This window comes from Parageobacillus sp. G301 (genome assembly GCF_030268025.1).
GTDB lineage: Bacteria > Bacillota > Bacilli > Bacillales > Anoxybacillaceae > Parageobacillus_B > Parageobacillus_B toebii.
The window spans coordinates 1,322,637-1,436,630 of sequence record NZ_BSDB01000001.1 but is presented as its reverse complement, the minus strand read 5'-3'; the positions used below and the strand labels follow the sequence as shown (position 1 = coordinate 1,436,630).

The window sequence follows — 113,994 nt, the reverse complement described above, 5'->3', positions numbered from 1 at the left end:
CTCCGCGAAGAAGTAACAGAGGAGGAAATTGCGGAAATCGTTTCGCGATGGACGGGAATCCCGTTAACGAAATTAGTTGAAGGAGAACGGGAAAAGTTATTGCGTCTGCACGAATTGCTGCATGAACGAGTCATCGGTCAAGATGAAGCGGTTGAACTTGTTGCTGATGCGGTGTTGCGGGCGCGTGCTGGCATTAAAGATCCTAATCGTCCGATTGGTTCCTTTATCTTTTTAGGACCGACAGGAGTCGGGAAGACAGAACTAGCAAAAACGCTCGCACAAGCGTTGTTTGACAGTGAAGAACAAATGATCCGCATCGATATGTCCGAGTATATGGAAAAACATGCTGTTTCTCGCTTGATTGGAGCTCCTCCGGGCTATGTCGGCTATGAAGAAGGAGGACAGCTAACGGAAGCGGTGCGGCGCAAACCGTATTCCGTCATCCTGTTAGACGAAATTGAAAAGGCGCATCCAGAAGTATTCAATATTTTATTGCAAATGCTGGATGATGGGCGTATTACTGACTCGCAAGGACGTACCGTTGATTTTAAAAATACGGTTGTGATTATGACATCGAATATCGGGTCGCATTTATTGCTAGAAGGAGTTACGGAAAATGGAGAGATTAAAGAAGAGACGCGTGAGCAAGTATTACAGCAATTGCGCGCGCATTTCCGTCCGGAATTTTTAAACCGAATCGACGACATTGTTTTATTTAAGCCGTTAACCATGGATGAAATAAAAGGAATCGTGACAAAGTTTGCGAACGAATTAGCGAAACGGCTTAGCGACCGTCATATTTCGCTTTCTTTGACAGATAAAGCAAAAGAATATATCGCCGAGTCTGGATTTGACCCGGTTTACGGGGCGCGTCCGTTAAAACGATTTATGCAAAAGCAAATTGAAACACCGCTTGCAAAAGAAATTGTCGCCGGACGTGTGAAAGACTACAGTACAGTTGTAGTGGATTACCGGAACGGACAAATCGTTGTAGAAGTCCAATAATAGAAACAAGGCTGTCCTTCATTTTAGGACAGCCTTGTTGTTAGTTTTTCTTAGTGGTGTTCTACCGGTTCATCAGGAATTAAGCTTGCTACAATAATAACCAAAATAGTAACGATTGCCCCTAATAAAGCCCCTGTTGAAAAATTATATGGAATTCCTTGCATAGAGCCAATGACGTATGTAGCCATTTGCACTAAAAGGAACGTCCAGAAAAACGTCCAAAAAAGCCGCATGTTTCTTCCCCCCAATCTCTCTAGCTTCCTTTTCTTATCTTACCACAACTTGATCTTTTAGGCATATACCCGTACTTTTTTTTTCGTTCCGCATACTGTATATTGTACAATTATGCATCGTAAAAACAAGGGTGGATATCAATGACGATTCAACAACGATTTTTTCAGCTCGATGATCAGTGGTGTATCATTCATTTGCCAGAGCGCCCAAACGGATTTGCTGTCTTTATTATTGGCGATACGAATCATTTTGTTAATGAACATACAAGTTTTTGGATAGAGCACAAAGGACGCCATCATCTTCTTTGCGAGTTGCTCGAATATGGTTATACCATTTTTTACTCTCATTTATACGGCCGGCATTGGGGAAGTCCTAAAGCCGTACGCTTAGCTAAGCAACTTATTTACTACGTATTAAAAAGTGAAATATTAAACAATCGTATTTATATTCTTGCGGAAGGAATGGGAGCGCTTGTGGCTTTGCAGCTCCTTGAAACAATGCCAAAGCAAATCCGCGCGATTGTGATGTTAAGCCCTTGTCTAGATTTACGCGCTCAACTTGAGTATGAAAAGGAAAATAAGTTTTTTTATAAGAGAATGGCAAGAGAAATAGCGCTTGCATACGATATAGACGAGGCAAATGCCGAAAAAGCGGTTCCTTCACTGCTGCTTGTTCCGCATCAAGTTCCAATAAAAATATGGCAATTATCAGGAATTACTCCTTACCCATCCTCTCTACACTGTCGAAAATATGAGCAATGGATGAGGACGACTAACCATAACGTTCATGTGATTTATTGTTTGCCGGAAAAGCGGTACCAATTTGGCAAAGCGATCGATCAATTTTTTCAACAATATAATGAGCTTCCATAAAACTCCTCTATCGCTGATCGGAGCGGTAGAGGAATTGCTTTAGAAATTTTTTGTGGCTATATGTTTTGATGTTCATGATAAAAAGAGGCGCCGTCTAACGACGCCTCTTATTTTTTAAACATATCTACCAAAGAAGTAATTTTTTTCATCAATGGTTTTAATTGGTCAAACGAAGCGACCAGCGTATCAATATTTTGAATGATCTGCATAAAATCAATGTCTTGCTGTGAAGAAGACTCCGTACGAGCAGCTGGATTATCATGCGATTGATGAGATCGTGGAGGAAAGGGACCGAACATTAAACGGGAAAAACGATCTAACTGCTCGCTAGGTTGTTTTGACTGCTCTTTATCATCCATCGTACAGCGCCTCCTTTTTCTTTTCTTCTTATTAGCACTGTATGTAGAAAATAAGAAAGTGACTAGACAAATCACATGTATTACATATTTCTATTGCGCGTTTTTTCTATTTCCGATAAAATTAGTACCAAGTAATAATAATTGGTTATATACTACTAAAGGAGATGTTCAGTGTGGGAGCAGGTATTCTTGGAATCGGCCGGTATTTGCCGGAAAAGGTGTTAACAAATTTTGATTTGGAGAAGATGATGGATACGTCTGATGAATGGATTCGGACGAGAACGGGAATTGAAGAACGAAGAATAGCCACTGATGATATGGATACTTCCGATATGGCATATTTCGCAGCGAAAAAAGCGATCGAGGACGCAAAAATTTCTCCGCAAGATATTGACTTAATTTTAGTAGCAACGGTGACTCCTGACAGGGCATTTCCATCTGTGGCCTGCATGCTGCAGGAACGGCTCGGAGCGGTAAAAGCAGCAGCATTGGATATTAGCGCGGCATGTGCCGGTTTTATTTATGGAATGGTCACAGCAAGCCAATTTATTGACAATGGCGCATATCGTTATATATTGGTAGTGGGAGCTGAAAAATTATCCAAAATCATCGATTGGAATGACCGCAATACGGCAGTGCTATTCGGCGACGGCGCTGGTGCGGTCGTGATGGGGCCTGTTTCCGAGGGACGTGGTATTTTATCGTTTGAATTAGGTGCAGACGGAACAGGAGGAAAACATTTATATAAAGAAGAATATATCGTAATGAACGGTAGAGAAGTGTTTAAATTTGCCGTTCGTCAAATGGGTGAATCGTGCATTCACGTCTTAGAAAAAGCAGGATTATCGAAAAACGACGTTGATTTTCTCATTCCACATCAAGCGAATATTCGCATTGTCGAGGCGGCAAGACAGCGTCTTGAACTGCCGGAGGAGAAAATGTCAACAACTATTCGAAAATATGGAAACACTTCAGCGGCTTCCATTCCGATTTCTATTGTCGAAGAATTAGAAGCAGGTAAAATCAAAGATGATGATCTCATAATTATGGTTGGATTTGGCGGCGGATTAACGTGGGGTGCAATCGCTTTACGTTGGGGCCGCTAGCAGCTCAATACGGATAAAAAGGAGAGACGGAAGCGATGGAAAAAAGACGAGTCGTTGTTACAGGTCTTGGTGCAGTAACACCGCTTGGAAACGATGTGGAAACAACATGGAAAAACATTATTGCCGGCAAGTCGGGAATAGGGGTGCTTACTCGTGTCAATCCAGATGAATTCCCGGCGAAAGTAGCAGCAGAAGTGAAAGATTTCAATCCGGAAGACTTTATGGATCGACGTGAAGCACGTAAAATGGATCGTTTTACGCAATATGCTGTCGCTGCCTCGTTGATGGCGGTAAAAGATGCAAAATTAGAAATTACAGACGAAAATGCGGCAAGAGTCGGCGTTTGGATCGGATCTGGCATCGGCGGAATGGAAACGTTTGAACAGCAGTTTGAAATTTTCCAACAACGCGGCTACCGTCGCGTAAGCCCGTTTTTTGTGCCGATGATGATTCCGGATATGGCAGCAGGGCAAGTATCTATTATTCTAGGTGCAAAAGGAATCAATTCTTGTACGGTCACTGCTTGTGCAACAGGGACAAATTCCATTGGTGATGCGTTCAAAGTCATTCAACGCGGCGATGCCGATGTAATGATTACTGGCGGTACAGAAGCGCCGATTACGAAAATGGCGTTAGCCGGATTTTGTGCAAATACGGCATTATCTACGAACCCAGACCCAAGAACGGCAAGCCGTCCGTTTGATAAAAATCGGGATGGCTTTGTCATGGGTGAAGGCGCCGGCATTCTCGTATTAGAAGAGCTAGAGCATGCGTTGCGCCGCGGCGCGCGGATTTATGCGGAAATTGTCGGCTATGGTGCGACAGGGGATGCATATCATATTACTGCGCCGGCTCCAGGCGGAGAAGGCGGTGTTCGCGCGATGCGCCAAGCGTTGGCGGATGCGGGAATGAATCCGGAAGAGATTGATTATATTAATGCCCATGGTACAAGTACGGAATACAATGACAAATATGAAACGATGGCGATTAAAGAAGTGTTTGGCGACCATGCATACAAGCTTGCGATCAGCTCGACAAAATCGATGACCGGTCATTTGCTGGGAGCCGCTGGAGCAGTAGAAGCGATATTTTCTGTATTAGCGATTAAAGATGGGGTAATTCCGCCGACGATGAACTATGAAACTCCTGATCCGGAATGCGATTTGGACTATGTGCCAAATGAGGCAAGAAAGCAAGAAGTAAACGCAGTGTTAAGCAATTCTCTTGGATTTGGCGGACATAATGCAACGTTGATTTTCAAAAAATATACAAAATAATGGAAAACGGCTATCTCGACAGAAGAGAGATAGCCTTTTTTCACCTCTTTTTCTTTTCCGTCATACGATAGAAAAAACGGAAAAAGAGGTGAAAAAGATGCCTGTTATTCGTACCGACCAATGGCTCGATGAATGGCATGACAATCCTATTCGGCTATGCCAACATCTAACTTCCTACTTTCCAAACGCCAGCGCACGTGATATTTATCTTTATCTTGTGCGTTACGGTATGTATCAACCGTCAAAAAATATCGGAGAAATGATTAAGCAAATGAAACAAAAAAACATATGGGAACGAGTCGAGGCGGTTTACGAGAAGCGAAAAAAGGAATGGAACGGTCCAGATGTGCCTCTTTTTCTTTTTCCATCAGACACACATAATCGAAAATTGGCTCGTGAGTTTAATAGTAAAGGCGGAGTCGCTTTTCACGATAAATTGCTTATTTTTTTATTACCGCATCATACGGACAAAGAAATCGAGGCATTGATCACACATGAGTATAATCATGTTTGCCGCCTGAAAAAACAAAAAAAGGAAGATGAAGGCGTTACACTTTTAGACGCGATCGTACTAGAAGGACTTGCCGAAAATGCTGTTGGCCGTTATGTTGGCAAGAGTCATCAAGCAAGCTGGACGACCTATTACTCAGATGAACAACTTGATCATTTTTGGAAACGATATGTTTCACCATATCAGTCAATTTTACCACAACATCCGTTATATTCTCGACTTCTCTATGGTCTCGGTTTTTATCCAGCCATGCTTGGTTATGCAGTGGGATATTATATAGTCCGTCGTTGCCTTGAACATGGTGCTCGCTTTTCCGAGTTAATGGGCATTGACTCAGAAAAGATGTTGCATCTTGCTTCGTTAGAAAAAAAGGAATAGTCATGATGATCATCGGGTGCTCATATATGTAAAAATAAGATGGACAAGTTAAGAGAGAAAGAAGAGGGACCCGATGATTCGCATATTCATTTATTTAGTCGGTTTTGGAGTTTCTGTTATTGGCGGGGTAACCGTTATTGCTTATTTAAACATTATGACGCCAGAGCGGGGATGGAGCGAATATTTTTCATATGTTTGCACAAGAGTAGAATGTTATTTATTACCAATAGGACTTTTACTAATGTGGGGAAGCTTATACTTCCCTTACCGAGAAGAGTAATGGATAAAAAAGGGTAGTATGGAATAAAATTCGCCCCCTCTGCCTATACTGATGGACAAATAGGTTTAGAAGTGAGGGGTATCGTATGCTGTATCTGCATGATGTTTGGGTCAATTGGTTTGAAGGGGAAGAGAACGGATACAACGTATGTCATTTCCATGAATGGCGGAAAGATGATCAAGTGGAACTGCTCGATCAAGTACCGCTTCTCAAAGTGTCTTCTGCGCTATTCAACTATATTGAAAACAGTTTATCGGAAATCCCAAAGCAGCTTCTTGAAGACGTATACCAAAAAGCATATGTGCGAAAAAATCATGAACGCATTCAGCTTGATTACTGTTTTGTCATTACAGACGGTTATGGCATTCTTGCTGTTGATACGATTGGTTATAACATTCCGATTCGGAAAAGCCGCCTTATTCCGAGACAGGAGCAGCTAGTATATGAAATGGTCGCTGAACATCAAGAAGAACCATATCCGCTGCCTGCTCATGAAAAAGAACATCATATTTTGTCGCCATCCCCTGAATGGATGATGGGACTTACACGAAAGGAACGACAGCTTAAACAACTTTTATTTATGGCGCTTGACCAACTTCATTCGACGAAAAACGTTGCAGAGGTACGCTACTGGTATACGGAATGGGCGCCGCAAAAATATCCTGATATTCAAAAAATGTCGTTTGAAGAAGCATGGCAGCACTTATACGAAGAGACAAAATACGGCTGGTCCGACAAACATGAGCAGCTATGCGAAAAATTAATTAAAGGACAGCCGTTTTTTGAAAAGCTTTGGGAAATGGAACAGGAGCCAAAAGTTAATTAAGAAAAATAAAGTCGCAATGATGAATGATATTTCTGCCAGAGTCAGCATAGGAAAGCTTAATAAGCATATAAAACATATAAAAAAGCAAGCCATCGTTCGGCTTGCTTTTATTATTGTTTTAGCGTCTTCTTCCAAGCCCTATCGCTTGTTCCATTTTTTCAAGCATTTCCGTTGCTACTTTGTTTGCTTTTTCTGCTCCTTGGTCAAGCACTTGGTCAAGCGTGCTGCTTTCCAACAAGTCGTAATATTTTTCTTGGATCGGAGTAAGGGTGTCAATAATTACTTGAGCAAGATCAGCTTTAAATACGCCATATCCTTTTCCGGCATATTCTTGTTCAAGTTCTTCAATCGTTTTATTGGCTAAAATCGAATAAATGTTAAGGAGATTGGAAATTCCCGGTTTATTTTCTTTGTCATATCGGATGACGCCTTCAGAATCGGTTACAGCGCTTTTTATTTTCTTTTCAATCGTTTTGGCATCATCAAGAAGCGTAATAAACGACTTTTTGTTTGGATCCGATTTGCTCATTTTTTTCGTTGGATCCGTAAGTGACATAATGCGTGCACCGATTTTTGGAATGCGCGGTTCTGGGATCGTAAAAATCTCTCCATACCGTTTGTTAAATCGTTCCGCTAAATCGCGCGTCAATTCAATATGTTGTTTTTGGTCCTCTCCAACAGGAACGATATCGGTTTTATACAAGAGAATATCCGCAGCCATCAATGGAGGATAGGTAAGCAGCCCGGCGCTCACTGCTTCTTTTCCTGCCGATTTATCTTTAAATTGAGTCATTCTTTCTAGTTCACCGATATAAGAAATGCATTGCAGTATCCAACCCGCTTGGGCATGGGCAGGAACTTCCGATTGAATAAACAAAGTAGCTTTATTCGGATCAATGCCGACCGCCAAGTAAAGAGCGGCTAAACTGCGAATGTTTTTTTGCAGTTCTTCCGGATCTTGCGGAACGGTAATGGCGTGTTGATCGACAATGCAAAAATAGCAGTTGTATTCATGCTGCAATTCCACGAATTGCCGCATTGCTCCGATATAGTTACCAAGAGTAATGACGCCGCTTGGCTGAATTCCTGAAAAGCTCGTTTTCATAACACCACTCCTTTTTTATCAATTTAAAAAGGCCCTACCCCCTGAGAGTTAGGGACGATAGGACCGCGTTGCCACCCTAGTTATTGCACATGATGTGCAATCACTTTGCCCATGCTTTTATGCGCATGGCGCCTTGATAACGTAAGGCAGACGTCCAAAGCCTACTAAAGCCAACTGCTCATTCAGCCGGATGCTCGAAAGCCCATTCCATATTGCTAGCCGCTTGTTCGCACCATCCACAAGCTCTCTGAAGGCATCGCAATATGTACTCTTCTTTCTCATCGCATGTGCCGTTCCAGTTTTGTTGATTCTTATTGTAAAATATCTAGTTGCTATGTGCAAGTTTCTTTTTATTCTATAGCAATGAATAGAAAAAAGTTAAAGAAAATATAATTTACGTGGAGAAATAAATTGGCAAATTTATTGAACAGATGTTAGAACGATCAAGTTATATCACCGATATAGTTAAAAAGATAATATTGCGCATGGCGCACTTGTTCTCTAAATGCTGTTCCGTTTTATATTTGGATGGATTTATACGTGAAACTTCGCCGCCATATATTTAGTGGTGTTGGATCAAGAATTTCATTTTTCAACAGCTATGCGAGAGAGGTATAAAGAAAACGTTTTCATAGATTTTAAGCTGTGCATTTGTGAGATTGTTGAAAAGTATTTATTCTTATTTCAAAGTGTTATTTAATAATTTTTTTCATCAATACGTTATTTTTAAAATTATCTTAATAAAATTATGTTTTTAATAGTGGATAAAATATACTAAGGCCGGCTTTAATAAATATGTTACAAAAAATTAATATGTAAACGCTTTAAAATTTGTGAAAATAAATTTTTTATTTACAATTATCGAAAAAAAGTATAAAATTACAGATATAAAATAAATGATTTAAATACATATTCGGAATATATGGAAAATTCGGAAAAGAAATAAAATAAAGATTCCTTTTTTAAATATATTAATAACTTTTATAATAAAAATTAAAATAAATATTCTGATAAATAAGTAAGATAAAATAAAAGTTTTTATTTAGAAAAAAGTGTTTATTTTGTTAACGAAAGTTCTACGTGAAGACGTAGAACTTTTGAAAATAAAAAATTATTTTTAGGGGGGAAATCTATGAAGAAAAGGCTTTCTATTCTTTTTAGCCTAATGCTGGTATTGAGCCTTTTCCTTTCTGCGTGTGGTGGTTTCCAAAAAGGAAATGAATCCGCCGACGAGAAGGGAAAAAACGGGGACAAAGCTGCTAATGTCCCGCAAGAACTGCATGTTAACATTAAAACGGAGCCGTTCTCACTAAATCCAGGCCTAGCCAATGATAGTGTTTCCGGTAGCGTTTTGTATCAAACATTTGAAGGGTTAACCCGTATTAAAGACGGTAAGCCTGAATTGGCGATGGCTGAAAGCTACGAAGTTTCTAAAGACTTAAAAACATACACATTCAAATTGCGGGATGCAAAATGGACAAATGGCGATCCAGTTACCGCGAAAGACTTCGAATATGCGTGGAAATGGGCTCTTGACCCGAAAAATCAATCGCAATATGCATATCAGCTTTATTATATTAAAAATGGCCAAGCATTTAACGAAGGAAAAGCAAAAGCAGAAGATGTCGGTGTAAAAGCAATTGATGATAAAACGTTACAAGTTACGCTTGAGAACCCAACACCTTACTTCTTAGAATTAACAGCGTTCTATACTTACTTCCCAGTAAACAGCAAAATTGCTGCGAAAAATCCAAAATGGTATACAAACGCTGGTCCTGACTACACTTCTAACGGACCATTCAAGATGGTTTCTTGGGAACATAACAACAAAATCGTTCTCGAAAAGAACGAAAATTACTGGGATGCTGACAGTGTAAAATTAACAAAAATTGAAATGGTTATGGTCAACGACACCAATACAGAGCTTTCCATGTTTAATAATGGTGAGCTAGACTGGGCAGGTATGCCAACTGGCCAATTGCCGCCAGACTCTTTACCAAAATTGGAAGAGGAAGGCAAATTAAAAGTTCAACCAATCGCTGGTACTTACTGGTATAAATTTAACACTGAAAAACCACCATTGAACAACGTCAACATTCGTAAAGCACTTGCGTATGCGATCGATCGCAAAGCGATTGTTGAAAACGTAGCAAAAGGCGGAGAAATTCCAGCTATGGCTGCCGTGCCGCCAACAATGTTCCCTGAGAACAAAAAAGGTTATTTTAAAGACAATGATGTAGAAAAAGCAAAAGAATATTTGAAAAAAGGCCTTCAAGAACTTGGACTAAAGGATGTAAAAGATTTACCACCGATTACATTGTCGTTTAATACTGATGATAAACACGCAAAAATTGCCCAAGCAATTCAAGACATGTGGAAGAAAAACTTGGGCATTGAAGTAAAACTTGAGAATGCGGAATGGGCAGTTTACATTGATAAATTGCATTCTGGCGATTATCAAATCGGCCGTATGGGCTGGTTAGGCGACTTTAACGATCCAATCAACTTCTTAGAGCTATATCGCGACAAAGAAGGCGGAAATAACGATACAAACTGGGAAAATCCGAAGTATAAACAATTGTTAATCGACTCTCAAAAGGAAACAGATCCTGAAAAACGTAAAGAAATGCTAAAAGAAGCAGAAGCCATTTTAATGGATGAAATGCCAATCGCGCCAATCTATTTCTACACGAATACGTGGGTGCAAAAAGATAACTTAAAAGGTGTAGAAATGTCCGGCCTTGGCGATGTCCAATTTAAATGGGCATATTTTGAATAAAATCGTACGTCGTGAAAGGTGATAAGAAGGTATATGAGGGAGACCTCATATACCTTCATTCCTGTTAAGGTATTTTTTGAAGAAAATGGAGGTGTAGGAAATTTGTTGAGATATATAAGCAAACGTTTGCTCTACATGCTTATGTCTTTGTTTTTAATTGTAACAGTGACATTCTTTTTAATGCGTGCTGCTCCGGGAGGACCATTCTCGAGCGAAAAACAAGTTCCGCCAGAGATCGAGAAAAACTTGAACGAATATTATGGACTCGATCGCCCTTGGTATATCCAATACTTTGATTATTTGGTTTCTATTGCTAAATGGGATTTCGGTCCTTCATTTAAATATAAAGGCCAGACTGTTAACGATTTAATTAATGAAGGATTCCCAGTTTCCTTTTTTCTAGGTATGGAATCGTTATTAATAGCCATAAGCATTGGAGTTTTACTAGGAATTATTGCGGCTTTGAACCACAATAAATGGCAAGATTATGCGGCGATGGTTTTCGCGGTTTTGGGAATCTCTGTTCCAAGCTTTATTATGGCGTCCATTTTGCAGTATTTTTTAGCGATCAAACTAGGCTGGTTTCCAGTTGCGCGTTGGGAATCGCTGCAACATACTGTTTTGCCTGCGCTTGCTCTTGCAGCAATGCCAATGGCGTTTATTGCCCGTTTAACTCGTTCCAGTATGTTAGAAGTATTAGGAAATGATTATATTCGCACGGCGAAAGCGAAAGGGCTCTCACAAGGACAAATTACCGTGAAACATGCCATTCGCAATGCGATACTTCCAGTTGTAACTTATTTAGGTCCTTTGTCTGCACAAATTTTAACGGGTAGCTTTGTAATTGAAAAAATTTTTGGCATCCCAGGACTTGGAAGCCATTTTGTAACAAGTATTACCAATCGCGACTATACAACGATTATGGGTGTCACGGTGTTTTACAGTATTCTACTATTATTGTCTGTGTTGCTTGTTGATATTGCTTATGGCTTTATTGATCCACGCATTAAGTTAGCCGGTGGTAAGAAAGGGGAGTAATCATGCAGCAGATTCCGAAAGAGATGTTCCAGCCAGCGGTAGCCAATGTTGGAGAAGCGGAGAAATTATCAAAACCGAGTCTTTCATTTTGGAAAGATGTTTCGATACGTTTTCGAAAAAATAAATTGGCGATGTTTGGATTAATTTTATTAATTCTTTTAGTGTTCATGGCCATTTTTGGACCGTATATGACGAAATATGATTACGCAACGAATGATTTAATGAATACAAACCAGCCGCCTTCTTCCAAACATTGGTTTGGAACCGATGAACTTGGACGTGATATATTTACTCGCACATGGTATGGTGCTCGTATCTCTTTATTTATCGGATTGGCAGCTGCGCTGATCGATTTGGTGATCGGGGTGCTTTGGGGAGGAATTGCTGGTTACCGTGGCGGAAAAACGGATGAAATCATGATGCGTATCGCTGATATTTTATACGGAGTGCCTTATTTGCTTTTAGTCATCATATTAATGGTTATTTTAGGACAAGGATTAGGAACTATGATTCTTGCCATGACGATTACTGGATGGGTAAATATGGCCCGTATTGTTCGAGGACAAGTGTTGCAGTTGAAAAACCAGGAATATGTATTGGCAGCGCGAACACTTGGCGCGAGCACATCAAGAATTATGTTTAAACATTTGATTCCTAATGCCATGGGCTCGATTCTTGTTACGATGACGTTAACGATTCCTAATGCGATTTTTACAGAAGCATTTTTAAGCTATTTAGGATTAGGTGTTCCACAACCATTGGCAAGTTGGGGGACAATGGCTTCAGAAGGGGTACAAGCATTACAGTATTATCCATGGCGTCTGTTTTTCCCAGCTACATTTATTTGCTTAACTATGTTTGCTTTTAATGTAGTGGGAGATGGACTACGTGATGCATTAGATCCAAGATTACGCAAGTAGGGTGTGAGAGTATGGGAAAACTGTTGGAAGTGAAAAATTTAGAGGTATCATTTCAAACATATGGTGGAGAAGTACAAGCTGTTCGTGGAGTGAGCTTCTATTTAAATAAAGGCGAAACATTAGCGATTGTAGGGGAATCAGGTTCTGGAAAAAGCGTCACTTCTCAAACGATTATGCGCCTTATTCCTACTCCTCCTGGAAAAATAAAAAACGGTCAAATCATATTTGACGGAGAAGATCTTGTCAAAAAAACGGATAAAGAAATGGAACAAATTCGCGGAAAAGATATCGGGATGATTTTCCAAGATCCGATGACATCGCTCAATCCAACGATGAAAGTCGGACATCAAATTATGGAAGTAGTAATGAAACATCAAAAAATGTCTAAATCAGCGGCAAAAGAGCGGGCGATTGAATTGCTGCGATTGGTTGGAATCCCAATGCCAGAAAAGCGCGTAAATCAATATCCTCATGAATTTTCCGGGGGAATGAGACAACGCGCGATGATTGCTATCGCTTTGGCTTCCAATCCAAAGTTATTAATTGCCGACGAGCCAACCACTGCTCTTGATGTAACCATTCAAGCGCAAATTTTAGAATTAATGAAAGATATACAGAAAAAAACAGGGACAGCCATTATTTTTATTACGCATGATTTAGGAGTAGTAGCCAACGTGGCTGATCGCGTCGCTGTGATGTATGCAGGGAAAATCGTTGAAATGGGAACGGTTGATGAAATTTTTTACGATCCGAGACATCCTTATACGTGGGGCTTGCTTGCTTCCATGCCAAGCCTTGATAGTGATGATAAAACAGAGTTGGCATCGATTCCAGGATCGCCGCCGGATTTAACGAACCCTCCAAAGGGTGATGCGTTTGCGCCGCGTAATCCGTATGCAATGAAAATTGATTTTGAAATGGAACCGCCGCTGTTCCAAATTTCTGATACTCATTATGCGGCAACATGGCTGCTTCATCCAGATGCACCAAAAGTAGAGCCACCTGAAGCGGTAAAACGACGATTACGCAAGCTCTCCACTAATTACCCACAACCAATTATTGTAAGGGAGAGTGAGTAATATGCCTGAAAAACAAAAGCTCATTGAAGTTAAAAATTTAAAACAGTATTTTCATGTGGGTGGCGGGAATGTCGTTAAAGCTGTAGATGGCGTTACCTTTGACATTTATAAAGGAGAAACGTTTGGTCTTGTTGGGGAGTCAGGTTGTGGTAAATCAACAACTGGCCGAACGATTATTGGGCTATATAAGGCTACGGGCGGAGAAGTTCTTTTTAATGGTATAAATGTCCATGGCAAACACTCAGCCAAAGAGTTGAAAGCATTAAAGCGAAAAATGCAAATGATTTTCCAAGATCCGTATGCATCGCTTAACCCGCGAATGACCGTTGCGGATATTATCGCTGAAGGTATCGATATTCACGGTCTTGCGAAAACGAAGGAAGAACGCATGCAGCGCGTATATGAGCTGCTTGAGACAGTCGGCTTAAACCGTGAGCATGCCAATCGCTATCCGCATGAGTTCTCCGGCGGCCAGCGCCAGCGTATCGGGATTGCCCGCGCGCTAGCGGTAGAGCCAGAGTTTATTATCGCCGATGAGCCGATTTCTGCGTTGGATGTGTCGATTCAGGCGCAAGTGGTGAACTTAATGAAAAAGTTGCAGCGGGAAAAAGGCTTGACATATTTGTTTATCGCTCATGATTTGTCGATGGTGAAATATATTAGCGATCGTATTGGCGTTATGTACTTTGGAAGAATGGTGGAACTTGCGGATGCGGAGGAATTGTACCGCAATCCGATCCATCCTTACACAAAAGCGCTATTATCGGCAATCCCGCTTCCTGACCCGGAAACAGAGCGGACGCGCAAACGGATTATTTATGATCCGTCGCAGCATAATTATAAAGAAGGAGAGGAATTGGAGTTTCGTGAAATTACTCCAGGGCATTTCGTATTGTGCTCGGAAGCAGAATATAAAACATATTTGTCGATGTATAAATAAAAACGATCTCGGTTTGAGAGATCGTTTTTATTTTTTGCCGCCGACCAAATTCCAGCCAGCTTGTGTATGTTTTGTTTCGTTTACATGTTCTTTTCGCTTCGAACCGCCGAAAATTTTTTCGCCAATACCGTTCGCGATGACTCCCATTAACGCAGTGATGACAACAATCAGTACGAAAACGATGATATAATCCATAACATATTGTGTCATGAACGCTCCCCCCAGGCAATTGCTCTAATTTAATTGTAAGTGATTTTTCTTTTTATTGGAAGAAGCGGTGAAAAATAAACCTAGAAAATAGATGACTTTTTTGAAAAACTATATCTTTATTTATATATTTATTGTATAATGTATTATGTTAGAGTTATTTCAAATTACCATGTTTTGCAGCTGCAGAGTTTAGCTAGTTCGTTCCATTGATATAGAAGGCAAGGTTAGGTTATCCTTGTTGAAAGGGAGTGAGAATATGGTGAAATTGTATACTTCACCAAGTTGCACGTCATGCCGAAAAGCGAAAGCATGGCTTGAAAAACATAATATTCCTTATGTAGAACGCAATATTTTCTCCGAACCGTTAACGATTGAGGAGATTAAAGAAATTCTACGCATGACGGAAACAGGAACAGATGAGATTATTTCAACAAGATCAAAAGTTTTCCAAAAGCTGAACATCAATCTCGAATCGTTGCCGCTTCAAGATTTATATGAACTTATTCAAAAACATCCAGGAATTTTACGTCGACCGATTATTATTGATGAAAAACGGCTTCAAGTCGGTTACAATGAAGACGAAATTCGCCGTTTCTTGCCACGTAAAGTGCGAGCATATCAACTTCGTCAAGCGCAACGTCTCGTTAACGAATAAGAGGAGAACCAACTTCTACATGGTCCGCCATGTAGAAGTTTTTTATCACCTCTTTATTGGGCAGCCGATCCATATTTTTATGTCCAACGATGCAATTTTCTACGATTGATAATGAAACCGAGCAAAACGACTGATGCCGCTGTAATAAATGGAAACATCGGTTTCCATGCAGCAGCGCTGTCGTATAAATAGCGGATTTGCTGTTCTTCGCTGATCATTTTTCCGGCGGTATAGGCTAACAGAGCTCCGCCAATATAAATGAGGAAAGGGTATCGTTCCATCGCATAAAGAATTAGTTTACTGCCTAAAATGATAATGGGAACGGAAAAAAGAAAACCAAACACAACGAGAGAAGTATGACCTTGAGCTGCTCCAGCGATCGCAAGAACATTGTCTAACCCCATCACAATATCAGCTGTCACAATTGTCCATATCGCTTTCCAAAGGGATGTTTCCGATTTAATAGATGCACTCGCTTCTTCTTTTTGAACCATTAATCTTAAAGAAATCCAAAGCAAAATGCAGCCGCCGACTAGCTGCAAAAAAGGGATTTTTAATAATATCACGATCCCTACTGTTAAGAGAATGCGAATGAAAATGGCCAACGCGGTGCCAAGGACAATTGCGATATTTCGTTTTCGTTCCGGCAGCTTGCGGCTTGCTAACGCGATAACAACAGCATTATCTCCTCCAAGAATAATATCAATGCCAACGATGAGAAGAATGGATGTCACATATTCGCCAGCCATGCATGTCCCTCATTTCTTTTGTTTTCACCATCATTATAGTAGGGCATGTTTTATTTCATGCCCAATTTTTAAAACTTGGTTTTTTTATTTCCCATCTTTCGATTTTTATCATAAAATAAAAGTACAAGACATAATCTTGTATTTAAGATAGAATTTTTGGGGGTAAAAGTCCCTTCAATTTTATTCTTTTTTTAGGAAGGGAGAGTTCGGCAATATGGAAATAGAACGAATTAATGAACATACAGTAAAGTTTTATATTTCTTACGTTGATATAGAAGAACGTGGTTTTGACCGGGAAGAAATTTGGTATAACCGTGAGCGCAGCGAAGAATTATTTTGGGAAATGATGGATGAGGTTCATAGCGAAAGCGATTTTTCGCTTGAGGGACCTCTTTGGATTCAAGTACAAGCATTGGATAAAGGGTTAGAAGTGCTTGTCACAAAAGCGCAATTATCGAAAGATGGAAGCAAATTGGAACTTCCGCTTCCGGAAGAAAAATTGCGCGATTTTCCTGTCCCAGTTGATGAAAAAATTGAAGAACTGCTTGACCATCATTTCCATATTGTACGCAATGATGAATCGTTTGCCAACGATGATGATAAGGAAATCCTTCAGTTTACTATTTGTTTTAAAGATATCGAAGATTTGATTGCCCTTGCACATCGTGCTAACTTTACAGGACTTGACAATCGTCTTTTCCAATTTGAAGATCGATATTACTTATTTGTACAATTTAATGAGGAAGATTACACCGAATATGAAATGGACAACATTTTGAGCCTGCTTCTAGAATATGGAATGGATTCGCAAGTTACGATTTACCGTTTAGAGGAATATGGAAAAGAGATTATTCGCGACAATGCTTTAGAGGCGATCAAACAATATTTTCCATTAAAGTAGCCGCCGATTTCAACTGCTGAAATCGGCGTTTTCTTCGGCGGGAAAGTTTAGAAAATAGGTCAGGTGAACTTCATTGCGAAATACGTTAAGGGTTATTATTTTTGTCCTGGCTGTAGCGGCTTTTTTATTTTTGACCAATGATTATTGGGAAGGGAAGCTGCTTGGTGGGCTTAGTATTTTAATTTCTTGCTCTGTTGTTTTCATTGCGTTTGTTATTTCTCTCGAAAACAGAAAACCTGCCCATACAATCACGTGGCTTGTTGTGCTCGGAAGCTTCCCGCTAATTGGATTTTTCTTTTATTTAATGTTTGGAAGAAATTATCGAAAGCAGAGGCTTTTCCAAAAAAAGGCGATGCTCGATGAACAAACATTTTTAAAATTTCAAGGACAGCGAGAGTGGGCGATAGAACAGATGCCGATTGGAGAACACCAACGTCCGCTGCTTCAGCTGGCTCATCGAATTGGAAAAAGCCCGGTTTCTCTCGCGACGGAAACAAGGGTATTGACGAATGGCGAAGAAACATTTTCTACTATTTTTGAAGAACTGGAAAAAGCGACACACCATATTCATTTAGAATATTACATTGTTCGCCATGATGAAGTTGGACAGAAGCTAAAAACGATTTTAATAGAAAAAGCAAAAAAAGGGGTTCATGTCCGTTTTCTTTATGATGCTGTAGGAAGCTGGAAATTATCCAAAACGTATATTCAAGAGCTGCGCAATGCCGGGGTAGAAATGATTCCTTTTTCACCGGTTCGTTTGCCGTTTTTGAGCAACACCATTAACTTCCGCAATCATCGAAAAATTATTGTGATTGACGGAACGATTGGATTTGTCGGGGGACTGAATATCGGTGATGAATATTTAGGAAAAGATAAATATTTCGGTTTTTGGCGCGATACGCATTTATGGATTCGTGGTGAAGCGGTTCGGACGCTACAGCTTATTTTTTTGCAAGATTGGTATTATATGACGGGAAAAACGTTATTGACACCGGAATATTTATCTCCAGAGCTCGTTCATTATGACGGTCAGGGGGGAGTTCAGTTAATTGCGGGTGGTCCTGACCAGAAATGGGAAGTCATTAAGCATTTATATTTTGCAATGATTACGTCTGCTCAGCGATCGATTTGGATTGCGTCGCCGTATTTTGTGCCTGATGAAGATATCCTGACAGCATTAAAAATCGCTGCTTTAAGCGGGCTTGATGTCCGTATTTTGGCACCGAAACGGCCAGATAAAAAAATTGTCTTTTATGCCTCACGATCCTATTTTCCGGAATTGTTGGAAGCAGGTGTGAAAATTTATGAATATTCAAAAGGATTTTTGCATAGTAAAATCATGATCGTTGATGGGGAATTAGCATCAATCGGCACAGCTAATATGGATATGCGCAGCTTTCATCTCAATTTCGAAGTAAACGCTTTTTTATATCATACGGATAGTACAAAAAAACTTGTTGTTGATTTTCTGGAAGATTTAAAAGAAGCCAGTCCAATTGATTATGAAACATTTCAACAACGTCCGTTATCCATTCGTGTTGTTGAATCTGTATCAAGATTATTATCTCCTTTATTATAAAATCTCGCCCGGAATTGTACCGGGTGTTTATCATTTTTAGGGAATTTTGTATAAAAAATAGGAAATCAGACTGTTTTTGTCGAATAAACTAGAAAGGATGATGAAAGGATGTGATCATTTTGCTTGTTGCCTTGCTGCGGAATGGGGAATTCATTTCACTGGCTAAGACTTGGACAAAGGAGGAATTAGTTCAGTTAAAGAGGAGGGAAGTATTTTTTTGCCCTGCCTGCAAGCGGGAAGTGGTATTAAAGCTTGGCAGTCGCCGCATTCCACATTTTGCGCATAAAAAAGATGCCGCATGTCCATATGAACATGAGTCGGAATCAACACGTCATTTAACAGGAAAATTAGATCTATTTTCCTGGCTTCAACGTCAAAACATACGGGCAAAATTGGAGCCATATTTACCATCGATTCAACAACGTCCAGACATCCTTGTTGCGCATAACCACCTCCTGTATGCGATGGAATATCAATGCTCTACCATTAGTGAACAGTTGTTTCAAAAACGCAATGATTCCTATCGTATAAAAGGAATTCGACCAATTTGGATTCTTGGAGCACATCATTTGCGATATCGGACCATATACCACTTGGCATTGCCCCGATTTCAATGGATGTTTGCCCACCATTTTCCGTTTGTTACTCGCCCGCTCCTTTTCTACTATTGTTCGGAAACCAAACGTCTTATCCGCCTTATTCATTTGATTCCGTTTTCTGTTCGCCATACATTTGCGATTCCCATTGTCAAGCCTCTGCATTCGGTTTCTTTTTCCGATTTGCTATCATCCCCGGTTGTTTCACTTCCACCATCGTTTTGGAATGATTGGCTTTGCCGTAAAAAACAATGGCGTCTCACTTTCACGTCATATCCGAATAAGATCACAAGGCTTATTTGTTCTGATTTTTATCGCTTTGGCATTATTCCTTCACTTTTTCCTACCGAAGCAGGCTGGCCGCTGCCGCACGGCTATTTGTTTGAAACACCGCCATTTATTTGGCAAACATATGTGTTAATCCCATTTATGCAATCAGAAAGCAAACTTGTCTCTATACATTCCATTTATCGTTTTATTGATGAAAGAATGGCAGCGGGGCGGCTTGCGGCTCGCCAGTTGCCGCTCGCAATGGGACAACGCTATACGCAAGCAGTTTATGAGTATTTGCAATTGCTTACGAAGTTAGGCTATTTTCAATGGGAAAGCCGCAAAAGCCTTCGTTTAGTAAAGGAATTTACTTTTCCAAAGACGATGGATGAAGTAATACAGCAGGATCAACAAATGATGGAGCAGATGAAAATGGAGCCATCTCTTTACCATTATATAAATAAATTGGAACTTAACAAAAATATTGTATAAGAAAATGATGGCAAACATTTATTTTCTCGAAAAAGGAAATGATAGTAAAAAAGTGAATATGATTTATGATATAATTTTCCAAAAGGAGGTTTGCAAAATGGAAGAAAAGAAAACAAAAAAATCGTTGCCATCACGAAGTGAAATTCCTGTAGAAGAAACATGGCGTTTAGAGGACATTTTCCCAACGGATGAAGCATGGGAGCAAGAATTCCAAGCAGTGAAAAAAATGATCCCGAAATTATCGGACTATCAAGGGCGGTTGGGAGAATCAGCAGATACGTTATACGAAGCGCTGCAATATCAAGATGAGATATCGATGCGTCTCGGCAAGCTATATACATATGCGCATATGCGTTACGACCAAGATACGACAAATGCCTTTTATCAAGGACTTAATGACCGTGTTACCAGCCTTTATAGCGAAGCGTCTAGTGCGATGGCGTTTATCGTTCCGGAAATTTTATCGATCGATGAGGCAAAGTTGCGCTCATTTTTAGAAGAGAAAAAAGAATTAAAGCTGTATGAACACGCTTTAGACGAAATTAACCGTCAGCGTCCGCATGTATTGTCTGCCGAGGAGGAGGCGCTCCTTGCCCAAGCTGCGGAAGTCATGCAAGCATCTTCGACTACATTTGGCATGCTGAATAATGCGGATTTAACATTCCCAACGATTATTGATGAAAATGGGGAAGAAGTGGAAGTGACACATGGCCGTTTTATTCGCTTTTTGGAAAGCACAGACCGCCGTGTGCGGCGCGATGCGTTTAAAGCGGTATATGATACGTACGAAAAGTACAAGAATACGTTTGCTAGCACTCTCGCCGGAGCGGTGAAAAAAGATAACTTTTTTGCCCGCGTTCGCCGTTATAAATCAGCGCGGGAAGCGGCATTAAGCAGCAATAATATTCCTGAAAGTGTTTACGATAGTTTGATCGAAACGGTTCATGAACATTTGCCGCTGTTGCACCGTTATGTCCGTTTACGCAAAAAAGCGCTTGGACTTGACGAACTTCATATGTATGATTTATATACTCCGCTTGTGCAAGATGTAAAAATGGAAGTAACGTATGAAGAAGCGAAAGAATACATGTTAAAAGGGCTTGCTCCGCTCGGTGAAGAATATATTGGCATCGTTAAAGAGGGCCTCGAAAACCGCTGGGTAGATGTACGCGAAAATAAAGGGAAACGAAGCGGTGCCTATTCATCAGGTTCATATGGAACAAATCCATATATTTTGCTTAACTGGCAAGATAACGTCCATAATTTGTTTACGTTAGTCCACGAATTTGGCCACTCTGTGCATAGTTATTACACACGCAAAACGCAGCCGTATCCGTATGGAGATTATTCCATTTTTGTTGCTGAAGTTGCATCGACATGCAACGAAGCGCTGTTAAGTGATTATTTATTAAAAACGATCGATGATGAGAAAAAACGATTATATTTACTTAACCATTATTTAGAAGGGTTCCGTGGCACGGTCTTTCGGCAAACGATGTTTGCAGAGTTTGAACATATGATCCATATGAAGGTGCAGGAAGGCGAAGCGTTAACAGCTGATTCATTGACTTCCATGTATTACGAATTAAACAAAAAATATTTCGGTGATGATATTGTCGTCGATAAGGAAATTGGATTAGAATGGGCGCGTATTCCACATTTTTATTACAATTATTATGTTTATCAATATGCCACAGGGTTTAGCGCAGCCACCGCATTAAGCAGACAAATATTAGAAGAAGGGGAACCGGCCGTTAAACGCTATATTGAGTTTTTAAAAGCAGGCAGCTCCGATTACCCAATTGAGGTGTTGAAAAAAGCGGGAGTAGATATGACGAGCGCGGAACCGATCCGGCAGGCTTGTCAAGTATTCGCAGAAAAGCTAGATGAAATGGAACAGATGTTATCGTAAAAAACAGCGAATGTGGAGTTATTGCCACATTCGCTTTTGATAAAATCCTTTAAATTGGTTGCGGCTGTTCCAAGTTGCTAAAAAGCCAAAAATAGAAACAAATAAAAGTGGCATCGTAATAAACAGTGGAATAAGATGCATAAGGCCAAACAAATTTAAACAAAAGGCGATAAGCACAGCCAATCCCCAAATGAACAGAGTGATGTGTTTCTTCACCTTTTTTCCCCTTCCTAATTTGATTCATTTCATTTATATGAACAAAGCAAAGGAAAACATGCTTTCTTCTATATTTATGACAATAATGTGAACAAAAGCACAAAGTAGTTGTCAACACTCGCCTTAATTTGTTAAGATGATATCGTGAACGAAGTCACAAAAACCTTATACCCCTTTGTTTGACCGTGAAAAATTTCTCCCATCCCCTTTGTTGTCTTGGCAACAAGGAAAAGCCCGGCTGAATGCCGGGCTTTTCCTTGTTTATTTTTCTGTTGAGATATAGCGCCAAAACGTTCCATGCTTTACCGGTACTTTTTCCACTTTTTGTTTCAGCTGTAGTTTTTTCATCTCTTTTTCCGCTTCGTTTATAGTCATATCATAAACAACTGCAATTTCCTTTGTGGCGACGAATTTAAAATGGCTTAAAAATGACTCGAGCGGGGGAGGAGGGGATGGTTCTGGATGGAAGCCAAGCAATTCATGAATGAGTTCGACATAAATCTCGTAAGGGTAACATCCGGAAATTTTAATTCCTTCGTCCTCAATGTTTTCGTTAAAAAAGACGAGTGTTGGAATTTCATTTACATCCATCTCTGATGTAATTTTTAAATCGCATTGAAATGCTTTGGACGCACTTGACGACTGTAAATCACGAACAAATTCATCCACATCCAATCCAACGCTTATTGCACAATCAATTAACACGGAAATATCGGATACATTTTGCTTTTCCAAAAACAATAATTCCTGTAATTTGCGTAAGAAACGAATTCCTGCGCGTTTGCCTTGCAATTCCGCCGCTTTAATGGCGATCGATGGAGCAAATGGGCTAGAAATTGGATTTTCAAGCCATAGGCTTCCATCGCAAGACATTCCCGAACGGCACGCCGTCCGCTCCCACACTTTGGCGATCGTTTCTGGCTTATGGCGTTTCCGCATATTCAGCGTTGCCAATGTTCCGCTTAACACGTGTTTCAATGTAAAAAAGCGACCATACTCAATGATTAGCTTTTTGATAATAGGTTCAAGCCCCCAGCATTCAGGGCATAAAGGATCGATAAACAAATAAATTTCCAACGGCTTTGTCTCGTTGCTGCGAGGCTGGGAAGCATACCACCAATCTGGGGTCGGCTTCCCAGCTAATTTGTCATTCAAGGGAATGCTCCTTTCTTTCCAAATTGTCTGGGGTATTGACCATATGATGAGCAGTCAAAACGAGACGATGATAAATTTGTTCGCGCACCGGTCCAGACAGACCGATTTCATCCATCGCCGCACGCATACAGGAAAGCCATGCCTCAGCGCGAGTTGGAGTAATTTCAAATGACAAATGACGTGCCCGCAACATTGGATGTCCGTGCTCCTCTGTGTAAAGTGGTGGCCCTCCTAAGTATTGTGTTAAAAATTGTTTTTGTTTTCTAATCGTTTCTGTTAAATCATCCGGAAAAATTGGGATTAAATCAGGATGTTTAGCAACACGTTTATAGAAAGCTTCCACAAGCCTTGTAATTGTTTTTTCTCCACCGACCGCCTCATAAAGTGTTTGCCATTGTTCAGCCATTGTGAATACTCCTTTTAGATATTGTGTACGACTATTTTACTGCTATTTTAACAATGAAGTTTATTTATCTCAAACAAAGTGACTTGAATAAATATTATGAGTAGTATGTGTTGAGCACTTTTTCAACATATGCTCTTGTTTCGGCAAATGGTGGAATTCCTCCATAACGATCTACGTTTCCAGGGCCGGCATTATATGCGGCAAGTGCAAGCGAGACATTGCCGTTATAGCGGTCAAGCAGCATTCGTAAATATTTTGTCCCGCCCTCGATGTTTTGGGCTGGATCAAAACAGTTTTCTACTCCAAGCATTTTTGCGGTGCTTGGCATTAACTGCATAAGTCCAGCCGCACCGGCGCGGCTGCGCGCATTTGGATTAAAATTAGATTCGTGACGAATGACAGCGCGAACGAGCTTTGGATCAACATCATATTTTTCCGCAGCCTGTGCAATTAATGTATCAATATTCCCATCCATATGTTTAGAGGAAGATGTTTTTTCTGCCGATGGTGTTGAAACATTTGGATTTTCAGGTACTTGCAACATTGGTTGCTGCTCTGACAGCAATTGATGGAATAGCTGCGCAAATGACCATGTGTTATTTTGATTTATGATGTTTGGACGATTGGTAGATAAATTTTGCAATGCCTGAAGTTCCAACAATAGTTTTAGTGCAGGAGTGTTCATCGTTCTTCCTCCGCTCTATATTTTTTCATATATAAACGTTGAATTTTATTAGCTGTTGGCCGAATTGGGATATGCAGAGAATGAAGCAGCTGTAAAAATTGTTGTTTTCCTCTTTCTACATCTTTAGTCTCATATTCTAACTCATAATCATCGGTTTGTAGGTAATGACTATGATCAAGAAAAAGTGTGCCGCCTTTGTACATCCATTGTGCGCGGTCGGTGGCTAATGTGCCAAAATGTTGTAGTTGTTCAGGCGGAACGCCAATTTCTTGAAGAATTTGTGCAATCGGGCCTTGAACCATTGCAGTGCCATTTAAGAGGGCGTCTGCTTCTTCTTTTGTAAGCTGTTCATGCGTCTCAAGCAAAACCCCTTGTGCTGTCGTTTGTTTCAACGTTAATGTGTAGTTGCCGTTTTTTACGCGAATTCGCAGTGCTGCTCGTTTGTCTTTTAACAAAAATTGCGGTGTGTCAAAATAATGATTTTCTTGATGTTCAAAAGCATGATCATCGATATGAAACACTTGTCGAATTCGGTCGAATTCTTCTTTTGTTAATAAATTTTTAAATTCGATTTCTATTTCTTGGTTCATGTTTTCTCCCCTTTGTATCCATTTCAATTTTATTATCGGATGTTTATTGTTGAATATCAATTATTTATTATGCATAGGGTGATTATGGTAAAATAAAAAAGGACTGTTTATGTGGAAGGAGATTTGGTATGCAAAAGAAATTAGTCGTAGAAAAAGTAGAAAAACAAGATGAGCGATTATGGCTAATCTGCGATCATCCTCCATTTTCGCTTGAACAAGCAAGACCAAAAAATCATATGCTTGTTGATTCAGACAATATTGCGTTTATTTATATATTAGAAACGGATGAAGATTTTATTTATGTTGCGATTCCATCCGAGTTTTGGATGGACATCAAACAAGTATTAACAGACGGTACACCTATTTTTTTGCAAAGTGGAACGATCGAAATGGAACTGACCCATTTCAAGGAAGAGCTAACATATTTAATTGAAAATATTGATGGAAACGCCAATTACGGAGAACAGATGGAACAAGCGGTAAAAGAAATTTTTCTTACATAACAATTGGTGGTGGTATGATGGTCAAACATTGGGATTTATTTTTGGCGCCATACAAACAAGCGGTGGAAGAATTAAAAGTAAAACTAAAAGGAATGCGCGCCCAATTTGAAATTTTAGGAGTGCATTCGCCAATAGAATTTGTTACCGGAAGAGTAAAGCCAGTCGCAAGCATTTTGGATAAAGCGCAAAAGAAAAATATACCTCTTGATAAATTGGAAGAACAAATGCAAGATATTGCCGGACTTCGTATGATGTGCCAATTTGTCGATGATATTAAAACGGTAGTCGAATTGCTTCGGAAACGGAACGATTTTGAAATTGTGGAAGAACGAGATTACATCAGCCAAAAAAAAGAAAGCGGTTATCGCTCTTACCATGTAGTGATCCGCTATCCGGTGCAAACGATTTGCGGAGAAAAGAAAATTTTGGCAGAGATTCAAATTCGGACGCTCGCGATGAATTTTTGGGCAACGATTGAACATTCATTAAACTACAAGTATAGCGGTCGCTTTCCTGAAGATATTAAAGTAAGATTGCAGCGCGCTGCAGAAGCAGCTTATCGTTTGGACGAAGAAATGTCAAAAATTCGCTTTGAAATTCAAGAAGCGCAAGCAGCTTTTTCGCGAAAACAGGATGCAAAAGGGGAATAACGATGAAAGAAAAACAAGAGCCGATGAAATTTGCCGTTACGTCCAAAGGGGATGAGACATCGAACGCACTTACGCAAAAAATTAAAACATATTTACTTGATTTTGATTTACAGTATGATGAAGATAAACCTGATATTGTCATTTCCGTCGGCGGTGATGGAACATTGCTTTATGCGTTCCATCGTTATTGTCGCCGATTAGATAAAACGGCGTTTGTCGGGGTTCATACCGGACATTTAGGATTTTACGCCGATTGGGTGCCTGAAGAAATCGAGAAGCTAGTCATCGCGATTGCGAAAACACCGTACCAAGTGGTGGAGTATCCGTTGTTAGAAGTGATTATTCGCTACATAAACGGGGGACGGGAAGCAAAATATCTCGCTTTAAATGAATGCACAGTAAAAAGCGTCAGCGGCACGCTCGTGATCGATGTAGAAATCCGAGGCGATTTATTTGAAACGTTTCGCGGTGACGGATTATGCATTTCTACGCCGACAGGAAGCACCGCCTATAATAAAGCGCTAGGCGGCGCGATATTACACCCATCACTCGAAGCGATACAAGTAACCGAGATGGCGTCCATCAATAACCGGGTGTTTCGTACGATTGGATCACCGCTTGTACTTCCTGCGCACCATACATGTATATTAAAGCCAGTGAACAATGTCGATTTTCAAATTACGATTGATCATTTATCGCTTTTGCATAAAGACGTTAAATCGATTCAATGTCGCGTCGCACAGGAGAAAATTCGTTTTGCTCGTTTCCGCCCGTTTCCATTTTGGAAGCGAGTGCGCGATTCATTTATCGCTGATTAACCCATTTCGCTCCATTGTTTGATTAGAATAAATAGGAAGTAAAGGAAGGTACAAAACATTGTCGCGTTTTACGCTAACTTGGACGATTACGGAAAAAGAGGAAGGAAAGCTTGTCCGGGAATTTTTAAAGGAACAAGGCATTTCGAAAACGGCATTAACAGACATTAAATTCCATGGAGGGGCCATTTTCGTGGATGAACAGCCAGTCACTGTTCGTCATCGTCTTTGTTGTGGAGAAACATTGCGAGTACTATTTCCAAAAGAATCCCCAAGTGAAGGGATGATGCCGGAAGCGATTCCGCTTGATATTGTATATGAGGATGAATATGTTTTGGTCGTGAATAAACCGCCGTTTATGGCAACGATTCCATCGCGTGAGCATCCGGGCGGCACGCTTGCTAATGCATTGCTTTATCATTACCAAAAGCAACAGTTAGAGTCGACGATTCATGTTGTAACAAGACTGGATCGCGATACTTCCGGCCTTGCTCTCGTCGCAAAACATCGTCATATTCATCATTTATTATCCAAGCTGCAACAACAAGGAAAAGTAACGCGGCGTTATGAAGCGATTTGTCACGGATGTTTAGCGGAAGACAAGGGGACGATTGATGCGCCAATCGCCCGCAAAAGCGATAGCATTATTGCTCGGGAAGTACGCGATGATGGTCAACGGGCCGTTACTCATTTTCGCGTATTACAGCGGCTTCGTGAATATACATACGTATCGCTCCAGCTAGAGACAGGCCGCACGCATCAAATTCGTGTTCATTTAGCGCATATTGGTCACCCGCTTGCAGGGGATGAATTGTATGGCGGAAGCCGGGAAGCAATTAGCCGCCAGGCGTTGCACAGCAAAGAGCTTTCCTTTTTCCATCCGATCAAGCGGCAAATATATACGTTTTCTTGCCCGCTTCCTGATGATATGAAACAATTGATGGAACGAGTAAGCTGATAAGCGGTATTCTCAATCGAACGTTCTGAATTTTTCCGGCACATATGGCAAGGAAGATGGAACTGATATGGTTTCTATTTCAGGATATCGAAAAGCGGTCAGCGCTCCGCCGAATACACAGCCAGTATCAATATTAATCGTACGATTAATGATTCTAGGTTGTTTCACCGGTGTATGACCGTATACAATCCATGCACTTCCTTTGTAACGCTTTGCCCAATCTCGCCGGACAGGTGTTCCATCGGGATTTGTTTCCCCGGTAATATCACCATAAAGAACGAATGTTTGAACTTTTTTATCATTTCTTCCAATATAGTCTTGACGAAGGCCAGCATGTGCAATAATAAGGCGGCCGTTATCTAGCTGCGCGTATAACGGAGCGGCTTCATATAGCCTCATAAACTTTTTTTGAATCATTGCTTGTTCACTTGGCGGCAATGCGCGATATTCTGCGACAGTTGTTTCAAGACCGTGCGTGATTTGGACGTTTCTTCCTAAAAAGAAGCGATACAGTTTATTACAATGATTCCCTGGGACATAATAAGCTGACTTGCGCTCGACAAGGGAATAGACAACTTCTACTGTTTGCAACGATTGTGGGCCGCGGTCTGTTAAATCGCCGACAAAACCGAGTTTCCGCCCATCTGGGTGAATGGGAATGCCGCTGTCCCATTCATATCCAAGCTTTTTAGTTAGCTTTACAAACTCTGAATAACATCCATGAATATCGCCAATGATATCGATTTTCATCGTTTCATTCTCCTTTAGTAAAGTAATGAATGCGCATGATTATTATAAAATAAAAAGCCGCTGATCATGCGGCTTTTTATTCTTCGGAAGAAAACATAAACTTTTTCGTGCGTGAATGGACATTCAAAACAAGTCCAATGGCTAACATATAAGTCGCAAGCGAACTTCCCCCATAACTGATAAATGGAAGCGGAAGACCGGTGATTGGCAAAAGTCCAATGGTCATTCCAACGTTTTGAAATACTTGGAATGTAATCATTCCGATGACCCCGGCGCATAAGTAGCTTCCGTATAAATCATTGCTTTCTAAAGCAATATGAACCATACGGTAAATAAGAAGGAAAAATAGTGAAATGACAACACTTGCACCAATGAACCCGAACTGTTCGGCGATGATTCCGAAAATGAAGTCGGTATGTGCTTCAGGAAGATATACGTCTAGATTGCCATATCCTTTTCCGTATAATTCTCCGGACCCAATCGCAAGCAGTGAACGAATGAGCTGGAAGCCTTGTTCATTGGAATATTCATAAGGAGCAAGCCAGCCATAAAAACGGTTTAACTGATATTCTTCTAAAATATATTTGTGGAAAAAGTCAGGGAATCGGAAGAAAATAAATAAAAGAATAGCGACGGCCATCAATCCAGCAAACACAATTCCGAGAATGATGCGCCAGCGAATGCCAGAAACGAGCACAAGTGATCCGGTAACGGCAACAAACACCATCGACATTCCTAAATCCGGTTGCTTCATTAGCAATATTAATGGCGGCAAAACAGTTAAGGCGATTTTGCCAAGCAGCCTAAAGTCATCTTTTACGGTCGGTTCCGGATATTTCTCGCGATGGTTAATGATAATGCGGCTAAGAACGATAATCATAAAAATTTTCATTAATTCAGATGGCTGAAAATTCCCGCCTGGAAGAGAGTACCAGCTTGTTGCTCCTTTAATGGTGACTGTACCAGGAACGTTAAATTCAAGACCCAATAACAGCAACATTCCAAATCCATATAAATACCACGCGATTTGGAAAAAACGATCATAATCGATAATCATGGTTAATGCGATAACAACACCACCAATCGCATACCATTGCAATTGTTTATAAGCAAAATTGACATTCTGCAATTTTTCCGGCAAAGTTGGTTGTGCGCTATGAATAGCGATCGCGCTAACAATCGCCATTAAAAACAAAATAAACAACAAATTATAATCAAGCTTTGGTTGTGATAGTCGATCTTGTTCCATATTATGACCCTCTCCATCATGAATAAAAACATGCCATATACCATATTAACGAATTACGATATTTTTGCAAAGAGTTTTGATTCATTTACTTTCTGTGAGACTTATCATATAATAAAATTAACACTAGGTACTAATAACAAATATTAATTTTAATGGATATAGGAGGATGACGAATGAATTTATCGTTAAAAGGACGTACATATGTGGTTATGGGAGTGGCGAATAAACGCAGTATTGCATGGGGAATTGCGCGGTCTCTGCATGCAGCGGGGGCTCGTCTTGTGTTTACATACGCTGGGGAACGTTTTGAAAAAGAGGTTCGTTCTCTTGTTGATACGCTGGAGGATGAAAACTCTCTTCTTTTGCCGTGTGATGTGACAAAAGATGAAGAAATAATCCAATGCTTCCAACAAATTAAGGAGCAAGTTGGCGTCATTCATGGGGTTGCCCACTGTATTGCGTATGCAAACAAAGAAGATTTAAGCGGAGAATATGTGAATGTAAGCCGCGAAGGATTTTTGCTTGCCCATAACATCAGCGCTTATTCATTAACCGCTGTTGCCAGGGAAGCGAAAGAGTTGATGACCGAAGGTGGAAGCATCGTCACATTAACATACCTTGGCGGTGAACGTGTGGTACAAAATTACAACATTATGGGTGTGGCAAAAGCAGCGCTTGATGCAAGTGTAAAATATTTAGCAAACGATTTAGGAAAATACGGCATCCGTGTCAATGCCATTTCGGCAGGACCGATTCGGACGTTATCGGCAAAAGGGGTTAGCGATTTCAACTCGATTTTAAAACAAATCGAAGAACGCGCTCCGCTTCGTCGCACGACGACGCAAGAAGAAGTTGGCGATGCGGCACTATTTTTATTTAGCGATTTGTCACGCGGCATTACGGGGGAAATTATCCACGTCGATTCTGGGTACCATATTTTAGGGTATTAAAATGAAAATTAGAGCCGGATCATCGATCATTCCCATCCAGCAATGGTGATAGCGATCGAAAAACGTTATATAAATCGGATTAGCTGTTCCTAGAAAAGGAGCAGCTTGTTTTTTTGAGTAACTTCTTGGCAATTCTCATGATAAACAGCATACATATATAAGGCAACAGTTGAAAAAGGAGGGGACTATCGATGAAACGGCGGGATATAGTGGAAAATGAGCCGCTTCTTTATATCGTGCAGCCGAAGATGGAGCGTGTGGTTTCTTACATGCAGAAAACGTTTAAAAGCAAAAAGGCTGTCGAAAAAAAAGCGGAGCATGAGAACGAATGGGGACATGAAGAAATTGTCCAAGAGCAAGAAAAGCAGTTTCAACAAATGTCGCTAGAGGAACAGCTGTCCTTTTTAGCCAATCTCCCAGAGCATCTTGCCAATATAAAATGCAAGCTCATTAGTACGGACGGAGAAAGAGAAGGAATCATCCGTGAATATGATAAAACGGAAATTATCATGGATACTGCTTTCGGAGAGGTTGCGATTCCAAGAAAGGAGGTCGTTTCCCTTACGTTAATTGGTTTTTCGGAGAAGGGAGAAGAAGAACATCGTGGCCGCTACTGAACTTTTTCTTTTTATTTTAGGAACATTTCGGTTAACGAGATTGATCATGTATGATTCGATTACTGCTTTTTTACGGAAGCCGTTTCATGAAATTGTGGAAGAAACATTACCTGATGGAACGGTACAATCATTTTTGAATATTAAAGGAAGCGGTCTGCGCCATTGGATCGGGGAGCTGCTGAGCTGCTATTGGTGCACAGGAATTTGGTGTGCTGCTATTCTTTATATCGGCAACATATTCTGCCCTATTATATTTCATCCACTCCTTATGATATTGGCGATTGCTGGGGGCGCATCTTTCATCGAATGGGCAGTGGAAAAATGGGATTCATAAAAACGAGCGGGGGAAAAGAAAGGTCTCCCGCTCGTTTTCTTGTATCTATGATAAAGTATCGATTAATACGCGCAAAGCAAGAAATCATTGCAACATCATGGAATGTTTACGGGATTTTCGACAACAGTTTTTGGCCAATGCCAATTACATCCAAAACATCAAAACGTGATGAAAAAGGAGAAACACATTTTTTCCACACCACATAAACTAATAATACACTACACAGCTTGGAGGTTATAGCGATGAAAAAAGGAATTCAACCACAGCAAATTAAGGCAAAACGGGTGTATTCTTCCAAAAAGACGACTGCGAAGCGGGCAGGAGGATGTGGCTGCGGCAGAACAATAAAAAGAAATAATGGATGAACTGTGAAAAATGCCTATACCTTCATCTGCCTAGTTGCATAATCTAACAATGCAACAAGTCGACAGGAAGGAGGAATGGGCATGTCTGGTCGTAAAAAATCTCGTGTTATTCATGTCGATAAGCTAATTATTCATGCTGACGATGTGATAATAGTTCCAAAAGGACGCATTCGCGATTCGTGGTTATTTCCGCATCGCGAAGATGTAGAAGCAATCGAAGATGTTCATGAAGAATCACCGCATGATGATCATAAGCATGATGATCATGAAGAGGAAAGAAGACCTTTTTCCTGGATTTAAGCATTTGGTGAAAATGGATGGGGGAAGCGTAAGTGGAACGCTTTAAAAACTATGGTCTTTGGCTTGCCATCGGTTCTTTTATCTTTTTGGCGCTGCAAACATTTGGCGTCGATATTGATTTAGGGAAGTACGAGCGTCTGTATGAAGCATTTTTAAGCATTCTCGTCATCGCAGGGATTATTAACAACCCATCTCTTGGCCGCGGTTTTTCTGACAAAGTGAATGAAGAAAAATAAGTATAAAGAAAAGGCTGTCCGGTTCTATGGACAGCCTAATTTTTTGTAAAAAATGACAATTATATTTTTCTGCAAAAAAATCCATTCTAACAATTGTAATCGATACTACCGCAATATTAGGGAGGGAATAAACATGACTGTTGCAACTCAAGTAAAACAAACGTTAGCAAGTTTAAAATCAGCTCAAGCAAGCTTCGAATCGTTCGCATTACAAACGGAAAATCAAGCAGCAAAACAACTTTATCAACAAGCAGCGCAACAAACACAAGCGATCGTTGATTTAGTCAACTCTCGCGTGCAAGAAATTCAAAACGAAGAGCCACAATATAAACAACAATAACACATGCTATTTTGCAGCGAGATCGAGTTTCCAAAGATGTTGAAAAAAGGTTGGTTATATACCAACCTTTTTTCGAACGAAATACATAAATGGATGGGTTGATGAGAATGAGAAAATGGTTGATTATGACGATTGTTATCGGCATATTAATGGGCGGCTGTGCGAATGAAAACAAAGTAAAGCAACAGTCGATGCAAGGATCTGATTTCATGGAAATAAATACAAATGGAGCGCAACAGGCTGCCATAAATCAGCAAGCGGCAGAACAAGCAGTTGCGCATCTTAAGGAAAGAGATGATATAAAAGATGTCGTTGCTGTAAACACAAGCAATAAACTGCTTGTCGCTTATCAAATAAAGCATATGCATCGATTTTATCGCAAACAAATCGAAAAAGAAATTGATCGTCAGTTAATACGTTTATTTCCAAATTATCAAATTGTTTCATCGAGTGATTTAAAAATTTTTTGGAAAACAGAAGAGTTGCGTGGCAAATTAGGAAATAAAAAATGGAATGAACGGAAAGTGGATCAACAAATAGAAAAGATCAAACAATTAAGCGAAGAGCTCACGTAAGGGGTGGCACCATGGCAAACGAGAAACGAAAAAAACTTACTCCCGTACAACAAGAATATCATTTATTTGAGAAAGAACGAGAAACGAAACGCCCTGTCTTGAAAAACTGTGTTCGCGCTTTCCTTATTGGCGGGCTAATTTGTACCATTGGGCAAGCGATATCGTATCTTTACATGTACTTTTTTGATTTTACGGAGCAAACGGTGGGAAATCCGACCGTTGCGACGATGGTATTTATTTCAATGATTTTAACCGGACTTGGAGTGTATGACCGGATTGCGCAATTTGCTGGGGCTGGAAGCGCTGTTCCTGTTACAGGCTTTGGGAATGCCGTTATTTCGGCAGCGATTGAGCATCGGACGGAAGGATTTGTGCTTGGGGTTGGCTCGAACATGTTCAAGCTGGCAGGGTCGGTTATTTTATTTGGTACGTTTTCCGCCTTTGCCGTTGCATTAGTGAAAACGATCGCAACGAAATGGGGTGGTTTATAATGCTAAAAGGGCATCGGACATGGGTGTTTGAAAACAAACCGACTATTTTGTCAACGGCGACTGTTGGAGGGCCGTTCGAGGCAAACGGCCGCATCGCCGATGATTTCGATCTGCTTCATGAAGATTTGTGGCTCGGTGAGGAATCGTATGAAAAGGCGCACAAAGTGCTGCTGGAAGAAGCGATGTTCAAAGCGATGGAAAAAGCGGGAATAGAAAAAGAGAAAGTGCAGTTTCTAATTGCCGGAGATCTTATTAACCAGATGACCCCGACTAGTTTTGCGGCACGAACGATTGGCGCTCCATATTTAGGGGTGTTTGGCGCCTGCTCTACTTCGATGGAAGGATTGGCGTTAAGTGCTTTTATTGTGAATTACGGTGGGGCAGACTATATATTGACAGGTGCGTCAAGTCATAATGCGGCGGTAGAGAAGCAATTCCGTTATCCAACGGAATACGGAGGGCAAAAGCCGCCAACCGCCCAATGGACAGTCACCGGGGCAGGTGTAGCGCTTATCAGCTCTCACGGCGACGGACCGCGTGTTACATCAGCGACGATCGGCCGAGTCATTGATATGGGATTGAGCGACCCGTTCAATATGGGAGGAGCGATGGCACCTGCGGCAGTAGATACGATCGAAGCACATTTGCGCGATATGCAAATTGATGCCTCTTACTATGACTTGATCGTCACCGGGGATTTAGGAAAGATCGGGCATGAAATATCGTTCGATTTATTGCGTCAACATGGAGTGAATGTAGAGGAAGATCGCTATCAAGACTGTGGATTGATTATTTACCGGGAAGGTCAGCCCGTATTAGCGGGAGCGAGCGGTGCTGGTTGTTCTGCCACTGTCGTATACGGGCATTTGTTAAACCGAATGAAACGAGGAGAGCTGAAAAGAATTCTCGTCGTTGCAACCGGCGCCCTTCTATCGCCGCTTTCGTTCCAGCAAAACGAAACGATTCCTTGCATTGCTCACGCGGTGGCGATCGAGTATGGAGGTGATGAATCATGATGTCGATGTTTTTTTGGGCGTTTGTTGTCGGTGGGCTTATTTGTGTTATTGGACAAATTTTGATGGATGTGTTCAAACTGACTCCTGCCCATACGTTGGCATCTCTGGTTGTCGTTGGCGCCATTTTAGATGGTTTCGGTTTATATGAGCCGCTCATTGATTTTGCTGGCGCTGGTGCAACGATTCCGATTACCAGTTTTGGGAATTCGCTAGTTCACGGGGCGCTTCAAGAGGCGGACAGACATGGCATTATTGGAGTGCTGACGGGAATGTTTGAAGTCACAAGTTCTGGTATTTCGGCAGCAATTGTATTTGGATTTATCGGTGCACTATTATTCCGACCAAAAGGATAAGGAGGAAAAGCGATGACCGTTGCCTCGCAAGTAAAACAAAGTCTAGCGAGCTTAAAGAGCATTCATGCCGGACTGCAAGGGCTTGCTCTCATTTCACAAGATGAAGAGGCGCAGAGAACGTTTCATGAGGCGATGATGATGATAGAGGAAATTATTGCTGATATAAAAAAGCGTATCGGCAAGCTGGAATTGGAGGAGCCTCAATATCATGGAAAGTAAGGAGCATGATCGATGCCAGCATGGTTAGAAGTAGCAATTCGTTCGGTTTTTATTATAATTGGGTTGTTTATCATTACACGGATATTAGGAAAAAAACAATTAGCAAAACTTTCGTTTTTTGAGTATATCGTCGGCATTACCATTGGCGACATTGCGGGAACGATGTCAATGGATTTAAGTATTAGTCTGGAGGAAGGAATTACAAGTATTTTAATTTGGGCGTTATTCCCGGTGGCTACTTCCCGTCTTTCACTGCGAAATAAAAAATTCCGCAACTTCGTTGAAGGCAATTCGACGGTCTTTATTAAAAACGGCAAAGTGTTAGAAGAAAATTTAAAACGGGAAAAATATACCGTCGATGAATTGCTCGAGCAGCTTCGCAAAAAAGATGTGTTTCGTGTGGCAGATGTGGAATTTGCGGTGCTTGAGCCGAACGGCGAGTTAAACGTGTTATTGAAACGGGAAAAACAGCCGTTAACCGTTGGGGACGTATTTCCAAACCCGCCGTCAGAAAAGGAGCCGCAAACAGTAATTATGGACGGCATGATTTTAGATGAGCCGCTTGCGACGATAGGGCTGAACCGCGGCTGGCTAAAACAGGAATTGGATAAACAAGGGGTGGCGATCGAGAATGTGTTTTTAGGCCAAGTAGACTCTTACGGTCAGCTGACGCTTGACTTGTATGACGATAAAATCCAAATTCCTGAGCCGCAAGAGAAAAAGCTGCTGCTAGCGGCGATCAAAAAAGTGCAGGCAGACTTTGAATTATTCGCTTTGCAAACAGAGTCAAAGGAAGCAAAAGAACTATATAAGACAAACGCTGAAAAAATGCAGAAACTATTGCAAAAAGTGGAGCCATTTTTACGAAACTAAAGGAGGCATATACTAAATGGAAAAAAAACGTATTCGGACGACAGACGAAGAAATTAAACTGGAATTAAAGAAAAACAGCCGTGCAAGCACCACCGATGAAGAAATATCGATTGAATTTATGTACAACGAAAACAATGTCACCCATCAGCCGAAAGATTATGAAGATATTGAGTATTAACAGACGTATTGGAAAGCAAAATTTTTCTAAGACGGCCATCGGCAATTAAAAAGCGTTTCTGTTCTTTGAACAAAAGCGCAAAATGCAAAGAAAGTTAGAAAAAGCCGCTAGGGAATATTCACCCGACAAGCGGCTTTTTTGTTTGCAAAAATTTATACGGTTAATGACTGCAAGAATTCTTTTACTTCTTCTGGTGTTTTCGCATTGGCGCTATGGAGATGAGCAATTTTTTCCCCATTTCGGAAGACGAGCAAACTTGGAATGCCCATCACTTGGTACTTTTCAGCAAGCTCTGGAAAATCGTCGCGATTAATTTCGAACCAATCGTATTGCGAATATTCGTTAACGATATCATCGATAAACATGTTCATTCTTGTGCAATCTGGGCACCATGTTGTATAAAACTTTACAATTACCGGTTTTTCCCCCGAAATGACCTCTTGGAATTGTTCTGTCGTTTGGAGCTCTTTCAATAGAATTTCCCCCTTGAATGAAGTAGTGTCCGCTTATACTTTATCACATTTTTGTGGAAAAAAAGAATTTATATGCCTTGGCACATTGTCCCCTAAATTGCATAAACAAATGGTAAGGAAGGAGGGGATAGGATGAGCCGCGAGTTGGAAAAAGCGCTGGAAACGTGGGCGAATTCTAAAAAGGAGGGACATGAGCAGTTTATTAAGCTGTTTGAACAATGGGGAAGAGACTTCGATAAAAAAATACAGGAAATCGAGAAGTTAAATAACCAATTTTTAAAAGGAGTCCAAGGAAACTTGGATTATATGAACAAGTGGTTTTCGAAAAAGGAAAACCAGTTTTCGAAGCTGTTTCGGATATTTGGGGAATAGATTTCCATATATGCCTATACCAGTTGCAAGCGTGATGAATACGATGAAGTAACAAAGCGTAAGGAGGTGCACTATTATGGGCTTTGGATGCTGCGGTTTCGGCGGATACGGAGGCTTCGGCTATGGAGGCTTTGGCTATGGCGGTTTCGGCCATGGCAGTAGCTTTGTGTTGATTGTTGTGTTGTTCATTTTGTTAATTATTGTCGGTGCTGCGTTTGTATACTAATGTCATGTAATGGGTGCGGGCTGTTCTATTCGACGGGCAGCTCGTACTTTTTCTTTCTGATGTATGCACTTATTGGTTTTCAATTCATACGATATAAGAGGAAAAGGAGGATTTGGTAAATGGATAATCAGTTTTTTAAAAATATCGAAAAGAAAACAGGCGTAAATATGAAAGACGTATTCGAATTAGCCAATTCTTTGCAAAATGCCAATTTTAAAGACGAAAAAACAGTGCGTCACGTCATCAAACGCGTCGCGCAAATCGCCAATCGGAAAGTGCCAAAAGAGCTAGAAGACCAAATCGTCAAAACGATCATTCAAAACGGAAAACAACTTGATTTTAGCACGATTGCTAACATGTTGAATAACAAAAAGTAAGCAAAAGGGAGTCTTCGGAATCGAAGCTCCCTTTTGTTCTTTATATTCCCTAAGAAAAAATGAATATTGGCAACTAAGGCGAATCAATTACAAAAAGACAGCCTTGAAAATCTATAATTATAAAAAATAGTAAACAAAGGAAATAAAAATGCGCAAAGGAATAGACGTTACAATGATTGCTTTCATTCCGAATGAAGCGTGCTGTTGTAGGGCATGGACAATATACAGAAGATATAAAGAAACTAGTGCAGCAAAATATGATATGGCGTGAAAATGATTGACTAAGTCACGAACGGCTTATGTATGAAAGGGAAATGAAATTGTATTTTCTCTTGGCTGCTATACGTACAGCATAACCGCTTATGTAACAACAGTGTACGCAACTATTCTTTATGGATTGCAGGAGCAGGGACCGTACCATCGTTTGATACGGTCTTAAAGCGATTTTACCATCGTTACATGAGGGATTCCAGCATCCATAAACACATCGGAAACAGTTTGATATCCAAGTTTTTGATAAAATGGCTCCGCATGTGTTTGCGCGTTCAGTTTTACTTTTGGGACACCTTGTTTTTTTGCAAACTGCTCAATCGCTTCCATAATCAGCTTTCCTGCCCCACTGCCGCGATATTGCGGCAAAACGCAAATTCGTTCGATCTTGCCTAGACCGTTATCGATCGTGCGAAATCTGCCGGCACCAATCGGTTTTTCCCCATCGTACAAAACAAAATGCATCGCTTCTTGCTCAAATTCATCAATTTCTTCTTCTTCCGGAACATGCTGCTCTTCGATAAATACGATTCGTCGAACAAGCAAGGCATCTTTGTATAAAGATGTATCATTTTTTGTTCCGATTGCTACGTTCATATTACTCTTGTTCCTTTCCTCCAACAAGAAATGTTTCATATACTGTCCATGAGCCGTTTTCCAGTTGATATAGAAGGTGGAAGCGGTCAACCGTTTCTTCAAAATGAACGTTTTGCATCCGTAATTGTCCGTATACATCAGCATATTCAGCGTTTGGCAAATCACGGCCGATGGTAATATGAGGGACAAATACGTATTCTGACTTATCAGCAAGGATTCCGCTGTGAAGCCGTTCATGGAGACGCTCGAGCGTTTCGTTCGGCTCCACTTTTAAATAAATAACATTGCTTGCCGGATAAAATGAGCTAAACTTTGTCACTTTTAACGGAATGACATCTGTTTCAGCGGCGATTTTGCGCAGTTCCTTCACAATTTCTTTAATTTGCTGGTCGTCAGCTTCAAAAGGCTCTTTTAAGGTTAAATGCGGCGGAATGAGGGCGTAATGGCTGTCGTAGCGCTTTCTATAGGAATTGGCAAAATCTTGTATTCGTTTCGAAGGAAATAAAGCAATACCATATTTCATAAAAACCCCTCCTTATGATAAGTAGTACTTAATTATAACAAAATTCCGAAAAACATAGTAGTGTTTACAAAGAAAGGATATGCGCGATTGCACGCGGAACGTCAGGCTGCCAATATGTCCATGCATGACCGCCATCAAATTCGTTGTATTCGTACAAAAATCCTTTTTGAATAAACGCTTCACGCGCCTTCCGATTTGGAGTGATAAAATCGCGCACGTTTCCGTCCGTCGTTTTCACTGCTGTTTCGTTTGTGCCCACCGAATGGTAAATTTGCAATAATGGCGGTTCCGAAAATTGTAAAATTTCCTCGATGATTCCTTCATCGATATATGGCGACTGCATCGCAATTTTTCCAAATGTATGCGGATACAATAATCCTGCCATTAGTGATACAGTGCCGCCAAGGGAATCGCCGATGAGCGCGCGTCCTTTTCCGATTTGGTACGTAGGAAACGTTTGATCTAAAAACGGAACGAGCTCATGTGCTAAAAAACGCAAATAACGGCTGTTTTTCTTTCCGTTTGGATGATATTTCTCATAGCGGTCCTTAACATCGCGATATGGAATTCCGATGACAATGGTGCGGTCAATCTCGCCGTTTTCCATCAGTTGTTCAATAACGCTTTTTATTTTCCCGTACATAAAATAATCTTTCCCATCCTGAGCGATAAGAAGAGAATACTTATGAAGCGGGGAAAACGAACTTGGCAAATAGGCAAGCAGCGTTATTTCCTCATCCAGCTCATCACTATAAATAGTGTAATCACGCATTGTCCCTTTTTGTAATGCCATGATGGATCCTCCAATAAAAACAGATTCACCTGTTATTGTAACATATTTTTGTAAAAACATGTTAACAAACACAGCGGATTATGATGAATATTTACATAAAAAAGCGCCGGGAGTTTTTCCAACGTATAAAAACAACATATCAATTTGAAAAATTTTAAAAATTCCTTGCAAACTCACAATAAATGAGGTACATTTTTAGTAATCAGAAAAAATGAATAGTGAAGGATGCATTCTTATCAAGAGAAGTGGAGGGAACTGGCCCTATGAAGCTTCAGCAACCAGCCAATTTTTGGCCAGGTGCTAAATCCAGCGAATTGAATTTTTTCAATTCGGCAGATAAGAAGAAGCACTGATCGACGTATGGAAAAGTCTTCTTCTTAGAAGACTTTTTTTATTTTATAGAAGAGGGAGAGATACAGATGGAGAAAATGGAAACGTTATTGGCGCAAATCGGAAACCGCAGTGACACGGTCACAGGAACGGTCAATCCGCCCGTCTATTTTTCGACCGCGTACCGTCATGAAGGAATCGGGAAGTCTACCGGATTTGACTACATTCGTACCGGCAATCCGACGCGGAAAATCGTCGAGGAAGCGATCGCAAAGCTAGAAGGAGGAGACCAAGGCTACGCGTTCAGCTCGGGCATGGCGGCCATTCAGACGGTTCTTGCGTTATTTGAAAGCGGGGATGAATTTCTCGTTTCCTCCGATTTATATGGAGGTACATATCGTTTATTTGAACGCGGCTGGCGAAAATACGGCTTGTCTTTTCATTATGTAGATTTTCGCGACATACGATTAGTAGAGAACTACATCACCGAAAAAACAAAAGCGATTTTTTTAGAAACACCGACGAACCCGTTAATGCAGGAAACGGACATTGCTGAAGTGGCAAAATTTGCGAAAAAACATGGACTGCTTCTCATTGTCGACAACACGTTTTACACACCAGTTTTTCAGCGTCCGATCGAGCAAGGAGCCGATATCGTCATCCATAGTGCAACAAAATATTTAGGAGGCCATAACGATGTGTTGGCAGGTCTCGTCGTTGCGAAGGGGGAGGAACTTTGCAAGCGGCTCGCGGAATATCAGAACGCAATTGGCGCTGTGCTTTCACCGTTTGATTCGTGGCTGCTTATTCGCGGCATGAAGACGCTGGCGCTTCGGATGCGACAGCACGAAGAAAACGCGAAACGAATCAGTGAATTTTTAGCGGCGCATGAAGATATTACTGATGTATTATACCCGGGAAGAGGCGGCATGTTGTCGTTCCGCTTGCGCGAAGAAAAATGGGTCAACCGCTTTTTGCAAAGTTTACGATTAATTACATTCGCCGAAAGTTTAGGTGGAGTCGAAAGCTTTATTACATATCCAGCAACGCAAACACATGCCGATATTCCAGAAGAAATCCGCATCGCCAACGGTGTCTGTAACCGGCTGCTTCGTTTCTCTGTCGGCATCGAGCATGTCGAAGATTTAATTTCTGACTTATCGCAAGCGTTAAAAAGTATGAAAGAGGTGTAGGGAGATGGAACAACACGTATCTTTTCAAACGAAACTGCTCCATAATAAATGGAAAATGGATCCTCAAACGGGAGCGGTCAGTGTGCCGATTCAGCACGCTTCCACGTTCCATCAATTTGATTTTGACACATTCGGCAAATATGATTATAGCCGCTCAGGCAATCCGACGCGCGAAGCGTTGGAAGAGACGATTGCGGCGTTAGAAGGAGGGGTGCGCGGTTTCGCCTTCTCATCCGGAATGGCGGCGATTTCCACCGCTTTTCTCCTCTTGTCCAAAGGCGATCATGTGCTTGTGACGGAAGACGTTTACGGCGGTACGTACCGAATGATTACCGAGGTATTGAGCCGCTTTGGCATTGAATATACGTTCGTTGATATGACGGATTTGCATGAAGTAGCTTCCCATATTCGCCCGAATACAAAAGTCATTTACGTTGAAACCCCATCGAATCCGCTTTTAAAAGTGACCGATATTCGCGGGATTGTGAAGCTTGCGAAGGCAAATGGCTGTTTAACGTTTTTAGATAATACGTTTATGACTCCCGCTCTGCAGCGTCCGCTCGATCTTGGTGTCGATGTCGTCCTTCATAGCGCGACGAAATTTTTATCGGGGCATAGCGACGTTGTTGCCGGGCTTGCTGTTGTAAAAGACGAGGAACTTGCCAAACAGCTGTACAAATTGCAAAACTCTTTCGGAGCGGTGCTCGGCGTCCAAGACGCATGGCTTGTGTTGCGCGGATTAAAGACGCTGCACGTCCGCCTCGAACAATCGTCGCAATCCGCGCTTGCCATCGCCCGTTATTTAGCAAACCATCCAAAAGTGGAAGAAGTGTATTATCCAGGGCTTACGTATCATCCGGGCCATGCGATTCAGCGCTACCAAGCATCAGGCTTTGGCGCGGTATTATCGTTCCGCCTTGCCGATGAAGAAGCGGTCCGAACGTTTGTAAAGCATGTTCGCATCCCCGTATTTGCCGTCAGCTTAGGAGCAGTCGAATCGATTTTATCGTATCCTGCCAAAATGTCACATGCGGCGATGCCGAAAGAAGAACGGGAGCGGCGCGGCATCACGGACGGCTTGCTGCGTCTTAGTGTCGGCCTTGAAGCCGCTGACGATCTAATTGCCGATTTCGAGCAAGCACTGTCATATGTCAAAGAAACATCATCATCCACTGTTTCAGCACGATAAAATAAAAAGGTATGCGCCAAAAGAAGCTGCCTCGCGCATACCTTTTCGTTTATTCTGTCAAATGAAATGTCTCTGCTGATAATATAATCATGTGATCAAAGGAATAAATATAGAGCGCTAAATAACATAATGATGTATTGAAAGCGGGGATTTACGATCGTTCTTGCCCTATTGCCTGTACGCGACAATGCTGTATAGAGATTAACACCCAAAATCGCTAGATGAAAATTTTTTAAAAAAGTATTTGACAAAGATCAGGCATATCCATATAATAATAGATGTGTTCAACAGAATATGATTCCGTAGCTCAGCTGGGAGAGCGCCACCTTGACAGGGTGGAGGTCGCTGGTTCGAGCCCAGTCGGAATCATCGGGTAAAGAAGCCGTAAATCCTTGATATACAAGGGTTTACGGTTTTTTGTTTTTATATAAACGAACTCAGCTCTCTTGTGGTCACAATTTTGGTCACAGATACAACATTCTAGCTATTAAACAGTTGGCTTGCAAGACGTTTAGATGCTTTTTTTGCATGTTAGGCAAAACATGTGAATAAGTGTCCAGCGTGATTTTTACACTACTATGATCTAATCGTTCTGATATGAGCTTGATGTTTTCTCCTTGTTGTAGCATCAAACTTGCGTGTGTATGTCTTAAATCATGGAATCGGATTTTAGGTAGATTGTCCTTGTCAGAGAATAAAAAGGGATAACACCCTCATTCCCTGACAAGACCAGCAAACAGAATACGATAAAAAAACTTACATTTTAAAATCCCTTCAAGAATTTGTTTTTGTTCCATTTGCCTTTTTATATCAGAAGGCCATTTTTTATTAATCAATGTGTGTTGCTGTCTAGGATCTAAATTTTAAAGTTAGGAATATACTTCTCAGGATTTTTAATTTTATTTTGATGCTCAGCAATCTGTTTATTTAATTGAATTTATTGCTTTTCTAATTTCATCTGGAGACTTATTTAATTGTTTATAAAATAAGAATGCTTTCCTCCACTTTTAGCAATAGCATAAGCATTTTTAGCGCCCTTAACAACCACCTCATCCCCAGTTTTTCTGTTATGTTCAACGCCGTTTCTTTTACTTCTTTTTCGACTCCGCTCATCCATACGCGGGGTGTTGGACCAATTCCAGCCAAGGCTGGCTGCGGCCCCTGTAGGACAGAGCCAACATTCTCGAGAAAGTTTTTGGATTTTCCTTGCTTACGTACTCTTGAAACCCAGGATAAAATAATAAAAAAGAGCCAACTGTATTATTGTTGACCCTTTCTTGTAAATGTACCGCATCCGGTTTGTACATCAACTTTATGAATATAGGAATTCCCATTGTGGTTACGATTCCGGGATCGAAAGTCCGCCGAGATAAAAATTTATGAGGCGTTCAAAAGCTTCATATATATTATTATGTCACACAGGATTTGCCGTTTCCTTCCGGGTGACTTCGTCAATTTTATCTATAAACATTTGGAAAACACGTCTTTTCTCTTCTAAATCACGAATAGATTCTTTCAGTTTTTCATATTTCTCTTCAAATGGTAGATGGTAACGCTGGCGAATCGTTTTAATGATTTCTTCGTTCACTGTCGACTGAATCACTTGCTTTGTAATGTTGTATTTATACGCGTAAACTCTTAACTCTTGTTTGACTTTCTCATATTCTTCATTAATCTGGCTCAATACTTCAGATATTTCTTCCTTCCATTCTTCAAGGGATTTCTGTATGTACGATTGTTTCGTCATTTCATCCATGAAAACACCTTCCCGCCGTCTATATAGTTTGTCCCTTCCTCATTTTAACGCAACTTTTTTACACCCTGTTTTCTGAAAAATTACATTGTCATTTCATTTATGATTTATGGATATGACACAGCCTATTTCACAATAGACAAAGATGAATTGAAAGACTTGGAGAATGCTGAACTTCGTTTAGTACATAAAGTGACGAAAGAAGTGATTCAAACGTTGCCGTTGAAAGTCTTGAAAAAATGATGGAAGGGACAGATACATATGTCATTTTCGGATTGGTTATCATTAATTTGGCACATCTTATATCCAAGCATCGTAGTTTTTGTTGTTCTGTTTGCAGTTTGGAGAATTACTTCGTTTCTAATAAACGGTTTTAAGCCCTTAATTCAAAAAATTGACGGCACTTATCCCACCAATCAAAAAAGTTTTATAGAGGGATATAATGGCAAGCGATATCGTGTATTTCGGAAAAAGGATAAATACGACGAACTGATGGATGATATGAATAGGAAATTTCAGGAGGATAGTTTAAGATTTAGCGAGGAAAATTTAAGGGAAAGTATGAGATTTCAAGAAGAATCGCTACATTCTTTTAACGAAGATTCTATGCGTTTTCACTACAACAGGCAAAACATCTAACAAATTTGACCCGACTGGAAAAGTAACAAGAGCGCAGATGGCGGTGTTTGTAAAACGGGCATTAGATAGATTACCAAGAAAAACAAATTGCTAATCTAAATCCTTTTGTGAAAGAAGTAGTATCTTTGGTTAATAAAGAACGTGCAAAAGAAAAACGTCCTCCATTAAAGTTAGCGTTAGATGTAACGAGAGTTGCTCAATTAAAAGCAGAAGACATGCAAAAGAACGATTACTATGATCATGTATCACCTGTATATGGAGATGTAGATAATATGTTAAGTAAATTTAACATTAAATTTAAGTATGCAGGTGAAAATATTGCAGGTGGTCAAATGACTCCAGAAGAAGTAATGACTGACTGGATGAATAGTCCGGGTCATCGTGCTAATATTTTAGACCCAGTTTATACAGAGATAGGTGTCGGAGCCGCTAGTGTAGGTAGTGTGAATGGAAAACATGTATATTATTGGGTGCAAATGTTTGTAGCAAGATAATTATTCGCAATCTGCTATTCTTTATGTTTTTCACACGGGGCTTTGGCTCCGTGTTTTTATTTTGCATATATTCCCCATTCCCTTTAATTCTGCTAATGAACAATAAGAATTTAAAGATAAAATAATAAGATATTTAAAATAAATATCTCGAATCTATATTAAATTAATAAGAAAACGTTTACAAATTATTTCATAGGAGGAATGGCGCATGTCTGAAGTAAAAACAGTTGAAAAATTTTCTATGTGGAAAATGATGCCTATTGGTGGTGTATGGAAATCTGGATCTAGCAATAGAGAATGTGTTGTGACAAATCCATACAATAACGAAGTGCTTGTCACTTTTAACTATGCAAGCAAAGAAGATATCAATGAAGCGTATGAAACAGCGCAAAAAGCTCAGAAGAGTTGGGGACAAACTTCTGCGTATGAACGTATTCGTGTTTTAGAAAAAGTTGCGCAACTCATCGAGAAAAAAAGAGAAGAGATTGTTGAAATTCTCGTGAAAGAATCTGGGAGTACAAAATTAAAAGCAAATATTGAGGTTGATTGTGCCATTGCGGATGTAAAAGAAGCAGCAAAATATCCACTACAAATGGAAGGTTCTATTCGTGAATCTCTCATTCCTGGAAAAGAAAACCGCGTTTATCGTGACCCAATTGGAGTTGTAGGGGCTATCACGCCTTGGAACTGGCCATTCTATTTAACAATTCGCGTCGTCGCTCCAGCTATTGCAACAGGAAATGGTGTTGTACTGAAACCAGATTCCCAAACACCGATTTCTGGTGGACTCATTATTGCAAAAATTTTTGAAGAAGCTGGGCTTCCACAAGGTGTGTTAAATGTAACAGTGGCTGACCTTGAAGAAATCGGTGATTACTTTGTTGAACATCCAATTCCTGAAGTTATTTCTTTCACAGGATCAACAAAAGCAGGGCAACATATTGGGGCATTAGCTGTTAAACATCTTAAAAAACCTGCACTTGAATTGGGTGGAAACAACGCTTTTATCGTACTTGACGATGCCGATGTGGATCAAGCTGTATCTGCAGCAACATTTGGTAAATATATGCATTCGGGTCAAATATGTATTGCGATCAATCGGATTATCATCGATCGAAAACTTTATCAACCGTTTGTTGAAAAATTCAAAGAGGCCACTAAGGCCATAAAAGTTGGAGATCCGTCCGAAGATGACACAGTTATTGGTCCATTAATTAATAAAAAACAAGTGGATCGAGCTATTCAGTTAGTAGAACAAACACTTAAAGAAGGTGCAACATTAATTCACGAAGGAAAAGTGGAAGGAAACTTAATTTATCCATATATTCTAGGGGATGTGACAAATGATATGGCAGCTGCCCAAAATGAAGTGTTCGCCCCTATTGCGGTCATCATTCCTGTTGATAGTGAAGAAGAGGCTATTGAAGTAGCAAATGGAACTCCATTTGGATTAAGCGGGGCTGTATTTTCTGGTTCATTAGAACGAGGCATTAATGTAGCAAGAAAAATTAAAACAGGTATGATTCATGTAAACGATCAATCGATCAATGTAGAACCAAATGTTCCGTTTGGTGGAGAAAAATATTCAGGTTTAGGACGTTACTGTGGTGAATGGGCTATTGAGGAATTTACAACCGTTAAGTGGGTGTCTGTTCAAAAACAACCTCGTCAATATCCATTTTCATAATAATTTTTCACCAAGCCATATTCTGAACAAATTGTACCCTTTGGTATCATGTGCGAATCATTTTACATGATGCCAAAGGGTTTTCTTTTGTCAATCATAATTTCCACCTGCCATTACCGACATTAGATATATCCAACAGCTTGATAGTTGGACTGGGAGAAGACCAAAAAAGTGAGCCATCGTGATGCACTCTTTTCTGTTATATCAGCGTAGTTAATAGAAAGTCACCCCCCAAATTAGCGTAAGAGCCATTTTATTATCGGCTTTAACAACATTTAACCTATAACCCATCTAATCAAACTGATTATCCTAATCATAATATTTAAATATCAGGTGTTTTTGTAGATTTAGCACCAACATTCGGCTCTGGAGCTAGTGCTGGCGATACTGCATTTGGCAGTGCTGATGCGGCATTACCGGTATCTACAGGTGACAAACTATTAATGTTTTTTTCTTTAACTCAATCTGGAACTTTAGCTGCTCTTATAGTTTTTGCAAGTGCGGGTGTTGTCATCAGTTAATTTAAATAGCTCAGCAACAACATCGTTCGACCTAGTCGACACAAAAGGGAGACATTCTCATGATGAGGATGTCTTTTTTTGGTTTCTTTGTTTCCCCAATTTTATACCAAGGGACAACAATGCAGGTAATATGTGCGTTCTGCGACGCCATTCCTAGCTTTGTTGCGGTGTTGTTTCTGCAAGAGCATGCTAATCATTCGGAAATTTAAAAGATGGACTTCCGATAATACATACTGAAAAATCCACAAGAGAAAAGAGGGATACCGGTACCAAAAAGCTGTTCGTAAGAAATGCAAAAATAAGTGTGAGAGATGCGGAGCAACAAAGAAACTACATTTCCATCTAGGCTTTTAGAAGATGGACAAAACATAGTCGATAGTCTCATTTTGCTTTGTACTAGTGATCATGCGGAAGAATATAAAGGAGAACATGCTTATTATATTTTAAAGAAAAATATCGAAGGGGGATGAAAATGTCGGCAGCAACAAAGCTTAAAAAGCTACGTTCAAACATATCGAAGCAGAATTGGATTGCTATGACGATATGTTGAAAGAGTATCATGTTTTGTCGGGAGAAAGTCGATGAAAACGTTGGTGGCGGCCGCGCTTCTCTTCTAGGAAAGCTGACGTAATCCGTCGCTGCACCATTGGCGACACAGTTGGCACAGTTAGAGGAATTGCAACAGCGATCGGACGGGTATATGCACAATTGCTGGAAACATATCAGAGGCTGATTCCATTATGGTATTGGACAAGGCCAAGACGATTAAATGGGATGGACTAGCTGACAAATTAATAATAGACGCCGAGCCATGCGGTGGCGGGATGAAATTATTTATGCGATTGGGGTGGGATTGGATGCAGATGAGTTCAGTATTTATGAAAGAGTTAGCCGATATACTCTTCAAATACAACTTAGCTTGCATAAAGTCGGATAACGGTATGATAGGTTATAAAGATGGGGAATTCAAAGTATTGAATAATACGTTTGTTAGCGCGAAACCAAAAGGAATTGAAATGAGTGGTTACAGTTTAGAGGTATATGGAGTAAAGCATAAAGAAGAACTTTTAGAGAAAATAGTAGAAGATATAAAAGATTGTTTTAAGAAAAACGAGATGGGAGCAATTGAGGGGAGTTATTTTATTGGTTTCGATGATGGCAACAAATTCAAAATAAGAATTATCGAATAATGCCATTTCCAATGTCACTTTCGGCATATAAAATATGATAAATTCCTAGCTGTTTCGCATCTTTTCCACTTGTCACCTAACCGAGCGATAAGCTCTTTTATTTTCGGATGGCGGGCGGTGAAAATATCCCAAACAACGCCCCACCCCATCTTCTCAAGTTGAGACAAGACGTTTCTGCGCAAGGGATTAAGCAAGATGGGGTGCGATTTATTTTTTATGCATCCGTTATGCGTTTTGCGACGCGTTCTATGAAAAAAGAGGATATATGCTCAATAAAGGGCATATATCCTCTACTAATATAGTTATTCCTTAAAACGGAAATTTTCGATATTGATGTTGAACGGAAACCCATTTTGTCACTGTAAACTCTTCTACAATCCATGGATTTCCAAAACGGCCTAATCCGCTCGCTTTTGTTCCTCCAAATGGTGTATTCGATTGAAGGTTAACCGTTTGGTCATTTACATGAGTCATTCCGCTATCAATCTCTAAAGCTAGTTCTGTTCCTTTTTCAAGATCAGATGTAAATATAGCCGAACTTAGACCATATTCGGTTTTATTCGCCAATTCAATCGCTTGTTCATCTGTTTCCGCTTTAATCATAATCGCAATCGGTGCGAACACTTCCGTTTGAGCTAACTTACTATCATTATCCACATCTACAAATACAGTTGGCGTTAATATATTTCCTACGCGTTTTCCTTCTAATGCCAACGGAATTCCTTCTGCTTTTGCTTCTTCAATTACCTTTAATGCTTTTTCTAACTGACGTTGGTCGATGATCGGCCCAATCACGTTTTTACGATTGCGTGGATCTCCGTACGGCAAGTTTTTAGCCCGCTCCACAAACTTCTGTACAAATTCATCATACAAATCTTTATGAACAATGAATCTATTCACGATCATACAAATTTGGCCTTGGTGTAAATACTTTCCGAATATCGCTGCATCCACTGCGCGATCTACATCAGCATCGCTCAGCACGACAAACGGACTGTTTCCGCCTAATTCTAATGCTACACGTTTTAAAGCTCCGCCGGCAACAGCTCCGACATGCTTTCCTGCCTCTGTCGATCCAGTAAAGCTAACCATCTTAGAATGAGGGTTTGTTAACATTTCATCTCCAATTTCTCTCGAATTCGTTAAAATCACATTGAGTACACCTTTAGGCAATCCAGCATATTCAAACGCTGCCGCAATAATCGAACCTCCGGTTAAGCCGGTTTTCAAATCTGGTTTATGAACGACCGCATTACCTAATGCGATCGCAGGGGCAATGGTTCTCATCGATAAAAATAACGGGAAATTAAATGGAGAAATCGATGAAATAACTCCGAGCGGCAATCGATAAATTCGATTCGTTTTTCCTTCAATAGGAGAAGGAACTTCTCTATACGTATAAATCTCTTCTGTCATTTTTTCCGCTTCTACTAATTCATCTAACGTAATTTGATATTCCATTTCCGCTTTTACATACGTGCTGCCCGTTTCTACTACCATGGTCTCTAAAATTGCTTCTTTATTCTCTTTAAAATACTCTAATGCTTTCCGGATGACTGCTTTTCTTTCCTCTACCGAAGATTTCGCCCATTTTTCCTGCGCTTGCTGCGCCGCTTCAAAAGCTTCCTGTGTTTGTTCTTTTGTAGCTAATTTAACTGTTGTAATGACAGAATCATCATACGGATTTAAAATATTATAAGAGTTCGAACTTAATCCTTCAACCCACTTACCATTAATAAAACTTTTATTTAGTTCCAGATACTGTTTCAAGTTGATGCCCTCCCCTTGTTGTAAACGGTTTCGACAATTATCTTACTATTGCTTGCACATTATTTCAAATTTCCTGCTTACTTTTTAGATTTAACAATTTTTTTCATTTGCACGTTGGAATAAATCTATTTTACGCATATGGATATAGAAAAGTGGTTATTTTCGTTATTCTACCATGCGAAAAATAGATTCTCACTGGCTGTTAAGGAGCGGGAAGAATTATTAGATTTTGCACGTTACCAAAATGGAGCGTTTATTGTAAAATAAAAATGGCGTTCCGTCGTGAAAACATAGACGATGGATAGCGTATGACGTTGGATGATTTTTCACGGTGCGGAGGATTACAATGGAACAACATCATTTTTTCTTAAAAGCGAATTGGTCTGGCGGAAGAAATGGCAGCGGCTTTATTGACGCTGGCCAGTTGAAGACGAAAGTATCCATTCCGCCGGAAATGGATGGACCAGGAATTGGAACAAATCCAGACGAAATGTTGTTAGGCGCAGCAGCAACCTGTTATTTAATTACGCTTGCGGCGATGTTAGAACGTTCTTCCATTCCGGTTAATGAACTTACAATGGAATCAGAAGGAATTGTGGAAGTAGAGAGAGGAGTAATTACGTGCAAAACGATCATTCACCGTCCTGCGATCACATTGGCTGCTGGAGCGACGGACAAAGAGGTCCAAAAAGCAGCGCTCCTTGCGGAAAAAGCAGAAAAAAGCTGCATGATATCAAGAGCGATAAAAGGAAATGTCGAGATGAAATTAGAATCGGATATACGTATTTCACCAAAATAAAAAAGTAAAGAGGGAAAGGCAATGTATACAAATGAAATGATTTATCAAGAATTAGTGCAAATTTGCGGGAAAGAAAATGTCTTGCGGGATGAACCGCTGAAATATCATACATTAGTCAAAATTGGCGGCAAGGCGGATTTCCTTGTCTGGCCAACAACATATGAGCAAGTAATGGAAGTGGTTCGGTTAAAAGAAAAATATCAGCTTCCTTTTACACTGCTTGGCAACGGGTCGAACGTCATCGTGCGTGACGGCGGCATTCGCGGCATTGTGATGCAATTAAAACATCTTACAGAAATCAAAGTGGAAGGGGAAAAAATCATCGCGCAAGGCGGCGCCGATATTAAAGCCGTTTCCCGGTTTGCGCTAGAACATAGCTTAACGGGGCTCGAGTTTGCATGCGGCATTCCGGGATCTATCGGCGGCGCGATTATGATGAATGCGGGCGCCTACGGCGGAGAAGTCAAAGACGTGATTGATCATGTGAAGGTTATCACACAAACAGGAGAATGTAAGATTTTGAAAAAAGATGATTTGCGGCTCGGTTATCGCACGAGCATTATTAGCAAGACACATGATATCGTGTTAGAGGCAGTATTTCAGCTTAAAAAAGGCGATCCGCAAAAAATTAAAGAAAAAATGGACGATTTAACGTTCCAGCGTGAATCAAAACAGCCGCTTGAGTATCCGTCTGTCGGCAGTGTATTTAAACGACCTCCTGGCTATTTTGCGGGCAAACTTATTCAAGACAGCGGCCTGCAAGGAAAAGGAGTCGGCGGGGCGGAAGTATCGACGAAACATGCTGGTTTCATTATTAATAAAAACAACGCCACCGCTTCCGACTATATTGCAACCATTGAAATGGTGCGGAGGACGGTAAAAGAGAAATTCGGCGTTGATCTTGAATTAGAGGTGAAAATTATCGGAGAGGATATAAAACAGCAACAACAATAACAGAAATTCGGTCCGAACTCACAAACGAGTTCGGATTTTTTGTTGAAAAGAGAATAATAGAGACAGAAAAAAAGCCCCCAAGTGGGGCTTCGTTTCAAAGCTGCTTCTAGCTTTTATACCCAGCCGCGCGCTTTCATCGCCTCTGTGATTCGTTTTAACGAAATGATGTAAGCGGCTGTGCGCAGATCGGTTTCATACTCTTCCGCTGCTTCATAAACGGCGTGGAAGCTTTGCACCATGATGTCCGTTAATTTTTTGTTCACCTCTTCTTCGCTCCAGTAATAGTTCATTAAATTTTGCACCCATTCAAAGTAAGATACGGTTACGCCGCCTGCGTTCGCAAGAATATCAGGGATGACGATAATTCCTTTCTCTGTGAGGATGCGGTCTGCATCCGGAGAGATTGGGCCATTTGCCGCTTCTGCGATGATTTTCGCCTGAACTTGGTCAGCGTTTTTCGATGTGATCGCGTTTTCCAAAGCGGCAGGAATTAAAATGTCTACTTTCAGTTCCAATAAAACGGAAGGATCGATTTGATATTCCGCACCGTAGTCGAGCAAAGCGTGATGATCTTTCAAATATTCTACTTTCGCTATATCCAATCCGTTCGGGTCATAAATAGCGCCTTTGGAATCGCTGACAGCGACGATTTTGCATCCTAGTTCTGCAAGCAGTTTGGCGGCGGTTCTTCCCGCGTTTCCGAATCCTTGAATCGCGACGGTTGCATCTTTTAACGGACGTCCAAGCTTTTTCATCGCTTCTTGAATCGTAATGACACAACCGCGCGCGGTTGCTTCATTTCTTCCTTTCGATCCCCCGATGATGAGCGGTTTTCCCGTAATGACGCCTGGGGAGAAAGATTGATTGATGCGGCTATATGTATCCATCATCCAACCCATGATTTGTGGATTTGTATAAACGTCAGGAGCAGGAATATCTTTATCCGGGCCGATGATTTGCGAAATGGCTTCGATAAATCCGCGGCTGACTCGTTCTAATTCCTCACGGCTTAATGTTTGCGGGTCACAGACGACTCCACCTTTTCCACCGCCGTAAGGAAGTCCGACGACAGCGCATTTAAACGACATCCACATCGATAATGCCTTCACTTCATCGAGCGTAACATCAGGATGAAAGCGGATTCCCCCTTTAGTAGGGCCTAAAGCATCGTTATGCTGAGCGCGATATCCTTCGAATACTCGGATGGAACCATCGTCCATTTTGACAGGGAATGATACGGAGAGAACTCGCATCGGTCTTTTTAAAATTTCAATGATGTGCGGTTCTAAACCTAGTTTCGCTGCAGCTGTTTCAATTTGTTTTTTGACGATTTCATACGGATTTAAGTTTTCTTTTGTTACAATCATAGGCATTTCCTCCTTCTGATGATGAATGATGCAGCATGATCATAGACGGTAGCTTATTGGTTTGTAGATTATTACCATACTACCATATATTTTTATATTTATTCAATTAAAATTTTAAATTATCAAATAACTATGTGTTTATTGTATCATTTTACATTATTATGGGAATATTGCAAAACTAGATTTCAAAGCTCGAAGTGATAGATAAAGATGACACGCATGCAGTAAATTTGTTGGATATTACTTCATAAAAATTAAAGAAATAATGTACAATAGCGTTAATTTAATGTATATGCACATAAACATACAGCATCCTTGAGAAAAATTGATAACGGAGTTTTTATGGAGGAGAAAGGATGAAACTTTATTTTATTGTCAACCCAGCGGCGAAAAATGGGCGGTGCAAAAAGGTATGGAAAAGATTAGAGAAAGTTCTTCGCAAAAAACATATTTCATATGAAGTATTTTTTACAGAGAAGCAAGGTGATGGGAAACGAATCGCCAGGCAAATCATTGAGAGTACGAGCGAAACTGCCGCCATTATTGCCATCGGCGGCGACGGCACGGTCCATGAAATCGCAAACGGTGTCTTTCCATTTAAGCACGGTATTGTTGGCTATATACCAGCAGGCACGGGAAATGACTTTTCGCGCGGCATCCGCATTCCGAATCATCCTCGAAAAGCGTTGGAGCACATTCTCTTATTACTGAAAAGCCATTGTTTTTCTGCCTGTGATATTGGCCGATTTGCAGGTCCGCATGTACAAGAAGGGGTGTTTGTGAACAATTTAGGCTGCGGTTTTGATGCGCAAATTTCGCGAAAAGTAAATCGCTCCAAACTAAAGTCGTTGTTCAATCGCCTTTCTCTTGGCAAATTTGTCTATGTGTTCTATTTAATGAAAGAATTAATTTTCTACCAGCCGGGCAAAGTAGTTTTGCAGATTGATGGGGAGAAGCATTTATTTGAGCGGACTTGGCTTGTCACGATATCGAACCATCCCTATTATGGTGGAGGAATGAAAATAGCGCCGTCCGCAAAATCAGATGATGGCCTGTTCCATATCATTGTCGTTGATCAAATATCGCGGTTAAAAATATTGCTGTTATTTGTGACGGTTTTTTGGGGAGGGCATATAAAAATGAAGGAAGTGAAAGTGTTTGCCGGGAAACACATTCACATACATACTAGCTCTCTTCTTCCTTTGCATGCCGATGGGGAAAATATCGGCTCTGGGAGCGTTACTGTTTGTGTGCAAGAGAATGCGCTGTCTGTGATCGCGCAAAGGCAAACTAGTTAAGTGTAAAATTATAGAAGGAATGATATAGATAGGAAGCGAAATAGAGTAGAAAGATAAGGTGAAAAACGAACGTCTAAGCAAGGGATGCTGCTCGATGTAGTATGCTATATCATTTTTCTGTTAGTTGTCTGGCATGTGGCGCACGGTCACATTGATGACTATTATGCGACGCTTATCTCCACCGTTTTCGGCATGGCATACAAGATATACTGCTTTCTTTCTATATTTTGAAGCTCATCAATGAATAGAAAGGTGGAAGCATGAGATGAAAGTAGAATTAAGCAAATTTCGCGTAAAGGAAGGAAAATCGAAGCGGGTGGATGAATGGATGGAATTATTAAACACACATATGAACGAGGTGCTGTTGACGCTCAAAGATGAAAAAATGCATGTCGAAGCGATCTTCCGCGAGCGAAATGAGGAAGGAGAGTTTCTTTACTGGTTCTCTGTTCAGGGAGAAGGCGGGATTTCCGTAGAAGAGTCCGAACACGAAATTGATAAAAAACATTTGGCGTTCTGGTATGAGTGTATTGATGAGGAATACAACGAACCTGTGATCACGACAGAAGTAGTGATGATTCCAGAGCATATTCGTAAGGCGATGGAGTAAGCAAGTTTGAGAAGTTAATCATGAATCTAATTTTTTATTTTATTTTCTTAATATTTAAAATAAAATATTATTGTCAAGGGACAACAAAGAATGGGGGAATAACGGTGGATAAGGGAGTATCACGTCGTGTGCTAGTAGCGAGTCTTGTCGGGAGTTCGATCGAATGGTTTGATTATTTCTTGTATGGAACGGTCGCTGCGCTTGTATTTAATCAGTTGTTTTTCCCGAGCGAAGATCCGACCGTAGGGCTGCTTTTATCCTATGCATCATTCGCTCTTTCCTTCTTTATTCGCCCGTTAGGCGGCGTTGTGTTCAGCCATATTGGCGATAAGATTGGACGGAAGAAGACATTGATTTTCACATTAAGCTTAATGGGACTCGCAACCGCGGGGATGGGGCTTCTTCCGACGTACGAAACAATAGGTGTATGGGCGCCGATTTTATTAATTTTACTTCGCCTTGTGCAAGGAATCGGCCTTGGCGGTGAATGGGGCGGCGCGTTGTTGCTCGCGGTTGAGTATGCTCCGAAAGAAAGACGCGGATTTTTCGGCAGCATTCCACAAATGGGTGTGACGATTGGACTGTTGCTTGGAACGTTTGTCATGTCATTAATGACGATGATGCCTGATGATGCCTTTATGTCATGGGGCTGGCGGATTCCGTTTTTGCTAAGCACGCTGCTTGTCTTTTTTGGATTATGGATTCGCAAAGGGATTGATGAGACACCGTCATTTAAGAAAGTTCAAGAAAAAGGAGAAATTGCGAAAGTTCCGTTATTGGAGACGTTGAAGACACAGTGGAAAGAAGTGTTAATCGCGGTGGGAGGAAAAGTTGTTGAAACAGCTCCATTCTATATTTTTGGAACGTTTATCGTTTCTTATGCGACAACGTATCTAGGATTTTCGAAAACCGCTGCATTAAATGCGGTAACGATTGCGACTGTGATCACGACGATTTTAATTCCGGTCATGGGCAGCTGGTCCGATAAAATTGGACGCAAACCGCTTTATATCGGTGGAACGATTTTAATGATATTGTATGCGTTTCCGTACTTTTGGTTACTGCAGCAAGGCTCAGTAACACTGATGATTATCGCGACGGTAATTGGACTTGGAATTATTTGGGCGCCGATTACTGCTGTGTTAGGGACGATGTTTTCCGAAATATTTAAATCAAACGTGCGCTATACAGGGATTACACTTGGATATCAAATCGGCGCCGCGGTTGCGGGCGGAACGGCTCCGCTTATTGCGACAGCGCTGTTAGCGGAATATGACAATTCTTATGTTCCAGTCGCTCTTTATATCATCATTACCTCGATTATTTCTTTAATCGCTGTTTGGGTTGTGCGCGATCGTAAAAATGAGGTTTTAGATCAAGATGTAACAAACGAAAGCGGAATCGCATAAGCGGTTCCGTTTTTTATCAAGGGGGCAAATCATGATGATTATTTTATCGGAAAAAGAAATTCAATCACTATATACGATGGAAGATGCAATTCTTGATGTTGAGGCTATTTTGAGCGAGGAACGAAACGGGAATATTCAGATTCCAGAGCGTACCGTGTTGAATTTTTCAGAGCACGACGCCTCGGTGCTTTATATGCCGAGCGCTGCAACAAAGATGGCAGCGGTGAAAGTTGTAAGCATTTTCCCGCATAATCCGGAGCGCCAGAGACCGACGACGCAAGGGGTGATTGTGGTGACAGACACGGAAACGGGTGAGCATTTGGCAATGATGAACGCTACGTATTTAACACGACTTCGTACAGGAGCAGTCAGTGCCATTGCCACGAAATATCTAGCCAGACGCGAAGCTTCCCGGCTCGCGGTCATTGGAACGGGAGCGATGGCGCGGGAACAAGTAGCGGCGATGCTCGCTGTAAGACCGATTACAGAAATGTTTCTTTATAACCGAACGAAAGAAAAAGCGGAGCAATTTGCGGCATATATTCAGGAAGCGCATCCCGAGTGGCAAGGGACGATCCATGTGATGGATAATGCAGATGAGGCGGTGCGTCAAGCGCATATCGTTATTTGCAGCACACGTTCGACAACTCCAGTTTTTTCGGTAACGGCATTGCAGCCGGGGACGCATATTAATGCCATTGGCTCCTATCTTCCACATATGCAGGAATTGGACGTAGAAACGATTATTCGAGCGGACCGCATTGTCGTGGATACAAAGGAGGGAGTCAAGCACGAAGCAGGCGAACTTATTCAGGCGGAAAACACTGGAAGATGGTCGTTTGAACAAATCGACGCTGAAGTTGGTGAATTGGTAACAGGCGAAAAAAGCGGCCGGCAACATGAAAAAGAGATCACTCTATTCAAATGTGTCGGTGTCGCTTCATTCGATCTTGCCGTCGCCATGGGAGTGTATAAAAAAGCGGTGGAGAACGGAAAAGGGATGACCATTTCGTTATAAAAGGCAGAAGAGGTCTTTATCAAGCCCTAAATATAAAAACTTAAAGCACATATTAGTCATGTTATGTGCCTATAGTTTATAAACCTTTTCGTAAACAACACCATCATAATGTATGCATGAAAAAAGAGGATATATGCTCTTATTTGAGCATCGTATCCTCTAATCATTATTGAAATCCGTCTTTTTTGCCTAAAAAGGAGAAAGGGAAAAAGAATCGTTCCAGGGACATAGAAAGATGGAAAAGTAAGGAGAGCAACTAGTCATAAGTTCGGTGATGAACGAAGAAGGATGATGACGAAAGTTTGGGGTTGTCACAATAAATGTTTCCATGCGTGATAGTGCAGAAGAATAAGAAGGAAAAAAACAGATGGCTGGTAAAAACATAGACAGCCAAGGAAGAAGCTGCGCAAATTGGCAATGAGATATCTTTTTGTTATAATAACGGACAGAGTAATAGGCGATGGAGTTCGCTAAACTATCGTTTGGGCTGATGACTCCTACCAGTAAATCAATTATTGGTAGGAGTTTGTTTTTTGGATAAATTTAAGGAAAAGGGGTATGTTCGTGATTTATGTCATCGTTGGTCTTGCCGGCATTGTCGGCGCGCTGCTTCGCTATTATTTAGGATTGTTTGTGGGCGCCTTATGGAACGGGTTGTTTCCTTTGGCAACATGGCTGGCCAATATAATCGGCTGTTTTGCGTTAGGATGGCTGACTGCTTATTTGCCTCGGCTGCGCAATCTTCCTCCTTATGTTGTGACAGGACTAGGAACGGGATTAGTAGGATCGTTTACGACTTTTTCGACGTTCAGCGTCGAGACGGTTCAGTTGCTTCACACGTCTCATTTAGGGTTGGCGTTGTTCTACGTTTACCTCAGCATGTGCGGCGGGCTGCTTATGGCATGGATCGGATTTCGACTTGGACATGGCCGCTTGCGTGCACAAAAAGAGACGGCGGAATAAGGAGGAGATCTTATGTTATGGAACAGCGCACTGGTGGCAATCGGAGGTTTTTTCGGCGCGATTGCGCGCTTTGGCATCAGCAATTGGATCAAACAGAAGTATCCTTCTTCTTTTCCGCTTGCTACATTATTAGTCAATTTGATCGGATCTTTTTTGCTTGGATATATTATAGGAAAAGGATGGAATGATTCGTGGAAGCTTCTTTTCGGAACAGGATTTATGGGGGCATTTACGACTTTTTCCACATTCAAGCTAGAAAGTATGACTTTTTATATTCATAAGCAATGGAAAATGTTTGTTTTGTATCTCGCATTAAGCTATATACTCGGTCTGCTTCTTGCTTTTCTTGGCATGAAAGCAGCAAGTGTGTAAAACGGTATGTCCTATTGTCTAGCGTTATATTTTTTTGTAATATCACAAATGAAGCATGAATGGAGAGGTAGAGAATGCCGACTTACCATGACCGTACAAACGATATTGTAGACCTTTGTCTGCTTGCGGGAAAAATTATGCTCGAAAGCGGCGGGGAAACATATCGTGTGGAAGATACAATGATGCGTATTGCTGCTTCCTTTGGCATTCCCCGTTCGCACAGTTATGTCACGCCGACAGGAATTATTTTTTCGATTGATCGAATGAATTCCACGCAGTTTATTCGGATTGTGGAACGTTCGACAGATTTGCAAAAAGTCGCGCTTGTGAACAATATTTCCCGTCGCATCAGCAATGGAGAGTTATCACTGGATGAGGCATATAAACAGTTAAAAAAAGTGGAAAAACAAAAGTTTGCTTACTCTCTTTCGCAGCAAGTAGCAGCGGCGGCGATCGCCAGCGGGTGTTTTGCTGTCATGTTTGGAGGATGGAACAACTTTTTTCCTTCGCTTCTTGCCGGAGGAGCGGGATTTTATTGTTTTGAGATGATTCACCGCCTTGTAAAAATACGATTTTTCGCTGAATTTTTTGCCTCGTTTATCAGCGGTGGATTGGCCATGATCCTTGTTGCGATTGGGTTGGGGGCGAATTTAGATAAAATCATTATTGGATCTGTCATGCCGTTAGTGCCGGGACTAGTGATTACGAACGCGGTGCGTGATTTAATGGCGGGACATTTTCTCGCAGGGTTGTCTAAAGGTGCGGAAGCATTTTTAACAGCGTTCGCGATCGGCACCGGTATTGCGCTTATTTTGTCGATTGGCTAATCGTAAGGGGAATTGCGGATGATCGTACAGCAATTATTGACAAGTTTTATTGCTTCAGCAGCGTTTGGGATTATTTTTAACATTCCAAAGAAATTGCTAATCAATAGCGGATTTGTCGGAATGGTTGGATGGATGATTTATTTTTTATTTGCCGAACATCAATTAAATGATGTTGCCGCTACGTTTATTGCGGCTTTCTTTGTTGCGATGATCAGCACCATATTTGCAAGAATATATAAGACGCCAGTTACGATTTTTAGTGTTTCCGGAATTATTCCGCTTGTTCCAGGGGGGCTGGCGTTCGAAGCGATGCGCCATGTCGTTTTCAACGACTACAATACAGCGATATCGCTCGCGGCGAAAGCGTTTATGATTTCTGGAGCGATTGCCATGGGATTGATTTTTTCTGAAGTGATTAATCAGCTTGTCAAACGGAAGTGGAAATCCTAACTCTCTACAAAGAGAGGTAGGATTTTTTTGTGCTGCTGTTATGAACATAAACAGTTTTTGTTCGTTAATTAACTTGCACAGGTTGCAACATTTTTTTTGAATATTATAATATGTGTAACAACTATTTTCGAAGCACATTTGATGTTTCGCCATTGTTTGCAAATATATCATCGGGGGAGAGCATAATGAGGGAAATGATTCATGCGATGAAGGAAGAATTATGGGAGATTTTTGACCACCTTCATCGTCATCCGGAGGTTAGTTGGGAAGAGTGGAAGACGACGGAGTTTATTAAACAGCAGCTGATTCAAGAAGGATATCGTGCCAACACGTTTTCCGATTGTCCGGGAGTGATTGGGGAAATCGGCAACGGGCCGTTTACAGTCGGATTGCGCAGCGATATGGATGCGCTTTGGCAAGAAGTAAATGGAGCATGGCAAGCAAACCATGCATGTGGGCATGATGCACATATGACAATGGTATTAGGGGTTGCCAAACTGTTTAATCGCATTGGTTATAAGCCGCCTGGAACATTGAGGTTTCTTTTTCAGCCAGCAGAAGAAAAAGGAACAGGAGCATTGAAGTTTTTGGAAAAAGGAGTTATCGATGATATTGACTTTTTATACGGTGTTCATTTGCGGCCGATTCAAGAAGTAAAAAGCGGTTATGCTGTTCCCGCGATTTTGCACGGAGCAGCGCAATGCATTGATGGAGAAATTAAAGGAGTTGCCGCGCATGCGGCAAGACCGCACCTTGGAGTCAATGTCATTGAAGTTGGGAGTGCGATCGTACAAGAGCTGAGCAAAATCCATATTGATCCACAAGTGCCTGCATCGATCAAAATGACAAGATTTCATGCAGGAGAAAAAAATGCGAACATCATTCCAGATCATGCGGAATTTTCGCTTGATTTGCGAGCGCAAACGAACGAGGCGATGGAACAGTTGATAGAAGGATTGAATCACGTGGTGAAAGGGATTGCATCTATTTATGATGCGGATATTCAGCTTCATTCAGGAGTTCGTATTGCCGCTGCACGGCCGCATCCACAAGCACAGCAACTAATGGAGCGTGCCATTGTTGCTACGTTAGGGGAAGAAAAGTGTCTGCCGCCAGTAGTCACTTCAGGTGGGGAAGATTTCCATTTTTATTCATTGATGAAACCACAGTTAAAAACGACGATGCTAGGGCTTGGTTGTGATTTAAAACCGGGATTGCACCATCCGCAAATGACGTTCCGCCGCGAAGATTTATTATCTGGTATTGAAATATTAGCAAGAGTCATTATGGAAACGTTTGAGCATTTTGCATCACGAGGGGAGACAGAAAGTGCGTATCTCACTACAAAAAATTGACACGATCGAACAACTTGAAGAAATGGCGCAACTAGAAGCGGAAGTGTGGGGAACAAGCCCAATTCCTACCCATCAAACGTTAACGGTGGCGAAAAACGGCGGCATTATTATCGGTGCTTTTATTGATGGAAAAATGGTCGGATTTGTGTATAGTTTTCCCGGATATCAAGATGGGGAAACGTATCTTTGTTCGCATATGCTCGGGATTGCTGAACCATTTCGTGATCAAGGAATAGGTTATATGTTAAAAATGAAACAGGCACAAGAAGCAATCAAGCAGGGATATCGTACGATTCGTTGGACATACGATCCGCTCCAAAGCAGAAACGGCTATCTTAACATTGCAAAGTTAGGAGCGATTTGCTCACAGTATATCGAAAATTGTTACGGTGAAATGGATGATGCTCTAAATAAGCATTTACCGTCGGATCGATTTATTGTGGAGTGGCTTCTAGGGAGCCGATATTTACAAGAGAGAGACCGCTTTTTTTCAAGACTGAAGTGGTCGCCAGAAAAGATGGTGCTTGATTGGAAACAAAACAACACCGGTGATCCAGAAGCGATTTGGAAAGAGGAACCTATTCATCATGACCAGCCGTTTTTGCTTGTGCCTATTCCTCTTCAGTTTCAACGATTAAAAGAGACAGATCATGAATTAGCGCTTGATTGGCGCTATAAGACGCGTGATGTTTTTGTTCGCCTCTTCCGTGAAGGATGGGCCGTTGCGCATATACTTCGAAAAGATGATGAGCCTGTTTTGTACTATGTTTGCGTTAAGCGCAACGAATTGCCGCTATAATGAGGAGGAATTTTTTATGGGAATAAAAGTGAAACGAGTCATACTGCGCCACTTACAAATGGAACTAAAGTCACCGTTTACCACAAGTTTCGGTTCGTTTCAAAAGAAGGAGTTTATTTTAGTGGAAGCGATGGATGAAGATGGGCTATCAGGATGGGGGGAATCGGTGGCCTTCCCTTCACCTTGGTATAATGAAGAAACCGTAAAAACGAATTGGCATATGATAGAAGATTTTTTATTGCCTCTTTTATTTCAAGCGCCAATTGCCCACCCAGAAGAGTTGCGGCAACGTTTCTCCGTCATTCGCAAAAATCAAATGGCAAAAGCGGCGATAGAAGGGGCAATATGGGATTTATTTGCGAAAAGACAGCAACTGCCGTTACATAAAGCACTCGGTGGAAATAAGAATCGTATTGAAGTAGGGGTAAGCATCGGGATTCAAAAAAGCATCGATGATTTATTGCGTATTATCGAACGGTACGTACAAGAAGGGTATCGGCGCATCAAAATAAAAATTAAACCCGGATGGGACGTTGAGGTTGTTCGGGAAGTTCGTCGTCGTTTTCCAGATGTTCCGCTCATGGTCGATGCAAACTCTGCTTATTCGTTAGAAGATATCGACCGACTAAAGGCGCTAGATGAGTTTCAGCTAATGATGATTGAACAGCCGCTTGCTCCTGATGATATCGTAGATCATGCAACATTGCAGGCACAGTTAAATACGCCAATCTGTTTAGATGAAAGCATTCATTCCGCTGAAGATGCAAGGAAAGCCATTCAGCTTGGCAGTTGTCGAATTATCAATATAAAAATTGGCCGTGTCGGAGGATTGGCGGAGGCGAAGCGTATTCACGATATTTGTAAGGAGAACGATATTCCTGTCTGGTGCGGCGGCATGTTAGAAGCTGGTGTCGGAAGAGCGCACAATATTGCCATTACGACATTAGATAATTTTACGTTGCCTGGTGATACAGCCGCTTCTTCCCATTACTGGACGAAAGATATTATCGTTCCTGAAGTCACTGTTCATCATGGAACGATTGCAGTACCGGAAAAGCCGGGCATCGGTTATGATGTCGATCGGCAGCAAGTAGATATTTATGCAAGTTATGCTAAAGTGTACCACGCTTAACTTCTCATCCCGAACATGAATCTTAGTGTTCGGGCTTTCTTATTGCAAATTAAAGAAGACCTTGTTGGATAGACCGCGGATAACTGAAATAGGGCCAATAAGAACAAGCCACAAATAATGGCAAGAGTAAAAAGAAGCTGGATTGGAAAGGCTGTGCTCTTTCCAATCCAGCATTTCATACGAAGAATGATTCATTGCATTAGTTTGCTAATTCTTTTATTCCTGTATTCGCTTTCACGAGAATTTCATCAAATTTCTTGCTGTCGACGTTTTTCGAGGAAAGAAGTGTGCCAACAATCGATGCGATGAATCCTAATGGTATTGAAACGATACCAGGGTTTGCAAGTTTAAAGAGCGGTTCACCGACAAGAATAGCAGCTCCCGGTTCCGGTGACCAAACGTTTGGGCTAAAGAAGACGAGCAACAACGCACTGAATAGTCCAACAAGCATTCCTGCAATAGCGCCTGTTGTATTAAAACGACGCCAGAAAATCGTTAATACAATAATCGGCAAGTTGGCGCTCGCGGCAACAGCAAATGCCAATGAGACAAGGAAAGCGACATTCATTTTTTGAGCGAATAACGCTAAAAGAATGGATAAAACGGATACACCAACAGACGCCCAGCGCGCCGCAACCATCTGTTCTTTTTCCGTTGCTTCGCCGCGGCGAAGAATATGGCTATAAAAGTCATGAGCAAATGCCGACGCGGCTGATAGGACAAGTCCAGCAACGACAGCTAAAATAGTGGCAAATGCGACTGCCGATACAAACGCGAATAGGAAATCACCGCCGAGCGCTTCGGCTAATAATGGAGCTGCCATGTTTCCGGCAGGGTTTGCGGCGACAATTTTGTCATAACCAACGAAGGCCGCGGCCCCAAATCCTAAGAAAATCGTTAATACGTAAAAGATTCCGATAATCCATGTAGCATAAACGACCGATTTGCGAGCAGTTGGTGCATCTTTTACTGTGAAGAAGCGGATTAAAATGTGTGGAAGCCCTGCTGTTCCTAGGATGAGTGCTAAATTTAATGAGATTGTATCAAGCGGATCTTTAAATTTGTTGCCAGGGTTGAGGAATGCTTCGCCCAGTGGCGTGGCTGTTTTTACTTCGTTAAACATTTTTATGAGGTTGAAATCAAATTTCGCAAAGACAATGATCGAAATGATAAACGTACCAACCATTAGCAAGACCGCTTTCACGATTTGCACCCAGCTCGTCGCCGTCATGCCGCCAAAAACGACGTAAACCGTCATGAGTACGCCAACAATGAGGACAGAGTAAACGTAATCAATCCCTAATAATAGCTTAATGAGACCGCCAGCTCCAACAAGCTGAGCAATCATGTAAAAAATGGAGATGGAAATCGTATTCAGCGCGGCAACACCGCGCACTTTTTTGTCATCAAACCTTGCTGCAATCATGTCAGCCATCGTATATTTTCCAAGGTTGCGCAGCGGTTCGGCGACAATATAAAGAACGACTAAATAGGCAACAAGGAAGCCAATACTATAGAAAAAGCCGTCAAATCCAAATAATGCAATCATTCCTGCAATTCCTAGGAATGAGGCAGCAGACATATAGTCGCCGGCAATGGCCAAACCGTTTTGCCAGCCTGTTAAGCTGCTGTCTGCTGTGTAAAACTCGCTAGTTGTTCTTGTTCTTTTTGAAGCGAAGTAAGTGATGACCAGTGTCAGAGCCACAATGATTAAAAAGAGGAAAAAGGCTAAGCCATGCATTACACGTTTCCTCCTTCCCTCGCTTCTTGTTTCATTTGTTCGACGATTTCATCAAATTTTGCTGCGCGCTTAGAGTAAAGCATGCATAATGCCCATGTCATAATAAATTGCGCAAACGCAAACACCCATGCCCAGCTAATTGGGCCGATCGCAGAAGAATTTAACACGTTAGAATAAGACGTTAAAATCGGAAGGGCAAAGTAAAACACTAAAAAAAATAGCGTTGCTGGCAAAATAAAGTTTTTCTTTGCGCGCATGAGATGTTGAAAAGATGAAGATTGAGCAATTTGGCTATAATCAATTGCTGAGCGGTTTTCGAAAGAACGCTGTTGCACAGCCATGAAAATCCCCCCTTAATTTTTATTTGATAATAAATTGAAACAATGCGCCTCCTTTCGTTGTTCATAAAATTGTCACAAATTTATTATATAGTTATCTGAAAAATTTGTAAATTATAAATTTTGTATATTTTTGTGATTGCTGAAAATCCTCCCTCCTTTGATCGGAGTATAGGAGGGAGAGGCTCATTGCGTAAAATGGTAAAAAGTTTTTCCTGTTTTTATTATTTTCTAACTTTACAAAAATTATTGAATAGCGTAAAATCCTTATTGTATTGTACTCTTCAACAAATTTCTACAAAAAGCGACAAGGAGAGACATCTTATGAATTTGTTTCGAAAAAAATCGATCCAGATGCTTTTACACGAAGCTGGCCGAAAAGGCGCCTCTTTAAAAAAAGATTTAGGAGCATTTGATTTAACGATGCTCGGCATTGGTGCTATTATTGGTACAGGAATTTTTGTATTAACGGGAGTTGCCGCTGCCGAACACGCCGGTCCTGCACTTGTACTTTCCTTTATTCTTTCTGGTCTTGCCTGCGTTTTTGCCGCGCTTTGTTACGCGGAATTCGCTTCAACAGTTCCGGTGTCTGGCAGCGCTTACACATATAGTTATGCGACGTTTGGGGAATTAATCGCTTGGATTTTAGGATGGGATTTAATCTTAGAATATGGTGTGGCATCTTCAGCAGTGGCGGTTGGATGGTCTGGTTACTTCCAAGGACTGCTTTCCGGATTTGGCATTGAGCTTCCAAAAGCATTGACAAACGCATATGATCCGGCAAAGGGAACATTTATCGATTTACCTGCAATTTGTATTATTCTTTTCATTACGTTTTTGTTGAATCTTGGCGTAAAAAAATCTGCCCGTTTTAATGCGATTATGGTTGTGATTAAAGTCGTTGTCGTATTATTGTTCCTCGCTGTCGGTGTATGGTATGTAAAACCGGAAAACTGGTCGCCATTTATGCCGTTTGGATTTTCCGGAGTAGCAACTGGCGCCGCAACTGTCTTTTTTGCATATATCGGTTTTGACGCGGTTTCGACCGCGGCGGAAGAAGTGCGTAATCCGCAGCGAAACATGCCGATAGGAATCATTGCGTCTTTATTTATTTGTACTTTGTTATATATTGCTGTTTCCCTTGTACTGACTGGAATTGTTCCATATGATCAATTAAACGTAAAAAACCCTGTTGCTTTTGCGTTAAGCTATATCAACCAAGATTGGGTTGCCGGTTTTATTTCGTTAGGAGCGATTGCTGGGATTACGACGGTGCTGCTTGTTATGCTATATGGACAAACTCGTCTATTTTACGCAATTAGCCGTGATGGTTTGCTTCCGAAAGTATTCTCGAGAGTGAATCCAGTTCGTCAGGTGCCATATGTGAACACTTGGCTTACAGGAATCATTGTTTCGGTATTTGCAGGAGTGATACCTTTAAATAAGCTTGCAGAATTGACAAATATCGGTACATTGTTTGCGTTCATCACCGTTTCCATGGGCGTACTTGTTTTACGGAAAACGCAGCCGCATTTAAAACGAGCCTTTCGGGTTCCGTTCGTTCCTGTTATTCCATTATTGGCCGTTGCGTTTTGCGGGTATTTAGTTCTTCAGCTTCCTCCAATGACGTGGATTGGTTTTGTATCATGGCTTGCAATCGGCCTTGTCATTTACTTCTTGTATGGGCGCAAACATAGCACGCTGAATAATGTAGAAAAAGCAACAGAGGAAAAAATCAGGATAATAAATGGCTAAGAGGGACCTTTGCCCTAATGGCAAAGGTCTTTTTTTCTTATTAATAAAGGGGTCTTAATAAGAAAAATGTAACAAAATTCCGATTGAATGACGATCAAAATTACGCTAACATGTACGAATGATATCCTTAGGGAGGCTAGTTCGTCTCTTTAACAAATGGGGTGAAATCCATGTTTAGCATATTATTTTCATTAAAGAAGGAGAGAACGATTGAGCAAACAGTTCATGAAATTCAACAAGGAAATAAAGTATTGCATAATCAATTAATTCAACAATATAAACCTTTTATTGCCAAAACAGTTTCAAATGTGTGCAAACGATTTATTCGCGATGAGGATGATGAACTAAGCATCGGTTTGATCGCATTTAATGAAGCCATTGAAAAGTACGCACCTCATAAAGGAGGTTCGTTTATTTCTTTTGCCGAGCTGCTTATTAAAAGACGCTTAATCGATTACATTCGTAAAGAAGCAAAAGAGAAGAACATTATTTTACATACAAATGAAGATGAGGAAAATTCAGCACAAACGTACTTGGATACAAAATTATCCATGGATGAATTTTACAAGCAAGTAGAACAAGAACATCGTCGCGAAGAAATTATTCATTATCAACAAGTGTTAAAGGAATTTGGGATTCATTTTCATGACCTTATCGAACAGTCGCCAAAACATAAAGATGCGCGAATAAATGCGATTAATGTCGCTAAATTGTTAGTTGAAGATGAGGAAATGCTCGAATGGCTTTTTCGAAAAAAACAATTACCGATTAAACAACTGCAAAATATTGCCGAAGTAAGCCGCAAAACGATAGAGAGAAATAGAAAATATATTATTGCGGTGGCGATTATTTTAGCTGGGGATTATGTTTATTTAAAGGATTATATAAAAGGGGTGCTTCCATCGTGAAGAAAGGGATCGTATTAGAATTAGACGAAGAGTTTGTCACATTATTAACGCCTGAGGGGGAATTTATTCAAGTAAAAAAAGATGGAGATTATGAAATAGGAGAAGAGATTGAAGCGCAGGTGATAAAAAGGCCCATTGTTCGTCGTCGTTCATTTCGATATGTCATAACAAGCTTGGTGGCGGCGGTGGTACTTTTAGTTACAACATCGCTTCATTTTCCTTCTAATGAAGTGTACGCTTACATGTCTATTGATATTAATCCAAGCATTGAAGTTGGCGTGGATGAGCAGCTAAAAGTGTTAAAATTAAAGGCTTACAACGAGGAAGGAAAAAGGGTTGTTTCACAGCTTTCTCATTGGAAGAAGAAAAAGTTTGTTGATATTACCATGGAAATTATTGAATTAAGTATGCAAAAAGGATATTTGCAAGAAGGGGGTCAAGTATTGATTACAACGGTGGAGAGAAAACACCGTGCTGCATCTTCACGGGAGCTTTCTACAGAATTAAAGAAAATCCAACATTCGTATCAGCAGAAAAACATTATCGTAAAGACAGAAGAAAGCACGATGGAAGTACGAAATAAAGCGGTAAAAAAGGGAATGACAACGGGAAAACTGCTGGAAATTGAACAAAAAATGAAGGTAGTTTCACCAGAGTCGACAAAAGCGAAAAAACTAGAAAAACCGTTGGAACAAAATGATGGAGAGAATGAATATCCGATGAACAATCATTCATTAAACAAAAAAAAAGATGAGAAGAATCAGAAAAAAAATAAAGATAATGGTAATCAAAAGGGGGGACATCAGACGAACAACCATTTATTAAACGAAAAAGATGAGAAGAATCGAGGGAACAACCATTCATTGCAAAAGAAAGATAAACAGAAACGGGAAGAAAATAATAGTAATGAAAAGAAATATCCATTCGAGGAAAAAGATGAACAAAAAAAAGTAACGATAAGGAACATGATGAAAATGATAAAAATCATAAATCATCCGCAAAAAATAATAAATATCATAACAGCGACCGATCGGATGATCGCCACCTGAAACATTATCCAAAAAAGAGCGATAGCCAGAACCAGCATCACCGCAATCATTCATCCTCATATGATCATCATTGGAAACATCATCAAAAAAACAATAAACAGGACGAGCATCATTGGAAACGAGACTATGACAAGAACTTCGAAAAATCGTTCGAACTTGGTCAACATGAAAAGGAAAATATACATAAAAATGAGAAAAACGATTAATAAAGCCGAGTCCATCCACTCGGCTTTAAATCGCCATTTTATTCGGTTTTTTGGAAAGCAGATCCGGAAAGTTGGCTTTGTGCTTGTGCGACTAACCGTTTTGTAATTTCGCCACCAACAGAGCCATTTGCGCGAGAAACCGTATTTGCTCCTAATTGTACGCCAAATTCTTGGGCAATTTCATATTTTATTTGATCTAACGCTTGTTCAATTCCAGGAACAAGCAATTTATTGCTTGATCTTGCCATTGTTTTCAGCCTCCTCATGTATAAAATGTGTTGCATGTTTAGTATGTGGAATTAGAATAATTGTATAATGGGAATTAAAGGTTTTTAAGGGGAGGTTTGGTATAAATTTGTGATGAGAAAGTTGTGTGGAGTAAATGATTATTATTATAGGAAATGGAAGAATATGTATCTTGCCTTATTGTAGGCAAGATTTTTTGCTTTGTATGCTTCATGAAAAAACGGAAATGATAAACATAAACGTGTAACATAAATAAAGGCAGGTATGGAGATGGAATGGATAGAGCAAATGCCGAAACAGGCAAGGACATCGGCGGGAAAAGGGTGGATGATTGCATCGCTTGCTTCTATTCCGCTAGTGATGACGCTTGGAAATTCGATGTTAATACCGGTGTTACCGACCATCGAAAAGCAATTACATATTACTTCATTCCAAACGAGTCTACTCATTACGATGTATTCGGTTGTGGCAATTATTTTTATCCCAATCGCTGGATATATGAGTGATCGGATTGGGAGAAAAAAAGTGATTATTCCAAGTTTATTGCTGGCGGCTATTGGAGGGCTTATTTCGGGATGGGCATCATGGAAGATGAATGAACCGTACGCGATGATGGTTGTGGGAAGGATGCTACAAGGGCTTGGAGCAGCGGGAGCATTTCCGATTGTGCTGCCGCTTGTTGGAGATTTATTTCCTGATGACAGCCAGGCAAGCAGCTGTCTAGGAACAATTGAAACAGCAAATACGTTTGGCAAAGTATTAAGCCCTATATTAGGTGCGATGTTTGCGAGCATCGTCTGGTTTTTGCCGTTTTTCGCGTTTCCGCTGTTTTGTGCTGTTTCGCTTGCGATGATGCTTTTTTGCGTAAAATCTCCTTCGAAACAGGATCATCCTCATCCATTTCGGCAATTTTTACGAAATGTAAAAATGATTTTTCAAAGGGAAGGGCGTTGGCTATATGCGATTTTTGCCATTGGCGGTTTATTAATGCTCGTTTTATTTGCGTTTCTGTTTTTCTTATCAAACCGTCTTGAAGATTACGGCATCGATGGAATAAAAAAAGGATGGGTGCTGGCAATTCCGCTTGGCGCGCTTTGTGCGGCATCGTTTATGACGGGGAAGAAAATCGGCGAAAATAAAACGTTAATGAAATGGATAATTGCCGCTGGCGGGATGCTTGCTGGAGCGGCGATCATGGCCATCAAATTCTTTCCATCTCTTTGGTGGATGGTTGCGCTTTTTTCGCTTGCCGGCATCGGCATTGGCGTGATGCTTCCGTGTTTGGATGCCCTTATTACAGAAGGAATTGAAAAAAAAGAGAGGGGAACGGTGACTTCATTTTACAGCTCGTTAAGGTTTATCGGTGTCGCTATGGGGCCGCCGCTTGCTGCGCTGCTGATGAAAAGGGAGACATCCATGCTGTTGTTTCTGTTAGTTGCATTATGTTTTCTGGCAAGCGCCATCACATTTGTAGCGATTAAACCAGAAAAAGAAAAAGTAACATGAAGCATAATTTCGAAGTAAAGCAGTGTCTTGATGCGATTGCTTATCGCCTTTCTTTACATGATGCGAAACATGCATACAAAAAGAACGATGTAAAACCATAAACTTGCCAAACGCAGCATCATAAGCATAGGAAAAGGGATATCACAATAGTGAAGATATCCCTTTTTGCTTTTTGAAAATAATTTTGTTTCGAAACAATAGGCTAATCTTGCCTATAACTTGCATCAATGCTTGGATGCATAAATGGAACCCCTTGGGACCGCCGTTTTGCTTCGAGAAGCTCGCGATTTTCTTCTGTATTCCAGCCGATGTCGTTTGTCGGGTGCACCCATTCATCGCCTGCCATAATGCTTGGATCGATCTCATCACTCCAGTGATTCAGCGGCGAATTTGGCGAGTTATATTTGCTGTCGCCGATTACGACACCATATTTATTGACAAATGGAGGCTGCGTTTTTATGCCAGTTCCCTTAAATGATGGAGCATGGATTTGATGAGGCATTGTCTCATCAAGAATTGGCGATTCGACTTTTTTATCTTGATCCATGTGGATATCACCTCGATTATAGTGTGAGCAAAAATATATATTGTTATGAATAAACCGTACAGTGTTTAAGGGAAAATAAGAAAAATGGCAAAGGGTGATGCCCGTTGAAAAACAGTTCATTTCCAGTTGCTGACCTGAAGGAGCAGATGTTAAAAAAGGTGCAAGAGCTGGAAAAACGGTTGCGTGAAGAAACAGGAGAAGAAATCGTTCTAATCGCTTATAAACATGAGAGGGGGAGTAAGTAATGAAGCGAAAAGTGAAGTTTAATGCAGCGAAAAACAATAACAAAACGCCGACAGAAAGCCTGCCGGATACGGAATTTGCAGCGCAGTATGCGGGAGAAGAAGACATGAGCCGCGGAGCAAACCGCAATTCGAAAAAAGCGCGCCAAGGAGACGGACAATGAAGCCGAAGCGCCAACATAACGAAGCACCCGAGGAAATGGCGTTTGAATTTGGTGATTTTAACGCCCATCAGCCGTTTCAGCTAATGGAAGAGAGAAAACAACAGAAAAAGGCGAAAAAGAAAAAGTAGGGATAATCCCTACTTTTTTATTGCGACATTTGAAAAGGAAGATAGCGGTACGGAAAAAATTTTCGTTTGCAATTGAACGGGATCAAAATAAGCAATCATCACCGTTGGGGTCAGATGTATTTCTTTTGTTTTCAGATAATGGCCGATGTCAAATTCGATTATTTCCATGACCGTATGTTTAAATAATTCTTTTTCATTCAATTCCAGTGAGACAAATTCGTTCCCTAATTGTTCCGGATGTTCAAGCAGATGGCGATAAAGCGAGGAACGCAGCGATTTGTCCGTTTTTTCTTCCCACCATGGTTTGCGCGGCTTATGTTTTTGATTGCGTAAATAGTCATATTTCATTAACGCTTCAATGATTGGAAGTTCATCCAGTTTTTTTGTCTGCAAAAATTCATATAGGCGGCGGAATAAATCTTCAAGCTGATGTCCGATTTTCGCCCAGCCGCGTTCGTCCCAGTATGTGCCGAATTCTTGGAAGAAATCAAATGGCGATGGGAATACGTTTGTTACTAAATATTCGATCGTTTCATCCATCCGATGCGCATTCCAATATTTCTCTAACACATCTTCTACTTGTTTAATGCGGATGATGTCATCAAAAGAAAGCACATTATTTTGCAATACTTCATATGGTGCGTGATCCATAAATACGTAGCCGTAGTCTTTTGCGCGCAGGCGAAGGCCGGTGCCGCGAAGCATTTTTAAAAAGCCTAGCTGCAATTCTTCCGGACGGAGTGCGAAAACGTCGTTAAACGTTTTTCGGAATGATGTATAGTCTTCTTCCGGAAGTCCGGCAATTAAATCGAGATGCTGGGCAATTTTTCCGCCTTCTTTCACCATCATCACAGTGCGGGTTAATTTTTCAAAATTTTGTTTGCGCATGACAAGCCGGTTTACTTCATCATTCGTCGATTGCACACCGATTTCAAAGCGGAACAGTCCTGGTGGTGCTTCTTTGTTTAAAAACTCGATGACTTCCGGACGCATAATGTCTGCCGTAATTTCAAATTGAAATACGGTTCCCGGAACGTGTTCATCAATAAGAAATTGAAACATATCCATCGCATAGCTTCGGCTGATGTTAAACGTGCGGTCGACGAATTTAATCGTGCGCGCTCCATGCTTCATTAGATAGCGGATATCTTCTTTAATTTTCTCCCGATCGAAATAGCGGACTCCGACTTCGATCGATGATAAGCAAAACTGGCAGCTGAACGGGCAGCCGCGGCTCGTTTCGATATACGTAATGCGTTTCGGTAAATGTGGAATATCTTCTGGAAAACGAAATGGTGATGGCATATCGGCTAAGCGAATTTTATTTCGCTGCGGATTAATAATGATGTCTCCATGATGACGAAACGCAAGCCCGTGAACGTTGTGGAAGTTGCGATCTCCATGCATCTCCATCAAAAATTGTTTAAACGTTTCTTCCCCTTCACCGATGACAATAAAATCAAACTCCGGCACGGTTTCCATCCATTCGCGCACGTCATATGATACTTCTGGACCGCCGACGACAATGGTGATATCAGGAGCGATCTTTTTTAACATTTTTACGACCTTAATGGTTTCTTCGATATTCCAAATATAGCAGCTAAATCCGATAATATCCGGTTTTCTTCGATAAAGGTCGGTCACGATGTTCATCGCCGGATCTTTAATCGTATATTCGACAAGCTTTATATCAAACTCTGGCTGGGCGTATGCCTTTAAGTAGCGAATCGCTAAATTCGTATGAATATATTTCGCGTTTAATGTCGTACAAATAATATTCATCGAAATAAACCCCTTTACGAGAGCATTGAAAAACAACATTTTAATATAACATATTTTAGACAAAAGAAAAAGAAGAAAAACTTGTCGAACATTGCAAAAATTTATTTTCATGGAATTTTTAGAATAAACAGAAGGAGTAAATTTTTCGGCAGAGAATATATAATAATTTGATATGGTTTGGAGAAGGAGGGATAAACATGAATAATAGCCTTTCTCCCCGTGAAGAACAAAGCTTGATGGTGGATGTAAAGTCATTAGAAGAAGAAAATAGACGGTTAAAAGAACGGTTAAATGGCTATTCAATTATTTTTGAGCGATCTTTAGATGCAATTGTCATTTTTAATAAACATGGTGAATTTGTGGATGTGAATGAAGCGGCATGTCAACTATTCGAAATGGAGAAATGTGAATTAATCGGCAAAAAAATGACGATGTTTCTTGAATTAGTCCCTCCGGATATTTTAATGTTTCAGCAATCAATGTTACATAAATTTGGCTCATTTAGCGATGAGCTGCTCATAAAGCTAAGGAACGGAAAAGTGAAACATATTGAGTTTTCAATGAAAAAAGATGCGTTTAATGAATTCGATTTGGTAATTATGCGAGATGTTTCCGCCCGCAAAGCGCTTGAGCGAGAGCGGATTATTCATGAGTTTCTTTTTAAGGATGTATTTAACCGCGCGGTAGATGGTATTGTGATTTTCGATGAATTTGGCCGTTTTATTGATGTGAATCCTGCTTTTTGCATGAGTTTAAACTTAGAAAAAGAGAAGCTGCTAAAATTATCGTTTCAGCAGTTTATCTCTAAAGAATGTGCCGATGATTTTGTGCGCCTTCTTGCTGAATTAAAAGAAAAAGGAACGGCAAAAGGAGAATTGTCACTTGTCCGTTTTGACGGTACGGTAAAAATGTTTGAACTTACAACGACATCAAATGTGTACAGTGGCTTTTACATGGCGATTATGCGAGATGTCACTGATAGAAAAAATATGGAAATAAAATTGCAAAAAAGTGAAGAAAGATTTCGTGCCATTTTTGAACAAGCTCATGAGGCGATTTTGATTTGGGATGACCAGGGGCATATTTTGAACGCAAATCATGCCGCAAGCCGGACGTTTGAGCTGCCGCTGAATTTACTTGTTCGGAAAAATTTGCTTGATTTTCTTGACCACGATGATGAAAAAGTACAGCGTGTATTTGCGGAGTTCCGCATAAAAGGAGAAATCCGCGACGAATTAACATTCCATATGCCAAATGGACAAGATAAACAACTTGAGTTTACGATGAAGCAAGGAGCGATTGATGGCTATCATTTGACTATTTTCCGCAACGTTACAGAACGGAGAGAAATGGAAAGGGAACTGCGCGAGAGTGAACAAAAATTCCGCAGCATTTTTGACCATTCTATGAACGGAATATTATTATGGGGAGAAGGTTATCGCATTTTAGATGTGAATCCGATCGCTTGTGAAATTTTTCAAGCAACGAAAGAACAATTGCTTCACCGGCCGATTACAGCGTTTATCCCGGAAAAAGCACGGAAACATTTCTATAAATTGACTCAACAATGTGATCGTTTGGGAGAAGCTTATGCGGAGATGGATTTTTCAAATGGCGGGAAACAAAAAATCGTAGAGTTTTCACTAAAGAAGGAAATCATCCCAGGTGTAGGAATGATTATGCTGCGTGACATTACTGAAAGAAAAGAAATGGAGTTGCAGCTAAGAAAATCTGATACCCTTAATGTTGTAGGGGAACTTGCCGCGGGCATTGCTCATGAGATCCGCAACCCGATGACGGCGCTAAAAGGATTTATTCAATTATTACGAGGAAGTATTAAAGAGGACTATTCCATGTACTTTAATGTTATTATGTCTGAACTGAAGCGAATCGAATCGATCATTACCGAATTTCTTGTCCTTGCTAAACCGCAGGCGATTCAATATCAACAAAATGATGTATGCAAAATCATGCAAGATACGATCGATTTAATTAGCGCCCAAGCGACGATGCATAACGTGCAAATTGTCGCTGATTTCGCGCCGCATATCCCATTCATTTATTGCGAACCGAACCAATTGAAGCAAGTGTTTATTAATATATTAAAAAATGCGATTGAAGTGATGCCAAAAGGCGGAGAGGTTACTGTTCGAATTAATCGGCTTGATGATAATCATATCCGCATTTCCATTACAGATCAAGGTTGCGGTATTCCGCAAGATAAAATCAAAAAGCTTGGCGAACCGTTTTATACGACGAAAGAACGCGGTACTGGACTTGGATTGATGGTTAGTTATAAAATTATTGAAGAACATCAAGGAAAAATTGATGTGGAAAGTGAAGTTGACGTTGGTACGACGTTTCATATCACACTTCCGATTGAACGAGTGGAGAAAGAGGATGAACATGAAACTGGAATACAGCATATATAAGTCAGATCTGCTTGGCTGCATTTACGTTATATCCGACGGCGAGGCGATTGTAAGTGTTGAACTTTTTGAGGAAGATTGGCAGCAGCTCCGTCAACAATATGAAATGATAAAAAGCAATTCTCCTTTATTAGAAAACGCTGTACAACAGCTTGACGAATATTTCCATGGCAAACGGAAAGCATTTCACTTGCCTTTAAAATGGAAAGGGACGGAATTTCAGGAACAAGTATGGCAGGCGCTTTGTGAAATTCCGTACGGAACGACGGTCAGCTACAGTGATATTGCTGAAAAAATCGGCCGCCCGAAAGCGGTGCGGGCGGTTGGACAGGCAAATCGAGCAAATGAGCTGGCTATTTTCGTTCCGTGCCATCGAGTGGTTGGAAAAAATGGTTCGCTTACGGGATATGCTGGCAACCGGACAAATGTAAAAGAACGATTATTACAGTTGGAAAGACGGTATCGGACGATATAAAAAAACTAGAAGCAGCACTTGCTTCTAGTTTTTTTACGGCCTGCGTGATGTAACAAATTAGATGTAGTACACTTTGTTTTTTGCAATTGGGCCGGCTTTTAATCATTGTCATCTTTTTTCGCTCGTCAACTATCGGCAATGATAGCTTTGTTTATGATTAAGAAGGGGAAACGCTCCTATTTTTTTTGCATGTGCGATAACGCAAGCGCCCCGACTAAAATAGCCCCTTTAATGATATCCTGAGCGTAATACGGAACGTTCATCATCGTTAGTCCATTGAGCAGAACCCCCATTAAAATCGAGCCAAACAGCGTGCCGATGACGTTCGGTTTTCCCGCGCCAAACACGGAAAAGCCGATATAAGCGGCAGCTACTCCATCCATTAAAAAGGAGGCTCCTGCTGATACTTGTCCTGTTCCGATGCGGGAAGCGAGGACAATCCCGCCGAGCGCGGCAAAAAATCCGCTGATCACGTAAGCGTAAGTGCGGTAGCGATTGACAGGGATTCCCGAAAGCCGTGCTGCTTCTCGGTTTTCTCCCGTCATATAAAACAATCTTCCTGGTTTGGTATATGTTAAAAATAGATGAGCAGCAATGACGACCACTAGCATTAATAAAACAGAAAACGGAATGCCGAATACTTCCCCTTGACCGATAAATAAAAAGGAAGGAATGAATTTGCCCGGCGCCGTTCCTCCGTCTGGAAGCGGCATGTCGTTGTAAATGGAAAATCCTTTCGTGTACGTCAGCTGCACGCCGTTAATCGCATACATCGTCGCCAATGTAGCCAGTAAATCCGGCAATTTTAATTTCACAATTAATAACGAGTTTAATAAGCCGACGGCGACTCCCAGTAAAAGCGGAACAAGCAACGTCACTAGAATTTCCTGGCGGTATAATACGAGTGCCGCGGCGCTTGCGATCGTTGCTAGGCTGACGGTCGAACCAACAGATAAATCAAATCCATCCACAATCAGAGAAAAGGTGATGCCAATGGCGACGAGTGTGACGATGGAAATAGACCGTAAAATATCGCTGAAATTTTCATACGTAAAAAACCGATCAAGAGTAATGCCAAAATAAGCAATGACAACGAGAATGGCAAGCAGTGTGCCATGCTTATATAAAAATTCAAGAAGAGATGGCGCTTGCTTTTTCTTGGCGATCGAAACGGCCGGTTGTGCCATCCAAATCACCTCCGCTGCAGTAATAAATCAATTGTTCATAGGTGATATCACGCGCGGAAACACGTTTAACAAGCTGTCCGTCTACCATGATATAAATCGTATCAGAGATATCGAGCAGTTCTTGAAATTCACCCGTTAAATATAAAATCGCTTTTCCTTCATCGGCGAGGGAGCGGATGATCGAAAATACCTCTTGTTTCGCGTTGACATCAATACCTTTTGTCGGTTCATCAAAAATGAATACATCAGCGTTTGTCTTTAACCATTTGCCAATGACGACTTTTTGTTGATTGCCGCCGCTTAGCTGTTTGACAACCGCTTGCGGAAAAGGCGGATGAATTCGTAATACATCCACTAAATGTTGAGCAACTTGTGTTTCTTTCTTTTGCAACACCCATTGCCACTTTGTTAATGATGATAATAGCCGAACCGTAAGATTCGTACGGACTGTTTCATCTAAGAAAAGCCCTTGTTTTCTCCGCTCTTCCGGAATAAGGCAGATTCCAGCCGCAATCGCTTCTTTTGGCGAGGAGAACGTATAACGCTTTCCATCGATCCACCATTCTCCCGTCGCTTTTGTATGGGCGATTAGACTTTCGGCGAGTTCGGTTTTCCCGGCTCCAGCAAGTCCGGCAATGCCGACGATTTCCCCTTTATGAATTTCCAAATCGACGGTTGTGCCTGTTTTCGCGATGCGCAGCTGGTCCACTTTGAAAAGAATGTCATCACTGTATGTGCGTGCTTCTTTTTGCACGGTTGTATAAGCGCGTCCAACCATATGTTGAATCATTTCTTCTAGTGAAAGGGTGGAAACATCGCCATGGTGGACGACGTTTCCGTCACGCAAGATGGTGACGCGGTCGCAAATCTCTTTTACCTCTTTCAATTTGTGAGAAATATAAATGAATGAAACTCCCTGTGCTTTTAAATCGTTGATAATTGTAAACAGCCGCTTCGTCTCTGTTTCACTGAGCGCGGCGGTCGGCTCATCTAAAATAATGTATCGGGCCGATGAGGAGAGCACTTTTGCTAAAACGATGAGCTGTTTTTCATGCAAGGTGCATTCGCGAATAAGCTTGTTCGGCGAAATCGACAGACCAACTTGGCGCAAAAGCTTTGCGGCCCGATGTTTTTGCTGTTTCCATGAAAGAAGAGGCTTTTGTTTTGTATCAACGATGTCGCTAGCAGCAATATTTTCATAGACGGTCAGCGATGGAAACAGGGCGGTATCGACTTCTTGAACAACTAATCCAATGCCTGCTTTTTTCGCATCAGCAGGAGAAAAAAATCGGCGCTCTTCTCCATCTATTGTTATCGTGCCTTTGTCTGGAAAAAGGGCGCCGGCGAGAATTTTCATCAATGTGCTTTTCCCAGCACCGTTCATCCCTAAAAGGGCGTGAACTTCTCCTTTTTGTACATGGAGATTCACCCCGTTTAATACGTCTACCGTGCCAAACGATTTATAAATATTGTTCATATAAAGACCGTTCATTTGTTTTTCACCTGTGCTTCCAACGTTTTCATCCAAGGGGAAATGGCAACATTTGATTGCCCCCAACCGGAAATGTATTCATGAAGCTCATTCATCGAAACTTGTTGGTTAGGCAAATCGGATCGTTTGACTAAATGCGGTTCTAGTGAATAAATGTTTGGCGTTTTCTCGCCAGCAATTTTTTGATACGCAAAGCGAACTTGAACGCGCCCGACTTCGGCTGGGTCTGTTGCCGTTGTAGCGACCCAAGGGCTATTTGGCTTTTGCATCATTTGCAAATCTTCATCGCTTAAATCGATGCCATATACTTTAATTTCATTGCGCCCCGCTTGCTCGATCGCACGCGTTGCGCCTTTGGCAAATTCATCCCAAGTCGCAAACACTGCGTCAATATCGCCTTTATTCGGATATTTTTTCAAAATCGCTTCCATTTGCGTTTGTGTGTCTAAAGCGGTATTGGCGCTGGCCGTACCGAATTTCGCCACTTCTTTGATGTTCGGATAGCGTTTTTTAAACGCATCGTAAATCACATGACGACGTTCCATTGGTGTAAATCCGCCAACCCAAATGGTGACAATGTCTCCTTCGCCGTTTAAGTCTTCAGCCAACGTTTTTAACGTTTTCCATGCAAGGCTGTAGTCATCTTGGTCAATCACTGTTACGCCTGGGATATTTAAATCATTATCGAATGCGACAACAGGAATGCCTTTTTCGACTGCCTTTTTCACCGGACCTTCCAACGCATCAGCGCGCCCGTGATCTAATAGAATCGCATCGACGTTTTGCGTAATGGCTGTTTCGACATAGGAAGCCATTTTCGTTAAGTCGTTATCCGCATTGTAAATTTGCACTTCGCCGCCAAATTTTTGCACTTGTTCTTTTACGCCAGCGATATACTGAGAAGAAAACGTGCCGATCGACATTTGCATAATGGCGGCAATTTTTATTGGTTTTTTTAATTCTTCAGGGATATCTGCTTGTTCGGTTGTTGCAGCTGTTGTTTCGCTTGCTTCTTCGGCCGTGCTGTTTTCTTGTTTAGCCGGTTTCGAACTGACGGCGTCTTGTTCATTCATGCAGCCGCTAAGGATGACGATAATGGAAAAAAGGAATGCGACTAAATAGTTAAGTCTAAATTGCTTCATGGCGATCCTCCTTTGCAAACAGTGCTGGCAGTTCAGTTTCATAATTGCCGCGGATGATCCCTTTTTCGGTAATAATGGCCGTGATAAGGTCGTGTGGTGTTACATCGAACGCTGGATTATAAACGTTTACGCCTTCTGGAGCGATTCGCGTTCCGGCGATATGCGTCACTTCCTCTGGATTGCGTTCTTCAATCGGAATTTCTTCCCCTGTTTTGGTTGCTAAATCAATGGTCGATAATGGCGCGGCGACATAAAATGGAATGCCAAACGCTTTAGCGAGCAGCGCCAGTCCAAAGGTGCCGATTTTGTTGGCAGTGTCACCGTTGGCGGCAATTCGGTCGGCGCCGACAATGACAGCGGTAATGTTTTTCGCCTTGATCGTCTGCGCTGCCATATTGTCGGTAATAAGAGTGACTTCTACCCCCGCTTGCATCAATTCCCACGTCGTCAATCTTGCCCCTTGCAAGACCGGACGAGTTTCCGACGCGTAAACATGAAGATTCATCCCTTTTTCTTTCGCTAAATAAAACGGAGCAAGCGCAGTGCCATAGCGGGCGGTTGCGATCGAACCAGCATTGCAAATGGTTAAAACGCGGTCGCCGTTTTGAAATAAGGAAAGCGCATGTTCTCCGATACGGCGGCATACATCTTCATCTTCAATTTGAATGCGAATCGCTTCATGGATGAGCGTCGTTTTTGCTTCGTTAACAGAGGAAACGTGGGCGATGCTGGAAACAAGCCGATCTAATGCCCAAAACAAGTTCACTGCGGTTGGCCGAGAGCTTGCTAAGTAGTCACGGTCCTTTCGCACGTGCTCTTTAAATTTTTCCAGTGATTCTGTTTCATATTGCTGTGCAGAAAGAGCGAGGCCGTAAGCAGCCGTAATGCCGATCGCCGGTGCGCCGCGTACTTTTAACGCGGCGATTGCGTCCCATACATCTTCAATATTTTTTAATTCCAAATATTCCGTCACTAATGGTAGCTTTTGTTGATTCAAAATTGTAATATGAGTGTCGTTCCATTCCACAGAGCGCGGGATTGCGAATGGTTCTGCCATTATGGTTCTTCCTTTCATTGTGTTAATTCGTTGCTGCAAGCACTGTTTGTGCGAAAAGGGAACGGATTTCTTTAGTGCTAGATAATGTTTCACGTTGCAAAATGAGGCTTCTGCCAAGACGAAGGGCATAACGTTTTGCTTGTAAGCGTTCCTCTTTATCCTCAATGCCATCAAGGTCAGCGACATGTGCTAGCCCAATCGTGCGGCGGATGACTTCACATCCGGCAAAGCCGATCGCGTTAGCAAACGTGTGATGCAGCACGTCTTCTAATAATCCTTCTGTTTTTGCATATGGTTCTACATTGTGAGTGCGCCAAAGATCGGAAAAGACTGTCGAGAATACATCCCAAGTTTTGTCGATATGAGCAAATAATGGCTCTTGTTGTTGTTCTGGGCGGGACAACGCATTTAACAGCAAGTTTGCGAAAAATTGGCCTATGTCAAAACCGAACGGGCCATAAAACGCAAACTCTGGATCAATGATTTTCGTTTCTTCATCGCTGGCGAAAATGCTTCCGGTATGCAAATCACCGTGGATGAGCGCATCTCCTTCGGTTAAAAACTTGCGCTTTAGTTTGGCCGCTTCTAAGTGGAGTTTATCATCGTTCCAAAGCGCTTCTACATCATCGCGAAGCTCGTCTTCAAAGTTGTTCGTTTCATGATTAAAGAACGGATCTGTAAATACAAGGTCTTCGGTAATTTTGCATAATTCCGGATTAACAAAACTTTGCGCTAATTGTTTTTTTTCTTGTTGATTCATGCCAAAGTCGGAAGTGTAAAACGATGTCTTTGCGATAAATTCGCCAATATGTTGCGATAAAAGTGGATATGTTTTTCCTTCAATCAACCCTTTGCGGGCGATTTGCAAGTGAGATAAATCTTCCATAACGGTAATTGCCAAAGATTCATCGGAATAGTATACTTTTGGCACGTATTGCGGAACATAGCTTGCGAATGTGCGCAGCGCATTGCTTTCAATAACAGCGCGTTTTAATGTGAGCGGCCAGCTTTCACCGACTACTTTTGCGTACGGGAGCGCTTGTTTTACGATAATTCCTTTCTTTGTTTGCTGATCGACAACACGGAAAACAAGATTTAAGTTGCCGTCGCCAATTTCGCGGCAGGCAAGCGGTGTTCCTTCCGGAAAAAGACCGAGACGGACCGTCAAAGAGATTGCGCCTTGTTCCGTTAATGGTTCATAAACCGTTGGATGAGAAATTGGCATAATGTAAAACTCCTCCTTCATGTAAATTAAAAAGCCTCTTTCTGCATAGAAAGAGGCTTGAAGATTCCATATCTTCGCACCTCTTATCTTTCAGAAAGAACGAGTCTTTCTGTTGGACTTAGCACCGTGCCCTGCGGAAGTAGCGAACTTCCGGCGCCAAAAAGTGCGCCCTATCTCACGATAGTATTACGGTCGGTTGCTGGGCTTCATTGGGCCAATTCCCTCAGCCAACTCTTGATAAGAGTGTGTCAGCATATTCAATTTTTTAATTTTCGTTATGTTGGCAATTTTGAAGTTTTATGCTTGATACGAATCATACATGGTCACGAAATGATTTGTCAACTCTTTTTTAAAAAATTTTTTTCTGCAGCGATGTAGTCGTTAGCTCTGCGGTCCGCAAAAATCGGGATTTGTTTTCGCACTTCTCTTACTTTTTGAAGATCGATTTGTGCCATTAACGTACAAGGTTCTTCATTTGCTTCTGCAATGATTTCTCCCCATGGGTCAACCACCAGCGAATGACCGGCAAAGACATTGTTTGGATCGCTTCCAGCGCGATTGCACGCGATGACGTAGCATTGATTTTCAATCGCGCGCGCCGCAAGCAGTGTACGCCAATGCGAAAGACGAGGAAGCGGCCACTCGGCGACGACAAATAACACTTCCGCCCCTTGGACCACATGGACGCGAATCCATTCTGGGAAGCGGATGTCATAACAAATGACGCCTGCACATCGAGTGTTTTCTAATGTGAACAATCCCATTTCTTCCCCTGGATGTAAGTAAAGATGTTCATCCATCAGCTGGAACAAATGGAGTTTGCTATATTCGCCGACGATGATGCCGTTTCGGTCGGCGATGTACATCGTATTGGTGACGCCGCGATCTGTTTTTCTGGCAATTGATCCAGCGACAATATTGACATGATGCGACTTGGCAAGTTTTTGAATGAACGCTTTTGTACGCATACCGCCCTCATCGGCAATCTCATCGAGTCTGGTTAAGTCATAGCCAGTCGTCCATAGTTCAGGAAGGACGATAATATCTGGGTGATTTTTTGAAATTTTTTCTATCTCTCTTTCAACGCGCCGTTCGTTTTCATTAGGATTGCCAAAAGCGATATCTAGCTGAAGACATGCGATTTTTATCGTCATGAACATTCACCTCGAAAAAATTTTACTTTACATTTTGATTTTTACGATATATGATTTTTCACTAGAATTTCAAGAAAATTTTTGAGAAGGTGTTAACGCGATGAAACAATTTCCACTATCTGAGTTATTGCAGAGCCTTCCAAAACAGTTTTTTGCTTCGCTTGTCGATAAAGTCGCAAAAAAAATGGCGGAGGGGCATGACATCATCAATTTAGGGCAAGGAAATCCCGACCAGCCGACTCCACCGCATATCGTGGAGGCGATGCAAAAAGCGGTGGCGAACCCAAAATATCACAAATACTCGCCATTTAAAGGGTATTCCTTTTTGAAACGCGCCGTTGCTGCGTTTTATGAGCGCGAATACGGCGTTGCCGTTGATCCGGAAAAAGAAGTGGCGGTTTTGTTTGGCGGGAAAGCGGGTCTTGTGGAGATCCCGCAATGTTTAGCCAATCCAGGCGATATTGTGCTCGTGCCTGACCCGGGATATCCGGATTATTGGTCGGGGATTGCGCTGGCGCGCGCGGAAATGGTGATGATGCCATTGCGTGCGGAAAATCAGTTTTTGCCTGATTATGATGAAATTCCTGCAAATATTGCGGAAAAAGCAAAAATGATGTTTTTAAACTATCCGAATAATCCAACCGGGGCGATCGCTTCTAAGGAGTTTTTTGAAGAAACGGTGTCGTTTGCCGCAAAACACGGAATTTGCGTCGTTCATGATTTTGCTTACGGTGCGATTGGCTTTGACGGAAAAAAACCGGTCAGCTTTCTTCAAGCAGAGGGGGCAAAAGAAATTGGCGTTGAAATTTATACATTCTCCAAAACATATAATATGGCGGGCTGGCGCGTGGCGTTTGCCGTTGGAAATGAGAGCGTGATTGCGGCGATTAACTTGCTGCAAGACCATTTATATGTGAGTTTGTTTGGCGCTGTTCAAGAAGCGGCGGCAACCGCATTGCTTTCTTCGCAGCGCTGCGTGGAAGAGCTTGTCGCGCTGTATGAATCGCGGCGCAATACGCTTATTGACGCGTTGCGGCAAATTGGCTGGGATGTCGACGCCCCAAAAGGTTCATTTTTTGCGTGGCTTCCGGTGCCGAACGGATGGACATCGGAACGTTTTTCCGATTATTTGCTGGAAAAAGCGCATGTCGTTGTCGCGCCGGGAATTGGATTTGGCAAGCATGGAGAAGGATATGTGCGAGTTGGGTTATTAACAAGCGAATCCCGCCTGCAAGAAGCGGCGGAACGGATTTCGAAGCTTGGTCTTTTCTAAAATGGGTTAAAAAATGATTGACAGAGCGAAAAAATACTGTCATAATTCAAATTAAATTTTCGAGCGCGAATAGTTTGAAAAGTGAATACGATATTGCAAGCATTCTTATCAAGAGCAGGCGGAGGGACAAGCCCAATGAAGCCCGGCAACCGGCTTAACGACGGTTAAGCACGGTGCTAATTCTTGCAGCGGAAACGCTGAGAGATAAGAAGAGCGTGAATAAATAAAGCCTCTTCTTATGAAGAGGTTTTTTTGATGGATGAACAGAAAAGAGGGATGATCATGAGTCAAGTAATTGCCACATATCTTATTCACGATGAAAAAGATTTAGAGAAAAAGGCGGAAGGAATTGCGCTTGGGTTGACCGTTGGTTCGTGGACGGATTTGCCGCTTCTTGAGCAGGAACAATTGCGCAAGCATAAAGGAGTAGTTGTAAGCGTACAAGAACTCGAGGAGAACGAACGCGCCAACCGTTACTTTGGAAAACGATTGAAGAGGGGAATCGTTCGCATTGCATACCCGAGCTTAAACTTTAGCGCGGATATTCCGGCGCTTTTAACGACGGTGTTTGGCAAATTGTCGCTGGATGGAGAAGTGAGATTGCTAGATTTAACGTTTTCCGACGAATGGAAAAGACAGTTTCCTGGCCCGCGTTTTGGCATTGACGAAATCCGCAAAAAAGTGGGTGTATATGAACGTCCGCTTCTGATGAGCATTTTTAAAGGGATGATCGGCCGCGATTTAACATATTTATCCGAGCAGCTGAAACAACAAGCGCTCGGCGGGGTCGATCTCGTTAAAGACGATGAAATTTTGTTTGAAAACGAATTAACGCCGTTTGAAAAGCGAATTACGGCTGGAAAAGCGGTGTTAAACGAAGTGTACGAAAAGACAGGAAAACGGACGTTATATGCGGTGAACTTGACTGGAAAAACGTTCGAATTGAAAGAGAAAGCAAAACGCGCAGTCGAATTAGGTGCCGATGTATTGTTATTTAACGTATTTGCGTACGGTTTGGATGTGCTCCAAGGGTTGCGCGAAGATGATGAGATCACCATTCCGATCATGGCTCATCCGGCATTCAGCGGGGCGCTTACTCCATCGGAGTTTTACGGAATAAAAGCATCCTTGCTGCTTGGCAAATTGCTTCGCCTTGTTGGTGCGGATTTTGTGCTTTTTCCATCGCCATACGGAAGCGTTGCCCTTGATAAAGAAGAGGCGCTTGGCATTGCCGCAGAGTTGACGAATGATAAGGAGCCGTTTAAACGGTCGTTCCCGGTTCCGTCAGCCGGCATTCATCCAGGGCTTGTGCCATTATTGTTCCGCGATTTTGGCATAGATAGCATCGTCAATGCAGGCGGCGGCATACATGGACATCCAGACGGAGCAGCAGGTGGCGGCAGAGCATTTCGCGCTGCGATTGATGCGGCTCTTGCCGGAAAATCGCTTCATGAAGCAGCGCGCGAAAATGAGGCGTTGCGAAAGGCGATTGACTTATGGGGCGCAGTAGAGGTGACATCATGACAAAACCAATCATCTTTTGTGATTTTGATGGGACGATTACAGACAATGACAACATTATCGCGATTATGAAACGGTTTGCGCCGCCGGAATGGGAAACGTTAAAAGAAGATATATTATCACAGCGCATCTCGGTGCAAGAAGGGGTTGGCGCGATGTTTTCCCTTCTTCCATCGAGTTGGAAAGAAGAGATTGTCGATTTCATTTTACAAAACGCCCGCATTCGCGACGGGTTTCGCGAATTTGTCGCGTTTACGAAGGAACGTGATATTCCGCTATATGTCATAAGCGGCGGCATTGACTTTTTTGTCTATCCGCTTTTAGAAGGGCTCATCGAAAAAGAGCGCATCTTCTGCAATGGCTCTGATTTCAGCGGGGAGGCGATTCGCATTACATGGCCGCATTCATGTGATGAACAGTGTCAAAACGGCTGTGGCTGCTGCAAGCCGTCGCTGCTTCGAAAATTGACAAAGCCCGATGCCTTTCACATCGTCATCGGCGATTCGATCACTGATTTAGCAGTGGCAAGGCTGGCGGATCATGTTATCGCACGCGACTTTTTGCTTCAAAAATGTCAAGAACTAAATATTCCACATACGCCGTTTACGACGTTTTTCGATGTCATTCATTTTCTGGAGACGATGGAGGTGAGGTCATGAGTTTGCTCCTAAAGAGATGGAAAGAGCTTGCCGAGGTAAAAGCAGAATTGGCGGCGCGCGATTGGTTTTTCGCCACAAGCGGAAACTTGTCGATCAAGGTAACCGATGACCCGCTCACTTTTTTAGTCACGGCAAGCGGCAAAGACAAACGCAAGCAGACAGACGAAGATTTTTTGCTTGTCGACGCTTCCGGAAATCCAGTGGAGAATACGAATTTAAAGCCGTCTGCCGAAACGCTTTTGCATGTGGAAATTTACAAGAAAACGAACGCGGGCTGCAGCCTCCACGTCCATACGATCGACAATAATGTTATCTCCGAATTGTACGGAGATGAGGGAGAAGTTGCGTTTTCCGGCCAAGAAATTATTAAAGCGTTTGGGATTTGGGAAGAAGATGCGGTCATCCGCATTCCGATTATTCCGAATTACGCGCATATTCCAACGCTTGCGAAGGAATTTGCCAAGCATGTAAACGGCGACGCCGGCGCGGTATTGATCCGCAACCATGGCATTACCGTCTGGGGGCGGGATGCGTTTGAGGCGAAGAAGTTTTTAGAAGCATGGGAGTTTTTATTCAGCTGGCACGTCAAGTGGCTGCTGCTAAAGCAGGCCGCCGTGCTGCCGGTTGTTAAATCATAAAAATTGATGAAGGGGGAAATTCCAATGGCAGTAATCAGAGTGAGAAAAACAGGAGAAGTGATTGAAGGGGAAGAAAATGTCCGCAGCTTTTTAAACAAACAAGGCGTGTTGTACGAGCATTGGGACATTAACAAACTGCCGGAACATTTGCGCAACAAATATGTATTGACCGACGAAGAAAAAGAGGAAATTTTGGCGACGTTTAAAGAAGAAATTGAAGATTTGGCGGCGAGAAGAGGCTACAAAACTTGGGATATCGTCGCCTTATCGGATGCGACGCCGAATTTGGATGAACTGTTGAAAAAGTTTGAACAAGTGCACATTCATACGGAAGACGAAGTGCGCGCTATTACTGCTGGCCATGGCATTTTTATCATCAAAGGGGACAGCGAAACAGGGTATTTTGATGTCGAGCTTGAAGCGGGCGATGTCATTTCTGTGCCGGAAGGAAACCCGCATTATTTCACCTTAATGGATGACCGCCAAGTCGTCGCCGTCCGCCTGTTTATCGATCCGTCCGGCTGGGTTGCCCATCCGTATGAAGAAAAAGAAGAAGTAGGCCAGTAATGGCAATAACCCCCTGTCTTCTTCAAGCAGGGGGTTGTTTTTATTAAAACGATTCTACTAAAAAAATCATAAATAATATGCCAATGATAAACGAATAGGTAGATGTCCGCTCATTTCCATCCCCATGGCTTTCCGGAATCAATTCTTTATAAATAATAAACAACATTGCACCTGCGGCGAATGCAAGGCCATACGGGACGAGCTGGCGAAAAAAGGATGTTAAATAAAACCCGAGAAGTGATGTCACGATTTCAACCGCTCCTGTAAGTGTAGCGATGATAAACGCCTTCCATCTTCCAATCTGTTGATGAATTAAAAAAAGCGCGACTAAAAATCCTTCCGGAGCGTTTTGTAATCCAATGGCTAGCGCGATTAAATTACCTGTTTCCGATACGTTCGAAGCATAGCTGACCCCGACCGACAATCCTTCTGGAATGTTATGTAAGGTAATGGCTGCAATAATGAGCATCGCTTTTTCATCAAACTGAATTCCTTTTTTTGTATGTTCTAAATCAATATGCGGAACCGTCATTTCCAAAATGGTTAAAATAAGGACTCCAAAAAATAACCCGATCGTTAAAGCGAAAAAACCGCCTGCCTGTAATGCTTCAGGAATTAAACTCATCATGGAAGCCGCCATCATAATTCCAGCTGAAAACGCCAGCAATATGTCCCGCCAGCGGTGAGTAATCGATTTCGCCAAAAATAAAATTGGGATCGCACCTAATCCAGTGGATAACGCGGAAAGTATACTCCCAATGAATACTTGTTTCATCAAATCCTCCTTTCCGTACCTTTAGTGTTTTTATATGCGTTTTGAAATAAAAGGTGATAACCGTCCAAGCACTAAAAATGATTTATTCATATACTATATAATAATAAACAAAAATAACCAAATAGCGAGCATCTCGCTTGACGGGGGAAAAGGTGTCCTCAAAAAAAGATTTGCACCGTGTTTAATATTTCAAGTATAATGCAAATAAGAAAATGTTTTTAAGAGAATAGTGGATATAAATACTGATAATGATGTTAAATTCAACCAACAAAAGGGTTTGATTGTGGATGACGAGGGAGAAAGACATTGAACAATCGCTAAAATTGTTTATCGTATTATCAAGAGCATATCGATCTGTCGGCGATCAAGTGAATAAGTCGATTCAATCATTTGGCGTGAATCCGACGGAGTTTGCGGTCTTAGAATTGCTTTACCATAAAGGGGATCAGCCGTTGCAGCAAATTGGTGGCAAAATTTTGCTCGCTAGCGGCAGCATTACATATGTAATAGACAAGCTGGAGCAAAAAGGGTTAATTGTGCGAAAAGCATGTGAAACAGACCGCCGTGTCACATATGCTTCGATTACGGAAAAGGGAAGAGCGTTTATCGAAAAGGTTTTCCCGGAGCATGCGCAAACGATTCACGAAACCGTTTCTGGCTTGACTCCTGAAGAAAAGGAACAGGCGATTTCATTATTGAAAAAGTTGGGATACGGTGCAAAAAGAGAATAGCTGTTTGTTTAAAATAAGTGGCTGCTTATTGCAGCCACTTATTTTTTGAAAAAAGGGATAAGCTATAAAAGGAAAAGGAGGAGATAATTTATGATGATTCCAGTCGGGGTGTCCAACCGCCATATTCATTTATCGAAAGAGCATCTGGCGCAATTGTTTGGTGAAGGTGCGGAGTTAACGGTGTTAAAGCCGCTGTCGCAGCCGGGGCAATTTGCTGCCAATGAAACGGTTACCGTTGAAGGACCAAAAGGGAAAATAGAAAACGTTCGCGTGCTAGGTCCTGCTCGTTCTATGACACAGCTGGAAATTTCCAAGACAGACAGCTTTAAACTTGGAGTGCAAGCGCCCGTTCGCTTGTCGGGGGACATCGAAGGCACGCCGGGAATTACCATTCACGGTCCAAATGGCACGGTTACTGTTGATAAAGGGGTCATTATTGCGAAACGGCATATTCATATGACCCCGAAAGATGCGGAAACGTTCGGAGTAAAAGATAAGCAAGTGGTAAAAGTGAAAACGCAAGGGGAACGCGCTTTAATTTTTGATGAAGTAATTGTTCGCGTCAATGAAAATTTCGCGCTGGACATGCATATTGATACAGACGAAGCGAATGCGGCAGGATTAAAAACGGGAGATTACGTCGAGTTAATCCGATAATGGTAACACGAAAAAGAGTCCCGGTCACGGGACTCTCGTTTTATGAATGTTGTTCAAACGAACCGACATTGAGCATTTTCCTGACAAGCTAGGACATCGTATCTCGTTATGCCGACATTTTTTGTTTTTCCTCTGATTGCTGTGCCGCTTTTTTCACTTGCGGGTAGAAGAAGATGCCGCTTAGAAGCAGGACAACTCCAAGCATAAACGTTTTGATATCCGCGGTGCCGGCGATGATGACCCAGATGGAATAGATAGTCGCAAAAGCGGCGATCACCCCATCGATGATGCGGCCTCGTGCCGACCCCTTGTACGTTTCGCCGGTCAGCGTCAGTTTCAATTGGAAGACGGAGGCGATAAAATACGGGACAAGATACGCCAATGTCGCAATGTAAATGACAAAGTCAAACGCCGCCGACATCGAATTAGAAATGGTTGAGAAAATAAAAATTTGCGCCAATCCATTCGAAAGAACTAAAGAAAAGCTTGGCACTTTCTTTTTATTTTCCTTTAAAAACGCTGGAATAAACAAACCTTGTTTTGCCGCTTGATATGGTACTTCAGCGCTTAATAACACCCAACCGAGCGTGGAGCCGAGCAAGCTGATCAATCCAAGTCCGGCAAGAACATAGCCGCCGCTTGGGCCTAAAATCGTGACAATGGCATCCACAAGCGGTTTTTCTGACTGAATAAGTTCTTTTTGCGGCAATACTCCCATGACAAGGATGCTAATGCCGATATAAATCGCGAGAGCAATCAACAAGCCAAGGATTGTCGCACGCTTGACGTCGGCTTGTTTGCGCGCGCGCGATGCAAAAACAATCGCTGATTCGACGCCGATAAACGCCCATAATGTCGATACAGCCGCATTCTTGATTTGACTTAATAATCCAATCGAATGCCCTGCATCATCATAACGCGGGGCAACAAACGAGCCAATGTTGCTTTTTTCAAACGCAAATAAAGCGATAATGATAAATAGGAAAAATCCGAGCACTTTTGCCGCGGTAGCGACAAAGTTTAGCTTTCCCGCGTCTTCGATGCCGCGCAAAATGATGAAATGCATTCCCCATAACAATGCGGTACATATAAGAAACGTCAACAAGTTCCCAAGCTTTACATCAAGAGAACCGATGGAAAATAATGTTTGTTTGCTTGTTAAAATTGGAAAAAACGTTGATAAATAGCTGGTAAACGTCGTAATAATCGCCACGTTGCCGGCAAAGTTGCCAATCCAATATCCCCATGAAGACATAAAGCCAGATAGGATCGAGATGTTCGAGCCTTTCGGAAACAATTCTTTCGCATAAATCTGCGGCCCGCCATTTAGTTCCGGTTTGCGAATCGCCAAATTACCGAATACGAGCGCGGTCATTAATACACCGCCGCCCGTTAATAACCACGCGAAAATGACACCAAGCGGGCTTGCCGCTTCCGCTAGCGAGCGCGGCAGCATAAAAATTCCCGATCCCACCATATTTCCAACGACAAGCGCCGTTAATAACCATAATCCAAGTTTTTGCTGTTGCAAAGTTGATAGCTCCTTCCTGACGATAATTAAGTTTTAGCTTTTTTCGCAAAAAAATACACCCCAAAGTTTTCAACGGGTGCATGTGGCCATCCGCATCCAACTTCCAATCGATAGTGCTTCATCGTTTGTTGCAACGATACATGTTCGGATACAGGCCCAGTCTACGGCGTCAGAGTCCGCCGCAAACTTCGGCAACTTTCTTCATTGACTCTCTGCGCCTCGTTTCTACAACTCTTGTTCATTGCAGCATGTATACCGCCTATGTGGATGAGAAAGAAAAAATATTCAATTGGTGTTATTATTATACGTTCTTTCGACAAATTTCGTCAACAACCTTTTGTAATCGAAAAAAAGGATTTTACGTGTACGAATGGAATACAATCTAAGATAAGGAAAACGAGAGAAAAGGAAGGGATTGCGTTGAAATTTTCTGAATTTCGCTACGAACGTCCGAACTTAGAGAAGTTAAAAGAATCTTTTCAACAAGCGTTGCAATCGTTCCAGAAGGCAAGCAGCGCAGAAGAACAGGATGAGGCGATGAAGGAAATTAATAAGCTTCGCAACGATTTCAGCACGATGGCGCAAATTTGCTATATTCGCCATACGGTTGATACGAACGATGAGTTTTATAAGCAGGAACAAGATTTTTTCGATGAAGTTGAGCCAATTGTTAAAGGGCTTGTGAACGATTATTACCGTGCGTTTGTTTCGTCTCCGTTCCGTTCGCAGCTTGAAGAAAAATGGGGGAAACAGTTATTTGCGCTCGCTGAGACGGAATTAAAAACGTATTCTCCAGACATTGTGGAAGATCTGCAGCTGGAAAATAAGCTGACGAGCGAATATACAAAATTGGTCGCTTCGGCAAAAATTTTCTTTGAAGGGGAAGAACGGACGTTAGCGCAGCTGCAGCCGTTTGTCGAATCGCCGGACCGCGAGATGCGCAAGCGGGCGAGTGAGGCGCGTTTTGCCTTTTTCCAAGAACATGAGGAGAAGCTCGATGAAATTTACGATCAGCTTGTGAAAGTGCGCACCGCCATCGCGCAAAAGCTCGGATTTAAAAACTTCGTGGAACTCGGTTATGCCCGTCTTGGACGGACTGATTACAACGCCGAGATGGTTGCGAAATTCCGCAAACAAGTCGAAAAGCATATCGTTCCAATTGCTGTGAGGCTTCGCGAGCGGCAACGGGCGCGCATCGGTGTCGAGAAGCTGAAATATTATGATGAAGCGTTTGTTTTTCCAACCGGCAATCCAACGCCAAAAGGGGACGCAAACTGGATTATTGAAAACGGGAAAAAGATGTACGAAGAACTGTCGCCGGAAACAGGCGAGTTTTTCCGGTATATGATCGATCATGAACTAATGGACCTCGTTGCGAAAAAAGGAAAAGCAGGCGGCGGCTATTGCACCTATATCGAAAACTATAAAGCGCCGTTTATTTTCTCGAACTTTACCGGCACATCCGGAGACATCGACGTGCTTACCCATGAGGCGGGGCACGCATTTCAAGTGTACGAAAGCCGCCATTTCGAAATTCCGGAATACATCTGGCCGACCTTGGAGGCATGCGAAATTCATTCGATGAGCATGGAATTTTTCACATGGCCGTGGATGAAGTTATTCTTCGGGGAAGATGCGGAAAAATATAAATTCTATCATTTGAGCGATGCTTTATTATTTTTGCCGTATGGCGTAGCGGTGGACGAATTTCAGCATTTTGTATACGAAAATCCGAACGCGACGCCGGCGGAACGGAAGCAAGCATGGCGGAAGATTGAAAAGAAATATATGCCGACACGAGACTATGACGGCAACGATTATTTAGAACGCGGCGGCTTTTGGCAGCGGCAAAGCCATATTTATACGAACGCATTCTACTATATCGACTATACCCTTGCACAAATTTGCGCATTCCAATTTTGGAAACGTTCGCGTGAAAACTATAAAGAGGCGTGGAATGATTATTTAACTTTATGCCGTCAAGGCGGAAGCAAGCCGTTTACCGAATTGGTCCGCGTCGCCAACCTTATTTCGCCGTTTGAAGACGGCTGCGTCCAATCGGTAGTCGGCGAGATCGAGAGATGGTTGAATAGTGTTGACGATCAGAGCTTATAGATGGAAATAATAGTTAAGGGGGGAAGAAATCAAGCGAGATTTCTTCCTTATCTTTTAGGAAAAATATAATGGGAGGTGTAGACCTGGTTACTAAAATCGTTGTTGTGTACTGACCGATGGAAGGAATGGTGCACGACAGGTGCCGCCGCTAACAGCGAGCCACGGGGTGTCTTTCACAGCAGGTGAGACATTAGGATTCTCTTCCTGATGGAACTCAGGTGTTTCCTGAGCGGCAAGCTGTTTTGCTGGTTCCATCGTGATGAGTCGATTTTTATGATTTTAGTAGCCGGGAAAACTATGTTGTCAAAAGAAGAAATCCTTGGTTTTTTATCACAAAATTTTCGATTATTAAAAGAAAACTACGGAGTCAAACGTATCGGCGTTTTTGGATCTTATAGCAGAAATGAACAAACAGCTGACAGCGATATAGACATTTTGGTGGAGTTTGAGCCTTCCGCCATCACATTTGACCATTATATGGATTTAAAAATTTTCTTAGAAGATCATTTTCATAAACCGGTCGACCTAGTGATACTGGATGACATTAAACCTACGTTAAAACCATATATATTGGAGGATGTTCAATATGCCGAGGGAGCCTAAGGTTTTTTTGGAAGATATTCTTATGGCGATCGATAAAATCCAAAAGTATACGAAAAATATGGATTATGAATCTTTTTTAGATAATGAACTTGTATGTGATGCGGTTATTAAAAACATATTGGTGATTGGTGAAGCGGCGAAAAACATTCCACAAGAAATAAGGCAGAAGAATTCACAGATTGAGTGGAGAAAGATAGCAGGTATGCGTGATATGATGATCCACGGCTATTTTTCTGTCAATTATCGTATCGTCTGGGATGTGGTAATCAATAAAATTCCAGTACTTAAGCAGGATATTGAGAAATTGTTAAACGATACAAATATGTAGTGAACGGAGCAAATATAGTATGAATTGGGGGAAGGGGCATGAATGTTCGCAAAGCAACGATCGATGATGCGCACGCCATCGTGCATGTCGAAAGCTGGAAAACGACATATGAAGGGATTGTGCCTGCGGAGTATTTGGCGCAATTAAGCGTAAGCGAAAAAGAACAGCTTTGGCAACGTGGATTAAATCAATCGAAACACTCGATTTTTGTCGTTGAAGAAGACGGAAACGTATGCGGATTTATTTCCGGCGGCAAGAACCGTGCTACACAAGGGAAAAAAGCGGAGTATAAAGGGGAAATATACGCGATTTATTTGTTGAAAGAAGCTCAAGGGAAAGGATACGGGACAAAGCTTGTCAAAGCGCTAGTTGATGATTTTCAACGCGAGCGGATTCGTTCTATGGTCGTGTGGGTGCTTGCTGATAATCCGTCGCGCCGATTTTACGAGAGGCTAGGAGGCGAGAAAATCGCTGAGGAAGTCGTTGATATCGGTGGGAAAAAGCTGACGGAATGGTGCTATGGATGGAAAAGCATCGAATATTTCGCAAATAAATAAGTAGCTGCCTAGGCAAAAGGCAGCTTTAAAAATATCATTCAATAAGTGATTACTCACTTTAAAATATAGGCAATATCATATAAAATATAAGTGAGTAATCACTCACTATAAAAGGAGGAAGAGCTTGTGTCCGGGAAGCCGTGTATTCGTATGGAACATGTGTCGAAGCGTTTTGGGAAAAAGACGGTTATTGAAGACGTATCGCTTGACGTATACAGAGGGGAAATTTTTGGGATGCTTGGACCTTCGGGAGCGGGAAAAACGACGATTGTCAAAATGATTGCCGGCATTGACGAAGCTACTCAAGGAACCATTCATGTGTTAAATACGAAGATGCCGAATCTTCATGTGATGAAGCGAATTGGTTTTATGGCCCAGTCCGATGCGTTATATGGCGAATTAACGGCGTTCGAAAATTTGCAGTTTTTCGCTTCCATTTACGGATTAAAAGGGAAAAAGCAAAAGCAACGCATCCACGAGGTGATGGAGCTTGTCAATCTGACAGACCATATCAAAAAGCCCGTCCATCAATATTCGGGAGGGATGAAACGGCGGTTGTCGCTGGCGATATCTTTGCTGCATGAACCGGAGGTACTGCTTTTAGACGAGCCGACGGTTGGCATTGATCCTGTGCTTCGTCAGGCAATTTGGGAGGAACTAGACAGAATCCGCCAAAATGGAACAACGATTGTCGTGACAACCCATGTCATGGATGAAGCCGAGAAATGCCAGCGTCTTGCCATGATTCGCGATGGCTGTCTTATTGCCGTCGGAAGTCCGGCGGAGTTAAAGAAAGAAACGAATTCAGAAACCATTGAACAAGCATTTTTATATTTTGGAGGTGCACGGCAATGAGAGTTTGGGCCATCGTGATACGCATCATCCGCCAGTTTTTCCGCGATAAACGAACGCTTGCGTTAATGATTGTGGCTCCCATGTTTGTGCTATTTTTAATGAATCTTGTGTTTAATGGTGAGGAATATCAACCAGCCATTGCCGTTAGTAAAAACGTTCCAGAGGTTGTTGTGGAGAAGTTAGCGAAATACGATGCTGATGTCGAAGAGCTTACGAAGGCAACAGCTCGTAAACAGCTGGAAAAACAGCAAATTGATGCGTTTATGGAAATGGATAAAGGAGCACCGGAAATTACGTTAGAAGGAAGCGATCCTACTGTTAATAAAGCGGTGCTTATGACTGTGCAAAAAGCGCTTCAAGAATTAGCTCCGCAAACACGATCGTTGCAATTGAAAACAACGTACTTGCACGGTTCAGAAGACATGGAACTATTCGATAATTTCGGTCCTGTGTTAATTGGTTTTTTCGTTTTCTTTTTCGTCTTCTTAATCGCCGGTGTTTCTTTCCTCCGCGAACGTACGGGAGGAACGCTCGAACGCTTGCTGGCGACACCGCTTCGACGTTGGGAAATCGTGGCTGGCTATGTTATTGGATTTGGCATTTTTACTACGTTTCAAGCGAGTTTAATTTCCTGGTTTGCTGTTGATATTCTTGACATGATGATGGAAGGTTCTTTTGTATACGTGCTATTGATTACATTTTTATTGGCGATGACCGCGTTAACATTAGGAACATTGCTGTCTGCGTTTGCCAACAATGAGCTGCAAATGATGCAATTTATCCCACTAGTCGTCATACCGCAAGTTTTCTTTTCCGGATTGTTTAACTTAGATACAATGGAGGAGTGGCTCCGTTCTTTAAGTGTGGTTATGCCGCTGACGTATGGAGCGGATGCGCTTCGGGAAATTATGATCCGCGGCAATGGCTGGAACGAAATTGCCAAAGACGTATATGTTTTACTTGGTTTTGCTGTATTGTTTATGATATTAAATGTAGTAGCATTAAAAAAATATCGAAAATTGTAAGGAGTATAAAGAATGAACGAGCAGCAGTGGCTGAAAGAACTGTTGAAGCTAAATGAGGAAGATGTGAAGCTTAGTGAAAAACAAATCAAAATTTTAGAAGCGGCGATTGAAATGTTCGCCGAAAAAGGCTATGCGGCCACTTCGACAAGCGAAATCGCCAAGAAGGCGGGCGTGGCGGAAGGGACGATTTTCCGCCATTATAAAACGAAAAAGGATTTGCTGCTGGCGATTGTCACTCCGACGCTATTTCAATCCGTCGCCCCATTTTTAGCAAAAGAGTTTGTCAAAGAAGTGTTCGATAGTCAGTATCAAAGCTATGAAGAGTTCATCCGCGTTCTTTTGAAAAACCGCTATGAATTTGTGAAAAAATACTTGCCGGCGATCCGCGTTTTCTGGCAGGAAATCGCGTTTCATGAGGAGATTAAGGAACAGCTTCAGCGCGTTTTTACGGTACATGTATATCAAAAATTTAAGAAAATTGTGGAATATTTTCAAACGAAAGGAGAAATTGCCGCAATTCCCGTTGATTCGGTCATCCGCATGACGATCACGACGATTGCGGGATTTTTGGTGACTCGGTTTATCGTATTGCCTGATTACGAGTGGGATGACGAAGCGGAAATGGAACGGACGATTCAGTTTTTAATGAACGGTCTTGCGAAAAAAACGCCTAATTCTTAGTGAACATAAACCTTTATCTAGTGCTAATCATGTATATAAAATAAGACCGAAGTGCTGCAACAACTCCGGTCATGCATAGACGGTTCCCTTCAGGGGAGCGGCAGTAGGACGGGAATCATCCACCCAATTCGTCAGTTCAAGGGTGGATGATTTTTTTGGTTGTGAGACAGTGCCGAAACGACTAATCTATTTACGGATGTCAGCTGGCTTGACGTAATCGCCCGGATGAATATGTAAATATTCAAGTTGTTCGTAAGGAGATGATCTTGTTAGGGGAAGCTCCTTTTTCCTTAAGGCAGGTGGCATACTCATTTGGCATCTTTCCCACCCTTTGACTTATACGGTGAGTTTGGAAAGGCACCATTAAAGCATATCGGTTAAAAAAAGCGTTATATGACAAGTATATTACGAAAAAGACGAGATTGTTGGATATATAATTCACATTATACGCAATTTAAAATGCCGCTTTTATGATGTAATCGCCCCCCTTGATGTTTCAAGGGGGATGATTCATCGGGAAGTAAAACCGTGGAATAAATAGTATGTCAGAGGGCAGAAATTGTTTTTAGAAGTTAATGCTAGGAATCTTAAAATGAGAAACCGTTTCATTGATTTTTTATTTTTCTTTTCAATAGTTCAACGATGGGGAAGGGAATTCGATGTTTTTTGGCCATATCAATGCTTGTTATTTCTGGATTTTGCTCTAATTCTTTTTCAATAATGGCTTGAATTTCTTCTTTTTTTAATTTGATTCACTCCTGTTTTTTGATATTTAAAGTCCATTGTTATAAAGCTTTTGAAAATCATTTTAGATTTAGTACTGGAAATGTGTTTAAATACCGCTCGGCGTAATCGCGATACCAAGAGGAAAGTTTCCCACAGGTATCGGTGCTCCGATGACGGTGTTGGTTATGGTGTCAATGACTGATACAGTACCGTCACCTGAATTGGTAACATAAGCACGGGTTCCATCTGGCGTAATGGCTATACCTTCAGGAAAGTTTCCCACAGGTATCGGTGCTCCGATGACGGTGTTGCTTGAGGTGTCAATGACTGATACAGTACCGTCACCTGAATTGGTAACATAAGCACGGGTTCCATCTGGCGTAATCGCGATACCAACAGGGCCGTCTCCCACAGGAGAGATAGTTGTGATGACTGTGTTGGTTGAGGTATCAATGACTGATACACTATCGTCAACTACATTGGTAACATAAGCACGGGTTCCATCTGGCGTAATGGCTATACCTTCAGGAAAGTTTCCTACAGATATAGTATCGATGACTGTGTTGGTTAAGGTGTCAATGACTGATACAGTATTGCCAAATAAGAAATTGGTAACATAAGCCCGAGTGCCATCTGGCGTAATGGCTATACCTTCAGGAAAGTTTCCTACAGATATAGTATCGATGACTGTGTTGGTTAAGGTGTCAATGACTGATACACTATCGTCAACTACATTGGTAACATAAGCACGGGTTCCATCTGGCGTAATCGCGATACCTTGAGGAACGTCTCCTACAGGTATAGGTGCTCCGATGACTGTGTTGGTTAAGGTGTCAATGACTGATACAGTATTGTCAAATCTATTGCCAACATAAGCCCGAGTGCCATCTGGCGTAATGGCTATAGCCCTAGGACTATCTCCCACAGGTATAGGTGCTCCGATGACTGTGTTGGTTGAGGTGTCAATGACTGATACAGTATCGTCATCTGCATTGGTAACATATGCAAAAATCGGTGGTCTCGGTGGTTCTGGTGGTTCTGGTGGTATAGGTCCATGCACTGTCACTATTCTCATATTGGTACAACTACATCTTACCCTTGGTGTATTGTTACTATTCCATCTCTCTTTTCCATGTTTTGACAATATGTTTCACCTCTTTTCACTAGGATACTTCAGTATATGAACAGGATAATAAGTTGGATTAGACACAAATTATAGGTTAAGTGTTTACATCAAAATTAGGCGATGGAATATTCGGAGAATGAGATAACCGAAAAGAGGTATTCGCTCTTTAAACTAGACATATAATTTACGTTATATGACTAACAATTGATTCTTTTTTATGATATACTCGTCATATAATGTTATTTTTTTAATCGATTTTTTGCTCTTCAAACCCTTTTAAACTCGTCGTATAAGTGGAAGGATGAAAAAGATGCTGCACGAATATGAAACATATTTGCAAGAGAAGGGGTTTTCTCCTAACACCGTGATCTCCTATCTCAATGACGTGAATCAGTTTTTGAAAGACTTGCATCTTCGTCCAGGCGATTACGTCACGTCGGCCGACATTCGCAAATGGATTCAGCAAATGTTAAATCCGGCCGAAGGGAAACCGTTGGCCATTTCCACGATCAATCGCCGTCTGAATTCGCTGCGAAGCTTCTATGCGTGGGCGGTGGAACATCATAAGATTGAACAGAACCCAATGAAAGATATCCAGGATTTAAAATCAGCCGATGAAGATAACGAAAAAATCATGTGGCTGACGGAAGAAGAATTCGAGGACTTATTGCATCGGATGCGGAAAAAACCAGTTCAAAGCCGAGGAGTCGATCCTGAGGAGAAATATCGCCGGGATCGTGCGGTGGTGTATTTGCTTACCTATGCGGGATTGCGAGTGGAAGAGTTATCCAATTTAAAATTAACGGACTTAGATTTAGAGATGAAACGAATTCGAATTGTGGGAAAAGGGATGAAGGTCCGGACCGTACCGATCTCAAACATCCTACTGGCGGAACTTGAGGATTGGCTGAAGTTTCGCGCGGAAATGGCGAAAAAGAAACCGCATGTGGCCGCATCGCCATACGTCTTTTACAGCCAACGCTCGCCGAAGTTTTCGGTCCGAGGCATTCAGCGAATGATCGAAAGCTACAGCCTGCCGAATAAAAAATTAACTCCACATATGTTCCGACATACGTTTTGCAAGTGGATGCTAAAGGCGACGAACAACGATATTGAGAAAGTGCGGAGACTCGCCGGTCATAGCAATATCGCTACAACGTCTCGATATTTAAAGGATAGCTATAGTGATCTTGCTGATACCATGGAGGCGTTGCCGAAATTCTAATAAAGTTTGTTGTGCGTAGGCGTCGCCGATAACGATTCGGATAGTTCAGTACGGCCATGGCAATCCTCGAAAGAAGATCCAAAGATACCATGGCCTTTGGCATTTTCATCACAATTTAACCGACACTTGCTCCAGTCAAAGACGGTCAAATCTCCCTCTGCTCAATTAAAAACAAGAGGTAATTCTTTGATGCAAAGACAAGACTTCCTTTAAAAAATGTCACATTATCTGTATGTTACGAGGATTTGCCGAAGCGTATGAAGCCCTCGAGTGAATGTTTGAAGAACGTTATTGTTAACCAAATATTGTAAATAAATAAAATAAGGGGATTCTCCCTTTCCACACAGGAGACTTGAATATTCAGTCTCCTGTGTGGAGGAAACAGCCCTACTCTATTCTAAATCCATTTCAGAGATACCCTATCTATCTTACATTACACAAAATTCTTGACGGTACCGCACATTCCGTATCGAACCCTTTCAAAATAGTATATGAAAAATAAAATAATCAAATGTTAGCATACATTTGTAAAAATACAAATACATATGCAAAAAAAGATACTTAAATGAGAACCTGCACGATGGAATTGGTTTTTTCCTTGATATGATTCTTTGGTCTACATAAATAAGGGGGGATGTTATTTGTGTTGTAACCGTTTACAAAAAGGATCGCCAGGTAATTAAGCCTACAAGTTCGTTAGTAATGAAATACACTAAATTACCAAATGAAATGATGTAAGTTTCGTATTAATAGGAGATCATTTTTCTGAATATTAATTATATTTTTAAATTAATTGGTTGTTGGAGTTGTTTTAATGAATTGCATTAATAAATTTAAGAATGGAGTGATCATATGCCACTTATTGTATTGGCATTAGGGATTGTTTTATTATTTCTACTAATCATAGTTTTTCAGCTTAACGCTTTTCTATCTCTGATTTTATCGGCCATATTCGTTGGGGTTTTCCAAGGGATGGAACCATTAACTATTGTCAAATCAATTGAATCCGGCCTTGGAGGTACCCTAGGACATTTAGCCATCATTATTGGCTTGGGTGCTATTTTCGGGAAAATCATATCTGAAGGCGGTGGAGCCCACAGAATTGCAAGATCTCTAATTAATAATTTTGGTGAAAAAAGAGTGGATTGGGCAATTTGCCTGGCATCTTTCATATTGGGGATAATATTATTCTTCGAAGTCACTTTCATTTTGTTGATTCCAATAGTTTACACTGTTGCAGTTGAAGCAAGGGTGAAGCTGCTAAAAGTGGGTATACCGTTTTTAGCAGCAATATCAATAACACACTGCTTTTTACCTCCACATCCAGGACCAACTGCTATTTCGTCTGTTTTAGGAGCCAATTTAGGAGTTGTTCTGGCCTATGGGCTAATTCTAGCAATTCCAGCTTCAGTTATTTTCGGACCTCTATTTTCTAGATTGTATAAAAATTGGGATGTAGAAGTTCCAGATCATTTAGTCACAAAGGCAGAATTCAACATGGATGAAGTCCCATCATTTGCAACTTGCGTCTTAACGACTTTGTCGCCGGTTATTCTCATTTTGATCGGGGTAATTGCAGAATATACACTTCCGAAAACCTCTACAATCTACAAAATTTTAACCTTTATCGGTAATGCTGATATATCTTTGCTTATATCGCTCTTTATCGCAGTATATGTATTTGGTTTGCGTAAAAAAAGAAAGACGATTCCTCAACTAATGAAAATCGCAGAGGAAGCACTGATTTCTATGGGCGGAATTATATTCATTCTTGGTGGCGGTGGTGCATTCAAACAAGTTATTATTGATAGTGGAATGGCTGATTATATTGCTCATTTCACAAAGGGATGGAATATCTCGCCATTTATATTAGCATGGATTATTGCCTGTATAATACGGTTAGCCGTAGGGTCTGCCACGGTAACAGTTTTAACCACTTCAGCAATGATGTCGCCAATTGTACAAGAAACAGGTGTTAGCCCTGAATTGATGGTGTTAGCAATTGGAACCGCTTCCATAGCTTTTGCTCCACCAAGTGATGTGTCTTTCTGGATGACAAAAGAATATTTTAACTTGACGATAGGACAGACAGTGAAAACAGTTTGTTTAATGTTTACTCTTATTGCTATTTATGGATTGCTTGGAGTATTAGCGTTAAGCACGATGATTGGTTAATATCCACGTTTCATTTATTAAAGACATAAAAATAGCCCCTTTCTCACCATGAAAGGGGCTTATTGCTTTTCACCTCAACCAGTTCATTCGTTAAATCCTCAATTTCTTTTCTTCGATCATCAGTTTCTTCTTTGCTCACACGAAAATGACTATCTTCTAATATGATCACATCGACGACCTTGTCAAGTCATCGGGTCCATGTTGTCTATCAAAGGGGAATTTACATAATAATTTGGGCTTGACCTATAAAAAATAGGTATATACAAAAAGATAAGGAAAAAATCTCGTTTCATTTTGTCGGATATTGTTGGACGAAACATAAATCATTATGACTATACAATCATTTTTTTTTGAATTAAAATCAGAAATGTATCAATAATCTATTTTTTCAGAAAATAAATAATGAGGAGGAAGAAATAATGAAAGCCGCGAAAATTATTCAGCACAAAAAACCATTGGAAATTTTAAATGTCCCGGATCCTAAACCAGGGCCGGAAGATGCGGTAATAAAAATCGAAGCTTGCGGGGTTTGCCGCAGCGACTGGCATGCGTGGCAAGGGGATTGGTCGTGGATCGGCTTGTCCCCGGAATTACCGATAACACCTGGACATGAATTTGGAGGTGTAATCGAAGAAGTTGGCAAAGATGTGAAGTCGTTTCGCCCGGGAGATCGTGTCACAGTTCCGTTCCATTCCGCCTGTGGACGATGTGAATACTGCAAAAAAGGTGTGCCGAATTTATGCGAAAACCTCCAAATTTATGGTCTTGTTTCTGGACTTGAAGGAGGATATGCGGAGTATGTATTGGTTCGCAATGCCGATTTTAACCTGATCAGACTCCCGGAAAATGTTGACAGTTTAACAGCTGCAGCTTTAGGCTGCCGTTACATGACTGGATATCACGGTATTGTCAGAGGCAATGTCAAGCCTGGTGATTGGGTGGCCGTGCATGGAGCTGGCGGAGTAGGCCTTTCTGCGATTCAGGTGGCCAATGCATTAGGAGCGCAAGTTATAGCCGTTGATATTGATGATCAAAAACTTGAAATCGCAAAGCAGGAAGGCGCCGCTGCAGTCGTCAATGCCAGAAAAGAAAACGTTGTCGAAGCAATTAAAGAAATCACAAAAGGAGGTGCACATGTCGGACTGGATGCTTTAGGCATCAAGGATACCGTTCTTAATTCGGTTCTGTCCTTAAGAAAAGGAGGAAGACATGTTCAAGTAGGTTTAACCACATCAGAAGAAGGAGGTTTTGTATCGCTCCCTGTTGACCTGATTACGGCATCTGAAATTGAGTTTGTAGGAAGCATCGGAAATCCTCATCCTGATTATCGCGGCCTATTAAGCTTGATTTCTTCCGGACGATTGAATCCGAAGCGCTTGGTTGAACGTGAAATCAAATTGGAAGATGTAAACGCTGTATTCGAAAATATGTCGCAATATAATACGAAAGGGTTTAACGTCATCACGAAATTTTAATGGATCAACCAAACCCTTCTGGAATCCTTCCGGAAGGGTTAATTATTTATTCATCGTGAGCAATCATTTAAATAAACCATAGCTGATCTTGCCCCGCTAAAAGTAAATAAGCGTCACCTGTTGAAATTGTTAATGAGGTAATTGGTATATTTTAAAAAATTAGGAATATTGTTTTAATGTGTCTCTAAAGGACAGTGCAATGTTTTTTGGAAGTGATTTCAAAATTAATAAAATGGGAGTGAAGTGTATGCAAAATGTCAGTGCAAAAGGGATGGAATTAAGCCCTAGATTAGTAGAGTTTTTAAACGGCGTAAAAAAAATGTACATAAACGGCGAATGGGTAGACTCCGTTTCTGGTAAAACGTTTGAAACAGTCAATCCTGCAACTGGTGAAAAGTTAGCGGATGTAGCAGAAGCAGGTCCGGAGGATATTGATTTGGCGGTAAGAGCGGCAAGAGAAGCGTTTGATCGTGGACCATGGTCAAGAATAAGCGCAGCTGAGAGAAGCCGCTTAATTTATAAACTGGCTGATTTAATGGAAGAGCATAAATTAGAATTAGCACAGCTTGAAACATTGGACAACGGAAAACCAATTCGCGAAACATCTAATGCAGACGTACCTTTAGCGATTGAACATCTCCGTTATTATGCAGGCTGGGCAACGAAAATTGTGGGGCAAACCATCCCTGTTCAAGGAAACTATTTTAACTATACGCGTCATGAACCAGTGGGGGTAGTCGGACAAATTATTCCGTGGAACTTCCCATTATTAATGGCTGCATGGAAACTAGGCGCTGCCCTTGCGACAGGTTGTACAGTCGTCTTAAAGCCTGCTGAGCAAACACCTCTATCTGCTCTTTACTTAGCAAAATTAATAGAAGAAGTTGGATTTCCGAAAGGTGTTGTCAACATTGTGCCTGGCTATGGCGAAACAGCGGGTGCGCCGCTAGTGGATCATCCATTAGTGGATAAAATCGCCTTCACAGGTTCAACGGCTGTCGGAAAACAAATCATGAAGCAAGCAAGCGAGTCATTAAAACGGGTAACACTTGAACTTGGCGGTAAATCTCCGAACATCATTTTGCCTGATGCAGATTTGACGAAAGCAGTTCCTGGCGCATTTATGGGAATTATGTTTAACCAAGGTCAAGTATGTTGCGCAGGAAGCCGCTTATATGTTCAAAAGAAAATGTACGACAATGTAGTAGCTGATTTAGCCTCTCTTACAAAAACAATTAAACAAGGCAATGGTTTATTGCCAGAGACGACAATGGGCCCTCTGGTTTCAGAAGAACAGCAAAAACGCGTCAAAGGATATATTGATAAAGGAATTGAAGAAGGAGCCGAATTAGTAGTAGGCGGTACTATCCCATACGAAAAAGGCTATTTCGTCGCTCCAACCGTTTTTGCTGATGTGAACCATTCAATGACCATCGCAAAAGAAGAAATTTTCGGCCCAGTTGTAGCGGCGATGCCGTTTGATGATTTAGATGATCTTGTTGCAAAGGCAAACGATTCGCTTTATGGTTTAGCTGCTGGTGTTTGGACGCAGGATATAAAGAAAGCCCACTACCTCGCACATCGCATTAAAGCAGGTACGGTATGGGTGAACTGCTATAACGTATTTGACGCGGCAAGTCCATTTGGAGGCTATAAGCAATCAGGCATCGGACGTGAATGTGGCAGCTACGCGTTAGATAACTATACAGAAGTGAAGAGTGTCTGGGTAAACATGAACTAAGCCATTCTAGATATATTTCAATATGTAAAAAAGCATCTGCTCATCAAAGCGGATGCTTTCTTTAATATCTCCCTCCATATTTTTTGTAATGCCATTCCATTCATGAAGGATCTCTTCCTTGTTCCTGCCAAAACAATCGGAAAATGAATGTAAAGGTATACCCTTTAAGAATAATCCGTTTTAGTAATTGATACTAAGCTCGATCAAAATATACATAGAGGGTATTGGAGTTCATCGAAATGTGAGAAAACAACGGATTGTCGAATGAATTATGTAAATTGGAAATGAATGGGCTTTACAATCATCTTTTTTATTTATTTTCCGTTTGATTATGAAGAAGGCTTGCTGCATCTATTGCAAAAAGATAGGCCTGCCGCCTATCTTTTCAGTGTACAGTATTTAGTAGGGGCGGATTTTTGCTTCAAATTGTCTAAGCGTTAATTGATTTAACTCTGGAAAACCTTCTTCTTTCAAGGAAATGGTTTTTCCCTCATAAACAGGGTAGACTCCTTGCCATCCCCCGACAATGGTATACAATTCTGTTCCTTTAACAGGTTTTAGAAAGCAAACATATCGACCCTCAGCCATCGGTCCTGGATAAACTTTGTTGAGAGGATGTAAAGGATCAGGAAGGGGTTCAATACCGGTTGATAACACGTTAATGATTTTGCCGCCGGTTCCCTTTAAATATTTGTCGACATGAAAGCTTTGTACAAAATTAACGAGCTTCCCCCCTTGTACAGACTTATTTAACGGCTGTTTCTGGAAAGAAGTATCGAACCAACCATAAGCAATTAATGTTGAGCCGCTTACTAAATCCTTTAAGTTTGCGGCACGCTTGATATTTACTGCTTGTTTTGGAATGGTAATTTTCTGCGCCTGAACAGGTAAATGAAACGTAAATAGCAAACATATACAGATTAAAAACTTAGACCATACTTTCATTCCATCACCTCATAATATATCTTTGTTGAGCGCTACTATTGTTTAACAATCTTTCCCGTTTTATGCATGTTTCCTTTGTCCTCATCAGTAAAGTAGGTTTTTTCCTTATCATAAAAGGATTGTTAAATGGATTGGCGTCAAGCTTCTGCAGGCATGTTTTCTATCGAAAGGGGCGACTTTAATTACTTATTTCGCAGGACATTAAGTTTGACATGTTTGACGCTCCATATAAAGGTATGCATCCAATTTGTAATTATCTTTCAATCTGGAATAATGTGATAACGTACAAGCGAATAAGGATGGGCAAAAAAAGAACCGCCTTTCCCATTAAGGGATCAGGCGGTTTGTTTATGCAAAGGTTTGGCGACAATCGCATCGTTTTCGACATCGATGCGAATCGCTTTGACTTGATCGTTTTCATCCAGCAGCACATCGGCGATTTTGTCTTCGACATGTTCTTGGATGACGCGGCGGAGCGGACGAGCGCCGAATGCTGGATGGTAGCCGAGTTCGGCTAATTTTTCTTTCGCCGCTTGCGAAACGTCAAGGTCGATGTGCTGTTCGTGCATTGCCGCTTTTACTTCGTCAAGCATGAGATCAACAATTTGCAGCATATGTTCTTTTTTCAACGATTTGAATTCAATAATCGCATCGAAACGGTTTAAAAACTCTGGTTTGAAGTATGCGTTTAATGAGTCGAGAATGCTTGTTTGTGTTTGTTGTTTTTCAAATCCGACCGTAATTTTTTTGTCTGTCACGCCGGCGTTGCTTGTTGCGATAATGACTGTATCTTTAAAGCTTACGGTGCGTCCTTGGCTGTCAGTGAGACGGCCGTCTTCTAAAATTTGAAGGAAAATGTGTTGCACATCTGGGTGCGCTTTTTCAATCTCGTCAAGCAAGATAATGCTGTATGGATTGCGGCGCACTTTTTCTGTAAGCTGGCCGGCTTCTTCGTGACCGACATAGCCAGGAGGCGAACCGATTAATTTCGATACCGAATGTTTTTCCATGTATTCGCTCATGTCGAGGCGAATCATTGCGTCTTTTGAGCCGAATAGCTCTTCTGCCAACGTTTTCGCCAGCTCTGTTTTTCCGACGCCAGTCGGACCAACGAATAAGAACGAACCGATTGGGCGGTGTTTTGCTTTTAATCCCGCGCGGCTGCGGCGGATTGCTTTGGCGACTTTTTTGACCGCTTCTTCTTGGCCAATGACTTTTTTCGCTAAGTTTTCTTCTAAATGTTTCATTTTTTCTTTTTCATCGGCCTGCAGTTTGCCGACAGGAATGCCTGTTTTCTCTTCGATGATGCGTTGAATATCAGCAACATCGACAACTGGGCGTTCTTGGTTTACGCCGTTTTGCAATTGTTTTTCCAATTTCAACTCTTCGCTGCGCAATTTCGCTGCCAGTTCGAAATTTTCTTCTTTCACTGCTTTTGCTTTTTCTTTGGCGATTTGCGCAAGGCGTTCTTGAATTTGTTTTTCATCTGTCGGACCGAGGCGCAAGTTCGCTTTGGAGCCGGCTTCGTCTAACAAGTCGATCGCTTTGTCCGGCAAGAAGCGGTCTTGAATGTAACGGTGCGACAATTTGACGCACGCTTCAATCGCTTCGTCCGTATATTTCACATGATGGAATTGCTCGTATTTCGGCTGAATCCCTTTTAAAATCGTGATCGCTTCTTCGACCGTTGGTTCATGCACGATAACTGGTTGGAAACGGCGTTCAAGCGCAGCGTCTTTTTCAATTTGGCGATATTCTTTCAACGTTGTAGCGCCGACGACTTGCAATTCTCCACGCGCAAGCGCTGGTTTTAAAATGTTGCCCGCGTCCATCGAACCTTCCGCCGAACCGGCGCCGACGAGCAAGTGAATTTCATCGATGAAGAGAATGACGTTTTTCCGGCGCTGCAATTCAGCGATGAGCCGTTTCATCCGCTCTTCGAATTGACCGCGAATGCCTGTATTCGCAACAAGCGATGCGACGTCAAGCAAATATACTTCTTTGTTTAATAGTTTTTCCGGAACTTGCCCTTCAGCGATTTTCAAGGCGAGTCCTTCGACAATCGCTGTTTTACCGACACCTGGTTCCCCGATTAATACCGGGTTGTTTTTATTGCGGCGGTTTAAAATTTCAATGACGCGTTCAATCTCTTTATCGCGTCCGATGACTGGGTCAATCAGACCGGCTTTCGCAAGCTGTGTTAAGTTGCGGCCAAATTGGTCTAAGAAACCGCCACCTTTTCTGTTTCGTTTCGATGGTTGTGCGATATTCGGTTGCGGCGCGTTCATTTCTGAAAATGGCGTTTCTGAAATTGGTGAAAATCCGTTCATCAAGAAATCGTCAAATGGGAATGACGAGAAATTATCGAAACCGAAATTGATCGGAATAGTCAGCTCTTGTTTTTGTTTTTCATAACATTCGTGGCAAAGGTGCATTTGCTTTTTCTCATGATTGATTTGCAAATTGACAAATACCGTCGCTTCGTTTTGATGACATACTTGACAAAGCATGAGGCATAACCTCCTTTTTCGCTCTTTTGACTTTGACTATCTTTGACTTTCTGATTTTATTATACTTTGACCATCTTTGACTTTCAAGTGTTTTTTTACAAAAAATTTGTTGTAACCGTGAAATGTTTTTGGAAAAGCGGTGAACAATGGTATAGCATGTGGCAAACTTATGATATAGTTGGGACAGAAAAAGTTTAGTGAGGGAGATGAAAAGGGATGAAAAGAGTTTATACGTTTTTGGCATTGATGCTCATATTTTTATGTACGGCTTGCAATCAAGAAAAGCAAGAGGAAAAGCCGGCAATGCTTGAAGTTCAACTTCAAACGCCGGATCATATTGAATTAAATAAGGAAACGACACTTTCTTGTATCGTGACATACGGCGGGGAAAAAGTGAATGATGCGGATGAAGTGAAGTTTGAAGTGTGGAAACATGGAAGCGAGAAGCACGAGATGTTAACTGCCAAAAATGATGGTGATGGCAAATATTCTGTGAAAAAGACGTTTACCGAGCCGGGGACGTATTCGGTCATTAGCCACGTGACAGCACGAAATATGCATAATATGCCGAAAAAAGATATCGTTGTTGGCACACCGAGCGATCAGCCGCAAAATCATGCAGAGGAACATCATGGTGATGAACACCATCATGCCGATGTCATGATAATGCTTCATGAAAAACAATTTTCCGTAAATAAAGAAGCGCATTTAACGGTACATATTACTCATGACGGCCAGCCGCTGACGAAAGCGAAAGTTCATTTTGAAATTTGGAAAGGAAACAGCAAACACAAGTTTATCGAAGCAAGCGAAAAACAAGCAGGCCAATACGAAGCAACGACGACATTTCAAGAAAAAGGGACATATTCTGTAAAAATACATGTGGAAACGGAACAACTGCACGATCATCAAGTAGAGCAAATTACGGTGCAATGAAGGGATGCCCTATAGCGGCATCTTTTTTACTGCCATCCCGTCTTTATTGGACCATGCCGGCATATATATGGGAGTAAATAGTGGACAAGGAGAAGGAGATGGCAGAAGTGGCTGGAAAATGGTCGGATGCTTGGCAAATCGCCGCCGTTTACGTCGGCACCGTTGTCGGCGCGGGATTTGCTACTGGAAAAGAAATTATCGAGTTTTTTACGCAATACGGAACGTCAGGAACGATCGGCATTATCATTAGCGGCATTTTGTTTACGTGGGGCGGCGCACGCATGATGGTAATGGCGCGGAAAGTGAAGGCCGCTTCTTATCAACAGTTTAACCGCTATTTGTTTGGAAAAGAAGTGAGCCCGGTTATTTCTATCATGATGACGGTGATGATTGTTGGAGTCACCGCCGTGATGATGGCCGGCGCAGGGGCGGTGTTTGAGGAGCAGCTTGGGCTGCCGAGGCAAGCCGGAATTGTAGTGACGTTATGTTTATCGCTGTTGGTCATGATGTACGATATAAAAGGGCTATTTGGCGTAAACGCCCTGATTGTTCCGATGATGGTGCTATTTAGCGCCATTGCGCTTGGAAAGTTGATTACCATGGGAGAATTGTGTGAAACGAAACTGGAAACGGCAGACTATTCATTAAAAACATTTCTTTCCCCTTTTTCGTATGCGGCGTTTAATTTGGCGATGGCGCAGCCTGTGCTCGTGCCATTGGCTTGCGAGGCGGGGGACGAGCGCGCGGTGCGGCGCGGCGCGGTGCTTGGCGGGCTGCTGCTTACCGGCATTTTATTAAGCAGCCATTTGGTGCTTTTATCGTTTCCATATGCAATGAATTACGATATTCCCATGGCGGAAGTGATCCGTTCGTTTTTCGCCGTTTTTTACTGGGTGTATATCATTGTGATTTATGGAGAAATTTTCACGTCTATTATCGGCGGCATTTTTGGTCTGCAGCGGCAGGCGCGCACGCTCGTTTCTATTCCGAACGTCTTGTTTTTTGCCGTGTTGTTTATCGTGCTATATATGGTCAGCTTATTCCGCTACAGTGAGCTCTTATCATTTTTATATCCGATATTTGGCTACATCAGTTTTGCGTTTCTTTTTCTATTATGGGTGCGCAAAGTACCGCGACCGTAACGGCAGCCGTTTTCCCGCATTGACGTGGAAAAACGGCTGTTTTGTTGATGATTT

General features: G+C 41.6%; 122 protein-coding genes, 1 tRNA gene, 1 pseudogene, 4 riboswitches and 1 other annotated feature (1 of these 129 cut by a window edge). Of the genes and pseudogenes, 87 read left to right on the top strand and 37 right to left on the bottom strand.

Going from position 1 to position 113,994, the window contains the following annotated elements; genetic code table 11:
- On the top strand, positions 1-1,005 hold the final stretch of the coding sequence (clpB, locus tag QSJ37_RS07350) for an ATP-dependent chaperone ClpB (protein ID WP_285754531.1). The gene continues 1,590 nt to the left of window position 1, outside the view; the window shows 1,005 of its 2,595 coding nt (coding positions 1,591-2,595); its start codon lies off the left edge, out of view; it ends in the stop codon at positions 1,003-1,005.
- A 50-nt stretch (positions 1,006-1,055) separates the two neighbouring features.
- Here clpB and QSJ37_RS07345 read toward each other — a convergent pair whose 3' ends face one another.
- On the bottom strand, positions 1,056-1,238 hold the full coding sequence (locus tag QSJ37_RS07345; protein WP_285754530.1) for a YjzD family protein: 183 nt from the start codon (positions 1,236-1,238) through the stop codon (positions 1,056-1,058).
- A gap of 141 nt (positions 1,239-1,379) precedes the next feature.
- Between QSJ37_RS07345 and QSJ37_RS07340 the strand changes: the two genes are divergently transcribed.
- Positions 1,380-2,111: an alpha/beta hydrolase family protein gene (locus QSJ37_RS07340; protein WP_012749434.1), complete on the top strand. Its 732-nt coding sequence runs from the start codon at positions 1,380-1,382 to the stop codon at positions 2,109-2,111.
- A 107-nt stretch (positions 2,112-2,218) separates the two neighbouring features.
- Here QSJ37_RS07340 and QSJ37_RS07335 read toward each other — a convergent pair whose 3' ends face one another.
- Positions 2,219-2,470: a hypothetical protein gene (locus tag QSJ37_RS07335; RefSeq protein ID WP_205423997.1), complete on the bottom strand. Its 252-nt coding sequence runs from the start codon at positions 2,468-2,470 to the stop codon at positions 2,219-2,221.
- Positions 2,471-2,643: 173 nt separating this feature from the next.
- On the opposite strand from QSJ37_RS07335, the gene QSJ37_RS07330 reads away from it, so the two are divergent.
- From QSJ37_RS07330 to QSJ37_RS07310, 5 genes are all read left to right on the top strand, one after another.
- Positions 2,644-3,576, top strand: coding sequence for a beta-ketoacyl-ACP synthase III (locus QSJ37_RS07330; RefSeq protein WP_285754529.1), 933 nt, complete (start codon positions 2,644-2,646; stop codon positions 3,574-3,576).
- 35 nt (positions 3,577-3,611) lie between these two features.
- The gene (fabF, locus tag QSJ37_RS07325) at positions 3,612-4,853 is read left to right on the top strand and encodes a beta-ketoacyl-ACP synthase II (protein WP_285754528.1); all 1,242 of its coding nucleotides are present in this window, start codon (positions 3,612-3,614) and stop codon (positions 4,851-4,853) included.
- Between the two features lie 97 nt (positions 4,854-4,950).
- Complete coding sequence (locus tag QSJ37_RS07320) at positions 4,951-5,742, top strand: DUF2268 domain-containing putative Zn-dependent protease (RefSeq protein WP_285754527.1); 792 nt, start codon at positions 4,951-4,953, stop codon at positions 5,740-5,742.
- Positions 5,743-5,815: 73 nt separating this feature from the next.
- Positions 5,816-6,022, top strand: coding sequence for a YuzI family membrane protein (locus tag QSJ37_RS07315; protein WP_285754526.1), 207 nt, complete (start codon positions 5,816-5,818; stop codon positions 6,020-6,022).
- Positions 6,023-6,107: 85 nt separating this feature from the next.
- Positions 6,108-6,848, top strand: coding sequence for a YjbA family protein (locus QSJ37_RS07310; RefSeq protein WP_285754525.1), 741 nt, complete (start codon positions 6,108-6,110; stop codon positions 6,846-6,848).
- 118 nt (positions 6,849-6,966) lie between these two features.
- Here the strand turns inward: QSJ37_RS07310 and trpS are convergent, their stop codons facing one another.
- Positions 6,967-7,953: a tryptophan--tRNA ligase gene (gene trpS / locus QSJ37_RS07305; RefSeq protein ID WP_012749441.1), complete on the bottom strand. Its 987-nt coding sequence runs from the start codon at positions 7,951-7,953 to the stop codon at positions 6,967-6,969.
- 47 nt (positions 7,954-8,000) lie between these two features.
- Positions 8,001-8,244 (bottom strand) — a binding site (T-box leader).
- Positions 8,245-9,085: 841 nt separating this feature from the next.
- Here trpS and QSJ37_RS07300 point away from each other — a divergent pair.
- The 5 genes from QSJ37_RS07300 (at position 9,086) to QSJ37_RS07280 (ending at position 14,709) form a co-directional block, all read left to right on the top strand.
- Positions 9,086-10,732 (top strand): peptide ABC transporter substrate-binding protein, encoded by a 1,647-nt coding sequence (locus QSJ37_RS07300; protein ID WP_285754524.1) that lies wholly within the window; start codon positions 9,086-9,088, stop codon positions 10,730-10,732.
- 102 nt (positions 10,733-10,834) lie between these two features.
- Complete coding sequence (locus QSJ37_RS07295) at positions 10,835-11,770, top strand: ABC transporter permease (protein WP_026078559.1); 936 nt, start codon at positions 10,835-10,837, stop codon at positions 11,768-11,770.
- 2 nt (positions 11,771-11,772) lie between these two features.
- On the top strand, positions 11,773-12,690 hold the full coding sequence (locus tag QSJ37_RS07290; RefSeq protein ID WP_017436317.1) for an ABC transporter permease: 918 nt from the start codon (positions 11,773-11,775) through the stop codon (positions 12,688-12,690).
- Between the two features lie 11 nt (positions 12,691-12,701).
- Positions 12,702-13,769 (top strand): ABC transporter ATP-binding protein, encoded by a 1,068-nt coding sequence (locus tag QSJ37_RS07285; RefSeq protein WP_285754523.1) that lies wholly within the window; start codon positions 12,702-12,704, stop codon positions 13,767-13,769.
- 1 nt (position 13,770) lies between these two features.
- A complete protein-coding gene (locus QSJ37_RS07280) occupies positions 13,771-14,709 on the top strand; it encodes an ABC transporter ATP-binding protein (protein ID WP_285754522.1) in 939 nt (312 codons plus the stop codon).
- A 27-nt stretch (positions 14,710-14,736) separates the two neighbouring features.
- On the opposite strand, the gene QSJ37_RS07275 is transcribed toward QSJ37_RS07280, so the two are convergent.
- On the bottom strand, positions 14,737-14,919 hold the full coding sequence (locus tag QSJ37_RS07275) for a hypothetical protein (RefSeq protein WP_285754521.1): 183 nt from the start codon (positions 14,917-14,919) through the stop codon (positions 14,737-14,739).
- Positions 14,920-15,175: 256 nt separating this feature from the next.
- Between QSJ37_RS07275 and spxA the strand changes: the two genes are divergently transcribed.
- A complete protein-coding gene (gene spxA / locus QSJ37_RS07270; RefSeq protein ID WP_003252337.1) occupies positions 15,176-15,574 on the top strand; it encodes a transcriptional regulator SpxA in 399 nt (132 codons plus the stop codon).
- Positions 15,575-15,651: 77 nt separating this feature from the next.
- On the opposite strand, the gene QSJ37_RS07265 is transcribed toward spxA, so the two are convergent.
- Positions 15,652-16,323, bottom strand: a complete 672-nt coding sequence (locus QSJ37_RS07265) for a TerC family protein (RefSeq protein ID WP_062753745.1) — start codon at positions 16,321-16,323, stop codon at positions 15,652-15,654.
- Positions 16,324-16,537: 214 nt separating this feature from the next.
- Between QSJ37_RS07265 and mecA the strand changes: the two genes are divergently transcribed.
- The 4 genes from mecA (at position 16,538) to pepF (ending at position 22,076) form a co-directional block, all read left to right on the top strand.
- A complete protein-coding gene (gene mecA, locus QSJ37_RS07260; protein ID WP_285754520.1) occupies positions 16,538-17,224 on the top strand; it encodes an adaptor protein MecA in 687 nt (228 codons plus the stop codon).
- A gap of 73 nt (positions 17,225-17,297) precedes the next feature.
- Complete coding sequence (gene cls, locus QSJ37_RS07255; RefSeq protein ID WP_285754519.1) at positions 17,298-18,806, top strand: cardiolipin synthase; 1,509 nt, start codon at positions 17,298-17,300, stop codon at positions 18,804-18,806.
- Positions 18,807-18,916: 110 nt separating this feature from the next.
- Positions 18,917-20,164 carry a competence protein CoiA gene (locus tag QSJ37_RS07250; RefSeq protein WP_285754518.1) on the top strand — a complete coding sequence of 416 codons (1,248 nt, stop codon included), beginning with the start codon at positions 18,917-18,919 and terminating at the stop codon, positions 20,162-20,164.
- 97 nt (positions 20,165-20,261) lie between these two features.
- Entirely contained in the window at positions 20,262-22,076 is a 1,815-nt protein-coding gene (pepF, locus tag QSJ37_RS07245; RefSeq protein ID WP_285754517.1) for an oligoendopeptidase F, read from the top strand.
- A gap of 18 nt (positions 22,077-22,094) precedes the next feature.
- On the opposite strand, the gene QSJ37_RS07240 is transcribed toward pepF, so the two are convergent.
- The 5 genes from QSJ37_RS07240 to QSJ37_RS07220 form a co-directional block, all read right to left on the bottom strand.
- Positions 22,095-22,292: a hypothetical protein gene (locus QSJ37_RS07240; RefSeq protein WP_285754516.1), complete on the bottom strand. Its 198-nt coding sequence runs from the start codon at positions 22,290-22,292 to the stop codon at positions 22,095-22,097.
- A 261-nt stretch (positions 22,293-22,553) separates the two neighbouring features.
- A complete protein-coding gene (gene spxH, locus QSJ37_RS07235; RefSeq protein ID WP_285754515.1) occupies positions 22,554-23,447 on the bottom strand; it encodes a ClpXP adapter protein SpxH in 894 nt (297 codons plus the stop codon).
- Entirely contained in the window at positions 23,440-23,853 is a 414-nt protein-coding gene (locus tag QSJ37_RS07230; RefSeq protein ID WP_012749456.1) for a globin domain-containing protein, read from the bottom strand. The genes spxH and QSJ37_RS07230 overlap by 8 nt, the downstream gene beginning before the upstream one ends.
- 94 nt (positions 23,854-23,947) lie before the next feature.
- A complete protein-coding gene (locus QSJ37_RS07225) occupies positions 23,948-24,538 on the bottom strand; it encodes a lytic transglycosylase domain-containing protein (protein ID WP_285754514.1) in 591 nt (196 codons plus the stop codon).
- Entirely contained in the window at positions 24,535-25,128 is a 594-nt protein-coding gene (locus QSJ37_RS07220) for a CYTH domain-containing protein (protein WP_285754513.1), read from the bottom strand. Before QSJ37_RS07220 ends, QSJ37_RS07225 begins: the two co-directional genes overlap by 4 nt.
- Before the next feature lie 128 nt (positions 25,129-25,256).
- Here QSJ37_RS07220 and QSJ37_RS07215 point away from each other — a divergent pair, with 128 nt between their 5' ends.
- From QSJ37_RS07215 to QSJ37_RS07200, 4 genes are read left to right on the top strand one after another with little or no spacing between them, the layout of a single operon-like run.
- Positions 25,257-25,631, top strand: coding sequence for a UPF0738 family protein (locus tag QSJ37_RS07215; RefSeq protein ID WP_285754512.1), 375 nt, complete (start codon positions 25,257-25,259; stop codon positions 25,629-25,631).
- Between the two features lie 17 nt (positions 25,632-25,648).
- The gene (gene yjbM / locus QSJ37_RS07210; protein ID WP_012749460.1) at positions 25,649-26,281 is read left to right on the top strand and encodes a GTP diphosphokinase; all 633 of its coding nucleotides are present in this window, start codon (positions 25,649-25,651) and stop codon (positions 26,279-26,281) included.
- A gap of 23 nt (positions 26,282-26,304) precedes the next feature.
- A complete protein-coding gene (locus QSJ37_RS07205) occupies positions 26,305-27,099 on the top strand; it encodes an NAD kinase (RefSeq protein WP_285754780.1) in 795 nt (264 codons plus the stop codon).
- Between the two features lie 58 nt (positions 27,100-27,157).
- Entirely contained in the window at positions 27,158-28,054 is an 897-nt protein-coding gene (locus tag QSJ37_RS07200; RefSeq protein ID WP_285754511.1) for an RluA family pseudouridine synthase, read from the top strand.
- A 12-nt stretch (positions 28,055-28,066) separates the two neighbouring features.
- Here the strand turns inward: QSJ37_RS07200 and prpE are convergent, their stop codons facing one another.
- Positions 28,067-28,804 carry a bis(5'-nucleosyl)-tetraphosphatase PrpE gene (prpE, locus tag QSJ37_RS07195; protein ID WP_285754510.1) on the bottom strand — a complete coding sequence of 246 codons (738 nt, stop codon included), beginning with the start codon at positions 28,802-28,804 and terminating at the stop codon, positions 28,067-28,069.
- Between the two features lie 76 nt (positions 28,805-28,880).
- Positions 28,881-30,053: an FtsW/RodA/SpoVE family cell cycle protein gene (locus QSJ37_RS07190; protein ID WP_285754509.1), complete on the bottom strand. Its 1,173-nt coding sequence runs from the start codon at positions 30,051-30,053 to the stop codon at positions 28,881-28,883.
- 173 nt (positions 30,054-30,226) lie between these two features.
- On the opposite strand from QSJ37_RS07190, the gene fabI reads away from it, so the two are divergent.
- From fabI to QSJ37_RS07120, 14 genes are all read left to right on the top strand, one after another.
- Positions 30,227-31,003, top strand: a complete 777-nt coding sequence (gene fabI, locus QSJ37_RS07185) for an enoyl-ACP reductase FabI (RefSeq protein ID WP_285754508.1) — start codon at positions 30,227-30,229, stop codon at positions 31,001-31,003.
- A 191-nt stretch (positions 31,004-31,194) separates the two neighbouring features.
- The gene (locus QSJ37_RS07180; protein ID WP_285754507.1) at positions 31,195-31,620 is read left to right on the top strand and encodes a CotO family spore coat protein; all 426 of its coding nucleotides are present in this window, start codon (positions 31,195-31,197) and stop codon (positions 31,618-31,620) included.
- Positions 31,607-31,954 carry a DUF1360 domain-containing protein gene (locus QSJ37_RS07175; protein WP_285754506.1) on the top strand — a complete coding sequence of 116 codons (348 nt, stop codon included), beginning with the start codon at positions 31,607-31,609 and terminating at the stop codon, positions 31,952-31,954. Before QSJ37_RS07180 ends, QSJ37_RS07175 begins: the two co-directional genes overlap by 14 nt.
- 242 nt (positions 31,955-32,196) lie before the next feature.
- A complete protein-coding gene (locus QSJ37_RS07170; protein WP_285754505.1) occupies positions 32,197-32,319 on the top strand; it encodes a hypothetical protein in 123 nt (40 codons plus the stop codon).
- Between the two features lie 81 nt (positions 32,320-32,400).
- Positions 32,401-32,619 (top strand): hypothetical protein, encoded by a 219-nt coding sequence (locus QSJ37_RS07165; protein WP_285754504.1) that lies wholly within the window; start codon positions 32,401-32,403, stop codon positions 32,617-32,619.
- A 32-nt stretch (positions 32,620-32,651) separates the two neighbouring features.
- The gene (locus QSJ37_RS07160) at positions 32,652-32,855 is read left to right on the top strand and encodes a phage holin family protein (protein ID WP_285754503.1); all 204 of its coding nucleotides are present in this window, start codon (positions 32,652-32,654) and stop codon (positions 32,853-32,855) included.
- A 133-nt stretch (positions 32,856-32,988) separates the two neighbouring features.
- Positions 32,989-33,195, top strand: coding sequence for a DUF1657 domain-containing protein (locus QSJ37_RS07155; RefSeq protein WP_285754502.1), 207 nt, complete (start codon positions 32,989-32,991; stop codon positions 33,193-33,195).
- A 107-nt stretch (positions 33,196-33,302) separates the two neighbouring features.
- Positions 33,303-33,770, top strand: a complete 468-nt coding sequence (locus QSJ37_RS07150; protein WP_285754501.1) for a YhcN/YlaJ family sporulation lipoprotein — start codon at positions 33,303-33,305, stop codon at positions 33,768-33,770.
- Between the two features lie 11 nt (positions 33,771-33,781).
- The gene (spoVAC, locus tag QSJ37_RS07145) at positions 33,782-34,261 is read left to right on the top strand and encodes a stage V sporulation protein AC (protein WP_285754500.1); all 480 of its coding nucleotides are present in this window, start codon (positions 33,782-33,784) and stop codon (positions 34,259-34,261) included.
- On the top strand, positions 34,261-35,277 hold the full coding sequence (gene spoVAD, locus QSJ37_RS07140) for a stage V sporulation protein AD (protein WP_081189630.1): 1,017 nt from the start codon (positions 34,261-34,263) through the stop codon (positions 35,275-35,277). Before spoVAC ends, spoVAD begins: the two co-directional genes overlap by 1 nt.
- Complete coding sequence (gene spoVAE / locus QSJ37_RS07135) at positions 35,274-35,630, top strand: stage V sporulation protein AE (protein ID WP_062679095.1); 357 nt, start codon at positions 35,274-35,276, stop codon at positions 35,628-35,630. The genes spoVAD and spoVAE overlap by 4 nt, the downstream gene beginning before the upstream one ends.
- Positions 35,631-35,642: 12 nt before the next feature.
- Entirely contained in the window at positions 35,643-35,849 is a 207-nt protein-coding gene (locus tag QSJ37_RS07130; RefSeq protein ID WP_285754499.1) for a DUF1657 domain-containing protein, read from the top strand.
- Positions 35,850-35,861: 12 nt separating this feature from the next.
- Positions 35,862-36,722 (top strand): DUF421 domain-containing protein, encoded by an 861-nt coding sequence (locus QSJ37_RS07125; RefSeq protein ID WP_285754498.1) that lies wholly within the window; start codon positions 35,862-35,864, stop codon positions 36,720-36,722.
- A gap of 16 nt (positions 36,723-36,738) precedes the next feature.
- A complete protein-coding gene (locus QSJ37_RS07120) occupies positions 36,739-36,900 on the top strand; it encodes a hypothetical protein (protein ID WP_012749478.1) in 162 nt (53 codons plus the stop codon).
- Between the two features lie 152 nt (positions 36,901-37,052).
- Here the strand turns inward: QSJ37_RS07120 and QSJ37_RS07115 are convergent, their stop codons facing one another.
- A complete protein-coding gene (locus QSJ37_RS07115; RefSeq protein ID WP_062753718.1) occupies positions 37,053-37,373 on the bottom strand; it encodes a thioredoxin family protein in 321 nt (106 codons plus the stop codon).
- A gap of 132 nt (positions 37,374-37,505) precedes the next feature.
- Between QSJ37_RS07115 and QSJ37_RS07110 the strand changes: the two genes are divergently transcribed.
- From QSJ37_RS07110 to spoVIF, 3 genes are all read left to right on the top strand, one after another.
- Positions 37,506-37,745 carry a hypothetical protein gene (locus QSJ37_RS07110; protein ID WP_012749480.1) on the top strand — a complete coding sequence of 80 codons (240 nt, stop codon included), beginning with the start codon at positions 37,506-37,508 and terminating at the stop codon, positions 37,743-37,745.
- Positions 37,746-37,821: 76 nt separating this feature from the next.
- Positions 37,822-37,971, top strand: coding sequence for a YjcZ family sporulation protein (locus QSJ37_RS07105; protein WP_012749481.1), 150 nt, complete (start codon positions 37,822-37,824; stop codon positions 37,969-37,971).
- A gap of 119 nt (positions 37,972-38,090) precedes the next feature.
- The gene (gene spoVIF / locus QSJ37_RS07100; RefSeq protein WP_012749482.1) at positions 38,091-38,348 is read left to right on the top strand and encodes a sporulation-specific transcription regulator SpoVIF; all 258 of its coding nucleotides are present in this window, start codon (positions 38,091-38,093) and stop codon (positions 38,346-38,348) included.
- A gap of 435 nt (positions 38,349-38,783) precedes the next feature.
- On the opposite strand, the gene QSJ37_RS07095 is transcribed toward spoVIF, so the two are convergent.
- The 3 genes from QSJ37_RS07095 to QSJ37_RS07085 all read right to left on the bottom strand — a co-directional run bounded on the left by QSJ37_RS07095 (position 38,784) and on the right by QSJ37_RS07085 (position 40,531).
- Positions 38,784-39,215: a GNAT family N-acetyltransferase gene (locus tag QSJ37_RS07095; protein ID WP_062753716.1), complete on the bottom strand. Its 432-nt coding sequence runs from the start codon at positions 39,213-39,215 to the stop codon at positions 38,784-38,786.
- A 1-nt stretch (position 39,216) separates the two neighbouring features.
- Positions 39,217-39,738 carry a YjcG family protein gene (locus QSJ37_RS07090; RefSeq protein ID WP_285754497.1) on the bottom strand — a complete coding sequence of 174 codons (522 nt, stop codon included), beginning with the start codon at positions 39,736-39,738 and terminating at the stop codon, positions 39,217-39,219.
- A 64-nt stretch (positions 39,739-39,802) separates the two neighbouring features.
- Positions 39,803-40,531, bottom strand: a complete 729-nt coding sequence (locus QSJ37_RS07085; RefSeq protein ID WP_285754496.1) for an alpha/beta hydrolase — start codon at positions 40,529-40,531, stop codon at positions 39,803-39,805.
- Between the two features lie 230 nt (positions 40,532-40,761).
- A riboswitch (SAM riboswitch) is annotated at positions 40,762-40,874 on the top strand.
- A gap of 76 nt (positions 40,875-40,950) precedes the next feature.
- Here QSJ37_RS07085 and QSJ37_RS07080 point away from each other — a divergent pair.
- The 3 genes from QSJ37_RS07080 (at position 40,951) to QSJ37_RS07070 (ending at position 43,612) form a co-directional block, all read left to right on the top strand.
- Positions 40,951-42,054 (top strand): methionine biosynthesis PLP-dependent protein, encoded by a 1,104-nt coding sequence (locus QSJ37_RS07080; protein WP_012749486.1) that lies wholly within the window; start codon positions 40,951-40,953, stop codon positions 42,052-42,054.
- A gap of 4 nt (positions 42,055-42,058) precedes the next feature.
- Positions 42,059-43,243 carry a cystathionine beta-lyase gene (gene metC, locus QSJ37_RS07075; RefSeq protein ID WP_062679091.1) on the top strand — a complete coding sequence of 395 codons (1,185 nt, stop codon included), beginning with the start codon at positions 42,059-42,061 and terminating at the stop codon, positions 43,241-43,243.
- Positions 43,244-43,539: 296 nt separating this feature from the next.
- Positions 43,540-43,612: transfer RNA gene (locus tag QSJ37_RS07070), tRNA-Val, on the top strand.
- Positions 43,613-43,707: 95 nt separating this feature from the next.
- Here QSJ37_RS07070 and QSJ37_RS07065 read toward each other — a convergent pair.
- The 3 genes and pseudogenes from QSJ37_RS07065 to QSJ37_RS07055 form a co-directional block, all read right to left on the bottom strand.
- Positions 43,708-43,929 (bottom strand): annotated as a pseudogene (locus tag QSJ37_RS07065) (tyrosine-type recombinase/integrase); the annotation flags it as partial.
- A 292-nt stretch (positions 43,930-44,221) separates the two neighbouring features.
- Positions 44,222-44,389, bottom strand: a complete 168-nt coding sequence (locus tag QSJ37_RS07060) for a hypothetical protein (RefSeq protein WP_285754800.1) — start codon at positions 44,387-44,389, stop codon at positions 44,222-44,224.
- Positions 44,390-44,657: 268 nt separating this feature from the next.
- A complete protein-coding gene (locus tag QSJ37_RS07055; protein WP_285754494.1) occupies positions 44,658-44,999 on the bottom strand; it encodes a hypothetical protein in 342 nt (113 codons plus the stop codon).
- A 258-nt stretch (positions 45,000-45,257) separates the two neighbouring features.
- Here QSJ37_RS07055 and QSJ37_RS07050 point away from each other — a divergent pair, with 258 nt between their 5' ends.
- The 4 genes from QSJ37_RS07050 to QSJ37_RS07035 all read left to right on the top strand — a co-directional run bounded on the left by QSJ37_RS07050 (position 45,258) and on the right by QSJ37_RS07035 (position 49,527).
- A complete protein-coding gene (locus QSJ37_RS07050; RefSeq protein WP_285754493.1) occupies positions 45,258-45,635 on the top strand; it encodes a hypothetical protein in 378 nt (125 codons plus the stop codon).
- Positions 45,636-45,760: 125 nt separating this feature from the next.
- A complete protein-coding gene (locus QSJ37_RS07045) occupies positions 45,761-46,129 on the top strand; it encodes a CAP domain-containing protein (RefSeq protein ID WP_285754492.1) in 369 nt (122 codons plus the stop codon).
- A gap of 208 nt (positions 46,130-46,337) precedes the next feature.
- Complete coding sequence (locus QSJ37_RS07040) at positions 46,338-47,816, top strand: aldehyde dehydrogenase family protein (protein WP_285754491.1); 1,479 nt, start codon at positions 46,338-46,340, stop codon at positions 47,814-47,816.
- Positions 47,817-49,077: 1,261 nt separating this feature from the next.
- Positions 49,078-49,527 carry a hypothetical protein gene (locus QSJ37_RS07035; RefSeq protein ID WP_285754490.1) on the top strand — a complete coding sequence of 150 codons (450 nt, stop codon included), beginning with the start codon at positions 49,078-49,080 and terminating at the stop codon, positions 49,525-49,527.
- Between the two features lie 309 nt (positions 49,528-49,836).
- On the opposite strand, the gene QSJ37_RS07030 is transcribed toward QSJ37_RS07035, so the two are convergent.
- Positions 49,837-51,297, bottom strand: a complete 1,461-nt coding sequence (locus tag QSJ37_RS07030; protein ID WP_285754489.1) for an aldehyde dehydrogenase family protein — start codon at positions 51,295-51,297, stop codon at positions 49,837-49,839.
- Between the two features lie 346 nt (positions 51,298-51,643).
- Between QSJ37_RS07030 and QSJ37_RS07025 the strand changes: the two genes are divergently transcribed.
- Positions 51,644-52,096 carry an OsmC family protein gene (locus QSJ37_RS07025; RefSeq protein ID WP_285754488.1) on the top strand — a complete coding sequence of 151 codons (453 nt, stop codon included), beginning with the start codon at positions 51,644-51,646 and terminating at the stop codon, positions 52,094-52,096.
- A 21-nt stretch (positions 52,097-52,117) separates the two neighbouring features.
- Entirely contained in the window at positions 52,118-53,050 is a 933-nt protein-coding gene (murB, locus tag QSJ37_RS07020) for a UDP-N-acetylmuramate dehydrogenase (protein ID WP_285754487.1), read from the top strand.
- A gap of 113 nt (positions 53,051-53,163) precedes the next feature.
- On the opposite strand, the gene QSJ37_RS07015 is transcribed toward murB, so the two are convergent.
- Positions 53,164-54,423, bottom strand: a complete 1,260-nt coding sequence (locus tag QSJ37_RS07015) for a Glu/Leu/Phe/Val family dehydrogenase (protein WP_285754486.1) — start codon at positions 54,421-54,423, stop codon at positions 53,164-53,166.
- A 350-nt stretch (positions 54,424-54,773) separates the two neighbouring features.
- Between QSJ37_RS07015 and QSJ37_RS07010 the strand changes: the two genes are divergently transcribed.
- The 11 genes from QSJ37_RS07010 (at position 54,774) to menC (ending at position 64,650) form a co-directional block, all read left to right on the top strand.
- Complete coding sequence (locus QSJ37_RS07010; RefSeq protein ID WP_285754485.1) at positions 54,774-55,715, top strand: diacylglycerol/lipid kinase family protein; 942 nt, start codon at positions 54,774-54,776, stop codon at positions 55,713-55,715.
- Positions 55,716-55,980: 265 nt separating this feature from the next.
- A complete protein-coding gene (locus QSJ37_RS07005; protein WP_012749497.1) occupies positions 55,981-56,325 on the top strand; it encodes a DUF6176 family protein in 345 nt (114 codons plus the stop codon).
- A 104-nt stretch (positions 56,326-56,429) separates the two neighbouring features.
- Positions 56,430-57,734 (top strand): MFS transporter, encoded by a 1,305-nt coding sequence (locus QSJ37_RS07000; protein WP_285754484.1) that lies wholly within the window; start codon positions 56,430-56,432, stop codon positions 57,732-57,734.
- Positions 57,735-57,768: 34 nt separating this feature from the next.
- On the top strand, positions 57,769-58,752 hold the full coding sequence (locus QSJ37_RS06995; RefSeq protein WP_285754779.1) for an ornithine cyclodeaminase family protein: 984 nt from the start codon (positions 57,769-57,771) through the stop codon (positions 58,750-58,752).
- A 447-nt stretch (positions 58,753-59,199) separates the two neighbouring features.
- Positions 59,200-59,259, top strand: a riboswitch (Fluoride riboswitch).
- Positions 59,260-59,310: 51 nt separating this feature from the next.
- The gene (gene crcB / locus QSJ37_RS06990) at positions 59,311-59,715 is read left to right on the top strand and encodes a fluoride efflux transporter CrcB (protein ID WP_285754483.1); all 405 of its coding nucleotides are present in this window, start codon (positions 59,311-59,313) and stop codon (positions 59,713-59,715) included.
- 12 nt (positions 59,716-59,727) lie between these two features.
- A complete protein-coding gene (gene crcB / locus QSJ37_RS06985) occupies positions 59,728-60,087 on the top strand; it encodes a fluoride efflux transporter CrcB (protein WP_285754482.1) in 360 nt (119 codons plus the stop codon).
- 74 nt (positions 60,088-60,161) lie between these two features.
- Positions 60,162-60,914: a threonine/serine exporter family protein gene (locus QSJ37_RS06980; protein ID WP_285754481.1), complete on the top strand. Its 753-nt coding sequence runs from the start codon at positions 60,162-60,164 to the stop codon at positions 60,912-60,914.
- A gap of 18 nt (positions 60,915-60,932) precedes the next feature.
- Positions 60,933-61,364 carry a threonine/serine exporter family protein gene (locus tag QSJ37_RS06975; protein WP_062677661.1) on the top strand — a complete coding sequence of 144 codons (432 nt, stop codon included), beginning with the start codon at positions 60,933-60,935 and terminating at the stop codon, positions 61,362-61,364.
- 185 nt (positions 61,365-61,549) lie between these two features.
- Positions 61,550-62,719: a M20 peptidase aminoacylase family protein gene (locus QSJ37_RS06970; RefSeq protein WP_285754480.1), complete on the top strand. Its 1,170-nt coding sequence runs from the start codon at positions 61,550-61,552 to the stop codon at positions 62,717-62,719.
- Positions 62,694-63,518 (top strand): GNAT family N-acetyltransferase, encoded by an 825-nt coding sequence (locus tag QSJ37_RS06965; RefSeq protein WP_012749504.1) that lies wholly within the window; start codon positions 62,694-62,696, stop codon positions 63,516-63,518. The genes QSJ37_RS06970 and QSJ37_RS06965 overlap by 26 nt, the downstream gene beginning before the upstream one ends.
- A 16-nt stretch (positions 63,519-63,534) precedes the next feature.
- Positions 63,535-64,650: an o-succinylbenzoate synthase gene (gene menC, locus QSJ37_RS06960; RefSeq protein ID WP_285754479.1), complete on the top strand. Its 1,116-nt coding sequence runs from the start codon at positions 63,535-63,537 to the stop codon at positions 64,648-64,650.
- 199 nt (positions 64,651-64,849) lie between these two features.
- On the opposite strand, the gene QSJ37_RS06955 is transcribed toward menC, so the two are convergent.
- Both QSJ37_RS06955 and QSJ37_RS06950 read right to left on the bottom strand, forming a co-directional pair.
- The gene (locus QSJ37_RS06955) at positions 64,850-66,391 is read right to left on the bottom strand and encodes a solute symporter family protein (RefSeq protein WP_285754478.1); all 1,542 of its coding nucleotides are present in this window, start codon (positions 66,389-66,391) and stop codon (positions 64,850-64,852) included.
- Positions 66,391-66,732 carry a DUF485 domain-containing protein gene (locus QSJ37_RS06950; RefSeq protein ID WP_285754477.1) on the bottom strand — a complete coding sequence of 114 codons (342 nt, stop codon included), beginning with the start codon at positions 66,730-66,732 and terminating at the stop codon, positions 66,391-66,393. Before QSJ37_RS06950 ends, QSJ37_RS06955 begins: the two co-directional genes overlap by 1 nt.
- A 321-nt stretch (positions 66,733-67,053) precedes the next feature.
- On the opposite strand from QSJ37_RS06950, the gene bcaP reads away from it, so the two are divergent.
- From bcaP to QSJ37_RS06935, 3 genes are all read left to right on the top strand, one after another.
- Positions 67,054-68,484, top strand: coding sequence for a branched-chain amino acid transporter BcaP (bcaP, locus tag QSJ37_RS06945; protein ID WP_285754476.1), 1,431 nt, complete (start codon positions 67,054-67,056; stop codon positions 68,482-68,484).
- Positions 68,485-68,645: 161 nt separating this feature from the next.
- Positions 68,646-69,392 (top strand): RNA polymerase sigma factor SigI, encoded by a 747-nt coding sequence (sigI, locus tag QSJ37_RS06940; protein ID WP_285754475.1) that lies wholly within the window; start codon positions 68,646-68,648, stop codon positions 69,390-69,392.
- Positions 69,389-70,441 carry an anti-sigma factor domain-containing protein gene (locus QSJ37_RS06935; RefSeq protein WP_285754474.1) on the top strand — a complete coding sequence of 351 codons (1,053 nt, stop codon included), beginning with the start codon at positions 69,389-69,391 and terminating at the stop codon, positions 70,439-70,441. Before sigI ends, QSJ37_RS06935 begins: the two co-directional genes overlap by 4 nt.
- A 244-nt stretch (positions 70,442-70,685) precedes the next feature.
- Here QSJ37_RS06935 and QSJ37_RS06930 read toward each other — a convergent pair whose 3' ends face one another.
- Positions 70,686-70,895, bottom strand: a complete 210-nt coding sequence (locus QSJ37_RS06930) for an alpha/beta-type small acid-soluble spore protein (RefSeq protein WP_012749511.1) — start codon at positions 70,893-70,895, stop codon at positions 70,686-70,688.
- Positions 70,896-71,163: 268 nt separating this feature from the next.
- Between QSJ37_RS06930 and QSJ37_RS06925 the strand changes: the two genes are divergently transcribed.
- Positions 71,164-72,399, top strand: coding sequence for an MFS transporter (locus QSJ37_RS06925; protein ID WP_285754473.1), 1,236 nt, complete (start codon positions 71,164-71,166; stop codon positions 72,397-72,399).
- A gap of 202 nt (positions 72,400-72,601) precedes the next feature.
- On the opposite strand, the gene QSJ37_RS06920 is transcribed toward QSJ37_RS06925, so the two are convergent.
- Positions 72,602-72,946, bottom strand: coding sequence for a DUF3905 domain-containing protein (locus QSJ37_RS06920; protein WP_285754472.1), 345 nt, complete (start codon positions 72,944-72,946; stop codon positions 72,602-72,604).
- A gap of 104 nt (positions 72,947-73,050) precedes the next feature.
- On the opposite strand from QSJ37_RS06920, the gene QSJ37_RS06915 reads away from it, so the two are divergent.
- The 3 genes from QSJ37_RS06915 to QSJ37_RS06905 are packed head-to-tail and all read left to right on the top strand — an operon-like array spanning position 73,051 to position 73,480.
- On the top strand, positions 73,051-73,191 hold the full coding sequence (locus tag QSJ37_RS06915; protein ID WP_285754471.1) for a hypothetical protein: 141 nt from the start codon (positions 73,051-73,053) through the stop codon (positions 73,189-73,191).
- A complete protein-coding gene (locus QSJ37_RS06910) occupies positions 73,191-73,352 on the top strand; it encodes a hypothetical protein (protein ID WP_012749514.1) in 162 nt (53 codons plus the stop codon). Before QSJ37_RS06915 ends, QSJ37_RS06910 begins: the two co-directional genes overlap by 1 nt.
- Entirely contained in the window at positions 73,349-73,480 is a 132-nt protein-coding gene (locus QSJ37_RS06905; protein WP_285754470.1) for a hypothetical protein, read from the top strand. The genes QSJ37_RS06910 and QSJ37_RS06905 overlap by 4 nt, the downstream gene beginning before the upstream one ends.
- A gap of 9 nt (positions 73,481-73,489) precedes the next feature.
- On the opposite strand, the gene QSJ37_RS06900 is transcribed toward QSJ37_RS06905, so the two are convergent.
- Positions 73,490-75,262, bottom strand: coding sequence for a B12-binding domain-containing radical SAM protein (locus QSJ37_RS06900; protein ID WP_285754469.1), 1,773 nt, complete (start codon positions 75,260-75,262; stop codon positions 73,490-73,492).
- A gap of 197 nt (positions 75,263-75,459) precedes the next feature.
- Between QSJ37_RS06900 and QSJ37_RS06895 the strand changes: the two genes are divergently transcribed.
- Positions 75,460-77,694 carry a PAS domain S-box protein gene (locus QSJ37_RS06895; RefSeq protein ID WP_285754468.1) on the top strand — a complete coding sequence of 745 codons (2,235 nt, stop codon included), beginning with the start codon at positions 75,460-75,462 and terminating at the stop codon, positions 77,692-77,694.
- A complete protein-coding gene (locus QSJ37_RS06890; protein WP_062753680.1) occupies positions 77,669-78,166 on the top strand; it encodes a methylated-DNA--[protein]-cysteine S-methyltransferase in 498 nt (165 codons plus the stop codon). Before QSJ37_RS06895 ends, QSJ37_RS06890 begins: the two co-directional genes overlap by 26 nt.
- A 176-nt stretch (positions 78,167-78,342) precedes the next feature.
- Here QSJ37_RS06890 and QSJ37_RS06885 read toward each other — a convergent pair whose 3' ends face one another.
- From QSJ37_RS06885 to QSJ37_RS06860, 6 genes are all read right to left on the bottom strand, one after another.
- Positions 78,343-79,353: an ABC transporter permease gene (locus QSJ37_RS06885; protein ID WP_062677650.1), complete on the bottom strand. Its 1,011-nt coding sequence runs from the start codon at positions 79,351-79,353 to the stop codon at positions 78,343-78,345.
- Positions 79,298-80,845, bottom strand: coding sequence for a sugar ABC transporter ATP-binding protein (locus QSJ37_RS06880; RefSeq protein ID WP_285754467.1), 1,548 nt, complete (start codon positions 80,843-80,845; stop codon positions 79,298-79,300). The genes QSJ37_RS06885 and QSJ37_RS06880 overlap by 56 nt, the downstream gene beginning before the upstream one ends.
- Positions 80,842-81,987 (bottom strand): sugar ABC transporter substrate-binding protein, encoded by a 1,146-nt coding sequence (locus QSJ37_RS06875; RefSeq protein WP_285754466.1) that lies wholly within the window; start codon positions 81,985-81,987, stop codon positions 80,842-80,844. The genes QSJ37_RS06880 and QSJ37_RS06875 overlap by 4 nt, the downstream gene beginning before the upstream one ends.
- The gene (mtnA, locus tag QSJ37_RS06870) at positions 81,974-83,044 is read right to left on the bottom strand and encodes an S-methyl-5-thioribose-1-phosphate isomerase (protein ID WP_285754465.1); all 1,071 of its coding nucleotides are present in this window, start codon (positions 83,042-83,044) and stop codon (positions 81,974-81,976) included. The genes QSJ37_RS06875 and mtnA overlap by 14 nt, the downstream gene beginning before the upstream one ends.
- Before the next feature lie 22 nt (positions 83,045-83,066).
- Positions 83,067-84,269: an S-methyl-5-thioribose kinase gene (gene mtnK / locus QSJ37_RS06865; RefSeq protein WP_285754464.1), complete on the bottom strand. Its 1,203-nt coding sequence runs from the start codon at positions 84,267-84,269 to the stop codon at positions 83,067-83,069.
- A gap of 80 nt (positions 84,270-84,349) precedes the next feature.
- A riboswitch (SAM riboswitch) is annotated at positions 84,350-84,513 on the bottom strand.
- A gap of 94 nt (positions 84,514-84,607) precedes the next feature.
- Positions 84,608-85,423, bottom strand: coding sequence for a carbon-nitrogen family hydrolase (locus QSJ37_RS06860; protein WP_285754463.1), 816 nt, complete (start codon positions 85,421-85,423; stop codon positions 84,608-84,610).
- A 100-nt stretch (positions 85,424-85,523) separates the two neighbouring features.
- On the opposite strand from QSJ37_RS06860, the gene QSJ37_RS06855 reads away from it, so the two are divergent.
- From QSJ37_RS06855 to QSJ37_RS06835, 5 genes are all read left to right on the top strand, one after another.
- A complete protein-coding gene (locus QSJ37_RS06855) occupies positions 85,524-86,696 on the top strand; it encodes a pyridoxal phosphate-dependent aminotransferase (protein ID WP_285754462.1) in 1,173 nt (390 codons plus the stop codon).
- 102 nt (positions 86,697-86,798) lie between these two features.
- Positions 86,799-86,907: riboswitch (SAM riboswitch) on the top strand.
- 71 nt (positions 86,908-86,978) lie between these two features.
- Positions 86,979-88,220 carry a 2,3-diketo-5-methylthiopentyl-1-phosphate enolase gene (gene mtnW / locus QSJ37_RS06850; RefSeq protein WP_285754778.1) on the top strand — a complete coding sequence of 414 codons (1,242 nt, stop codon included), beginning with the start codon at positions 86,979-86,981 and terminating at the stop codon, positions 88,218-88,220.
- The gene (gene mtnX, locus QSJ37_RS06845; protein ID WP_285754461.1) at positions 88,217-88,876 is read left to right on the top strand and encodes a 2-hydroxy-3-keto-5-methylthiopentenyl-1-phosphate phosphatase; all 660 of its coding nucleotides are present in this window, start codon (positions 88,217-88,219) and stop codon (positions 88,874-88,876) included. The genes mtnW and mtnX overlap by 4 nt, the downstream gene beginning before the upstream one ends.
- Positions 88,873-89,514: a methylthioribulose 1-phosphate dehydratase gene (locus QSJ37_RS06840; protein WP_285754460.1), complete on the top strand. Its 642-nt coding sequence runs from the start codon at positions 88,873-88,875 to the stop codon at positions 89,512-89,514. The genes mtnX and QSJ37_RS06840 overlap by 4 nt, the downstream gene beginning before the upstream one ends.
- Positions 89,515-89,538: 24 nt before the next feature.
- Positions 89,539-90,081, top strand: a complete 543-nt coding sequence (locus tag QSJ37_RS06835; protein WP_285754459.1) for a 1,2-dihydroxy-3-keto-5-methylthiopentene dioxygenase — start codon at positions 89,539-89,541, stop codon at positions 90,079-90,081.
- A 43-nt stretch (positions 90,082-90,124) separates the two neighbouring features.
- Here the strand turns inward: QSJ37_RS06835 and QSJ37_RS06830 are convergent, their stop codons facing one another.
- Positions 90,125-90,856, bottom strand: coding sequence for a ZIP family metal transporter (locus QSJ37_RS06830; RefSeq protein ID WP_285754458.1), 732 nt, complete (start codon positions 90,854-90,856; stop codon positions 90,125-90,127).
- A 287-nt stretch (positions 90,857-91,143) separates the two neighbouring features.
- On the opposite strand from QSJ37_RS06830, the gene QSJ37_RS06825 reads away from it, so the two are divergent.
- Positions 91,144-91,587, top strand: a complete 444-nt coding sequence (locus tag QSJ37_RS06825) for a MarR family winged helix-turn-helix transcriptional regulator (protein WP_285754457.1) — start codon at positions 91,144-91,146, stop codon at positions 91,585-91,587.
- 90 nt (positions 91,588-91,677) lie between these two features.
- Positions 91,678-92,244, top strand: coding sequence for a phosphate propanoyltransferase (locus tag QSJ37_RS06820; protein WP_285754456.1), 567 nt, complete (start codon positions 91,678-91,680; stop codon positions 92,242-92,244).
- Between the two features lie 106 nt (positions 92,245-92,350).
- On the opposite strand, the gene QSJ37_RS06815 is transcribed toward QSJ37_RS06820, so the two are convergent.
- The gene (locus tag QSJ37_RS06815; protein ID WP_285754455.1) at positions 92,351-93,775 is read right to left on the bottom strand and encodes an amino acid permease; all 1,425 of its coding nucleotides are present in this window, start codon (positions 93,773-93,775) and stop codon (positions 92,351-92,353) included.
- Positions 93,776-94,195: 420 nt separating this feature from the next.
- On the opposite strand from QSJ37_RS06815, the gene QSJ37_RS06810 reads away from it, so the two are divergent.
- From QSJ37_RS06810 to QSJ37_RS06780, 7 genes are all read left to right on the top strand, one after another.
- Positions 94,196-95,890 (top strand): M3 family oligoendopeptidase, encoded by a 1,695-nt coding sequence (locus QSJ37_RS06810; protein ID WP_285754454.1) that lies wholly within the window; start codon positions 94,196-94,198, stop codon positions 95,888-95,890.
- Between the two features lie 297 nt (positions 95,891-96,187).
- Positions 96,188-96,493, top strand: a complete 306-nt coding sequence (locus QSJ37_RS06805; RefSeq protein WP_285754777.1) for a nucleotidyltransferase family protein — start codon at positions 96,188-96,190, stop codon at positions 96,491-96,493.
- A gap of 22 nt (positions 96,494-96,515) precedes the next feature.
- Positions 96,516-96,821 carry a HepT-like ribonuclease domain-containing protein gene (locus tag QSJ37_RS06800; RefSeq protein WP_260676111.1) on the top strand — a complete coding sequence of 102 codons (306 nt, stop codon included), beginning with the start codon at positions 96,516-96,518 and terminating at the stop codon, positions 96,819-96,821.
- A gap of 38 nt (positions 96,822-96,859) precedes the next feature.
- Positions 96,860-97,378 (top strand): GNAT family N-acetyltransferase, encoded by a 519-nt coding sequence (locus QSJ37_RS06795; protein WP_285754453.1) that lies wholly within the window; start codon positions 96,860-96,862, stop codon positions 97,376-97,378.
- A gap of 126 nt (positions 97,379-97,504) precedes the next feature.
- Positions 97,505-98,233, top strand: a complete 729-nt coding sequence (locus tag QSJ37_RS06790; protein WP_285754452.1) for an ABC transporter ATP-binding protein — start codon at positions 97,505-97,507, stop codon at positions 98,231-98,233.
- Positions 98,230-99,258, top strand: coding sequence for an ABC transporter permease (locus QSJ37_RS06785; RefSeq protein ID WP_285754451.1), 1,029 nt, complete (start codon positions 98,230-98,232; stop codon positions 99,256-99,258). The genes QSJ37_RS06790 and QSJ37_RS06785 overlap by 4 nt, the downstream gene beginning before the upstream one ends.
- A 12-nt stretch (positions 99,259-99,270) precedes the next feature.
- Entirely contained in the window at positions 99,271-99,939 is a 669-nt protein-coding gene (locus tag QSJ37_RS06780) for a TetR/AcrR family transcriptional regulator (RefSeq protein WP_081189234.1), read from the top strand.
- An 832-nt stretch (positions 99,940-100,771) separates the two neighbouring features.
- Here the strand turns inward: QSJ37_RS06780 and QSJ37_RS06775 are convergent.
- Positions 100,772-101,809: a beta-propeller fold lactonase family protein gene (locus QSJ37_RS06775; RefSeq protein ID WP_285754450.1), complete on the bottom strand. Its 1,038-nt coding sequence runs from the start codon at positions 101,807-101,809 to the stop codon at positions 100,772-100,774.
- Between the two features lie 292 nt (positions 101,810-102,101).
- On the opposite strand from QSJ37_RS06775, the gene QSJ37_RS06770 reads away from it, so the two are divergent.
- From QSJ37_RS06770 to QSJ37_RS06755, 4 genes are all read left to right on the top strand, one after another.
- Entirely contained in the window at positions 102,102-103,016 is a 915-nt protein-coding gene (locus QSJ37_RS06770; protein WP_285754449.1) for a tyrosine-type recombinase/integrase, read from the top strand.
- Positions 103,017-103,868: 852 nt separating this feature from the next.
- A complete protein-coding gene (locus QSJ37_RS06765; protein ID WP_285754448.1) occupies positions 103,869-105,191 on the top strand; it encodes a gluconate:H+ symporter in 1,323 nt (440 codons plus the stop codon).
- A 419-nt stretch (positions 105,192-105,610) separates the two neighbouring features.
- Positions 105,611-106,666, top strand: coding sequence for a zinc-dependent alcohol dehydrogenase family protein (locus QSJ37_RS06760; protein ID WP_285754447.1), 1,056 nt, complete (start codon positions 105,611-105,613; stop codon positions 106,664-106,666).
- Between the two features lie 247 nt (positions 106,667-106,913).
- A complete protein-coding gene (locus QSJ37_RS06755; RefSeq protein ID WP_285754446.1) occupies positions 106,914-108,407 on the top strand; it encodes an aldehyde dehydrogenase family protein in 1,494 nt (497 codons plus the stop codon).
- A gap of 399 nt (positions 108,408-108,806) precedes the next feature.
- On the opposite strand, the gene QSJ37_RS06745 is transcribed toward QSJ37_RS06755, so the two are convergent.
- Positions 108,807-109,352 carry a hypothetical protein gene (locus tag QSJ37_RS06745; protein WP_285754445.1) on the bottom strand — a complete coding sequence of 182 codons (546 nt, stop codon included), beginning with the start codon at positions 109,350-109,352 and terminating at the stop codon, positions 108,807-108,809.
- Positions 109,353-109,687: 335 nt separating this feature from the next.
- Entirely contained in the window at positions 109,688-111,862 is a 2,175-nt protein-coding gene (locus QSJ37_RS06740) for an ATP-dependent Clp protease ATP-binding subunit (protein ID WP_285754444.1), read from the bottom strand.
- 216 nt (positions 111,863-112,078) lie between these two features.
- Here QSJ37_RS06740 and QSJ37_RS06735 point away from each other — a divergent pair, with 216 nt between their 5' ends.
- Complete coding sequence (locus QSJ37_RS06735; protein ID WP_285754443.1) at positions 112,079-112,798, top strand: FixH family protein; 720 nt, start codon at positions 112,079-112,081, stop codon at positions 112,796-112,798.
- Positions 112,799-112,896: 98 nt separating this feature from the next.
- Positions 112,897-113,940 (top strand): YkvI family membrane protein, encoded by a 1,044-nt coding sequence (locus QSJ37_RS06730; RefSeq protein ID WP_285754776.1) that lies wholly within the window; start codon positions 112,897-112,899, stop codon positions 113,938-113,940.
- Positions 113,941-113,994 lie beyond the last annotated feature (54 nt).

Excerpts from the sequence above, each read along its gene's own strand:
- QSJ37_RS06860 (WP_285754463.1), bottom strand. The coding sequence starts at position 85,423 with ATGACGATAAAAATCGCATGTCTTCAGCTAGATATCGCTTTTGGCAAT.
- QSJ37_RS06745 (WP_285754445.1), bottom strand. The coding sequence starts at position 109,352 with ATGAAAGTATGGTCTAAGTTTTTAATCTGTATATGTTTGCTATTTACG.
- QSJ37_RS07155 (WP_285754502.1), top strand. The coding sequence starts at position 32,989 with ATGACTGTTGCAACTCAAGTAAAACAAACGTTAGCAAGTTTAAAATCA.
- spoVAD (WP_081189630.1), top strand. The coding sequence starts at position 34,261 with ATGCTAAAAGGGCATCGGACATGGGTGTTTGAAAACAAACCGACTATT.
- QSJ37_RS07170 (WP_285754505.1), top strand. The coding sequence starts at position 32,197 with ATGAAAAAAGGAATTCAACCACAGCAAATTAAGGCAAAACGGGTGTAT.
- fabI (WP_285754508.1), top strand. The coding sequence starts at position 30,227 with ATGAATTTATCGTTAAAAGGACGTACATATGTGGTTATGGGAGTGGCG.
- QSJ37_RS06770 (WP_285754449.1), top strand. The coding sequence starts at position 102,102 with ATGCTGCACGAATATGAAACATATTTGCAAGAGAAGGGGTTTTCTCCT.
- murB (WP_285754487.1), top strand. The coding sequence starts at position 52,118 with ATGTATACAAATGAAATGATTTATCAAGAATTAGTGCAAATTTGCGGG.
- QSJ37_RS06730 (WP_285754776.1), top strand. The coding sequence starts at position 112,897 with ATGGCAGAAGTGGCTGGAAAATGGTCGGATGCTTGGCAAATCGCCGCC.
- QSJ37_RS07035 (WP_285754490.1), top strand. The coding sequence starts at position 49,078 with ATGGTATTGGACAAGGCCAAGACGATTAAATGGGATGGACTAGCTGAC.
- QSJ37_RS07055 (WP_285754494.1), bottom strand. The coding sequence starts at position 44,999 with ATGGATGAAATGACGAAACAATCGTACATACAGAAATCCCTTGAAGAA.
- QSJ37_RS06950 (WP_285754477.1), bottom strand. The coding sequence starts at position 66,732 with ATGGCTGTGCAACAGCGTTCTTTCGAAAACCGCTCAGCAATTGATTAT.
- QSJ37_RS07290 (WP_017436317.1), top strand. The coding sequence starts at position 11,773 with ATGCAGCAGATTCCGAAAGAGATGTTCCAGCCAGCGGTAGCCAATGTT.
- QSJ37_RS07040 (WP_285754491.1), top strand. The coding sequence starts at position 46,338 with ATGTCTGAAGTAAAAACAGTTGAAAAATTTTCTATGTGGAAAATGATG.
- QSJ37_RS06785 (WP_285754451.1), top strand. The coding sequence starts at position 98,230 with ATGAGAGTTTGGGCCATCGTGATACGCATCATCCGCCAGTTTTTCCGC.
- QSJ37_RS06820 (WP_285754456.1), top strand. The coding sequence starts at position 91,678 with ATGATGATTCCAGTCGGGGTGTCCAACCGCCATATTCATTTATCGAAA.
- QSJ37_RS07120 (WP_012749478.1), top strand. The coding sequence starts at position 36,739 with ATGGAAAAAAAACGTATTCGGACGACAGACGAAGAAATTAAACTGGAA.
- QSJ37_RS06795 (WP_285754453.1), top strand. The coding sequence starts at position 96,860 with ATGAATGTTCGCAAAGCAACGATCGATGATGCGCACGCCATCGTGCAT.
- mtnW (WP_285754778.1), top strand. The coding sequence starts at position 86,979 with ATGAGTCAAGTAATTGCCACATATCTTATTCACGATGAAAAAGATTTA.
- QSJ37_RS06805 (WP_285754777.1), top strand. The coding sequence starts at position 96,188 with ATGTTGTCAAAAGAAGAAATCCTTGGTTTTTTATCACAAAATTTTCGA.
- QSJ37_RS07190 (WP_285754509.1), bottom strand. The coding sequence starts at position 30,053 with ATGGAACAAGATCGACTATCACAACCAAAGCTTGATTATAATTTGTTG.
- QSJ37_RS06910 (WP_012749514.1), top strand. The coding sequence starts at position 73,191 with ATGAAGCGAAAAGTGAAGTTTAATGCAGCGAAAAACAATAACAAAACG.
- QSJ37_RS06925 (WP_285754473.1), top strand. The coding sequence starts at position 71,164 with ATGGAATGGATAGAGCAAATGCCGAAACAGGCAAGGACATCGGCGGGA.
- QSJ37_RS06830 (WP_285754458.1), bottom strand. The coding sequence starts at position 90,856 with ATGAAACAAGTATTCATTGGGAGTATACTTTCCGCGTTATCCACTGGA.
- QSJ37_RS07180 (WP_285754507.1), top strand. The coding sequence starts at position 31,195 with ATGAAACGGCGGGATATAGTGGAAAATGAGCCGCTTCTTTATATCGTG.
- QSJ37_RS07080 (WP_012749486.1), top strand. The coding sequence starts at position 40,951 with ATGGAGAAAATGGAAACGTTATTGGCGCAAATCGGAAACCGCAGTGAC.
- QSJ37_RS07150 (WP_285754501.1), top strand. The coding sequence starts at position 33,303 with ATGAGAAAATGGTTGATTATGACGATTGTTATCGGCATATTAATGGGC.
- QSJ37_RS06835 (WP_285754459.1), top strand. The coding sequence starts at position 89,539 with ATGGCAGTAATCAGAGTGAGAAAAACAGGAGAAGTGATTGAAGGGGAA.
- QSJ37_RS06875 (WP_285754466.1), bottom strand. The coding sequence starts at position 81,987 with ATGAAGCAATTTAGACTTAACTATTTAGTCGCATTCCTTTTTTCCATT.
- QSJ37_RS06905 (WP_285754470.1), top strand. The coding sequence starts at position 73,349 with ATGAAGCCGAAGCGCCAACATAACGAAGCACCCGAGGAAATGGCGTTT.
- QSJ37_RS06840 (WP_285754460.1), top strand. The coding sequence starts at position 88,873 with ATGAGTTTGCTCCTAAAGAGATGGAAAGAGCTTGCCGAGGTAAAAGCA.
- QSJ37_RS06930 (WP_012749511.1), bottom strand. The coding sequence starts at position 70,895 with ATGGCAAGATCAAGCAATAAATTGCTTGTTCCTGGAATTGAACAAGCG.
- metC (WP_062679091.1), top strand. The coding sequence starts at position 42,059 with ATGGAACAACACGTATCTTTTCAAACGAAACTGCTCCATAATAAATGG.
- QSJ37_RS07130 (WP_285754499.1), top strand. The coding sequence starts at position 35,643 with ATGACCGTTGCCTCGCAAGTAAAACAAAGTCTAGCGAGCTTAAAGAGC.
- QSJ37_RS07300 (WP_285754524.1), top strand. The coding sequence starts at position 9,086 with ATGAAGAAAAGGCTTTCTATTCTTTTTAGCCTAATGCTGGTATTGAGC.
- QSJ37_RS07125 (WP_285754498.1), top strand. The coding sequence starts at position 35,862 with ATGCCAGCATGGTTAGAAGTAGCAATTCGTTCGGTTTTTATTATAATT.
- spxA (WP_003252337.1), top strand. The coding sequence starts at position 15,176 with ATGGTGAAATTGTATACTTCACCAAGTTGCACGTCATGCCGAAAAGCG.
- QSJ37_RS07165 (WP_285754504.1), top strand. The coding sequence starts at position 32,401 with ATGTCTGGTCGTAAAAAATCTCGTGTTATTCATGTCGATAAGCTAATT.
- QSJ37_RS06735 (WP_285754443.1), top strand. The coding sequence starts at position 112,079 with ATGAAAAGAGTTTATACGTTTTTGGCATTGATGCTCATATTTTTATGT.
- QSJ37_RS06980 (WP_285754481.1), top strand. The coding sequence starts at position 60,162 with ATGCCGACTTACCATGACCGTACAAACGATATTGTAGACCTTTGTCTG.
- QSJ37_RS07280 (WP_285754522.1), top strand. The coding sequence starts at position 13,771 with ATGCCTGAAAAACAAAAGCTCATTGAAGTTAAAAATTTAAAACAGTAT.
- QSJ37_RS07105 (WP_012749481.1), top strand. The coding sequence starts at position 37,822 with ATGGGCTTTGGATGCTGCGGTTTCGGCGGATACGGAGGCTTCGGCTAT.
- QSJ37_RS07340 (WP_012749434.1), top strand. The coding sequence starts at position 1,380 with ATGACGATTCAACAACGATTTTTTCAGCTCGATGATCAGTGGTGTATC.
- QSJ37_RS07225 (WP_285754514.1), bottom strand. The coding sequence starts at position 24,538 with ATGAACACTCCTGCACTAAAACTATTGTTGGAACTTCAGGCATTGCAA.
- QSJ37_RS06855 (WP_285754462.1), top strand. The coding sequence starts at position 85,524 with ATGAAACAATTTCCACTATCTGAGTTATTGCAGAGCCTTCCAAAACAG.
- QSJ37_RS06900 (WP_285754469.1), bottom strand. The coding sequence starts at position 75,262 with ATGAATATTATTTGTACGACATTAAACGCGAAATATATTCATACGAAT.
- QSJ37_RS07085 (WP_285754496.1), bottom strand. The coding sequence starts at position 40,531 with ATGGCATTACAAAAAGGGACAATGCGTGATTACACTATTTATAGTGAT.
- QSJ37_RS07010 (WP_285754485.1), top strand. The coding sequence starts at position 54,774 with ATGAAACTTTATTTTATTGTCAACCCAGCGGCGAAAAATGGGCGGTGC.
- QSJ37_RS06955 (WP_285754478.1), bottom strand. The coding sequence starts at position 66,391 with ATGCATGGCTTAGCCTTTTTCCTCTTTTTAATCATTGTGGCTCTGACA.
- mecA (WP_285754520.1), top strand. The coding sequence starts at position 16,538 with ATGGAAATAGAACGAATTAATGAACATACAGTAAAGTTTTATATTTCT.
- QSJ37_RS06765 (WP_285754448.1), top strand. The coding sequence starts at position 103,869 with ATGCCACTTATTGTATTGGCATTAGGGATTGTTTTATTATTTCTACTA.
- QSJ37_RS06920 (WP_285754472.1), bottom strand. The coding sequence starts at position 72,946 with ATGGATCAAGATAAAAAAGTCGAATCGCCAATTCTTGATGAGACAATG.
- QSJ37_RS06895 (WP_285754468.1), top strand. The coding sequence starts at position 75,460 with ATGAATAATAGCCTTTCTCCCCGTGAAGAACAAAGCTTGATGGTGGAT.
- QSJ37_RS06995 (WP_285754779.1), top strand. The coding sequence starts at position 57,769 with ATGATTATTTTATCGGAAAAAGAAATTCAATCACTATATACGATGGAA.
- QSJ37_RS07310 (WP_285754525.1), top strand. The coding sequence starts at position 6,108 with ATGCTGTATCTGCATGATGTTTGGGTCAATTGGTTTGAAGGGGAAGAG.
- mtnK (WP_285754464.1), bottom strand. The coding sequence starts at position 84,269 with ATGCCAATTTCTCATCCAACGGTTTATGAACCATTAACGGAACAAGGC.
- QSJ37_RS07205 (WP_285754780.1), top strand. The coding sequence starts at position 26,305 with ATGAAATTTGCCGTTACGTCCAAAGGGGATGAGACATCGAACGCACTT.
- QSJ37_RS07335 (WP_205423997.1), bottom strand. The coding sequence starts at position 2,470 with ATGGATGATAAAGAGCAGTCAAAACAACCTAGCGAGCAGTTAGATCGT.
- QSJ37_RS06825 (WP_285754457.1), top strand. The coding sequence starts at position 91,144 with ATGACGAGGGAGAAAGACATTGAACAATCGCTAAAATTGTTTATCGTA.
- QSJ37_RS06890 (WP_062753680.1), top strand. The coding sequence starts at position 77,669 with ATGAAACTGGAATACAGCATATATAAGTCAGATCTGCTTGGCTGCATT.
- menC (WP_285754479.1), top strand. The coding sequence starts at position 63,535 with ATGGGAATAAAAGTGAAACGAGTCATACTGCGCCACTTACAAATGGAA.
- QSJ37_RS07005 (WP_012749497.1), top strand. The coding sequence starts at position 55,981 with ATGAAAGTAGAATTAAGCAAATTTCGCGTAAAGGAAGGAAAATCGAAG.
- QSJ37_RS06740 (WP_285754444.1), bottom strand. The coding sequence starts at position 111,862 with ATGCTTTGTCAAGTATGTCATCAAAACGAAGCGACGGTATTTGTCAAT.
- spoVAC (WP_285754500.1), top strand. The coding sequence starts at position 33,782 with ATGGCAAACGAGAAACGAAAAAAACTTACTCCCGTACAACAAGAATAT.
- QSJ37_RS07090 (WP_285754497.1), bottom strand. The coding sequence starts at position 39,738 with ATGAAATATGGTATTGCTTTATTTCCTTCGAAACGAATACAAGATTTT.
- QSJ37_RS06780 (WP_081189234.1), top strand. The coding sequence starts at position 99,271 with ATGAACGAGCAGCAGTGGCTGAAAGAACTGTTGAAGCTAAATGAGGAA.
- crcB (WP_285754482.1), top strand. The coding sequence starts at position 59,728 with ATGTTATGGAACAGCGCACTGGTGGCAATCGGAGGTTTTTTCGGCGCG.
- QSJ37_RS07025 (WP_285754488.1), top strand. The coding sequence starts at position 51,644 with ATGGAACAACATCATTTTTTCTTAAAAGCGAATTGGTCTGGCGGAAGA.
- QSJ37_RS07315 (WP_285754526.1), top strand. The coding sequence starts at position 5,816 with ATGATTCGCATATTCATTTATTTAGTCGGTTTTGGAGTTTCTGTTATT.
- bcaP (WP_285754476.1), top strand. The coding sequence starts at position 67,054 with ATGAATTTGTTTCGAAAAAAATCGATCCAGATGCTTTTACACGAAGCT.
- mtnX (WP_285754461.1), top strand. The coding sequence starts at position 88,217 with ATGACAAAACCAATCATCTTTTGTGATTTTGATGGGACGATTACAGAC.
- pepF (WP_285754517.1), top strand. The coding sequence starts at position 20,262 with ATGGAAGAAAAGAAAACAAAAAAATCGTTGCCATCACGAAGTGAAATT.
- QSJ37_RS07220 (WP_285754513.1), bottom strand. The coding sequence starts at position 25,128 with ATGAACCAAGAAATAGAAATCGAATTTAAAAATTTATTAACAAAAGAA.
- QSJ37_RS07110 (WP_012749480.1), top strand. The coding sequence starts at position 37,506 with ATGAGCCGCGAGTTGGAAAAAGCGCTGGAAACGTGGGCGAATTCTAAA.
- QSJ37_RS06885 (WP_062677650.1), bottom strand. The coding sequence starts at position 79,353 with ATGGCACAACCGGCCGTTTCGATCGCCAAGAAAAAGCAAGCGCCATCT.
- spoVIF (WP_012749482.1), top strand. The coding sequence starts at position 38,091 with ATGGATAATCAGTTTTTTAAAAATATCGAAAAGAAAACAGGCGTAAAT.
- QSJ37_RS07095 (WP_062753716.1), bottom strand. The coding sequence starts at position 39,215 with ATGAACGTAGCAATCGGAACAAAAAATGATACATCTTTATACAAAGAT.
- QSJ37_RS06975 (WP_062677661.1), top strand. The coding sequence starts at position 60,933 with ATGATCGTACAGCAATTATTGACAAGTTTTATTGCTTCAGCAGCGTTT.
- QSJ37_RS07215 (WP_285754512.1), top strand. The coding sequence starts at position 25,257 with ATGCAAAAGAAATTAGTCGTAGAAAAAGTAGAAAAACAAGATGAGCGA.
- QSJ37_RS07265 (WP_062753745.1), bottom strand. The coding sequence starts at position 16,323 with ATGGCTGGCGAATATGTGACATCCATTCTTCTCATCGTTGGCATTGAT.
- QSJ37_RS06760 (WP_285754447.1), top strand. The coding sequence starts at position 105,611 with ATGAAAGCCGCGAAAATTATTCAGCACAAAAAACCATTGGAAATTTTA.
- QSJ37_RS07015 (WP_285754486.1), bottom strand. The coding sequence starts at position 54,423 with ATGCCTATGATTGTAACAAAAGAAAACTTAAATCCGTATGAAATCGTC.
- QSJ37_RS07285 (WP_285754523.1), top strand. The coding sequence starts at position 12,702 with ATGGGAAAACTGTTGGAAGTGAAAAATTTAGAGGTATCATTTCAAACA.
- crcB (WP_285754483.1), top strand. The coding sequence starts at position 59,311 with ATGTTCGTGATTTATGTCATCGTTGGTCTTGCCGGCATTGTCGGCGCG.
- QSJ37_RS07050 (WP_285754493.1), top strand. The coding sequence starts at position 45,258 with ATGTCATTTTCGGATTGGTTATCATTAATTTGGCACATCTTATATCCA.
- QSJ37_RS07275 (WP_285754521.1), bottom strand. The coding sequence starts at position 14,919 with ATGACACAATATGTTATGGATTATATCATCGTTTTCGTACTGATTGTT.
- yjbM (WP_012749460.1), top strand. The coding sequence starts at position 25,649 with ATGGTCAAACATTGGGATTTATTTTTGGCGCCATACAAACAAGCGGTG.
- mtnA (WP_285754465.1), bottom strand. The coding sequence starts at position 83,044 with ATGGCAGAACCATTCGCAATCCCGCGCTCTGTGGAATGGAACGACACT.
- trpS (WP_012749441.1), bottom strand. The coding sequence starts at position 7,953 with ATGAAAACGAGCTTTTCAGGAATTCAGCCAAGCGGCGTCATTACTCTT.
- QSJ37_RS06970 (WP_285754480.1), top strand. The coding sequence starts at position 61,550 with ATGAGGGAAATGATTCATGCGATGAAGGAAGAATTATGGGAGATTTTT.
- QSJ37_RS06880 (WP_285754467.1), bottom strand. The coding sequence starts at position 80,845 with ATGAACGGTCTTTATATGAACAATATTTATAAATCGTTTGGCACGGTA.
- QSJ37_RS07320 (WP_285754527.1), top strand. The coding sequence starts at position 4,951 with ATGCCTGTTATTCGTACCGACCAATGGCTCGATGAATGGCATGACAAT.
- fabF (WP_285754528.1), top strand. The coding sequence starts at position 3,612 with ATGGAAAAAAGACGAGTCGTTGTTACAGGTCTTGGTGCAGTAACACCG.
- QSJ37_RS07345 (WP_285754530.1), bottom strand. The coding sequence starts at position 1,238 with ATGCGGCTTTTTTGGACGTTTTTCTGGACGTTCCTTTTAGTGCAAATG.
- QSJ37_RS06800 (WP_260676111.1), top strand. The coding sequence starts at position 96,516 with ATGGCGATCGATAAAATCCAAAAGTATACGAAAAATATGGATTATGAA.
- spoVAE (WP_062679095.1), top strand. The coding sequence starts at position 35,274 with ATGATGTCGATGTTTTTTTGGGCGTTTGTTGTCGGTGGGCTTATTTGT.
- QSJ37_RS06755 (WP_285754446.1), top strand. The coding sequence starts at position 106,914 with ATGCAAAATGTCAGTGCAAAAGGGATGGAATTAAGCCCTAGATTAGTA.
- prpE (WP_285754510.1), bottom strand. The coding sequence starts at position 28,804 with ATGAAAATCGATATCATTGGCGATATTCATGGATGTTATTCAGAGTTT.
- QSJ37_RS07230 (WP_012749456.1), bottom strand. The coding sequence starts at position 23,853 with ATGGCTGAACAATGGCAAACACTTTATGAGGCGGTCGGTGGAGAAAAA.